The sequence below is a fragment of the Tautonia sociabilis genome (genome assembly GCF_003977685.1).
Taxonomy (GTDB): Bacteria; Planctomycetota; Planctomycetia; order Isosphaerales; family Isosphaeraceae; genus Tautonia; species Tautonia sociabilis.
The window spans coordinates 1-115343 of the sequence record NZ_RYZH01000014.1; the positions used below are offsets into that span (position 1 = coordinate 1).

Below are 115343 nucleotides of genomic sequence, written 5' to 3' on the forward strand. Positions count from 1 at the left end.
CCCCCCCCCCCCCCCCGCCGATCCCCTCGGCGCCCCCCTCGACCTGGTCTGCTCCTCCCAGGGCTCCCTCCTCCCTCCCCGCTCAAGAACCGGCCGCCGTCCGCTTCGACCTCCGCCTCTGGGGAGCCGACGCCGGCAAGATCGTCCGGGTCCGAGCCCCCGAGTCCATGTCCCCCGAGAGCTTCTCCCGCCTGATCGACGCCCTCCGCCTTCACATCCGCATCGATTCCCCCGACTGAGCTTCCCTCGCGTCCCGAGTCCGACGCCCCTGCGCTCGCGTTCCTCCGTTCGCGACCTTGCCACGACTCCCCGCAACCCCGACCCAGGACGCCGAACCCCAGTTGGTGACAACCGGATCGGCGAGATCCCGACTGTCACCGATCGCGGCTCATCCGAGCGTTGGGGAAGCGACCCGAGGCGTCTCGGCCCGGGTCGGGACGCTCGGGGTCGCGTGGACTCATGGTTCCATAAAATCAATCGTGATTGATTGTGATCGGTGTGTCGATGGGAGCCGGCCCCTCGGCCCCCTGCTGGGGCTCCGGGGGCGGGATCGAGCCGGACCGCCGGCGTGCTCCGTGTTGATCCTCCGCCCTGGACGGCGATGTCGATGAAAGAAATCACGGCCCTCGACCGACCCTTCGCCGCCGAAGGGTCGTATGATGGTTCGATGGGGGGTGTCATCGTGGTGTCGTTCGGGGTCGATCCGAGGCCCCCGGGCCGAGTCGACGGGGGGGCTCTGACCGCTGTCCGATCGGCGAGACGACGGCCGGATGGCATCGCTTGGCATCGGGTCGGATTGGGTCGGATCGGGGGGCTCGGGCCCGCTGGGGGCGAGGGGCGGCAATCGATGGGCAGTTCGCTCGCGTTCGGATGCCCGGAATGCGGTCGTCGGATCGACCTCGACCGGAACTCTCGTGGCCGTCGGGTGAAGTGTGGCCGGTGCGGCACGCTGGTCGAGGTTCCGTTCTTCCCTCGGCGGTTTGGCCGGCGGCGGTCGAATCGGAGGAGGAGGGCCTGGCTGGCGGTCGGCCTGGTCGCGATGGCGATGCTGGCGGTGCCGACGATCGGTTGGCAGTGGTGGCAATCGTCCTCCCGACGCGGGCAGGCCGCCGAGCTGACCCGGGTGCTGGCCCGGCTCGACGAGGCGGAGCGCCACCGCGACCTTGCCTCGGCCCTGCTGGCCGCCGACGAGGCCCGAGCGCTGGCCTCCCGGTACGGTCTGGATCCCCCCGGTGGGCCGGAGGCCCTGGCCGACCGCCGAGACGAGATCGCCCGAAGGGACGCTGAGGCTCGCCTCGAGGCCCTCGCCGGCCTCGCTCCCGACCTGGCCGCCGACGAGGCGATCGCCCTGCTCGATCGCTCCGGCTCCGACCCGGCCCTCGAGGCGATGTCGGGGCGCATCCTCGCCGACGCCGCCGCCGCTCTGTCCCGGTGGGCCGACCATCACCTCGTCCTGGCCGAGCAGGCCCGGGACGACGGCCGTCCGGTCGAGGCCCTGGCTCGGGCCCGACTGCTGGCCGAGCGCCTGTCCCCGCTCCCGACCGCCTCCTCCTCCGGGGCCCTCCGCCGTGTCCGATCCTTCGCGGCCGGGCTGGTGGCCGCTCGGGGAGCCCGAGTCGGGCCGATCTCCCTTGCCGGCTCCCCGTCCCCCGAGGGGCTTCCCCCGATCGATTGCGAGCTTCCGCCGATCCTCGCCGATGCGCTGGCCCGACGCGGCTATCTCCCTCCCGATCCCGATTCTCCCCTGGCCGACCTCTGGGACGCCTCGCCGTTTCTCCTCCGAGCGACGATCGACCGCAAGCCGGGGCCGAACTACCTTCAGTCGTTCCACCGCACCACGCTGTTCTCCGTTGCGCTCTGCTTCGAGCGCGACGGCCAACCGGCCTGGAGCGAGGCGTTCGACGCCCGCACCCGGATCCCCTTACCCGGCCTCAGCGCTCTCGAATCCAGCCGCCTGGCTCTGGGCGGCCCGCCCTCCGACGAAGTCGCCCTCCGCTTCGAGCGTGACGCCCGCATCGACTTGCTCGAGAAGCTCGTGTTGAAGCTCTCCGCCCTTCCTCCCGCCCCTGCGCCCTGATCCGATCCGCAACGGCGAGGCCCTTCGCCCTCCCGGCTCAGCCCGCGTCGACGGCCGCGTGCGTCGAGCTGGAGAGGATCGAGGCCCCCTCGGCCCGGCCGATCGTGTCGTCGACCACTTGCATCACGCTGTCGCCCAGCCCCTTCTGCCGGATCCGCTCCACCTGCTGCCGGCAGGTGAAGAGGGCCGAGACGACCTCCGGGTCCCACTGCGTCCCGGCCCCATCGCGGAAGATCCGGTCGATCTGGTCCGGGCTCAGCCGACGGCGGTAAGGTCGGGTGCTCGACATCGCGTCGAAGGCGTCGGCGACCGCCAGGATCCGGGCGATCTTCGGGATCGACGCCCCGGCCAGGCCGTCGGGGTAGCCCGAGCCGTCGAAATTCTCGTGGTGGTGCGCCACTCCGGGCAGCAGGTGGTTCAGCTTTTTCAGATCCGAGAGGATCTGCACCCCGATGCGCACGTGCCGCTTGATCTCGCCGAACTCCGAGGGGGTCAGGGGGCCGGCCTTTTGCAAGATCGCGTCGCTGATGCCGATCTTGCCCACGTCGTGCAGCAGGCCGCACAGGTACAGGTCGCCCCGCTCGTTGGCCGACAGCCCCATCGCCTCCCCCAGTTGCGCGGCGATCCTCCCGACACGCTCCGAGTGCCCCAGCGTGTACGGATCCTTGGCGTCGATGGCCGCCGAGAGCGACCGAATCACGCCGAAGAGCAGGTCTTTCAGCTCGGCGTAGTGCCTCGAGTTGGTGCGCTGGGCCGCGATCAGGCTGGCGATCGGCCGGAGCAGGTCCGCCTCGTCCTGGCCGAACGGCCGGTCGTCGAGCGGGTTGACCGCCACCAGCCAGCCCGCCCCCCCTTCGGGGTCGGCGGCCACGGCCAGGGCGTGGCGGACCCCGGCGACGGTCGCCGAGTTCGGGTCGCTCCAGGAGTGGTCCCCCTGGCGGTCCGGCCTCGGCAGCAGCTGCCGGAAGGTCTCCGGTCCCCGGCCCGAGATCGAGCCGGATTGCACGACTGGCTCCCTCCGGCTCCTCGGCACCCAGGCCACCGCCTCCGCTTGCAGCGCCCCCCGCAGCGCCTCCACCGCCAGCCGCTGGAACCGCTCCGGCGGGTCCGACACCGACAGTTCCCTCGTCAGCCGATCCGGCAGCTTGAGCCGACGCCGAGCGGGAGCCTCCGAGTCCCCCGGCCCCGAGCCGCCGGAAGGGGAGCCGGCGAGCCTCGCGTGGATCTCCCTCCCCCAGGCCAGCAGCGCCGGCGCCGGCGCCGGCGTCCCCCACGGTCCCCAGGGCCGGCCCACTCCCCAGTGCCCCGTGCCCGACAACGCGAAGCCGGCCCAGGCGGTCGTCGACGCCCCCCCCTCGTCGGGGCAGCGGACGATCAGCCAAAGGTGATTCTCGGCCGGACCAGGAATCCAGAGCGAGACGGCCTTGCCGCCCGACTCCCGCACCGCGCTGGCCGCCCGCTCCGACCGGGGCCAGCGCACCTCGTCCTCGCCGACCCGGGCGGCCCAGCTCGCCTCGCCTCCAGGACCGATCTCCAGCAGGCCGACCGGCGCGGAGAACTCCAGGCTCAGCGCCCGGGCCCGGCATCGGGCCCGGTGCTCCGCCTGATCGCGGGGCGGCGGCTCGCCCACTGTCATCTCGGGCGGTTCGATCGGACTTCCGGCGTGCATGGATCCTCCCGGTTGGATGCGGATGGTCCCTTGGCTCCGGGTGGACCGGATCGACTCGGAGGTGCCCGCTCCAGGTCCTCGGCGGGCGGAGCATTCGGGACTGGTCCAATCGCTAAGCTAGGGCGCCGGTTGATTCCGGGCAACTCGGGCACCCGCTTGGGCTGTTCGGCGGCCCCTTCCGCCTCGCTCCGACCTAGAGTTTCCTTCAGAGGGCAGGCTCCCCTTGGGAGAACGGCCTGCTCGCTCCGATCGGGCCCGTTTCGCCAGGAGTTTAGGCGATGATCGATCTCGGGTCGGGCTCCAAGGACGGCTGGGCGGGATCCGACCTCCGCTTCTGGGACCTGCCCACCGACCCCCAATCCCGGGGGTGTTCCCTGCCCCCTGCGCCTCCTCCTCGGTCCACCCGACCCTCCACGGTCGAGGGAAACGAGCCCCCGACGCCGGGAGGCCCGGACGACCTCGACTTCTCGCTCCACCTGCTCGACGCCTCCCCCTCCGCCGAGCCGATCGACCTCTCCCTCTCCGTCCCGCTGACCGCTTCCCGGCCGACCGAGCCCAGGTTCCCCGCTCCCGGGGAGGAGATCGCCGGCTTCCGGGTCGTCCGAGAGCTGGGCCGAGGCGCCTTCGCCCGCGTCTTCCTCGCCGAGCAGCTCGACCTGGCCGACCGCCAGGTCGCCCTGAAGGTGTCCGCCCACCCGGTCGTGGACGAGTCGCAGCTCCTGGCCCGCCTGCAGCACTCCCACATCATGCCCATCCACTCGGTCCACAGCGACCGGGCCAGCGGCATGCACCTGATCTGCATGCCCTATCTCGGCGGCGCCAACCTCGCCCAGGTGCTCGAGGCCGCCGGCGCCGTCTCCGGAGCGGAGTCCCCCTCCACCGGCGGCAGCCTCGTGGCGGCCCTCGACCAGGTCGGCGGCCCTCCCCCCTCGCTGCCGGCCAGCGGCAAGGGGGGCCGACGCTCCTCCCAGGCCCTCGCGTCGTTCGTCCAGGCGACCGCCGCCTCCAAAGACCAGCCCCCCGCCTCCCAGGCCTCCCCCTCCATCGTCCGCTCAACCCTGGCCCGCTGCTGGGCCCAACTGGCCGGCTGGCGCCTCGTCGGCGAACCAGACGACGCTCCGGCCGACGACCCCGACCACGCCCAGCCCGCCCGCCGCTTCCTCCGGCACGCCAGCTACATCCAGGCCTCCGCCTGGATCGCCGCCCGCCTGGCCGAGGCCCTGGAGCACGCCCACAACCGAGGGCTCCTGCACCGCGACCTCAAGCCGTCGAACGTGCTGATCACCGCCGACGGCACCCCGATGCTCCTCGACTTCAACCTCTCGGCCGTCGTCACCCCCGGCGAGGCCGGCTCTCGAGCCCGCATCGGCGGCACGCTCCCTTATATGTCCCCGGAGCACCTCGACGCCTTCCACCCCACCGGCACCACCCCCCCCGAGGCCGTCGACGAACGCTCCGACCTTTACTCCCTCGGCCTGATCCTCTTCGAGATGGTCGCCGGCCGGCACCCCTTCCAGGAACCCCCCGACGGGCCCCCGATGGCCCAGATCCTCGATCAAATGATCGCCGAGCGACGAGCCGGCGCTCCCTCGGCTCGCGCCGCCAACCCCGAGGTCCCCTGGAGCCTCGACGCCATCCTCCTCAAGTGCCTCGACCCCGAGCCCGACCGCCGCTACCAGTCGGCCGCCGAGCTCGCCGAGGACCTCCGCCGCTTCCTGGAAGACCGCCCCCTCCGCACCGCCCGAGAGCCTAGCCTCAAGGAACTCGCCTCCAAGTTCCTCCGCCGCAACCCGCAACTGACCAGCTCCTCCTCCGTCGCGCTGGTCTCCCTCGCCCTGATCTGCGGCATCGGCGCCCTGCTCTGGGCCATCCGAGACCGCCTGGAGGCCGCCGACGCCCGCCTGGAGCTGCGCGACTTCGAGGCCGACTTCACCCGCTGCCAGCTCCTGCTGAACACCTCCTCCGATTTCGAGGGCCTGGCTGACGGCCGACAGCTCTCCCGCGGCCTCGATCGCGCCCGGGAGGCCCTCGCCCGCTACCAGATCGACACCCTCGGCGACCGCTGGAACGAGGGGCCCAAGGTCCGCTCCCTCGCCGGCGCCGACCGCATGCGCCTGGCCGAGCAGATCGCCGAGCTCCTCATGCTCCAGGCCCGAGCCTCCGTCCTCGCCGCCCGGGACGGCCCCGAGAACGTCTACGCCGCCACCCTCTTCTGGGCCCTCGAGCGCCTCGAGCTGGCCGAGCGCATCGACCCCAGACCCCCCTCCACCCTCTTCGCCGAGCGCGCCTCCTACGCCGCCGCCCTCGGCCTGGCCGACCGGGCCGAGCGCGACCGAGAACGCTCCCTCCACATGCCCCCCGAAACCGCCCGAGACTACTACCTCCGCGGCACCTCCGCGCTGGCCGCCGGCCGCCCCGACCTGGCCGAGCAGGAACTCGATCTGGCCATCGGGATCGCCCCCCGCCGCTTCTGGTCCTGGTTCGCCCTGGGCCTCTGCCACTTCGAGCAGCGCCGCTACGCCGCCGCCGCCTCCGACTTCGCCGCCTGCACCCTGCTCGACCCCTCCTCCGCCTGGGCCCACGCCAACCGCGGCCTCGCCCTGGCCCTCGATGGCCGCATCGCCGAGGCCCGCCGCGCCTACGACCGCGCCGTCGCCATCGACCCCGACCTCATCCCCGCCCGCATCAACCGCGCCCTGGCCTGCCTCGAGCTGGACGACCCCCGGCAGGCCGCCGCCGACCTCAACCACGCCGTCCGCAGCTCCGGCCGCCGCGACCCCGTCCTGCTCGCCTCCTGGGGAGAGGCCCTGGCCCGCTCCGGCCGCCGCGACGAGGCCGAACGCCGCTTCGCCCAGGCCCTCGCCGGCCGGCCCAACGACCCCGTCCTGCTCGTCGCCCGAGGCTTCGTCCGCATCGAGCACGACCCCCTCGGCGCCCGCTCCGACTTCCAGCGCGCCCTGCGCTCCGACCCCTCCTCCCCCCGAGCCCGCCTCGGCCTCGCCCTCCTCTGCCGGGCCGAGGATCCCGCCGCCGCCCTCTCCCTGCTCGACGAGGCCCTCGAGGCCGACCCCCGCCTGCTCGACGCCATCCAGCTCCGCGCCCTGGTCCGCGCCCGCCTCGGCCTCCGCTCCGCCCTCTCCGACGTCGACGCCCTCCGCCGCGCCCCCACGCCCCACCGCCTCTACAACGCCGCCGCCGCCCTCTCCCTCCTCTCCCGATCCACCTCCGACCCCTCCCTCGCCACCGACGCCCTCGACCTCCTCCGCCGCGCCCTCGACTCCGGCATCGACCCCTCCCTCCCCCGCTCCGACCCCGACTTCGACCCCCTCCGCCCCCTCCCCGCCTTCCGCTCCCTCGTCGGCCCGTAAGCCCCCCTTCCCGAACCACCGCGAGGTGGCTTGTCTCTATCTTGAGAAATCGATCCGACGCGATCGTCCGGAGGCGGGCAGTCTGGGGTCGTGCCGACCCCAGCGTCGGGAGGCGTCCGGGTCTGGGGCGACACGACCCCAGCCACAACGCCGGTAGAAGACCAGGGCACGACGACTTGGCCTCGATCACCCGCCGATCTCGCGTCGCGACCCCGATTGTGAGAAACCAGGGTCGCTCGCGCGACATGCCGAAGTGGCACGCAATCGCGTGCTCCTGAATCGAACCCAGCCCAATCCAGTTGGAATCGATCTGCGGGAGATTGGTGCCAGGGATCGAGTAAGGCGAAGTCGCCCCAGAGGGAACCGCTTGGAGATAATAGGGGCTCGTGTTGCTCTGGTACTGGTTGGCCGTCAGTGTGGCAGGGGTTAAATTTACCCAGACCGCTGTGCCGGATGTGTAGCTGACCCACACCGATGTCTCGCTGTCGGTGATGGGCCCGCTGGTAGGGTTGTTGAACCTCAGGTTGACGACGACAGCGGTCGGGGAGGGGTCGGTGGCCGGGTTCCAATTCGCCGACCCTCGGTAGTTCAGGGCAGAGTATTCGCCGCTGGCATGGTGAAGCTGACAACGATGCCGGCGAAGGTGTCCGCGACGGGGACGAGGAGCAAGGCCAACGCCAGGAGATTCCGCAGCACGGTCTGCCGAGTGATCATCGCAAGCCTCCTGGGGATGGGCCGAAGTCTTGGATGGATCGAATCGTGAAGTCAAAAACCGATGATGACGGATGGGCCGAGAATGAAGAGGACGGCGATTCGTGTCTTCGTCTCGCCGCCTCCCGCCCTGGCCCGCAATCGCCCGGCGCGGAACCCATCGACGGCGCAGCCCAGTAGGGAGCATGATGTCGGGAGCGGCGTGCGCTGCTGATGACTTCTGGCGGCGGGATCTGGCCAGGGTGGGGTGATTAAGGTAATATGGACATTAAGGTTGCTCCTACGCCAGGGGGCAATCTCTCCCGGGCTCGCAGGTGTTGCGATCGCCTGCGGGTCCGATCCACTTGCCGGCCACACTTCGATCAGCCGGCGCGACGATCCGTGTACGTTGCCGAGAGCCCACGCTCACCACTCCCAAGAGATCGCTTCACCTCCGTTGCGACTCCCCAGGGCACGCCAGAGATTCCGCTCCGTCGAATCCTTCACGAAGCGGACATGGCCGTCGGCGAAGGCCGCATTCACCCCGCCGGGATGGAGGCTGGTCGCCGTCCAGGCGCCCGTCTGGAACCCGGAACCGTTCGTGCAGCTATGGTCATTAGGCGAGAGTGTGTGATTATAGAGTGAGAAGTTGAACTCGCCGAACAGCCAGTTCATCCCGCGGAAGGGAGCATTGGTTGGCGCAGTGCGAAGATCGATGTTATGGCATGCCTCGGCGAAGCGATCGAATTCCTCCGGTTGGTCGAGCGGAGGGATCGTCTTGAAAACCGAGCGCCTGGCATCGCGGACCAGGGGGTTCGCCGGCCCAAAGAGCCATTCGCTGATCGCGACGGTGTTGCTCAGCCCGTCGTTGATCCCGCTCGGCTTGATGGGGGACTCGAACGGCCCGGAGAACACCCCGTTGTAGCCGTACTTCTGGACACCCACACCCCGATTGCCGGCGTAGCTGGTGAAGCCGATCCCCTGATTGAACTGGGGCTGTGTGTCCGAAGGACAAAGGAAGGTCCCTGGCGTGAGCACGGCGACCGTCCAATTCTCCGGCGGCGGGAAGAAGCTCGACCCCACGTCGAAATTCAGCGCGTCGTACAGGGGCTTCTGGTCCATGTAGGGCAGCAGGGCCGCATGGGCCGAATAGCCCTGTCCTCCGTAGCCGAGCGGAAAAGACCCGACGGTTGAGGCGTAGTTGGCCAGGGCGAGCCCGAATTGGCGGAGGTTGTTCGCACACTGAGCGCGCCGCCCGGCCTCGCGGGCCATCTGGACGGCCGGCACCACGATCGCGATCAGCAGCGCGATGATCGCCAGGACCACCAGGCATTCGACGAGCGTAAACGCGTGCCGGCAGCACGAGCGACCGGAGATCACGGCTGGGATTCGCCTCCCCGTCATGGCTCCACCTCGATCTCGACGAATGGCGAGTAGGTGAGGATCGACTTGATCTCAGCTTGCTCCGCGTCGGACTCGGGCATGATCACATCCTCGTCGATCGTACAGGCCCGGATCACGTAGGTACCCGGCCGCTTCGGACGATCGAGCTCGCCCTTCAGGAGATAGCGCCCGTCCCCCCGGTCCTCCTCGGGAACGCCGCTACATGTATCGTAGTTGATGCCATTCTGCTGAAGCTCGATGATCATGCCATCGGGCATCTTGCCGCCATCGGGGATGGTCAACTCGACCCGGCAAGCAATCAGCGTGTCCTCCGGCTTGATCTTCTGGCCTTTGGCCGGTTCGAGGACCCGGACGACGGGTCTCGGGAGCGGGGCCGCCGGGGGATCGTCCGGCTGGATGACTCTGGGCTCTCCGAACCGAAACGGCCCCCGATCCTCTTCCCCACGCCCCCCAAAGATCCTCCAGAGCACCAACCCCGAACCCGCGAAGACGAGACCGCCCAGGACGAACAGAACGATGCGATTCCTCATGTCAGTTCCCTGGATCGAAGCCCCCGCCGCCGAACGACCAAGCTCAGCGGACCGGCCCGCCGAGATGAAGCTGTGACTGACCAAGAAACGCCGCGGCGGGCCGGGTCCGCTGCAGCGCGAGGTTAGGCGGTCAACGCCACTTGGCCGTGTTCGCCTCGAAGTCGATCAAGGGTGGCGAGACCTCACGCTCTCGCCCATCTGCTGACTGGAGGCGCCACCCTTCGAGCAGGGTCACGTCGAAGGGCGGGTCCTCCAACTCATCGGCCTCGGCCATGCGAGCAAGCCATTCCAGCGCTTCGCGTAGTTCGGACGTTGCGGAGAACGCCGTTAGCCTGCCGGCCGCCCAGGGGAAGTCCTCGCAGCTCACGTCCTCGACGAAGGCCACGCGCCGCTCGTTCCAGTAGAGTTCAGCAGCCCCGCTCATTCGCCCTCCGCCGGAGCCGCCTAACGCCCAAGCTCAGCGGACCGGACCGCCGAGAGTGAGCTACGCACGTGAGTGAACCGCCGCGGCGGGCCGGGTCCGCTGCAGCGCGAGGTTAGGCGGCGACCCCTCCGTTCGGGTGCCACTGGCTCTGCCAGTGCTCCCCATTCATCGGCACTGGCAGAGCCGGTAGCACCCCGATCAGGACCTCTCGACAGTGCCACCCCGCCGCCACGCCCCATACGGCCTTGCGTCACTCGACGACCTCGAAAGAAACGGTATCCGAGGCCAGGTGGTGAATCTGAGGCGATGCCGAGGAGTCGTTGTAGATCGCCTTCGCCCGGTAGTGACCGGGATCCAGGCGATAGACCTTGTTCAGATCGCTCAGGATCTCGAACGAGGTCTCCCCTCGCTTGACGACGATCTTGATGCTTCGATCACGCCTGCCCGTCTCGAATATCCGACGGAAAATCCGGCCCCATTCCGTCAGCGGCGGCTCGATGCCCTGCTCGTCGACCACCTCGACCCAATGGTTCGGCCAGAAGCCGCACTTGTAGATCTCCGTTGGGGGGCCATCGGCATTGCGGAACACGACGACAACAGGGATTGGCCCGACGGTGCGGAACGTCGGTCCCGTGAGGGCTGCGGTGAGCCTGTAGTGCGTCATCGCGCGGTCCACCTGGCGATTGTGATCCGGGGACGGGCGAAGGTCGCTCCGGTCCCGTCCCGAAGCCGTGCGGTGCACCGCCGCCAGTGCGGCCAATGCGATCACCACGAGCGCGACGGGCGCGATCAGCAGGAAAGGGCGATGCCTCATCGGTTGCGCCTCCGAAAGAGCACGAAAGCGGCGACGGCCGGGCCGCCGAGGGACACTAGGGCCAGGCTGGCCGGCTCCGGCACCGCAGCGAGTCCGGCGGGTCGCCGGTCGAAGCGGACCGCGTCGGCGGCAGATCTGGGAGGATCGTGCGATACCAAGTGATAGAATCCCCACCTGATGCCGTCGTGAATGGTGACCGATCCAACCCCATTGTTCAACGTACCGTCCCAGGAGGCGAGCATCAAATCGGCCGTCCAGTACAGCCGAGTAAAATGAGGGAAGGGTGGCGGGTTGGGGTAGGGCACCGCAGGCACGTCGATGAACTTATAGGTGCTTGAGGTCTTGTGAGTTGAGTCGTGGTAGTCAGGATCGTCCCCGTTGATATCCCAGTAGAACGGCATGACAGGAGTTTCATTCGTGTCGTTGAGGATCGGATCGATGACGGGGTTCATCCCCGGAACGATGGGATCACCCGTGTCGACCATCTGGATCCAGTAAAGATCTGCGAGCGCCGGATCGCCGGTGCCTCTCGTATAGGTCGCCCTGAACTCCGCGCCGCCGTAACCGTCGTTGGCATATGCCTTGTATGCATCGATGTTGAGGGTGCCCGACAGGCCACCGGCGTAGCTGAAGGTCCAGTCGGGGAATTGGTCGGACAGGGTGTTCCGGAATTTGGTCGAGGCACTGGGAATGTAGGTGACGGATTGGGGATGGAGCTCGACATTCCCGTTCAAGCTCGGATGGGATGCTTGTTGTTTGTAATTTTGCGGCGCGGGGCCCGTGATCGTGATACTCCCACCGAGAACCGGCGACGTGGCCAACACGGACGCCGTGATGATCACCGCGAGACGTGAATTTATGTGCATCATGATTGCCTCCTTTCGAAGTGATTCGGCTCGGTCGCACGTTAGACGGCCCGCCGGACCGCCGGGGGCAGTCGCCGCCGAACGACCAAGCTCAGCGGACCCGGCCCGCCTGAGCCACCGTTGATGTCACCACCAAGCGTCGCGGCGGGCCGGGTCCGCTGCAGCGCGAGGTTAGGCGGTCAACGCCACATGGCCGTGTTCGCCTCGAAGTCGATCAAGGGTGGCGAGACCTCACGCTCTCGCCCATCTGCTGACCGGAGGCGCCACCCTTCGAGCAGGGTCACGTCGAAGGGCGGGTCCTCCAACTCATCGGCCTCGGCCATGCGAGCAAGCCATTCCAGCGCTTCGCGTAGTTCGGACGTTGCGGAGAACGCCGTTAGCCTGCCGGCCGCCCAGGGGAAGTCCTCGCAGCTCACGTCCTCGACGAAGGCCACGCGCCGCTCGTTCCAGTAGAGTTCAGCAGCCCCGCTGATTCGCCCTCCGCCGGAGCCGCCGAACGACCAAGCTCAGCGGACCGGAACGCCGAGAGAAACCGCCCGAATGACCAAGAGGCGCCGCGGCGGGCCGGGTCCGCTGCAGCGCCAGGTTAGGCGGCTCAGCCGCCACCGGTGGGACCGGGGCACGAAAACTTTGCTCCGGCCACCTGCCCGCCTCGCTGCGAGGGTGGGCCCAGATCGGATACGTTTGTCGATCACGGACTTGGGGGACAGCCTTCGCAACCTTCGTCGCCGTCGGGTTGTTCCGGCGGAGGCGGGAACCCGAAGTTTGGCACCTCCGACCAATCCAAGTCCCCGGCAACGATCGAATTCGACACGAGCGTCCCGGCCATCGACAGGGCCAGATACAACACCTGGATCCCGTCAACACCGTAAACCGTGTAGAAATTGTTATCGCCAAGGCCCCTGGTTCGGACGCGGCACGCCCAGTCGCCCGGCTCACCGGGCACGTCGGGCGGAAGCTGATAAGGCATCCCGATCTCAACGAAAGCCGGGATCTCTGCGCCATCGGCCCGCAGCCAGACCATCGGCCGAGTGGCGATGATCGGGCCCATCGGATCCTGAACATTTTGCATGACCAACTGCTCCTTCTAGATGGAGGGTCTTCGGAGAGTCACAGAGCGAGGACCGGTGCCAAGGCTAGTCCACTCCCTCCGCTCACGACGATAAAGGTGACCCCACCGATGACGACGATCGTACCGACGACGACTCCGGGATGATCCGCGATCCAATCTGCTGCATCATCCAGGACGCGACCGACCCGTGCTGCTTCGCAAGCAGCGTAACACGCCGCGAGCTGCTCCGCGCATGCCGCGTAGCAGATGGCACGTCTCGCCCGGCTTCGGAATCGCTTGCATCCCTGACAACACAGTTCGTAGGCAGCGTAGCAGGCTTCCCTGCAGGCTTCGATATCTCCTCCAGCCATGGCATAGGTCATGGGCCCATCCCTTGGAGTCGGCTGGCTCGACGCCCTGATGACCTTCAACAGAGGGGCGACTGCAATGATGCCTCCTGCGACGATGCCGCCCAGGAAAGTGCGTCTTGAACCGCAGAGCGTCCGTTTCCGTTTCTGGTTTTGGTCCATCGCTGGTGTTCTCCGTGCGTTGACGGCCGATTGGTCATGAAGTTGGGTTGAACAGATTGGTGGTCGACGCACGACCGGTGACCGAGGCTGCCTAACGACCAAGCTCAGCGGACCGGCCCGCCTGAGCCACCGTTGATGTCACCACCAAGCGTCGCGGCGGGCCGGGTCCGCTGCAGCGCGAGGTTAGGCGGTCAACGCCACTTGGCCGTGTTCGCCTCGAAGTCGATCAAGGGTGGCGAGACCTCACGCTCTCGCCCATCTGCTGACTGGAGGCGCCACCCTTCGAGCAGGGTCACGTCGAAGGGCGGGTCCTCCAACTCATCGGCCTCGGCCATGCGAGCAAGCCATTCCAGCGCTTCGCGTAGTTCGGACGTTGCGGAGAACGCCGTTAGCCTGCCGGCCGCCCAGGGGAAGTCCTCGCAGCTCACGTCCTCGACGAAGGCCACGCGCCGCTCGTTCCAGTAGAGTTCAGCAGCCCCGCTCATTCGCCCTCCGCCGGAGCCGCCTAACCTTGTTTCGATGGACGAAATGGCGTGTTCTTCCACGTCACCTCTCCCCCGTTAGCGCCACAGGCGTCGGTGGGGTGGCTAAGGTCGACACGACCCCCGCCGCCCCGCCGCCCGCCCTCCAGGCGTCAAGGAATGAGCGGCCACCTGGAAGCTAACGCTGCATGTCCATGACTGCAATAGGTGTTTGGAGAACATCAGATGCTCCCTCGGCCCGAGGGGCTCCGGAGCGGGGCGCCGTCGGCAGATTTTGAGACTGGACCACCCCCCATCCCCCGATGGTGTCGATGAGGGGCCCGTGCGCGCCGAGCGATCGCGGTGCGGCGCGGCGCGTCGGACGGGCCGAAGCGATCGGCACCTTCTCCGTCTCATTCCCTGGAGTCCGTTGAGGCACATCTTGGGGGGAGCATCATGAGCGACGGCATCTCGCGGAAGCGGATCGAGGCGAACCGGCGGAACGCGCAGCGATCGACCGGGCCGAGGACGGACGAAGGAAAAGCACGCAGCCGGGCCAACGGCTTGAGGCACGGGATGGCGGCGGAGGTGCTGGTGCCGGAGGAGGATCGCATCGCGTATGATCAGGTCATCGAACGTTGGCGGCGAGAGGCGGGGCCGGACAACGTGGTCGAGGAGCATTTGATTCAACGGGCTGCCGTCATGTCGGTGCGGCTCGATCGGATCGAGCGGGCCAACCAGGAGGCGAGGGAGGCGGCGGCCCGAGAGGCGGTCGGGCGCTGGTATCGGCGGAAGCAGGCGGCGGCGAGAAAGATGGGGCAGCGGTTGATGCTCGATCCGGTCAATGTGATCGAGGAGCTGGAGGCGACGGCGTTTGGGTGCGAGTGGTTGATCCGGCATTGGCGGCGGCTGGATAGTCAGATTCGCCTGGGCTCGCGATGGGACGGGCGCGATCGGGCGCAGGCGATGGCGATGCTCGGGCTGCCCGGGGGGCCTCCCGACCCCGAGGCGGGGGAGGAGGCCCGCATGCTCTGGACCCTCGCCGCCTCGATCGGTCGCGGGCAACCAGGCGTTTACGGTGCCTCCGCGTTGCGTCCGGACCCGGTCGTTGACGAATTCGCTCCCCCCGTCGATCCGGACGCGGCCCGAGCGGCGTTGCGCGCGATCATTGCGCGGCAGATCGAGCGCTTGCGGGCGCTCCGAGACGCCTCGTGGCGGGAGGTCGAGGGGCCTGAGCGGGAGGCGGTCGCCCGGCTCGCGGCGGCGGCGGACACGTCGAAGGAGGGGCAGCTGCGGCATCGGTACGAGTCGGCGGCCGATCGGGCCTGCCTGGCGGCGATTCGGCTCTTCCTGAACCTGCGGGATCGCCGCCGTCGGGAGTTGCTGGCGATCGCCAGGGAGGCGGCGGAGATCGGGGAGACGCCCCGGGCCCCCGTCGGAGGGGGATGGTGGCGGGAGGTCGATTCCGACCCCGCCCCGCCGGGGTTCGTCAGGATCGAGTCGGAGCCGACGCTCCCGGCCAGGAGTTCGATCGAACCGATCCCCGGCTGCTCCCCGGCGGCCTCGCCGGCTCCAAAGGACCTGGCCCCATCGGAGTCCCCCGCTCTGGGGACCTCCCCTGATCGCGCTGGGACCTCCGTCGCATCCCCGGAGTCCCGATCCCCGGGAGAGGGCTCCTCCTCCCGAGAGGCCGAGCCTTCGGTCGCCCCCGGCCGCCCGTCTCCCGACGAGCCGAGACGGACCGAACCCATTTCGACCGCCGGGCCGTTCCGGATGGAATCGCGTAAGGTGAATCCTATCAATCGGTTGGGAGGCGAGAGGGCGGCCCCTCGATCCGGTGACGGCCAGCGCACCGGCCCGCGCCGATCCCCGCTCCCGCCGTACCGTCTCCGCCCGGTGACTCCCGGATGACCCTGGACTCCGGGCTCCCGACCCGGATCGGACGCTCCTCCGCCTCCTCCTTCCGATGACGAACCTCCCCGGCCGGGCCTGTGTCCGATCCGGTCCCGAGGACGGTCTGTCGAGCGATCCGGGGCGGGGCGCCTCGGGCGATGGGGGGACGGGAGTCGGGGAGGCTCCGGCTCGGAAGGGCGCCGAGGCCGGGGGTCGGAGTCCCGGTTCCGGCCTCCCCGCCCCGGCTTGCCCGTCCGAGAGCGGGCCGATCGGAGCCAGGGCGGGCGATCCGTCCGTGGCACCCCGATTCTCGACGCGATCGACCCTGCGGTTGGGCGATTGGCCCTCGATCCGGCCCGCCTCGGGTTCCCCCGGCGTGGAGTCGCATCGCCCGATCCGGTAAACTGTTCCATCCCGCCGCGCCGACGGTCGCCCGGCGCGCCGTATCCGCCAGTCGCCGATTCGAGGAGTGCCAGGTCGTGAAGAACGTCGCCGTCGTTGGGGCCACCGGGGCCGTGGGGGCGAGGATGGTCCGCCTGCTGGAGGAGCGGAGCTTCCCGGTCGGCTCGATCAAGTTCCTCGCCTCCGATCGCGGCGCCTCGGAACGTCGCGTCGTCCGATTCAAGGGGGAGGAGTTCCCCGTCGAGCCGGTCAGCGACTCGGCCTTTGAGGGGGTCGAGATCGTCCTCTCCAGCACTCCGGCCTCCGTCTCCCGCCAGTGGAGCCCCCGGGCGGCCCAGGCCGGCGCCGTCGTGGTGGACAACTCCAGCGCCTTCCGCATGGACCCTGAGGTCCCTCTGGTTGTCCCCGAAGTCAACGCCCACGACATCCCCCGGCACCAGGGGATCATCGCCAACCCCAACTGCTCGACCATCCAGATGGTCGTCGCGCTGAAGCCCCTGCACGACGCCGCCCGGGTCCGTCGGGTGATCGTGAGCACCTACCAGTCGGTTTCCGGCGCCGGCCAGACCGGTCTCTCGGAGCTGGAGGAGCAGCTCGAGGCGCTCGTCCAGAAGCGAGACTGGCCGGCCCCCTCGAAGTTCGCCCACCCGATCGCCGGCAACTGCCTGCCCCAGATCGACGTCTTCCTCCCCGACGGCTACACCAAGGAGGAGCGCAAGATGATCGACGAGACCTGCAAGATCATGGGGGATCCCGCGATCGAGGTCGTCCCCACCTGCGTTCGGGTGCCGGTGCCGTACTCGCACAGCGAGTCGATCCTGGTCGAGACCGAGCGTCCCCTCTGCCCCGAGGAGGCCCGGGCGCTGTGGTCGGCCGCCCCCGGGGTCACGGTGCTCGACGACCCCGACCGCAACGCCTACCCCCTGGCCGCCGACGCCGAGGGGCACGACGACGTCTTCGTCGGCCGCATCCGCCGAGACCCGTTCCGGCCCAACGCCCTGCTGTTCTGGTGCGTCAGCGACAACCTCCGCAAGGGGGCCGCCACCAACGCCGTCCAGATCGCCGAGGAGCTGGTCAAGCTCCAGCCCGCCGGCTCCTCCCGGTGAGCCGGCCGGCGAGGGCGATTCCGATGAGCACGCCCCCCGGATCCGACGATCATCTCCGTGAGGTCCTCGCGCGCCGGCCCCTCCGGGGGCGCCCCGCACCATGAGGAACATTCGGCTGACGATCTGCTATGACGGCTCGGACTTTCACGGCTGGCAGCGCCAGCCGGACTTCCCCAGCGTCCAGGAGGCGTTGGAAATGGCCGTCGAGCAGATCACCGGGCACCGCCCCGACATCACCGCCAGCGGCCGCACCGACGCCGGCGTCCACGCGCTCGGCCAGGTGGTCCACTTCTTCTGCCCTTCCCGGCTGGCTCCCGAGGTGCTGGTTCGGGCCATCAACGCCAAGCTCCCTCGGTCGATCCGGGTCCTCGACGCCGAGGACGTCCCCCAGGCCTTCCACGCCACCCTCGACGCCCGGAGCAAGCGCTACCGCTACGTCATCGACAACGCCCCCATCCCCGACCCGTTCCGCCGCCGATACTCCTGGCACGTCGGCTCCCGGCTGGACGAGGCCGCCATGCACCGGGCCGCCCAGGCCCTCCGAGGCCGGCACGACTTCCGGAGCTTCGAGACCGAGTGGCCCAACCGGACCAGCAGCGTCCGGACGATCCTCGATATCGCCGTCTCCCGGGACGGGCCGGTCGTCACCATCGAGGTCGAGGCCGACGGGTTTCTGTACAATATGGTCCGGTCGATCACCGGCACGCTGGTGCTGATCGGAGCAGGCCGCCGGCCCGAATCGTTCGCCGCCGAGGCCCTCGCCGCCCAGAGCCGGGCCGCCGCCGGGCCGACCGCCCCCCCTCAGGGCCTCTTCCTGCTCCTCGTCCGATACGGCCGGACGCCTGCGACTCCCCTCGACGAGGAGGGCCCTCCGCGCCCGCACCTCCCATGAGAATCGTCCACGTCATCACTCGCCTGATCCTCGGCGGCGCCCAGGAGAACACGCTGCTGACGGTCGAGGGGCTGCATCACCGCTTCGGCGACGACGTCACCCTCATCACCGGCCCCGCCGAAGGGCCCGAGGGGGACCTGTTCGACCGCGCCGATCGGCAGGGGCTGAAGGTCGAGCTGATGCCGGAGCTGGTCCGCCCGATCCGGCCGGCCACCGACCTGAAGGCCTACCGCCTCCTGCGCCGGGCCTTCCGCCGGCTCCGGCCCGAGGTCGTCCACACGCACAGCTCCAAGGCCGGCATCCTCGCCCGAGCCGCCGCCTGGCACGAACGGGTCCCGCTGGTCGTCCACACCATCCACGGCCTGCCGTTCGGCCCCTCGGAGACGCCCTGGCGCAATCGCCTGTACGTCGGCCTGGAGCGCTGGGCCGCCCGGCGCTGCCACGCCATCGTCAGCGTTTGCGACGCGATGACCGAGCAGGCGCTGGCCGCCGGCGTCGGCCGGCCGGATCAATACGAGACGATCTTTAGCGGCATGGAGGTCGAGCCCTTCCTCCACCCTCCCCGCCCCCGGGACGAGGTTCGGCGGGAGCTGGGCCTGCCCCCCGAGGCCGTCGCCTTCGCCACCGTCGCCCGCCTCTTCGAGCGCAAAGGGCACGACGACCTGCTCGACATCGCCCCCCGGGTCCTGGAGGCCAACCCCCGAGTCCGGTTCGTCTGGATCGGCAGCGGCCTGCTGCGGGAGCACCTGGAAGCCCGAGCCGAGGCCCTGGGCGTCCGCCACGCCATCACCTTCACCGGGCTGGTGCCTCCGGGCCGGATCCCCGAGCTGCTTGGCGCCTGCGACGTGGTGCTGCACCCCAGCTACCGAGAGGGGCTCGCCCGGGTGCTGCCCCAGGGGCTGATCGTCGGCCGGCCGGCGATCAGCTACGACGTCGACGGCGCCCGGGAGGTCGTCACCCCCGAAACCGGGATCCTCGTCCCCTTCCGCGATCGCCAGGCCCTGGCCGAGGCCATCCTCGCCCTGGCCGGCGACGAGCCTCGCCGGCGCGCCCTCGGGCAGGAGGGCCGCCGACGATTCTCAGAGCAGTTCCGGCACGAGGTGATGGTCGACTCGATCCGGTCACTGTACGAGCGTCGCCTTGGGCTGCTCTCCCCGGCGGCGGCCCCGGGCGACGGTCGGGGCGGGGCCGCCGTCCGGTGAGACGGTCCCGGGCCGGGGGCGGATGACGGCGATCGTCAGCGATTCATTCTTGAATCGCTCGATATTGAACCCCGCGACGGTGCCCCGCTCCTCGACCTCCAGTCTCGGGTGTCGCTTGAGCAGTTGCAGCTCGATGGGCGTCAGGGCCGACACGAGCGGTCCCTCTCGGCGGGCCATCAGGTCGGCCCCGACCCGGCCCTCGAGGACGGGGATTGGATGCCCGATCGAGTAGACGACCCCTGGCGGCTTGAAGGTTGCTAGCACCGGCAGCGCTCCCTCGGCCCGCTCGACCTCGTCCAGAGCCCTGGCCACCTTCTGCGGCAGGCGGTAGGGCTCCACCGCCGGCAGGAACCCGGCCCCGAAGACCAGCAGCGCCACCGCCCAGGACCCGACCAGAGCCCCCGCCGCCCGCTCGGTCGCTCCGACCCGGAACCGATCCACTGCCAGGAACGTCCCGATGCCGACCGCCGCCGCGAACGCCAGGCACGACCACCGCAGGCCCCCCGGCAGCGCCGACGCTCCCGCCAGGGCCCCGACCGTCAGCGCCACGCCGATCCCGCCGAGCATCCCGAGCGAGGTCCGGCCCAGGGGCCATCGTCTCAGGTTCAGCTCCGACCGCGAGACGGCCGCCACCAGCCACCCGACCGCCAGCGCGCAGGCCGGGTACGCCGGCAGGACATAATGGATGAGCTTGGTTCGCATCAGTTCCAGGAGCACCATCGGCCCGATCGCCCAGCCCAGTACGAACCCCGCCGCCGGATCCGTCCTCCTGATCCGCCAGAGGCCCGCCAGCCCCGCCGGCAGCAGCGCCGACCACGGGTAGAGCAGCGGAATCGTCAGCGTCGCGTAGTAGCCGGGGAAGCCGCCATGCGTCTCGATCGACTCCGTGACCCGCTTGATCACGTGATAGCCCCAGGCGACGCTGAAGAACGCCCCCTGGCTCACGATCCCGATCGCCACGTACCAGGGCAGGGCGATGGCCAGGAACAGCAGCACCCCCCAGTTCCTCGCCAGCCACCGGCCGAGCACCCGGGCGGTCAGCTCGACCGCGGTCAGGCCCGAGGCCGCCAGGCCGATGACGCCTCCTCGGGCGATCGCTTCTCGGAAGCGGAGCCCCTCGTCCAGGCCCGAGGAGTCGGGCCAGAGCGGGGAGAGCAGGCGACGGTAGCCGGCGGTGGGTCCTCCCCACCACCAGCTCATCAGGCCGGCGGCGGCGATCAGGACCGGCCCGGCTGGCCCTTTGGTCAGCACCGAGAGGGCCAGGCACGTCCAGAAGGCGGCCGTCGCCCACCGGCTCGGCCGCCGGGAGAGCTCCCAGACCGCCCACTGGGCGCCGATGAACCAGGCGAGCAGGGTGGCGTCGGTGGTCGCCAGCTTCGACTCGGCGACCATGATCGGCGCCGTCGCCAGGGCGAGCGCCGCCCAGCGGCCCTCGGCGGGGCCGAACAGGCGGCGCCCGAGTCCCCAGACCATCAGACAGGCCGACATCCCCATGACCGACGAGACAAGCCGGGCGCCGAACGGGTTGTCGCCGCCGACGGCGGTGCCGACGAGCATCAGCCAGTAGATGAGGACTGGCTTATGATAACGCGGCTCGGCGTTGAACGTGGGGTGGATCAGGTCGCCGCTCTGGCGCATCTCCCGGGTGCAGCCGGCGTACCGGGGCTCGTCGCGGTCCCAGAGGCTGGCCCGGCCGTTGCCGGCGAGGTTCAGGGCCAGGGACAGCAGACCGATCAGTGCCAGCTCCCGCCAGGGGAAGCGGCGGGAGGGCGAGGGCTCGGCCGTCGGGGTCGGCGTCGGGGTCGGGGTCGGGGTTGGCTCGGGCGCGTCCAAAGGCTCCCTCCCTCGGAATCGCTTTGCATCGGGGCGGCGTTCGCGTCCGTGCTCGGGGCGTCGATCGCCGCCCCGGCCGCCCGATCGGGAGCGGGACCGGTCTCCTCGACCGGGCCGCTCGGCAAGATCCGGACGCTTCTATACCCGATCGATCCTCCCCTGTAGAGCCCGGTTTCCCCCCCCTCTCCCCAACGGACCGGCCCCCTCGGGCCGGGGAGCCGATTGCCATGACCGCATCCCAGACGGAGGCCGAGGCCCTCCTGCAACACGGCGCCCTCTACCCGATCCGGCTGGGGATCCGGCCGTCCTCCCCCGCCGGCCCCCTTGTCTTCGCCGGATTCAAGCACGGCGCCTTCTCGCTCTACTTCGGCGACGAGCCGAGCTACCACTTCGACCTCGAAGGCCGCTGGCAGCGCTGCTACCTCGACCCGAGCCACTTCCTCCGCCGCCTCGACGGCTCGACCCAGGCCATCGACCGCCCCCGGGTCGGCCCGAACCTGACGCTCGATCGCCGGACGTTGGATCGGGCCGAGGCCGACGCGATCGACGAGGAGATCCGGGGGATGGCGGCCGACCTCGCCGGCCGGATCGCCTCCGGGGCCTGCGCTCTGATCGCTCCCCCCGAGCCGACCCGGGCGATCGATCGGGACGACCTCCTGGCCATGCTCGGCCGGATCTCCTCCTGGGACGCCATCGCCTGGGCCGGGCATCGCGATCGGTACCGAGCGACCTTCGGGCCGATCCCCTTCCTGCCTCCCGACGCCCTGGACGCGGTCGTGCTCCAGGCGACCGTCGGGGGGGAATCGCGGTCGCTCGAGGGGTTCTCCCGGCATTGCCGGGACGTGGCCGCCCTGCTCGGGCTGGGGGCGGTGCCCCTCCGGACCCTCTTCCTCTCGGGGCCGGATGTCCTGCGACGGCCGGCCGCCGAGGTCGAGGGGCTGCTCCTCCTCGCCAGGGAGGCGTTCCCCCTCGCCGAGGGCCCCGCGCCGGCCCGGAGGTCCGACCTTCCGGTCGATCGGCCGCACCGGGACGGCATCCTCGCCTTCCTCGGTCCGGGGGAGGGGTCAGTCCCTGAGGAGGGCTCCTGGGCCCGATTCCGATCGCTCGGCCTCAGTCGGGTGGCGGTCGGCCTGTCCACCGCCGTCTCGTCCTCCTCGGCGGACGCCATCACCCCTCGGGACGATCTGCTCCGAGCCGTGCCGGAGGCCCGTCGGGGAGGGCTTTCGGTCAGCGTCGTGGTCTGGATCGACCCGGATCACTGGTGCGAACCGGCCGACGTCGCGGGTCTGATCCGGTCGCTCGGCCTGGGCAAGGGGGACCACGTCTACCTCGTCGACGGCCGGGAACAGCCCGGCCGATCGGACGGGGAGGCCCCGGGGGAGGACCGGGATCCGTCGGTCCGGCGGCAGGAAGCGGCCCTGAGGGACGCGATGGCCCCGATGCGTCGGGAAGCGGGGGTGAAGGTCCTTCCCTACAGTGTCAAGAAGCAGGGGATCTGGTAATGATCGGCGGGTTTTCGAGGATGAGGGGGAGCCGGCGGGGCCGGGGCTCGTTGCGAGCCGGACGTCGGGGGGCCGCGTCCGTCGTCCCCGATCGTCCATCGTCTCGGGTGGTCGGCCTCCGGTCCGTTCTCCGCCCTCCCCGTTCGGGCACGGTCCATCGGCCCGCCGGGCCCGGGGGATCGGCCGCTCGGTCACTCGTCCTCGGTTCCCAAGCCGATGCCGATGCCGATTGGGAGCGGCTCGTCCTCGGGGGAATCGGCCGGATCGGCGGGGGGGGCCTCGACGGGGGCGTCGGCGGCGGCGGAGAGGCGCTGCTGGGTGGGATCTTCCATCCCTTCGGGCCAGATGTGGAAGCCTCCCCGGGAGACGGGGGGGATCTCCCAGGTGCCCCAGATTCCCTTGCCCTCGTTGTAGCCCTGGTAGAAGACGTCGTGCCGGCCGATGTAGTTCTTGATCCAGTGGCACGTGCCGTCGGTCAGGTCGTAGCGGCCCCGCAGGAGGAATTGGCCGACGAAGTCGCGTCCTTCTCCGATGAGGACCCCCTCTCGGAAGGTGAGCTGAAGCTCCATCCAGTGCCGGCCGGGGCGCTCTCGCATCAGGAAGAAGCCGGTCCAGGGGCCGGAGGGGAACCTCGGGTCGGTCTCGGTCGGGGGCCCGGAGGGGGCCGGCTGGCTCATCAGGCAGAACTCCAGAGGCCGGGGTCGGCTCGAATTGGGCCGCGACGGGCAGGGGGGTGCGGGGACTGGTCCCTCGATCCTACCGGCCGATCCCCTTCCTCGCACGGGGAAACCGGGGGAGTCGGCTCGACGACCTCGGGAGGGCGGTAGAATAGGGAAGGCTCGGCTCGGCTCGGCTCGGATTGAACGCGACCCTCTCCCTTCTGGACGACTTCGGGGCGAACGCTCGGCATGGCTCGATCGCGCTACATTGTTGGCATCGACCTGGGCACGACCAACTGCGCCGTCGCCTTCGTGGACACGAAGGGCCGCGCCCGGCCGACGGCCGATCTCCGGCCGTTCCCGGTGCCGCAGCTTGTCGCGCCGGGGGAGGTGGCGTCGAGGCCGATGCTCCCCTCCTTCCTCTACCTGCCGGCGGGGCCGGAATTGCCGCCGGGGGCGGCCCGGCTGCCTTGGGATCCGGACGCCGATCGGATCGTTGGGGAGTTCGCCCGGTCGCAGGGGGCTCGGGTGCCGGCTCGACTGGTCGCCAGCGCCAAGAGCTGGCTCTGCCACGCCGGCGTCGACCGAGAGGCGAACATCCTGCCCTGGGGGGCGGCGGAAGACGTCCCGAAGGTTTCCCCGGTCGCCGCCTCGGCCGCGTTGCTGACCCACATCCGGGATGCCTGGAACCACGAGGTCGCCCGGGGAGACGCCTCGGCGAGGCTGGAGGCCCAGGAGATCGTCCTGACCGTGCCCGCCTCGTTCGACGAGGCGGCCCGGGAGCTGACCGTCTCGGCGGCGAAGCAGGCCGGATTCTCGAACCTGACGCTGCTGGAGGAGCCGCAGGCCGCCTTCTACTGCTGGATCGTCACCCACCAGGAGCGCTGGCAGTCGCAGGTCAAGGCGGGGGAGCTGATCCTGGTCTGCGACATCGGCGGCGGCACGACGGACTTCAGCCTGATCACCGTGGTCGAGTCGCCCACCGGCCCCGGCTTCCGCCGGGTGGCCGTGGGGGACCATCTGCTGCTGGGGGGAGACAACATCGACCTGGCGCTGGCGCACCTGGTCGAGGCGAAGCTTGGCGGCGCCCGGCTCGACCCCGAGCAGTGGAGCGCCCTGCGGTACTCCTGCCGGTCGGCCAAGGAGCGACTGCTGGCCGAGGGGGGGGCGGATCGGGTGCCGGTGACGATCCCAGGCAGGGGGGCGAGGGTCATCGGCGGGAGCCTGCGGTCGGAACTGTCTCGGGAGGAGGTCCATCGGGTGGCGATCGAGGGGTTCTTCCCGGTCGTCCCCCGGGAGGCCGAGCCGGAGAAGGCCGGGAAGATCGGCTTCCAGGAGTTCGGCCTGCCGTTCGTCAGCGATCCGGCGATCCCGAAGCACCTGGCCGCCTTCCTCCGCCGCCACCGAGCCGAGGCGATCCTTCCCGAGGGCCACCCGATCGACGCCGACGGCCGACCGGCCCGGCCCGACGCGATCCTGTTCAACGGCGGGGCGCTGACCCCGGAGGTCGTCCGGCGCCGGCTCGTCGAGGTCGTTACCTCCTGGTTCCCCGATGAGCCGGACGGCTCCTACGCCCCTCGGGTGCTCGCCAACGAGTCGCTGGACCTGGCCGTCGCGCACGGGGCGGCCTATTACGGAGTGGTGCGGCGAGGCGGCGGCATCCGGATCGGAGGAGGGACGGCTCGGTCGTTCTACATCGGCCTCCAGACCGGAGACGGCGCCAACGGCACCCCCTGGCTCTGCACCGTGCCGAGGGACGCCCAGGAGGGGGACGAGTTCCATATCGCCGACCGCTCCTTCGAGTTGCTGGTTGACCGCCCGGTGCTCTTCCCGCTGGCGAGCAGCTCGGTGCGCCCGCAGGACCGGCCGGGGGACCTGGTGCCGGAGAACCCGGACTCGATCCTCGGCCTGCCGCCGCTGGCGAGCGTGATGCGAGTCGGGCGCAAGGCCAAGGCCGAGCGGGTGCCGGTGGAACTGGCCGCGAGGGTGACGGAGGTGGGGACGCTGGAGCTGTGGTGCCAGTCTCGGTCGGACGACCGGCGCTGGCGGTTGCAGATCCAGTTCCGCAACCCCGACGGGTCCGGCCCGTCGTCGCCGTCGTCGTCGCCAGCCGGTGCCGAGGACGGCGCCGAGCAAGACGTGCTGGAACAATCGCTTGTCGATGCGGCGGTCGCCGCGGTCAGGGCCGCCTTCGAGACGCCCGATCCGCAGGCCGAGTTCGGCGCCGCCCGGCTGGTCAAGCGGCTGGAGGACGTCCTTGAGCTGCCGAGGGACGACTGGCCGCCCTCGGCCCTGCGCGCCCTCTGGGAGCCGCTCCGGGAGGCCGCCGCCGAGCGCAAGCGATCCCCCCGGCACGAGCAGCGCTGGCTGAACCTGGCCGGCTACTGCCTGCGGCCGGGCGTCGGCTTCCCGATGGACCCGGTGCGGATCAAGGCCCTGTGGCCGACCTTCCACCAGGGGGTGTCGCATCCGAAGGATGTGCAGTGCTGGGTCGAGTGGTGGGTGCTCTGGCGTCGCGTGGCGGCGGGCCTGAACCGGGCGCACCACGATGAGATCTACCGCCGGCTCGCTCCGTTCCTGCTGCCGGGCAAGGGAGGGGTTGGCCCGGCGGCCAAGAAGCTGAACCGGCCGAAGCCGGAGCCGCACGAGCTGGCCGAGATGTGGCGCTGCGCCGCCGCGCTGGAGCGGCTGGAGCCGTCGCGGAAGGTCGCGCTGGGAGACGTGCTGGCCAGGGTCGTCGGCCGCCCCCAGGCGCCGAGGTCGGCGAGCTGGTGCCTGGGCCGGCTCGGCGCCCGGGTGCCGCTGTACGGGCCGGCGAACACGGCCGTCTCCCGGGAGGTGGCCGGACGGTGGGCCGAGGTGTTGCTGGGGGTGGAGCCGAGTTCGGAGAGGGAAACTGAAGACCTGGTCTTCGCCCTCTCCCAGATCGGCCGCGTCTCGTCCGACCGGGCTCGGGACCTCGACGAGGAGCTTCGCCTCCAGGTGATCCGTCGACTCGAGGCCCTCGGGGCCGATGAGGAGACGATCCGCCCGGTGCGGGAGTTCCACGAGCTGAGGTCGAAGGCCCAGGGAGTCGCGCTGGGCGATGCCCTGCCGGTGGGGCTGAGGCTGGTGGGGGATGAGGGCTGAGGGGAAGGGGAGCCGATCTCGAGGAGAGTTGCAGAGTTGCAGAGACGCAGAGTTGCAGAGACGCAGAGTTGCAGGGACGCAGAGTTGCAGGGACGCAGAGTTGCAGGGACGCAGAGTTGCAGGGACGCAGAGGTGCAGGGACGCAGAGGTGCAGAGACGCAGAGGTGCAGGGACGCAGAGGTGCAGAGACGCAGAGTTGCAGAGTTGCGGAAACGCGGCGTCGCAGAGCGGCAGGGCCGAGGGTCGCAGGGTCACAGAGAAGAGGATGAGCGAGTGTCGATCGAGTCCGACTCCGTCGGCGACCTCTGCCTCTCCTCCTCTCCGCCTCTCCTCCTCTCCGCCACTCCGCCTCTCCTCCTCTCCGCCACTCCTCCTCTCCGCCACTCCGCCACTCCTCCTCTCCGCCACTCCGCCACTCCTCCTCTCCGCCACTCCGCCACTCCTCCTCTCCGCCACTCCTCCTCTCCGCCACTCCTCCTCTCCGCCACTCCGCCATTCTGCCATTCTTTCATTCTGCCACTCTTTTTTTGCCATTCTTTCATTCTGCTGCTCTGCCATTCTGCCGTTCTGCCATTCCACCACTCCGCCACTCCGCCACTCCGCCGCGCTGCGTGAGATCGATTCGGGTCTCAACTCCGCATGGGCGAAACCCGAGGCCCGACCTACAATAGCCCGGTCTACCTCCGTCGCCCTGCCGATCATCGAGGGACTGATGGCCGATGCCCCCGCCCCGACGCTTGCCCCGCCGCGCTCGCTGAGGGACCTGACCCGGCTGATCCAGCACTCGGACGGCTTCCCCGAGGTGCTCGCCGCCCTGAAGAACGGGAAGGGGGGGGCGATCGACGGCGCCTGGGGGTCGGCCGCTCCGCTGGCGGCGGCGGCGCTGGCCTGGCACGCGCCGGGGCCGATGCTGGTGGTCATCCCTCACGTCGGCGACCTGGACGACTTTGCCGAGGACCTGGCCGCCTTCGCGGGGGTGTCGGTCGAGACGTTGCCCGCCTGGGAACGCCCGCCGAGCGAGGCGACGGCCGGCGACGAGCTCCTTGCTCGCCGGCTCCGGGTGGCTCGGCGGTTCCTGGACGATCCGCCCCGGGTCGTCGTTGCGTCGATGCAGGCGCTGATGCAGCCGGTGCCGACCCCGGCGGCGCTGGCGAAGGCGACGAGGTCGCTCCGGGTGGGCGAGACGGTTCCGGTGGAGGGGCTGATCGCCTGGCTGGTCGACCGGGGGATGACTCGGGTCGAGGTGGTGGAGGTCGCCGGGGAGTTCAGCCTCCGGGGGGGGATCCTGGACGTCTTCCCCCTGGATCGGGCGGAGCCGGTGCGGATCGAGTTCTTCGGGGATGACGTGGAGTCGATCCGGCCGTTCGACCCGGAGTCGCAGCGGTCGCTCGGGGGGCTGGAGGCGGTGGCGCTGACGGCGCCTTCGGCGGCGTCGAACACCGAGCCGGAGGCGTTGGGCCACCTGGCGGACTACCTCCCGGAGGGGGGCTGGGTGGCGCTGGTCGAGCCGGAGGACCTGAAGGAGCAGGGGGGGCACTACCTGGCCCGGGTCGAGCGGCGTCGGGGGCTGTTCACCGTCGAGGGGACCTTCCGGAGGCTGACGGAGCGGCCGTCGATCGCGCTGTCGGCGGTGGCGTCGAGCAGCCTGGAGACGACGTGCCGCTTGCGGGTGGAGAGCGTCGAGCGGTTCTCGGGAGAGCTGGCGAAGGTGAAGGCCGAGCTCGAGTCGGCCTCGGCGGGGCACCGGGTGCTGATCGCCTGCCACAACGCGGCGGAGGTCGAGCGGCTGGGAGAGGTGTTCGCCGACACCGGGCTCGTCCGAGAGGGGCGGCTGGAGCTGACCCTGGGGCGGGTGCGGTCGGGATTCCACCTGATCGACGCCGGCTTGCTTGTCATCGGCGATCATGAGTTGTTCGACCGGGCCGAGGTGCGCCGGGGAACCGGCCGCAGGAGGTACGAGAGCCGAGCGATCGACAGTTTCCTGGATCTGAATGAAGGGGATCTGGTCGTCCACGTCAACCACGGGATCGCTCGGTATCGCGGGCTTCAGTTGGTGGACAAGGAGAAGGGGGCCGGGTACGCCGAGGAGCAGCTTGTCCTGGAGTTCGCCGAGGGGACCCGGCTGTATGTGCCGATCGCGACGATCGACCTGGTGCAGAAGTACGTCGGCGGCGGGAAGGCGGACCCTCCGCTGTCGAAGATCGGGTCGTCGGCGTGGGAGAAGCGGAAGCGGCGAGTGGCCGAGGCCGTCGTCGACCTGGCCCAGGATCTCATTCAGATCCAGGCGCAGCGGGCCAGCTCGCCGGGCATTGCCTATCCGGCGGAAGATTCGCACTGGCTGGCCGAGTTCGAGGCGGCCTTCCCCTACCAGGAGACGCCGGACCAGCTCTCGGCGATCGAATCCATCAAGCGAGACATGGCCCAGCCCCGGCCGATGGACCGCCTGATCTGTGGCGACGTGGGCTACGGCAAGACCGAGGTCGCCATGCGGGCCGCCTTCAAGGCGGCCGACGCGGGCAAGCAGGTCGCCGTGCTCGTGCCCACGACCGTGCTGGCCGAGCAGCATCACCGGACCTTCACTCGACGGATGGCCGAGTTCCCCTTCCGGATCGAGGTCATCAACCGCTTCCGCCCCCGGTCGGAAGTGCGGCAGGTGCTCAAGGACACGGCGGCGGGCACGGTCGACATCCTGATCGGCACGCACCGGCTGGTTCAGAAGGACGTGGCGTTCCGGGACCTGGGCCTGATCATCATCGACGAGGAGCAGCGCTTCGGGGTCGAGGACAAGGAGTGGCTCAAGTCGCTGCGGGCCACCGTGGATATCCTCACCCTCTCAGCCACGCCGATCCCGAGAACCCTGCACATGGCCCTGTTGGGGATCCGGGACATCTCCAACCTGGAGACGCCTCCCCCGGATCGCAAGGCGATCGAGACGAGGATCACCCGGTGGGACGACGCGATGATCCGCCAGGCGATCCGCCGCGAATTGAACCGGGACGGCCAGATCTACTTCGTGCACAACAAGGTGTACGACATCCAATCGGTCGCCGATCGCATTCAGCAGCTCGTGCCCGAGGCCCGGATCATCGTCGGCCACGGCCAGATGGCCGGCGAGGAGCTGGAGCGGGCGATGATGGCGTTTGTCCGGCACGAAGCGGACATCCTCGTCGCCACGACGATCATCGAGAGCGGCCTGGACATCCCCAACGCCAACACCATCTTCATCCACGAGGCCGACCGCTACGGCCTGGCCGACCTGCACCAGCTCCGGGGACGGGTCGGGCGCTCCAAGAATCGCGCCTATGCCTATATGATCCTGGAGGAGAGCAAGTCGGTCACACCGAACGCGGTGAGACGGCTCAAGGCGATCGAGGAGTTCACCGATCTGGGCGCGGGGTTCAAGATCGCGCTGCGGGACCTGGAGATCCGAGGGGCGGGGAACATCCTGGGAGCGGAGCAGTCGGGACACATCGAGGCGGTCGGCTATGAACTCTATTGCTCGCTGCTCGAGGGAGCCGTCCGGTCGCTGACGGGCAAGGGGGAGCGGCCGAGGTACGACTGCTCGATCGAGCTGTCGTGGCGGGCGTACCTGCCGGCGGAGTACGTGCCGTCGCACAAGCTGAAGGTGGAGTTGTACCGTCGCGTCGGACGGCTCCGGAGCCTGGAGCGGCTGGCGGACTTCCGGCAGGAGCTGGTCGACCGCTTCGGCCCTCTGCCCGAGCCGGCGGATCACCTGCTGGTCGAGGCCGAACTGCGGATCCTGGCCGAGCACTGGATGATCAACCGATTGCATGTGGAGGACGGCTTCCTCGTCCTCTCCTACCGGAACGCGAAGCGCATCCAGGCGCTGGCGAGGCAGCATCCGCCGGGGATGGTCCGCATCGTCGACGGCAAGTCGGCGTATGTCCCCCTGGGGGACGACCGGGGGCCGGCCGCCATCGCCTCGCTCGCCCGAGCCCTGCTCTCGCCGCCGAAGCCGGCCCGGGAGGCCGTCCGAACGGAAGAGGGAGACGCGGCCGTCCCGGAGAAGGCCGCTCCGGTGTCCTCGCCCTCGGTGGCGATTCCCGCCGATCGAGCCGTCCCGGTGAGGCAGGGGCTCCAGGGGAGGACGAGGCGGAAGGCCTGAGATCGGAGCGGAAATCGCCGATGCGTAGCCCGTTCCGGCTCGGGGAGCGATGCGGTCGGATCCGGCCCGAGGCCCAGAGAAGGTCATCGCTCAAGACGGGGCCGATCGGCATGCCGAAGGTCGCCGGAAGGGGCCGCGCAAGACCGTTCCGGCGATGGCCTTGGCCCGATCCCCGAAGTCCGGGACGATCAGCGGACTCCATCCTGGACGGCGGGTCGAGGTTTCCTCGCACGATCCCCCGGAGCCGGGCCCTCGATCCCCCCAGCGTTGTGCCGATCCTGGGGGATCGAGATCGCCGACCTTCCGGGTCGCAAGGGAGGCCAGGGGGGGAGCCTCCCCCGGCTCCGGGGCCCGGCCGCGAACCTCCTCGGCAGGCGGGGTGTCGATTCCGAAGCAAGTCGGGTCGGGCGTCGACCCGGAACACCAGGCGCCCCGGGGAGCCCCCGGCGATGGCATCGGAGAAGACGCGGCGCAAGCGGGACGCGGTAGCCCGGAAGCGCGACGGCGGCAAGCCCGCCGCCGCCAGGGATGGCGACCGGCGCGACAAGCAGTTCGGCCCGATGGTGCGAAAGGTCCTGGAGGCCAAGCGGAAGGTCCAGGACTGGACGATCGACGACGGGCCGCCGCCGGGAGCCTGAAGGGACCGGGGAGAGGTCGCCGCAGGACGCGCTTGACCGCGACGGATCGCCGCGATACCGTACGCAATCGGCCCGATCGGGCCGGGGTCGCTCGTCGCGTCCGCCGAGAGGCGGGCGAGGATGTCGAGGGGCACCCCCGGCTCTCGGAAGGGATCGGGGCCGGGACTCAAGGAGGAGACGACGATGCCGACGCACGACCGTCGGGATGCCGCCGGGCGCCGGGCCGGTTCTCGGGGCCCGAAGATCCTGCGGTTCGAGCCGCTGGAGGGTCGCCAGTTGCTCTCCGCCGCGGCCGAGGCCGCCGCGGCCGGGGCCAAGGCCCCGGACCTGGTCGCCGTCTCGTTCCGGGCCGACCCCTATGGGGACTGGGGCACCGGCCTGACCGTCGCCGGCACGATCCGGAACCAAGGGGACGCGGACGCCTCCTCCCCCTTCAAGGTTGATGTTTACGTCTCGACCTCGGCCGACCGCTCGACCGGCGCCGTCCGGGTGGGCTCGATCTCCTTCGACGGCCTCGGGGCCGGCGCCGACGCGAACTTCGAGCAGGAGGTCGACCTGCCGCCGACCGCCCTGGCCGGCGTCGGCCAGGACGGGGCGGTGCACATCGGCCTGGTCGTCGACGCCGGGGACGCGATCCCCGAGTCGAACTCGGCGAATAACCTCGACCTGGGGCCGGGGATCGACTCGACAACCGTGCTGATCGTCCCCGACCAGCCGGCGAGCTTGGCCATCCGGTCGTTGCGCCTGGACAAGACCTCGCTGGAATGGGGAGACACGGTCCAGGTCACCGCTCGGGTCGAGAACACGCTGGGGGGCCCGGCGCCGGCGTCGACGGTGCGGGTCGTCCTCACGCCGCCGAACGTGGCGGTTGGCTCGGGAAACGAGGTGACCTTGGTTGGCGACCTCGAGGTGCCGGAACTGCTGCCGTACCAGTCGGTTGACGTGGTCGGGACGGTCCGGTTGCCCGACGGCCCTCCGCTGAGGTTCCCCGAGGCGGGCGGGTTTATCGCCCGGGCGGTCGCCGACGCCGACCACGACGTCAACCCGACGCTCGCCCCGCCGGCCCCGCAGGGCCGGGGGATCGACTGGGACGTCGTCTCGATCGCGCCCGACCCGGCCGCCAAGCCGGCCAACCCGAACGCCCCTCGGCCCGACCTGGCCGCCGGCAGCGTGCTGACCCCGGGCGCCACCCTGACCTGGGGAGGGACCTTCCAGGTCTCCTCGACGATCACCAACCAGGGGAACGCCGACGCCGGGCCGATCACCCTCCGCTACCTGCTCGGCGGCCCGAACGGGGAACTGACCAACGCCCTGGTCCTGGGAGACTCCCGGATCGATCCCGGCCTGCCGGCCGGCGCCTCGACTACCGTGACCCAGACGCTGAAGCTGCCCGGGAAGCTCCCCTTCGGCGTTCCGCTCGGCGACGGGCTGGGACGGATCATCGTCCAGGTCGACCCGGACAACGTCATCGATGAGGCCGACGAGGCCGATAACGCCGCCGGCTCGGCGGCAATGACGATCAGTCTGCCCACCCTCCAGGCCCCCGAGAGCCCCTTCCCCTCCTCTCCGACCCCAACCCCGACGCCGACCCCAACCCCGACGCCGACCCCGTCGCGACCCAACCAGCCCCCCACCGCCCGGCCGGATCAGCAGCAGCGGATCCAGGCGTATCGGGCCCGGTTGGAGGCCTTCCGCCAGCAGTTAGAGCAGCGCCGGCAGCAACTCATCGCCCGAAACCGCGATCGCCCCTCCCCAACGCCAAGGGGGCCGAGAGGAACCCCGTGGAACCAGGCCTGAGTCCCGAGCGATCGATCGATCGATCGATCAATCAAGGATTCCGGCGGGAGGTGATGTCCGCCGCACCGATCGTTCGCCGCCAAGCTTGCGGAACCATCGAATGGATCAAGGCTTCCGGAGAATCCAGGAGCCCGGGTTGCGGGGCCGAGCCGGGCAATCGACCCCGGCCGGGCCCCTCCCCTCCCTCGGAGAACCGGCCTCCCCTGCTCAAGCCGGGGGGGGCCCGGGCCGGGGCGGGAATGACGGGCTCGAGGATTCTCTCGGAGGGCATGTCTTCCGAGTCTTGTGCATTTGGCCCATTCCTGACCGATCCCGCAGATTGCGCACGTTCGAATTGGTCGGAACTGGCCTCCGAGAAAAGGGGTTATGGACTAGGTAAATTGTTGAAGAATGGCAATTTCCTGGCTATGCTTCCGGACAGGAGGCGAGCCAGCCCGAGCCGCACCGGGAGTGTCGATGGAGCCACCCGACGGGGGTGATGGCCCCTTCGACTGGAGGGGTGCCGGGGGCCGGACGTCGCAGGCCGAGTTCTGTCCTTCCTGTCGTGATGCACCTGCCTTGAGGAGCCCGCGCGATGCACCAGGAACGCCGGACGCCCGGCCCGATCGAGCGCGAGCGGTCGTCCGGGGACGCGATGGGGCCGGACCCCAACGCCGAGGCGACCTTTGTCCCGCACCGGTACGAGCCAAATTACGCCTACCCGCTGCTGGTGCTGCTCCACCGCCGGGGGGGGGATGAGCAGCAGCTCGTCGACGCGATGCCGACGATGAGCTGGCGGAATTACGTCGGGCTTGGCCTTCGGGGGCCCGAGGCCCTGACCCGGGGAGGCCGGCCCGCCGGGTTCGACTGGGGGCCGGCGTTCCGGCATCCCCGACGGCGCCCCGGCCCTCAGTGGGAGGAGCCGGAGCCCTCGGGGCTAATCTCCCGGGTGATGGCCGGCGGCCCGGCCGACCCGGTCGATGCGATCGAGGACGCCCTGTTCGCCGGTGTCCGCCGCACGATGCGGGCGCTTCATGTCCATTCCGAGCGGATCTTCCTGGTCGGCATCGGAGAGGGGGCGGCGGTCGCCTACCGGATCGGCCTGAGCCATCCGGATCGGTTCGCGGGCGTGGTGGCGATCAACGGCTGGATCCCTCGAGGGTTCCGGCCCCTGGCTCGGTGGCACGAGTGCCGGTCGCTCCGGATCCTGGCCCTCCACGGCCTCTGGAACGCCCGAGCCCCGCTGCAGGACGCCCGCAAGGACGTGGCGATGCTCCGCAACGCCGGGCTCCGCGTCGGCTTCCGCGGCTACGAGTCGGCCCGGGCGATCACCCCGATGATGCTCTCGGACATCGACTCCTGGCTGATCGACCAGTGCACGGCGCCGGTTGATTGATCCGGGATCGCGGCGGCGGAGCGAGGCCGAGGCCCTCCCCGCCGCTCGGGCCGGTCCTGCCCGGTCCTCCGAGGGATCGACCCGAGCGTCCGATCGAGCGGTCGGTTCCCGATCGCGGTTCGAGATGAGTCCGGGACCGGCGCGTCGAGTTGGGGGCCGGGCGGCGATCGTCGTCCGTGGGCCGCTCGGATCGATTTTCGACACGGGGGACGGTGGCGGGGGCTCGGCCTCTGGCCATCGCGTCTCGAAGATCGCGCCGCGAGGGACGGCGACGGCGGGTAGAATGGGGCCTCGAGGATGATGAGGCCCAACACCGGGCCGATCCGGGGAGCCGCAGGGAGTCGATCCGTGAACGTCCTGGTCATCGGCAAGGGGGGGCGCGAGCACGCGCTCTGCTGGAAGCTCGGGCAGTCTCCCCGGGTGAAGACGGTCTACTGCGCCCCGGGCAACGCCGGCACGGCCCGGGACGCCGAGAATGTGCCGATCGACCCGAAAGACTCAAAGGAGCTGGTGCGCTTCGCCAAGGCGCGGGACGTGGGGCTGACGGTCGTTGGGCCGGAGGAGCCGCTGGTCAACGGCCTGGTCGACGCGTTCCAGCGCGAGGGGCTGCGCATCTTCGGCCCGAGGAAGGACGCGGCGGAGCTGGAGGGAAGCAAGATCTTCGCCAAGGAGCTGATGAGGCAGGCCGGCATCCCCACGGCCGAGTTCCGCGTCTTCCGAGGAGCCCCCGACGCCGAGCAGTTCATCCTCTCCCGGGAGGTCGCCCTGACGCTCCGCCCCCGGGGACGAACCCCGGTGCGGGGGACGCAGCACTGCCGCACGGCGGCAGAGGCGATCGCGGCGATCGAGGCGATCCTCGACCCCCGGGAGGTGCTCGTCCCCGGCTCGGCCGAGGTGGAGATCGACGAGCGGGGCAAGCGGCGGTCGTTCAAGACGATCGAGGAGGCCCGGCGCTACGTCCTCTCCCGGCCGATCGGGCTGGTGATCAAGGCCGACGGCCTGGCGGCGGGCAAGGGGGTGGCCGTCTGCAAGGATCTGGGAGAGGCGCTGGATGCGATCGATCAGATCATGGTCCGCCGAGAATTCGGCCGAGCCGGCGACCGCGTCCTGATCGAGGAGCGGCTCGACGGCGTGGAGGCCAGCGTCCTGGCGCTGACCGACGGCCGGACGATCATCCCGCTGGAGTCGAGCCAGGACCACAAGCGCGCTTATGATGGCGACGAGGGCCCGAACACCGGAGGCATGGGGGCGTACTCTCCCGCGACGGTGCTCACTCCCGAGCTGATGGCCGAGGTCGAGCGGGAGATCCTCGTGCCGGTGGTGCATGCGATGAAGCGCTCCCGGCGCGCCTTTCGAGGCGTGCTGTACGCGGGGATCATGCTCACGCACCAGGGGCCGAAGGTGCTGGAGTTCAACGTCCGCTTCGGCGACCCGGAGATCCAGGCGATCCTGATGCGGCTGCGGTCGGATCTGCTCGACGCCCTGGAGGCGGTCGTCGACGAGCGGCTCGACACGATCACCCTGGACTGGGATCCGAGGCCCAGCGTCACCGTGGTGATGGCCGCCGAGGGATACCCCGGCCCTTACGAGCGGGGCCGGCCGATCAACGGGCTGGACGAAGCCGACCGGATCGAGGGGGTGAAGGTCTTCCACGCCGGCACGACGACCCGGAACGAGCCGCAAGGCCCCCGGATCGTCACCGACGGCGGCCGGGTGCTGAACGTGACCGCCATCGGCGAGACGGTCGCCGAGGCGAGGGAGCGGGCCTATCGCGCCGCCTCCTCCATCCGGTTCACCGGCGGCTGGTTCCGGCACGACATCGCCGACCGGGCCCTCAACCCCAAGGCCTCCTCCGGAGAGGACGAGACGGCCTGAGGCCCCGCCCCGGTCGGCCGTCGACCAACGATCCGATCAGGGTGAGATTCGATCCCGCGGGCCGGATCGCCGAGCAGGGCGGTTTGGTCTGGCCAGGACGGCTCGTCGTCCCGGAGCCGGGACGGTCGGATTCCATGCCCCCGGTTCTTTCTTCGGCTGCCGATCTGGCAGCCCGTCCGCGAGGCATGCCGTGATTGCTGTCTCTGCTGCCATTCTTGCAGGTCCGGGGCGGGGAGTCGCGGTCGGGGAGACGATCTCCGCGATCGGCTTGATCGCTCCGAAGTCCGGTGAGAAACGGAGGTTAAGTGCGATTCGTCGAGGTCAGTGGGCGGGCCGGAGCCCCTTGGCATGATTGATGCTCCGCTGCGCCGCTTAAGGTTCAGGACCTTCGACTGCGGCACGTCGTTGGAGTGGAGAGGCCGACGGGGATGGGCGGGTTGCAATGGCAAGGGCAGTGGGATCCTTTCCGGGAGATCCGCCAGGAGGTTGGTCGGCTGCTGGGCAACATCGAGACGATGAGCCTGCGGGTCCCGAGGCCGTTCCCGGCGATCAATCTGTACGACGAGGGGGATCGGTACTACCTGACGGCCGAGCTGCCGGGGATCTCGGCCTCGGAGATCGACCTGGGGATCGCCGGGCAGACCGTGACGATCCGGGGAGAGCGCCGTCGGCCGGAGGGGGTGCCCGAGGAGACCTACCGCAGGCAAGAGCGGCAGTTCGGCCGCTGGGCCCGGTCGGTGACATTCCCCGATCGGATCGACAGCGCCGGCGTCTCGGCCAGCTTCGCCCGGGGGATCCTCACGGTCGTCGTGCCTAAGAACGCCGACGCCCGGCCGAGGCAGATCGCCGTCTCGTCGGCCGAGTGACCAGGCCGACGGTCCCCCGCACTGGTTCCCCTTTCCCTGCGAGCGAGGCCCGATCATGCCCGCCCCTGAGCTTCCGATCCGGGTCGCTGACGGCCGGGACGACGCCGACCGCGGCGACGGGCTCGAACAGGGCTTCCCGGCGCGATCGCCGCGGCCGATCCGGCCGGGCCCTTCTCCCGTCTTCCGGACGCCTCCGATCGACATTTTCGAGGAGCCCGGCGGGCTGGTCCTGCTGGCCGACCTGCCGGGATGCTCCGAGGACTCGGTGTCGATCGAGCTGGAGTCGAACTTGCTGACCCTCCGGGCCGAGGCCTCCCGGCCGGTCCCGGAGGGAGCGGGGCCGATGCTGGAGGAGGCCCCCCCCGGGCCCTTCCAGCGGACGTTCATCCTCAGCGACGAGGTCGACCGTTCCCGGATCTCGGCCGAGCTGAAGCACGGGGTGCTCCGCCTCCGGCTGCCGAAGGCCGAGCGGGCCAAGCCCCGACGGATCGAGATCCGGGGAATGGACGGTGAGGGATGAGCCCCCGGATCCGGGACGCGGCCCGGGCGTCGGCTTGATCCCCTCCGGCGAGATGGGCATGATGGGCAGCCTCGCCGCCTCGCCACGTGTGGTAGAGTCGTGCAAAGGCTCTCCTCCGTCCGTCGTCCGCCCGGAGCGCGTTTTCTCATGGAGACCGAGAAGATCCTCTGCTTCGCGTCGATGATCGTCGCGGGGCTGGTGGCCTTGCTCTTTTTGCTCGACCTGATCCTCGGCATCTTCGGCCGGTACCTCGTCCTGGACATCTTGTTCGTCCTGGGCGCCGGCTTCGTGATCTGGCAGGGCATCGAGACGTACCGCGAACTCCGGTGACCGTCTGTCCGACCTCGCTCGGCGCGGTCAAGCTTGGGCCGCCCTCGGCGAATCGCCCCTCGGTGGATTCGTACCTTCCGAGGAGACCTCCGCATGACGGATGAGGCGCCGGAGCGGACTCAACCCGGGAGACGACGGCGGCGCTGGCTGCTCGCCGCCTGGCTTCCCCTGGCCATCCTTGCGGGAATCCCGCTGCTCGTCTGGTGCTCGACTCCCCGATTCCGGCCTTCCCCGGTCCCCGAGCCGAACGGCTACGACGCGCTGCTCCGGGCCGCCCGGTCGATCCAGGGGCCGATCCCCAACCAGGGGGAGATCGGCTCCGCCTCGCTCGAGGAGCTGCGCTCCTGGGTCGAGGCCAACCTCGGTGCGCTCCGGGACGCCGATGAGGCCCTCGACCTGCCGAGCGGAGTCCCCCTGTCCTTCTCTCCGTCCGACGACGAGACGATCCTTGCCGACACCGGGGCCTTCCGGATGCTCGGCCGCCTGATGCTGGCCGACGCGATCGTGGCGCATCAGGACGGGCGCGTCGCCGACTCGGCCCTCCGGTCGATCGCCTCCATCCGATTGGCCCGCCAGTCCAGCCGGAACGGCACCTCGATGCACTGGCTCACCGGAATGGCGATCGAGGACGGTTGCGGTCTCGAGGGGATCCGCCGGATTCGGGACGACCTCGATCCGGACCTGCGCCGGGAACTCCTCCGAAGGCTTCGGGAGTTCGAGGCCGATCGCCCCGACGTCGAGGAGGTGATCGCCCGGGACCGGGCCTGGGGAGAGGCCCGGCTCTCGAGGCGCACTCGCGTCGTCCTGAGGGTCGTCCCGTCCGTGAGACGGACGATGCAGGCCCTGGCCGTTCCGGCCTACGACGCGATGCGCGACGCGGATCGCCGGAACGCCGCGAGTCGCCGCCTGCTGATGATCGACCTGGCGATCCGATCGTACCGGGATCGGGTCGGCTCGCTTCCCGATCGGCTGGAGGATCTCGCTCCCGAAGAGCTCCCCTCGGTGCCGACCGATCCCTTCGCCGACGGTCCTCCGGTGGATCGCGTCCTCGACGGCGGGGACTCCTCCCAGTTGGATTCGGTCGGTCCCGAGGGCAAGGACGACGGCGGCGAGCGGTACCCGAAGGGAGAGGACTGGTCGAAGACGCCGGGAGACCTGGGCGTCGATCGTCCGGATCGGTGAGCTGGTGCCCGATCGATCAGGCGATCCATCAGCCCGACGTGCTGGCCTTCTTGGCTGCCGTCGTCGAGGAGGCCCGGAGTGCCCGGAGCAGGCCGGGCCAGGAGTGCTCCTCGGCCTCGGCGGCGATCGGCCAGCCGAGGCGACGGGCGGCGTCGCTCGTCACGGGGCTGATGCTCGCCAGTCGGATCGAGCCGGAGGCGATCCGGGATCGGGCCGAGGGAGGCAGCAGGGCGTGGAGCCGCTCCGTGATGGCGGAGCTGGTCAGGGTGATCCAGTCGATCGCGCCGCGATCGAGGCGCTGGAGCACGGTGTCGGGCAGGGCGTCGGCGTCGGCGTTGCGGTAGACGGGGATCTGCTCGACGATCGCCACCCGCTCCAGCTCGTCCTTCAGGACTGGCCGGCCGCGGTCGGCCCGGGCGAGCAGAACCCGACGGCCGGAGACGAGCGGTCGGAGTGCCTCGGCCAGCCCCTCGGAGCGGTAGGACCCGGGCACCAGGTCGGCCCTCAGGCGATACCCGGCCAGGGCCTCGGCCGTGGCCGGCCCGATGGCGGCGAGCTTCAGGCGGCCGAGGGCTCGGAGATCGAGGCCGAGGGCGGGCAGGCGGTCGAGGAAGTGGCGGACGCCGTTGCCGGAGGTGAAGACGAGCCAGTCGAAGGAGTCGAGCCGGGCGATGGCGTCGTCCATCGGAGCGGGGTCGTCGACCGGGAGGATCCGAACGGTCGGCGCCACCAGCACCTCGGCGCCGAGGGCCTCCAGGTCGGCGGCGGAGCGGTCGGCCTCGCCGATCGGGCGGGTCAGGAGAACGGATTGGCCGAAGAGGGGAAGGCGCTCGAACCAGGAGAGCGGCCCCCGGCGGTCAACGACCTCGCCGACGACGAGCAGGGCTGGCGAGCCGACGCGGTCCCCCGCCGAGCGCACCCGGTCGGGCAGGTCGAGCAGCGATCCGGAGACGGTGTGCTGGGAGGAGGTGGAACCGGAGCAGACCAGAGCGGCGGGGGTCTCGGGGGGCTTGCCCTGACGGACCAGCATCGAGCAGATGCCCGACAGGTGGCGGAAGCCCATGTAGAAGACGATCGTGCCGGGGAAGCTCGAGACGGCGGGCCAGTCGATCCGGTCGTCGGGGCCGCCGGGCTCGTTATGGCCGGTGAGGAAGGCGACGGCCGAGGAGGCGTCGCGGTGGGTGACGGGGATGCCGGCGTAGGAGGTGGCGCCGACTCCCGCGGTCACGCCGGGGATGATCCGGAACGGGATGCCGGCGGCCTGCAGCGCCTCGGCCTCCTCGGCCCCTCGGCCGAAGACGTAGGGGTCGCCCCCCTTGAGCCGGACGACGGCCTTCCCCTGCTGGGCCAGTCGGACGAGCAGGGCATTGATCTCGGGCTGCGGCACGGGGCACTTGCCGCGTCGCTTGCCGGCGAAGATGCGATCGGCGTCGGGGCGGGCGAGGTCGAGCAGGCGGTCCTGGATGAGGTGATCGTAGACGACCGCGTCGGCTCGGGCGATCGCCTCGGCGCCGGCCCGGGTGAGCAGGCCGGGGTCCCCCGGGCCGGCGCCGACGAGGGTCACCGTGCCAACGGGGATCGCTTCCGGGGCTGGAGGGGGGCTCATGGGAGGGCCTTCGCTTCGATCCGGGTCAGCAGGAGGCCGCCTCGCCGGGGCGGGAGATCGGTGGCGGGGCCGGCTCGACCGTCGGGGAGGGCTCGGCCGGGAAGGTCCGGCGTCGGGCCGGCTCGGGAAGCCTCAGGCAGGCCAGTCCGGCCAGCAGCGACGACGCGGCGAAGGTGCCGAAGGCGAGGTCCGGGCGGCCGATCCGCTCGCTGACGGCCATGATCCCCGCCACCAGGGCGCCGCCGAGGCCCCAGGTCACCCCCATCGTGATCGAGCTGGCGATCCTCGGCCCCTCGGGCACGAGCTGCTGGCCGTAGCTGATGTAGACCGGAAGCCCCAGGCCGACGATCAGCCCCAGCCCTCCCGAGACGGCCACCATCCCCGCCCCGACCACCGCCGGGCAGGCGGCCAAGAGCGGAACCGTCACCATCGGCAAGAGCCAGAGCACGAGGCGCTCCCGGCGTCGGCTGACCAGGGCCGCGCAGGCCAGGCCCCCCAGGCCGATCCCGCCGAAGAAGGCGGCCTGGACCAGCCCGATCCGGTCGTTGCCCGCCCCCCTGGCCTCGAGCAGGAACGCCAGGGCGATCGGCGCTCCGGCCGCCGGCAAGGTGCGGAGGATGCCGACGCCCATCAGCGTCCCCAGCCGGCCCCCGCTGACGCTGAGCAGCTCGGGAAGGGCGGCCCCTCGGCCGGAGGAGGCCGGGTCGTGCTTCGGCGTGCTCGCCCGGAGCCAGGGGACGAGGATCGCCACCAGGGCGATCCCCCAGGAGACGTTCCAGGCGAGCATCGGCAGACCGTACCGCTCCGACATCCAGCCGCTGCCGAGCGGGCCGAGCGACTGGCCGAGGAAGCCCCCGGTGGCGAAGATCGACATCGCCCGGCTGCGCGACTCGGGCATCGCCTGGCCGACCGCCGCCGCCGCCTCCGGGTGGAAGGCCGCCACTCCGAGCCCTCCCAGGATCAGCAGCGCCCCGAGCGCCGGCAGCGACGCCGACAGCCCAACCGCCCCCATGCAGGAGATTCCCAGCAGCGGGCCGGCCCAGAGAAGCCAGCCTCCCCGATGGCGGTCCCCGAGATAGCCGAAGACGAGCTGGCTGGCGGAGGTCGTCAGGCTCCAGACGAGGAACGCCGCCTGGATCATCCCCGCCCCGCCGCCGAGCCGGACCTGCAGGTCGGGCCAGAGCGGGTGGACCGAGGCCGCGAAGGCGTCGACGATCAGGTGCACCACGGTCAAGACCGCCAGGAAGGCCACTCCGCCCGCCGTCGCCCCTCGGATGCTCACGAACGCCCCCTTCGCATCGAACCGGTTCGGGACCTGCCGTCTGACGAAAATGACCCGCCACCGCGATGGACACGGGGGCGGGCCGATCGGTTCTCCCCCATGATAGCGGCGGCCGAGTCCGGCGGACAATCGGGGCGGCTTCGGCCCGGACGGGACGGGCCCCGCCGGAGTCGGCTCCGCTTGCGGGATCGGCGGGGATGTGCTACGAAGCCGCTCCGGATCCGGAGGGGGCGATCGCGCCCCCGACGATGGCCGGGGGGTCGACGGCGTGGACGGCGACGGCGATCGGAGCGACGTGCAGTTCTCGGGAGATCTGTCCGACCCGTGGGTCCGGGCGCTGCGATCGGCGATGCCGCCGGGGACCGTCGACCTCGACGGCTCGGAGCTGCCCGAAGGATGGGAGGCCAGCGATCCTCCCCGAGTGCTGGTGCTTCACCGAGCGACCCTCGGCGCGTTGGAGGCCGATCGGCTTCGGGAGGCCCGGCAAGGGGGCCAAGGGCCTCGGGTCGTGCTGGTCGTCGGCCGGCATGCCCGGTATCACCAGGTCATGGGCTGGTCGGGCCTGGTCGACGCGGTGCTCCCCGAGGCGACGGCTCGAGAGACGATCGCCCGGCATCTGGGGCTGGTCGGCGATCGAGCGCCGGGAGGCGGGGGCCGCCGCATCGCCGTGGCGAGCGGGCAGCTCGACCTGGCGCTGATGCTGGAGGACGTGCTGGCCGGGGCCGGCTACCGGCCGACTCGACGAGCCGAGGGGCCGTCGGGGGGGGACGAGCCCTGGGTGGTCTGGGACGTGCCCGTGCTGGAGCCCGACTGGTCGGATCGGCTGGCGGCGGCGGCGCAAGGCCGGGGAGTGGTCGCGCTGCTCGGGCTGGCCGACCGGGATCGCGTCTCGACGGCCAGACGCAGCGGGGCCCTGGCCTGCCTCGACCTTCCGGTCGATCCGGACGACCTGGTCTTCGTGCTCGACCGCCTGACCTCGGGCCCCTCCGCTCGTTCCGGTTCGCTCCGAAGGCGCCGGGCGCACGGCCCGCACCGGCACCGTGCTCGGCCCGAGGGGGTCCCGAACCCGGTGCTCGAGGGGAAGCCGAAGGGCTGAGCGAAGGGCGGAACCCGGGCGCGCCGGGGCGAGGAACGGCATGGCGGGAGGCCCTCGGGTGCGATAGGCTCGCCGGGCGAGGGGTAGCGGCCGGGCGCCCGACGGGACGGGGACCGGCCGGTGGTTGCTTGTCCCGAGAGGAGCAGACCGAGATGACCCCCAGGTGTTCCCGGAGGGCGATGCTCGGGGCCGCGACGGCCCTGGGATGGGTCGGGCGATCGGCCCGGTCGGCCGGAAGCGACGCGAAGCCGGCGGTGCTCGGGGGCGAGCCGGTGCGGCGCTCGGCGTTTCCGAGATGGCCGATCATTGGCGACGAGGACGTCCGGGCGCTGGTTGATGTGCTCAAGTCGGGCTGCTGGTACCGCGGCAACGGCGACCGCGTGGCGCGGTTCGAGCAGCAGTGGGCCGATCGGCTCGGTTCCCGGCACTGCGTGGCGACCGCCAACGGGACCAGCGCGCTGATCACAGCGCTTAACGCGCTGGAGATCGGGCCGGGAGACGAAGTGATCGTGCCCCCGTACACGTTCGTGGCGACGATCAACGCGGTGATCCTCCAGCACGCGCTGCCGGTCTTCGTGGACGTGGATCCGGAGACGTTTCAGATCGACGCGTCGAAGATCGAGGAGGCGATCACCGATCGGACCCGGGCCATCATCCCGGTGCACATCGGCGGCGCTCCGGCGGATCTGGACGCGGTGCTGGAGATCGCCCGCCGTCGAGGGCTGGCGGTGGTGGAAGACGCCTGCCAGGCTCCGCTGGCGGAGTGGCGGGGGAAGAAGGTGGGGACGCTGGGCGACCTCGGCTGCTTCAGCTTCCAGGCGAGCAAGAACCTCACCTCGGGAGAGGGGGGGGCCGTCAGCACCCAGGACGACCGCCTGTATGCCGAATGCCTCAGCTTCCAGAACAACGGGCGATCCGGCCCCGGCATGCCTGGCATCTTCGCCCGCAACGGGGCGAACCTGAGGCTCACGGAGTTCCAGGGGGCGTTGCTCGCAACGCAACTGGCGAGGCTGGAGCCGCAGTCGAAGACGAGGGAGGAGAACGCGGCCTATCTCTCGGAGCAGCTCCGCCGGATCCCGGGGATCACCCCGGCCCGCATGTACGAGGGCTGCACGAGGAACGCCTATCACCTGTACATGTTCCGGTATGATCCGGACGCATTCGCCGGCCTGCCCCGGTCGGGCTTCCTGAAGGCGATGGCGGCCGAGGGGATCCCGGCCTCGGGAGGATACGCGCCGCTCTACCGGGAGCCGTTCCTGGAGCGGGCGCTCGATTCGAGGGCGTATCGGTCGATTTACTCCTCGGCCCGCCTCGCCTCGTACCGGGAGCGGCTGGAGTTCCCGGGCAACGAGCGGCTGTGCTCGGAGGCCGTCTGGCTGACGCAGAACATGCTGCTCGGCTCGAGGGCCGACATGGACGAGATCGCCGGGGCGATCCGCAAGATTCAGGAGCACGCCGGGGCGATCGCGACGGCGTGACCAGGCCAGGCCGGGGCAGGCCGGGCCGGGCGCGGCGGTCGAGGGAGGCCGCGCCCGGCCGGTTCGATCCGGTCAGGCCTTCGGGGAGTACTCGGCGCCGCGGAGGGAGTCGAGCAGGGCTTTGGCGGCCTTGATCCCCTCGGGTTCGGAGAGGCGGTTCCCCTCGTACTCGATCCCGACATAGCCGTGGTAGCCGGAGTCGGTGACGATTTTCATCAGGCGGGGGAAGTCGAGGTAGAGTTCCTTGCCGTCCTGGAAGTCGTAGCACTTGGCGGAGACGCCCTTGGCGAAGGGCATCAGGCGGGCGACGGCGTCGTAGATGTCGATGGCGTAGCGGTGCTCGTCTCGGGGGCCCTCGGTGGCGAAGTTGCCGAAGTCGGGCAGGGTGCCGAAGTTGTCCATGCCCACGCCCCGGATCAGAGCGATTAGGGCATCGGGGTCGCTGGACGGGCCGCCGTGGTTCTCGCAAATGATGTTGATGCCCTGGGACTTGCCGTACTCGGCCAGGGCGGCGCAGCCATCGACGGCGACGGAGACGTCCGAGGCGCTGTAGTTGTCTCCGGTGTTGACCCGGATCGAGTGGCAGCCGAGGGCCTTGGCGGCGTCGACCCACTTCTTGTGGTTCTCGACGGCCTGGCGGCGTCGGGAGTTGTCGGCGTCGCTGAGGCTCCCCTCGCCGTCGATCATGATGAGCAGGCAGGTGACGCCCTGGTCATCGGCGCGCCGCTTCAGCTCGGTGAGGTAGGAGTCGTCTCGTGCCCGGTCCTTGAAGAACTGGTTGACGAACTCGACGCCCTCGATGCCGAACTCCTCTCGGGCGTCTCGGGGGAAGCCGAGGTTGGCCTGGGCGACCTTGGCGGGGTCGCGGTCCTCGAAGTAGCGGCGGTGCAGCGACCACTGGGCCAGCGAGATCTTGTAGTCGCCGATCGTGCCGGCGGCGGGGGAGCCCGAAACCTCCTGGGCGATGAGGCGGCCGGGCCGGAGGCCCAGGCCCAGGCCCAAAGCGGCACCGCCGGCGAGGGAGGCCCGGATGAAATCGCGGCGCGAGCGGATCGGATCGGTCATCGTGATTGGCTCCGGAGGGAGGAGCGGACGGCTCCCGGGATCGCCGGGGGACGGGAGACGGCGACGCCCTGGGGGCGAGTCTAGGGCCCGGCGGCTCGGGGGTCAATCGGCCGGAGCACTCCGATCGGCCGGGGATCGGCGGGGCCCGCCGGGGGGAGGGGCTCGGCGGCCCGGCTCGGCGCCACGATCGTGACAACGGCTGTCGTTCCGGGTCTAATCGGGGCACGCGACCGGCCGAGGGGCCGGTTCGTTCCGTCCCGACTTTCTCGCCTCGGAGAGACTCATCGTGATCGCCCCGACCGCCGCCGCGGCGCTGGCCGCCGCCCTGCTCGTCGTCCCGGGGGCCGACGACCGGCCGATCAACACGCCGCCCGAGGGCTTCACCGCTCTGTTCAACGGCTCGGACCTGTCGAACTGGAAGACCGACGGCGACGCCGCCGAGCACTGGACCGTCCAGGACGGCATCCTCCACTACGACGGCAAGGGCGAGAGCCTCGTCACCGCCAAGGACTACGGCGATTTCGAGCTGTTCGTCGACTGGAAGATCGGCCCCGAGGCCGACTCGGGCATTTACCTGCGCGGCAAGCCCCAGGTCCAGATCTGGGACCGCCCCGAGATTGGCTCCGGCGGCCTGTTCAACAACAAGAAGGGCCCGAGCAACCCCCTGACCGTGGCCGACAATCCGATCGGCGAGTGGAACACCTTCCACATCATCATGAAGGGGGAGAAGGTCACCGTCTTCCTCAACGGCCAGAAGGTGGTCGATGACGTCGTGCTGGAGAACTGGCCCGACTACGAAGGGCCGATCCCGGCCACCGGGCCGATCGAGCTGCAGCACCACGGCAACCCGCTGGAGTTCCGGAATATCTACATCAAAGAGCTCAACTGATCGTGGCGCCTCCCCCCGGTCCCGGACGGCCGAGACGTTCCGGGGCCGGCGGGCGGGGGGGCGGATGGCTGGCGGTCGGGGGGAGGGGGGCGATCGAGCGATGCGATATCGGACCTTCGGACGGACGGGCTGGAACGTCTCCGAGATCGGCTACGGCATGTGGGGGATGGGGGGCTGGACCGGCTCGAACGACGACGAGTCGATGGCCAGCCTGCGACGGGCCGTCGAACTGGGCTGCAACTTCTTCGACACCGCCTGGGGCTACGGCGCCGGGCACAGCGAGGGGCTGCTCGGCACGCTGGTGAAGGAGTATCCGGATCGGACGCTTTACGTCGCCACCAAGATCCCGCCGAAGAACTTCATCTGGCCGAGCCGTCGCGAGTTCTCCCTCGACGACTGCTTCCCTCCCGATCACATTCGGGAGTACGCCGAGAAGAGCCTGGCCAACCTCGGCCTGCCGCACATCGACCTGCTCCAGTTCCACGTCTGGGAGGACTCCTGGGCCCGAGACGACCGCTGGCAGCGCGCCATGGAGGACCTGAAGCGCGAGGGGTTGATCAAGGCCGTTGGCATCAGCGTCAACCGCTGGGAGCCTTGGAACGGCCTGGAGGCGATTCGGACCTGGATGATCGACGCGGTGCAGGTGATCTACAACATCTTCGACCAGGCCCCCGAGGATGAGCTGTTCCCGCTCTGCCGAGAGCGAGACATCGCCGTCATCGCCCGGGTGCCGTTCGACGAGGGGACCCTCACCGGCACCCTGACCCGAGACTCTCGATGGCCGGAGGGGGACTGGCGGAACACCTACTTCGTGCCCGAGAACCTGGAGGCGAGCGTCGACCGGGCCGATCGGCTCCGTCCCCTGGTCCCGGAGGGGATGTCGATGGCGGAGCTGGCCCTGCGCTGGATCCTCGTCGAGCCGACCGTCTCCACGATCATCCCCGGGATGCGGAAGCTCAGGCACGTCGAGGCCAACCTCGCCGCCAGCGACGACCGGCCGTTCGACCCGTCGTTGTATGCCGAGCTGCGCCACCATCGCTGGGATCGGACGCCGACGAGCTGGTCCCAGTAGCGTTCCGGGCTCGGCAGGCGACGCGACCAGGGAGGGGAGCATGCCTCGGATCGTCGATCGGGCCGCGCTGGGCCTGCTGCTGGCGGCGACCTTCGGCCTGAGGGCCTGGCTCCCCGACCAGCCGATCGTCGAGAACTACGTCGGCCGGCAGGTGCCGACGGCGATGGTGGCCCGGAACCTGGAGCGGGGTTCCGGGTTCCTCCGTCCTCAGCTCGACACCGGGCCGTTCCCGAACCTGTTCCTGGTCGAGCCTCCGGTGTACGCCTCGATCGTGGCGGGGGTGAGCCGGGCGGCCGGGTGGCCGATCGGGAGGTCGGGACGGCTCGTCTCGGCCTTGGCGACCTCGCTGGGCGCCTGGGGGCTGTTCGGCCTGGTCCGGAGGAGGGAAGGGGAGTCGGTGGCGCTGCTCTCGGTCGTCGTGTTCGCGACGATGCCGGTGATGATCCGCTACGGCCGGGCGGTGCAGCCGGATGCGATGATGATCGGCACGCAACTGGCCGCCCTGCGCTGCTGGGACGCCTTCGCCGCCGGCCGGGGGAGGGGGTGGCTGCTGGTCGGCTGGCCGATGCTGGCGGCGAGCCTGGCCTTGAAGGTGACGTCGGCGTTCGTCCTCGTGCCGCTGGCGGTGATCCTGGGCCAGCGGAGGACAAGGGGGATCGCCCTGGCGGCGTCGGCGATCGGGCCCGCCGTGCTCTGGTATCTGTACGCGGCGGGAGCACTGGCGGCGGGGGAGGGATCCCGGGCGTCGCTGGACAACGGGAGGATCTGGCTGTCGGTGCTGGTGCCGTCGGCCCTGCTTCGGGCGGAGACGTACCGCTCGGCGGCGTCGTACCTGATCGGCCGGACGTTCACGCCGATCGGCCTGGTGATGGCGGGCCTGGGGTGGTGGCGTCGGCCGGTCGACCGGCTCTGGTGGGTGTGGGGGGTGTCGGCGGCCCTGACGCTGGTGGCCTTGGCGGGGAAGTGGCACCACGAATACTATTGGATGGTGCTGGCGCCGGTCCTGAGCGTTGGGATCGCCCGAGGCCTGGCCCGGCTCGCCGCCCCTGGGCGGCTCGGAAGCGGGGGAGCCTGGGCGGTCGGGGCGGGCGGGCTGGTCCTGGCCGGGCTCTGCTCGGCCTCGACCTGGCAGACGCCGGCCGAGTGGCGGAGCCTCCCCGAGGCGGCCGAGGCCGTCCGGAGGCACGTCCCCCCCGGCGCGATGCTGGTCGCCCCCGAGGCGCTGCTCTTCGAGGCCGACCGCCTCGGCTGCCGGCTGGAGCATCCGATCCCGGCCGCTCAACGCGCCGCTGGCGAGTGGGGGGGCCGGCTCGACGACCCGGCCGACCCGCTGGCGCTGGTCGAGTTCTACCGATCCCGGGGCGCCTCGTTCCTGGCCGATCTCGGGCCCGGGCCCGAGGACGACCCCGACCCGCGTCGGGCCGCGATCCGGGAGCAAGCCCGGCGCCGCTATCGCGTGCTCGACGACCGCCCCGGCGTGTTCGTGGCCAAGCTGGTCCCGGGCCCCGAGGCCGACGGAGCCTTCCATGCCGAGCAAGAAGCCCGATCCGTCCGCTCCCTCCCCCAAGGCCCCGGCCGACAGCCCGGTGACCCCGCCGACGCTCCTGCGCTGGAAGCGAGAGGGGCGCCGGGTCGTCATGCTGACGGCCTATGACTTCACCACGGCCCGGCTGCTCGACGAGGCGGGGGTCGACGCGCTGCTCGTGGGAGACTCGCTCGGCACGGTCGTCCAGGGGCACGCCACGACCCTGAAGGTCACGCTCGACCAGGCGATCTACCACGCCGAGATGGTTGCCCGGGGCGCCCGCCGGGCCCTGGTGATCGGGGACCTGCCGTTCGGCAGCTACCATGAGTCCCGGAGGCAGGCGATCCGGTCGGCGTGCCGGATGCTCAAGGAGACGGAGTGCCAGGCGGTGAAGCTGGAAGGCGGCCGACGGATGGCCAAGACCATCCGGGCCGTGGTGGAGGCCGACGTGCCGGTGGTCGGCCACGTCGGCCTGACGCCGCAGTCGATCCGACACCTGGGGGGCTACAAGGTCCAGCGGGATGCCGACGCGATGCTCGCCGACGCGGTCGCCGTGGCCGAGGCCGGGGCGTTCGCGATTGTGCTGGAATGCGTCCCGACGGAGATCGCCGGGAGGATCACCGAGACGCTGCCCATCCCGACCATCGGCATCGGCGCCGGGCCGAGGTGCGACGGCCAGGTGCTGGTGACTCCTGACCTGCTCGGCCTCTTCGAGGGATTCCGCCCGAAGTTCGTCCGGCGGTACGCCGAGCTGGCCGGGGCCGTCCGGGAGGCGGCGGGGCGCTATGCCGAGGACGTCCGCGGCGGCTCGTTCCCCGCCGAGGCCGAGAGCTTCCGCTGAGCCGTCGCCGCCCGAGCCGTGCCGAGCGTGTTGACCGCCCCTGGCGGCCGGGTTAGGTTCGGGTCCGGGGTCGTGCCGGGTCCCGAGCCTCCTTGCCGGGCCGCCTAGAATGGGCACGATCCACCGCCTCGCCTGGGGAAACCCGATGCCCCGCTCGACCTCGACCCCGACCCCGACGCGCCCTGTGAAGATCCCCCGGATTGATTGCTCGACGGACGACGCCCGGGAGGCGATCGCCGCCCTGCGGAAGAAGCTGAGCCCGAAGGGAGACGTCGTCAGTCCGAGGGGACGGGAGCGGACGATCGCCGTCTTCGGCCAGCCCCTGACGCCGCACCAGGTCGTCGATCGCATCTGCGCCGATGTCCGGGAGCGGGGCCTCGACGCGGTCCTCGACTACACCGAGAAGCTCGACGGCCGGAAACTCGACCGCTCCACCGTCACCGTCTCGGCCGAGGAGCTGGCCGACGCCTATCGCCAGGCCGATCGTTCGTATCTGAAGACCGTTCGCCGGGTGCGAGACAACATCCTGGCCTTCCAGTCCGGCATCCTGCTCCGGGATGCCACCATGAGGCCCGCTCCCGGGGTGGAGCTGACGCTTCGCTATCGGCCGATGCGGCGGGTGGGCATCTGCGTGCCGGGGGGAGCCGCGGCGTACCCGTCGAGCCTGCTGATGACGGTGGTGCCGGCGCAGGCGGCGGGGGTGCCGGAGATCGCCGTGGTCGTGCCGCCGACCGAGTTCGGCGGGTACAACACCGACCTGCTGGCCGCCTGCCACCTGCTGGGAGTGACCGAGGTTCACCGCGTCGGCGGCGCCCAGGCGGTGGCGGCCCTGGCCTTCGGGGTGGAGGGGATCCGGCCCGTCGACAAGATCGTCGGTCCGGGGAACCTGTTCGTCGCCCTGGCCAAGCAGAAGGTCTACGGCGAGGTGGATATCGACAGCATCGCCGGGCCGAGCGAGGTCGTCCTCGTGGCCGACTGGACCGCCGACCCCGAGTTCGTGGCCGCCGACCTGATGAGCCAGGCGGAGCACTCCCCCGGCTCGGGCATCCTGATCACCTGGGAGCCCGACTTGATCGACCGGGTGGCCGACGCCCTCGATCGGCAACTCTCCCGCCTGAGCCGGGGAGACCTGGCCCGGGACAGCCTGGAGCAGTTCGGCGCCCTGATCCTCGTCCGGGACGAGGACGAGGCCGTCGAACTGACGAACCTGTTCGCCCCCGAGCACCTGCACGTCTCCACCAGCGACGCCCACCGCCTGGCCGCCCGCCTGACCAACGCCGGCGCCATCTTCCTCGGCCACCTGACCCCCGTCGCCCTCGGCGACTACGCCGCCGGCCCCTCGCACGTCCTGCCCACCGGAGGGACGGCCCGATGGGCCTCCGGGCTGGCCTCGAACGACTTCCTCAAGCGGTCGAGCCTCATTCACGTCGACCGCCAGGGGCTGGAGCACCTCGCCCCGGACGTCCGCCTGCTGGCCGACAAGGAAGGGCTGACGGCGCACCGCTACAGCGTCGACGTCCGGCTGGCGGAGGATGGCGGCCTGGACCGTTGAGCCCCCGGTCGATTCCTCTCGCCTCGCGGGCCGGGTCGATCGGCGCGTATAATCGTGGCCCCAACGGCTCTCCTCGCCCCACCGACCCCGCCCGCGAAGCGATCGATCCCTTATGACCGCCACCATCCGACCCGCCCGGCCCGAGGACTCCGAGACGATCGCCGGGCTGATCCGGGAACTGGCCGATTACGAGCGCCTGCTGCACGAGGCCAAGGCCACCGGCGACGACATCCGCCGCGGCCTGTTCGGCCCCCGACCGTTCGCCGAGGCCCTCATCGCCGAGTGGGACGGCGTCTGCGTGGGCTTCGCCCTGTTCTTCCACAACTATTCGACCTTCCGGGGCCAGCCGGGGATGTACCTGGAGGACCTGTTCGTCCGCCCCTCGCACCGAGGCCGAGGGCTGGGCAAGGCCCTGCTCGCCTCCGTGGCCCGGCTGGCGGTCGAGCGGGGGTGCGGGAGGCTGGAGTGGTCGGTGCTGGACTGGAACGAGCCCTCCATCGGCTTCTACAAAGCCCTCGGCGCCCGGCCGATGGACGACTGGACCGTCTACCGGGTGGACGAGGAGCCGCTGCGACGGTTGGCCTCGTTCGCGACGGCCGGAGCGCCCGGCTGATGCCGGATGGCGGTGTCGGCGGTCGGCGGTCGGCGGTCGGCGGTCGGCGGTCGTCACTCGGTCGTCGGCCGGTTCCGATCGGGACCGGACGACGGGGCCTGCGAGCCCTCCGCTCCCGACGATCGCCCCGCCTCCTGCCGAGTCTCTCGCCGCTCGCCTTCCCCGAGTCTGCCCTGCCGACCGTCGACGCTGCCCACCGGCACCGGCCGTCCGCGATCCTTCCCGAGTCCTCGGCCCGATCGATCCCCTCGAGGCCCTTTCGATGAGCACGCCCGCATTCCTGCCGCACGTCGAGCGCATGGCCGGCTACGTCCCGGGCGAGCAGCCGAAAGACGCGGGGACGATCATCAAGCTGAACACGAATGAGAACCCCTATCCACCCTCGCCGAGCGTGGGCAAGGCGATCGCCCAGGCGCTGGGAGACGGCCGGCTCCGGCTCTACCCGGACCCCGCCGCGACGAACGTGCGGGAGGCGGTCGCTCGACGGCATGGCCAGGGGGTGACGCCGGAGATGGTGCTGGTGGGGAACGGGTCGGACGACTGCCTGACCATCGTGACTCGAGCGTTCGTCGGCCCGGGGGACGTGCTCTCGTACCCGACGCCCAGCTACATCCTGTACCGCACGCTGGCCGAGATCCAGGGAGCCCGCGCCGTCGAGGTGCCGTTCCGGGCCGACTGGACGATCGACCCGGCCGCCTTCGCCGCCGATCGGCCAAGGCTGGCCTTGCTGGCCAACCCGAACAGCCCGTCGGGCACGATGCTGCCGCCTTCGGCCGTGGGGGAGATCGCCCGGCGCCTGGATTGCCCCCTGGTGGTCGACGAGGCGTATGCCGACTTCGCCGGGGAGGACTGCATCGGCCTGGTGTCGGAGCTGCCCAACGTCATCGTCACGAGGACCTTGAGCAAGGGGCTCAGCCTGGCCGGCCTTCGGGTCGGCTACCTGATCGCCCGGCCGGAGGTGATCGCCGGCCTGAACAAGGTGAAGGACTCGTACAACTGCGACACCCTCAGCCTGCTCGGCGCCGAGGCCGCGCTGGACGACGAGGCGTACACCCGATCGATCCGAGATCGCGTGATCGCCACCCGATCCCGGATGATCGCGGCCGTCCGGGCGCTCGGTTATGAGGTGCCGGAGAGCCGGGGCAACTTCATCTGGTGCGCCGGAGGCCCGCCGGCCGAGTCGGTGTACGAGGCGCTCAAGGAGCGTCGGATTCTGGTTCGCCTGATGCGCTATCCCGGCCGGCCGCCGGGCCTGCGGATCACCGTCGGCACCGACGAGCAGGCGGACCGCCTGCTCTCGGCGCTGGGGGAGATCGTCGCCGGGCGTTGATCGAAACCGGGAGCGGGGCCTCAGAAATCCGAGTCGCTGATAACCTCGCCGTCGGCTCGGTGGCCGAGGAACTGGAAGACCCGGGGGGTGATGGTGCTCTTGATGAACCGGACGGAGCCGTCGCCGAAGGCGAAGTTCGCGCCGCCGGGGTGGTTGCTGCTGAAGTTCCCCACGTAGAGGGCGGCCGGCGGGATCGGGGCGTTGGGGTCGGTCGGCACGGGAGGGTCTTCCGAGGGATCGAGCCCGGCGTCGACGGCCGGGGGGATCCCCGGTCCGCCGGCGGCGTTCGGCGGACCTCCGGTGTTGCGGAGCGTCGCCCGGGTGCCGGAGGCCCAGCCGAGCGAAGGGGCCCCGGAACCCTTGTATTCGCCGATGAACAGGGTGTTCGACGAGCCGTCGGGGATGTCGTCGAACCGCAGCGCGCTGTTGAGGAAGAAGACGCCGTGGTTTGACTCGTCGATCGGCGCCTCGACGTCGTGATGCACGCCCGCGTAGCTCGACTGGCCGACGGTGCTCACGCCGATCCAGCCGTCGGACGGGCAGAGGAAGGTCGAGAAGCTGGCCGTGCGCACGGTCGTGTTGGCCGGGGCGTAGACGCCGGTGTCGAAGTTCAGCTTGTGGTACGCGTTCCGCTCGTCGATGAACGGCAGGATCTGGGTGATCCAGCCGTAGTGCTTGCCGATCTGGGCCGAGGCGATCGGCCCCGAACCGGGGTCGTCGACCACGCCGGGGGGCATCATCTCGTGGGCGGAGGCGTAGTTCTGCACCGCGAGGATGAGCTGCGTCAGGTTGTTCGAGCACTGGACCCGCCGGGCCGCCTCCCGAGCCGACTGCACGGCCGGCAGCAGCAGGGCGATCAGCACGCCGATGATGGCGATGACCACCAGCAGCTCGATCAGCGTGAATCCCGGGCGGGCCGGGAGGGATCGACTCCTCGTCATGAATCACCCCCATCGGTGCCGGCGGTCGGCCGGACCTGGAAGACTTTGCTCCGCCGGGCCCGGTGGGACGGGTCGCCGTCGGACGGATAATCGGCTCGGACTCGGACGGTCAGCGGCTGGTCGGCTCCGGGGTCCGTCTCCTCGACCTCGATCGTGACGGTCCCCTCCCGGCCGCCGAGGGCCTCGGGAGGGAGGGTCCACGTCTCGCCCTCGTAGGACGGATCGACGCGCAACTGGGCGGCGGCGCGTTCGAGCCCCGCCTCGACCAGCCAGAGGGCCTGCGACTCCCGCTCCAGGGCGAGCAGGTGCTCGGCACGGTCGGCCCCCAGGCGGATCAGCCCGGCGACCACAAGGACGATCACGCTCAGGCAGACCAGCGCCACCAGCGCGGCCCCGCCCTGGCGGTCGGTTCGGGACGACGACGGCCTCATGATGCCCCTCCCGAGAAGCGAAGATCGCGGCCGATCGTGGTCTCGATGCGGACGACCCGGCGGTTTCCCCCCTCCGCCTTTGGCCGTCTCGGCGCGTCGAGCACAAGTGAGACGCGATCGCCGTCCACCTCCCATCGGCTCAAGGTGCCGGGGAGGAGGCGGTAGCGGTCGACCCGATCCGGTTCGCCCTCTCCTCCCGCTCGGGTTCGGACCAGGTCGCTCCCGTCCGATCGGTAGGAGACTCGGCCGCCGTCGGGAGCGACGAGCGTCAGGCCGTCGGCCGGCCCTTGCCCGTCGCGATCGACCTCCGCCGCCGAGCGGACGTCGGCGCGCAGGTCGGCCGCCAGGCGGCCCTCGGCGACGGTGGCGGTCAGCTCGTCCCGGCCAGTGGACTCCAGCCTGAACACGAGGACCATGACGGTTCCAGTGGTGAGGAACAGCACGGAGCTGACCGCCATCGCGGCGAGGACCTCGATCAGCGACGCCGCCCCCCGGCGGCGATCGGATCGCCGCCTCCCTCGATTCCGGGCGATCATGGCGAGCCCTCCGTCTTCGAGGCGACCCACGTCGTCAGCCGGACCGGACGGGCGGGCTCTCCCGGCCGATCCTCGTAGCGGATGGTGACCGAGAGACGCTCCATCGCCGGGCCCTCGCCCTCTTCGGGCCGGCGGTCGATGACGACCTCGCCCCCGGGCAAGGACGTGGCGGCCTCGTCGGAGAGGGCGGGGGGGGCGGCCTCGGGATCGGCGAGGGAGAGGCGGTCGAGCAGGTTCTCGGCCTCCCGGAGGGCGACGGCGCGGCGCTCGGCGGCCCGGCGGTCCCGGGCGACCCAGGCCAGGGCTCGGACGGTGGTCGCCATCGCGGTCATCAGCAGGAGGACGGCGATCGTCGACTCGATCAGGCTGAACCCACGCCGGCCCGGCCCGGGGGGCCGGCGATGCGGAGGCGTTCGGTTCATCGGGACATCGCCTCGATCAAGGTGACGAGCGGCAGGAAAAACCCCACGGCCACGACCACGACCGGCATCGCCAGCAGGATGACCGCAACCGGCAAGAGGAACTGGCTCCAGACGATCAGGCGATGGCCGGCCCGGCGGTCGAGCCCGTCGGCCAGGTCCCCCAGCGCCCACGAGAGGTTCCCGGCGCGCTGGGAGGCGTCGAGGGCGAGGGCGTCGGCCCATCGGATCAGCCGGACGGAGGCCAGGGCCCGAGTCCATGCCTCGCCGCGGTCGACCCGGCCTCTCGCCTTCCGGACGCGACGGCGGACGGCCCCGCTGGAGGCCGCCCGGCCGATCCGATCCAGCGCCTCGGGGAGCGGGCGGCCCATCGCCACCTCTCCCGAGAGGGCGCGGAGGACCGTCGCCCCGTGCCGCTTGATCAGCAGACGGTCGATCGGCCCAATGCCCCACTCGATCGGGTCGAAGAAGGCCAGCAACAGCAAGGGCAGGCCGACCAGCTCCAGCAGGAAGGCCAGCGGGAAGAACACCCCGAGAATCGCCGCGTTTCCCCGGAAGTAGGCGAGCTGCGAGATCCTGGGCATCGGGACGCCGAAGTCGGCGAAGATCGCCTCGTACCTCGGGGCGATCGAGTAGAGCAGGAAGCCCAGGACCGCCTGCATGACCACCAGCGTCCAGCCGATGTAGACCAGCCGCATCGCCAGGCTCGACCGGAACGGACGCCACTCGGCCCGCCGTTGGATCAGGTCGCGGAGGGCCTTGCCGAGGCGGGGGCCGTCCCAGTCCATCCGGAGGAAGACCAGCCCCGCCTTTGGGAAGGAGCCGGGCACCCGGGCGAACGCCTCGGCCGTCGGTGTGCCGCGCTGCAACAGGCGGACGACCGCCCTTGCCTTCGGCCGCATCGAGCCGCCGCAGAGCGCCCCGCAGGCGTCGATGCCCGCCTCCAGCGGCAGGCCGCGCTCGACGGCATTGGCCACGATCCAGAGCATCGGGTCCGATCGAACCGAGCCCCCCCGGATCAGCAGCGCCAGCCCGCCGGCGATCGCCGAGAGGACCAGCACCACGAACACGATCAGCGCGAACGCCGGCCCGGCCACCATCGCCACCCGGCCGACCACCGCCAGCACGGCGATGGCGATCATCGCGTGGGCCAGGCCGAAGCTCCGGGCCGAGGGCAGCGGGCGCGGGGGGCCGTACGAAGAGGACGGCCCGGAAGGGGGGCCGTCATTCCGGTCGTCGTCCGTCTCGGTCGATTGGCTCACGGTATCACCAGAGAACAGAGGGACCCCCGCCCGAGAGCTCGGCGAGGAGCTTGAGAATGGGCAGGAGCAGGCCCAGGACCATCAGGACGATCCCGATCACCACGATCATCACCACCGACGTCGAGAGGAACAGTCCGATGAGCGCCGCCTGGGTCCGCGCCCGGCTGGCGAACGCCTCGGCCGCCAGGCGGAAGGTGTCGGGCAGGGCCTGGTGCGTCTCGGCCCAGGAGAGCAGGCGGTCGAACCCGGCGGGGAAAAGCCGGTAGGAGCGGCAGGCCTCGGAGAGCGGCTGGCCGTTGCTGACCTCGAGCGCCGCGCCGTCGCAGGCGGCGATCAGATCGGGATCGCGCACCCCTCGAGACGCCAACGTCAGCGCCTCCGGGGCCGACAGGCGGCACTCGATCAGCAGCGCCATCAGGCTGGAGAACTCCGCCAGGGCCGCGTTCCGCCAGAGCGCTCCGAACAGCGGGATCCCGCTGGCCACCCGACGTCGGGCCTTCCGCGTCACCCCTCTCGAGAGGAGCCAGAGGCCCCCGCTCGCTAGGAGGATGAACACCGGCGCCGGCCAAATCGCCCGAGAGACGAATTGAGACACGTTGAGCAGGCCGAAGGTGAGGCTGGAAAGCTCCACTCCGAACGAGGAGTAGATCTCTTGGAAGCCCTCGGTCACCAGCGCGCTGAAGATCTGGAAAATCAGGACGAAGAGGCAGATCAGGAGCGTCGGGTACGCCAGGCGGAGCAGAACCTGCCAGCTCAGCTCGGCGCCGATGCGCTCGAAGTGAGCGGCCTCGGCCAGGACCTCCGCCAGCCTCCCCGATCGCTCGGCGGCCCGGACGATCCCGACGAGGTGCTCGGGGACGTCGCGCTCCGCCGCGATGGCCTTCCCGAGCGAGTCTCCCGCCTCGACGCGGTCGGCCACTCGGGCCAGCGCCGATCGGACCCGGGCCGAGCCGACCTCCTCCCCGAGGACGCGGAGCCCCTCGGGCAGCGCGAGGCCGGCGCCCGCCAGGCCGCCGACGAGTCGGGAGAACTCGGCGGCCTCCGCGTCGTTCATCGGGCCAGGGCCGGGGCCAGGAGGCGGCGGGCCGGCCGGGTCGGGAGCGTCCTGGGACGGGGCGGTCATCGGTCAGGCTCCGGAATCGTCGGCGATCGTCCGGCGAGGGTTCGGTCCGTCCGAGGGGCTCAGGAGGCGACCCCCCGGAGCAGCTCGGCGAAGGGGGCGAAGAGGGTCATCCCGTAGAGCAGCACCGCCGTTCCGCCGATGAGGGCGACCAGGGCGGTCGGGCCGAAGAGTCGGATCAGCTCGGCCTGGAGGAGGGCCCGCTCGTGATAGGTGCGGGCGGCCAGCCGGAGGGCGCCCGGCAGGTCTCGGTGCGAGGCCCCGCTGACGACCAGCCAGCGGAGCAGGGGGGGGAGGCCGGGGCTCGATTCCGGAGCGAGGGCCGATCGCAGGTCCTCTCCCCGGGAGGTGGCCTCGGCGGCGCGGGCGACGGCCTCCCGCAAGCGGTCGTCTCCCACGGCCCGAGCAGCCAGTCGCAGGGCATCGGGCAGCGGCACTCGATTCTCGACCAGCAGGGCGAGCAGCTCCGCGAGCAGGCCGCTTCGGGAGAGGCGCAACAGCGTCCGAGTTCCCGGCATCCAGCCGAGCGTTGGGCTCAGACCACCGAGCGCCGAGGCCCGGCCCGATCGGACCCAGGCCGCCGCCGCCAGGATCAGCACGATCAGGCCGGCCGGCCCCCAGGCCCAGGCCCACTCCCCGGCCCGAGCCAGCCGGCTCGCGATGCCGGCCGGCACCCCGAGCGCGTCGTAAGCCGAGGCGATCCGGGGGGCCAGCAGCACGACCATCGCCACGATCAGGCCGTAGGCCAGCAGCGCCACCAGCGCCGGATAGATCAGCGCCAGGCCGATCGTCGTTCTCAGGTCGGCCAGCCTCCGGGCGAAGGTCGTCATCCCCTCCAGCGCCGCCGGCAGGCGCCCGGCCCGGATTCCGGCCGCGACCACCGCCCGGTACAGCTCGGGAATCGACTCCCCCTCCGCCTCCAGCGCCTCCTCCAGCGAGCAGCCGGTTTGCTCCATCCTCCGGCCGATCGTCCCCGCCACTCGGCCGAGCCTCCCCTTCAGGTCTCCCCTCGCCCCGATCAGGCCGCGCTCCAGCGGCCCGCCGGCCCTCACCAGCGCCGCGATCTCCTCGTTCAGGGCGATCAGCTCGTCGAGCGTGACCCGCTCCGACCCGCCTCGTCCCTCTCGCTCGACCCCGCTGGCCATTGTCGGCGATCCTCCCGATCCGGGCCTGTCGTCGCGTCGGGAGGATTCTATGACAGTTGTCAAAGGATGTCCAGGGCGTGGCGATCGGGATTCTCGACGGCGAGGCGGGAGGGGGGGAACTGCGGATCGGAAGATGCGTTGATCGGAAGGGCACGCGGCCCGGGGCCCGAGCTGGCCCCGGCCAATTCGTCGAGGCCAGGGCCGCCGCCTGGGAGGATCCGACTGCCGTCAGTCGCCCGACGACAGCGCGTTCGCCCCCGATCCGCCCTGCCGAGCAACCCCCAGGACCCGACGGATCTCTGCCGGGCTGGTCGTTCCGTCGGAGGCGGCCGAGAGCGCCCGCTCCCAGAGCGGGACCATGCCGGCCGAGACGGCGGCGGACTCGATCCGGTCCACATCCGCCCGGGAGAGCACGGCGCGGGCGACCGCACCCCGTCCCGGGACGAGCAGCTCCGCCAGCGGGGAGCGGCCGAGATAGCCGGTGCCCCGGCAGGAGTCGCACCCGACCGGGGCCCGGCCGGAGGAGATCGGCAGGCCGAGCCGGGCGGGGTCGTCGGCAGCGGAGGAGGAGAGCGGCCGGGCGCAGGAGTCGCAGAGGAGGCGGACCAGCCGCTGGGAGAGGATGGCTCGGAGGCCGCTGCGGAGCAGGTACGGCTCGATCCCCATGTCGGAGAGCCTCCCCACGGCTCCGGCTGCGGATCCCGAGTGGAAGGTGGTCAGCACGAGGTGGCCGGTCAGCGCGGCCTGGAAGGCGACCTCGGCGGTGGAGGGGTCTCGGATCTCGCCGACGGCGATCACCTCGGGGTCCTGGCGCAGCAGGGAGCGCAGGCCCGAGTCGAGCGCGAAGCCGGCCTGCGGGTTCACCTGGGCCTGGACGACTCCCGGGACGGCCGCCTCGATCGGGTCCTCGAGCGAGGCGATGCAGCGGTGGCCCCCCGAGGAGGCGGCCAGGGCCCGGAGGCAGGCGTAAAGCGTAGTCGTCTTGCCGCTGCCGGCCGGGCCGGAGAGGACGATCAGGCCCGAGGTTTCCTCCAGCGCGAGCCGGAGGCCGGCGAGCACGTCGGGAGCCAGGCCGAGCTCGTCGAGATCGAGCAGGCGGCCGGACTCGGCGAAGAGGCGGACGACGGCGCGCTCGCCGTGCAGGGTGGGAAAGGTGCTCACCCGGGTTTCGGGCCGTCCGGGCTCGGCCCGGATGCGCCCTTCCTGGGGGATGTCGGTGCGGTAGGTGAGCAGCTCGGCCAGCACCTTGAGCCGGGCCACCACGTTCGGCGCCATCGAGGCCGGCAGCACGGCGAGCGGCTGGAGCACGCCGTCGATCCGGACCTGGGCGACCAAGCCCTCGGGAGTCGGCTGGAGGTGCAGGTCGCTGGCCCCGGCCCGGCGGGAGGCGGCCAGCAGCAGGTCGACCGCCTCCGTCGCGAATCGCGGGGAGGCGGGATCGAGCGCCGAGAGCTGCCGGGCCGGGTCGGGAGGCGATCCGTCTCCGGTGGCGATCGGGGAGGCCATCAGCCGTGGGCGTGCGATTCGGGAGACGCCGGGGCCGATGCGGCGAGCCGGGCCTCCAGGGCCTCGACTCGGGCCGACAGCGCCGCGACCTTCGCGGCCAGCGCGGCCGATTCCTCGGCTCGGGCCAGGCCGAGCCGTTGCGTGACCTGTTCGACGCGCTGATCGATCTCGGCCCTCAGTTCCTCCTGGGCGGCGGCGGCGCGCTTCTCCAGCTCGGCCTGGAACTTGGCGGCCTCGGCCTCGGTCAGCTCGGCCTGGCGGGAGACCTCCTTGGCCAGCTCCTCGATCTTGTCTCGGGTCATCGAGGCGAGGCCGACGCCCGTGTACAGCGCCTTCTTCACGAGTTCGAACATCGGTTCGTCCTTTCGCGATTCGGTTCGGTGCGGCGATTCGGTTCGGTGCGGCGGTCGGTGCCCGGTGTATCGCCCTGGGTTCTCTGGACGGGAACTTGATCGTACTCACGCCGCCGCTGGGACGCTACCGCTGTGGTCCCGGCGGACCTGACTCGGTGGCCTGTGGCCGTGGCGACCGATCAGCCATCGCTCGTTGTACAGGCGCTTGAACTCGCCCAACGCCTCGACCAGCTCGGCCACCGTGGCGAAGCTCCGGACCCACAGCAGCTGCTCCTTCAGCGTGCGGATGAATCGCTCGGCACACCCGTTCCCCTCGGGCTCCCGCACGAAGCTCGGTGAGCTGACCATCCCCAGGAAGGACAGCTCCCGCTGGAAGTCGTCGCTCAGGTAATTGCTGCCATGATCATGACGGATGGCCAGCCCCTCTGCGACGCCGGCACCGAAGTCGCCGAAGTGCTCTCGCACGCCCTGGCGCAACGGCTCCAGGGCCTCGAAGCGGTTGCCGCCCTTGGCGGCGTGCAGGCCGACGCATTCGCAGGTGCAGTGATCGACCGCCACGAAGACGTGCACCGTGCCCTCGCCGGTGGTGACGGTCGTGGTCATGTCCGTGCCCCACATCGTGTCCGGCTCCTCGGTGGTGATGGTGCCGTCATGGGCCTTCGGGCCGTGGGCGTTGCCACCCCGGCGGGGGGCCTGGAGGCGATGCTCCCGCATCAGCCGCCGGACCCGCTCGGCCGCCGTGCGGATGCCCTGATGCCGCAGCCGGGCCCACACCTTGCGGTAGCCCTCGCCGGTGAACGGGCTCTCGGACAGGACCCGGCGGATGTGGCCGACCAGCTCCTCGTCGGTGGCCGCCCCGACGGGGCCCCGCTTCCTGGGGGCCGGTCGCTGCTCCGGTGGGACGGCCTCCCGGGCCTTGAGGTAATAGGCGGTGGAGCGGGCCAGGCCGAAGATGCGACAGACCCGCTGCATCCCATACCGCTTGCCGGTGCCGGGGGAGGCGGAGCGGCTCAGCTGCTCCGCCTCCTCGACGCAAAAGGGCGGCCGCCCTCCGCCTGCCGGCACCTCAGGCCGAGCAGCTCGTTGTCCATCGTCAGCTGCCCGACCTTGGCCTGGAGGCGGGCGATCACCTCGTCCCGGTCGTCGGCCGGGCGGCTCTTGAGGGCCGCCCGGCCGCCGTCGAGGAACGCCTCCCGCCAGGAGGACAGCGTGGCGGCGGTGACGCCCAGCTCCCGGGAGAGGGTGTCGAGGTCCTCGCCCCGGAGCAGGCGGACGACGGCCTCGGTCTTCCGCCCGACCGAGAAGCGGCCACGACCGGGCGACTCAGGTGTACTGCGATTCTTGGTCATCTCGGGCACTCCTTCCAGGACCATTATGGCCCATGAGAGTGTCCAGAGAAAATCTCAGGCGAAGGACCCGGTCAGTCCGCGATCGCCTCGTAGGTGATCCTGAAAGGGTGTACGAAAAGCTAGATCGGCCCTAGAATTCCCCTATGAAACGCAATCGCTATCCTTCCGATCTGACCAACGCCCAGTGGAAGCGGCTCAGGGACCTGCTCCCGCCAGCCAGACCCGGTGGGCGACCCCGATCGGTCGATCTGCGGGAGGTCATCAACAGCATCCGCTACATCGTTCGGGGCGGTTGCTCCTGGCGGATGATGCCCCACGACCTGCCCCCCTGGAGCATCTGCTACGACTACTTCCGCAAGTGGCGCGACGACGGCCTCTGGCGGCGGATCAACGACACCCTGCGGGATCAGGTCCGCCGCAGGGCCGGGCGGAAGCGCAGCCCCAGCATAACGATCATCGACACCCAGAGCACCAAGACGACCGAGCAGGGCGGCCCGCGGGGCAAGGACCCGCACAAGATGGTCTCCGGTCGGAAGCGGCACCTGCTCGTCGACACGATGGGGCTGATCCTGGCCGTGGTGGTCCACGCCGCCGACGTCCAGGACCGGGACGGGGCCCGGTCGGTCCTGGCGAGGATCAAGGGGGGCTTCCCCCGGCTGAGGAAGATCCTGGCCGACGCCATCGACAACGGCGGGATTGCCGAGTGGGCGAAGCAGTTCGGCGGCTGGGTGTTGGAGGTCGTCCCCAAGCCGGAGCGGAAGAAGGGCGAGCCGTTCAAGGTGGCGAAGTGGCGTTGGATCGTTGAGCGGACGTTCGCCTGGCTGGGGCCGTATCGGCGGCTGAGCAAGGACTACGAGCGCCGGCCGGAGTCCAGTGCAGCGATGAACTACATCGCCATGATCGGTTTGATGCTCGGACGTCTGGAACCCAAGTAGCATTGGCTTTTCGTACACCCTTTCAGGTTCGTCCACGGCTTCATGGTCCGGGCCACCGAAGCATTGGAGACCACATGGGAAGCCGTCCCTGACACGCAATCACGGTCGGAGACGGTCGTGACCGTGCGGCCATGACCTACTGCCTCTCCTGGACCCTTCCCTTGTCGGTCAACGCGGCCGGCCGATTAAGGCTAGCAGTGAGTCGAAATCGACCGGCTTGACGAGGTGGTGGTCGAACCCGGCCTCCCGGGACCTGCGGATGTCCTCCTCCAAGCTGTAGCCGGAGACGAGGAGGGCGTCCCGACTGCCGATGGTGCCCCACTCGAGGATGTATTCGGAATTGTAGGAGCCTGAAGCAGTGGTCGCGGAGGGTGCGGACACCTCGGCGGTGAACCGGGCAACGAAGTTGCTAACCTGCACGGCGGCCAGCATTGTTGAGAGTCAATAGGAATCGGAAGAAACGACCTCGCCGCCGTTTCGGGTGCCGAGGGCCTGCCAGATCCCGGCTGGAGGGGGAGGGATAGGCGAACCGTTGGGGCCGACCGGGATTCCGAGTTCTAGATCCAAATTCCAGGAATTGACCGATTCCTTGACGAAGCGAACGGAACCGTCGGCCATCAGAACGTTCAACCCGCTCGGGTGGAGGCTTGAGGGTCCCGAGAGCCAGGCATCGACATTGGTGGCCCGAACGGGCAACCTTTTGAATGCGTTCGGAGGATAGAAGTTCGTGGCCATCGTGTCGTCAGTAATCCCCGAGAACCACCACCCCGTCAGGGAGTAGAAGCTCGGGCGTGTGCCGCGAGCGACGTCTTGGGGCTTGAACGCCGTTATCGACCGCTCGACCACCATCGCTGTCGTAGACAGTCCGTCCGTAATGGAACCTGGCGTGATGGGAGCCGTCTCGGTAATGCACCCGTTAGCAGCGGCTAGGCGGACCGGCTCGATTCGGCACCCCAAGGCCGGGTCCGGGTAAGCCTCCCAACTGTCGGACCCCCGCACGGCACAATAGCTGGTCGAAGCCAGCATCATCGCCTCGCCGCTGTTGCCGTTGAACCCGTCGGCGTAGACCGAATGGCCGGGCCGGAGGCCCAACGCGTCGGTGTCGTCAGGGCACACGTAGGTGTTAACCGAGACGGAGCACACTGTGCGATTCTCACGGGCATAGATTGACAAATCATGGTTAATGGCATTGTAGAGGGGGGCGTGTTCAATGTGCGGAAGCAGGGCTCCGAGGAAGCTCTTGTCGGGGATCCAGGAGGCACAGGGGAGGCCCGGGACCTGGCGAGAGGGGTCGCTCCAATAGGAGCGGCCCATGGGGAGGCACCCCGCGGCCCCCTGATACGCATGGACGGCGATGCCGAGTTGTTTCAGGTTGTTCGTGCATTGGGCACGCCTGGCGGCTTCACGTGCCGCTTGGACTGCCGGGAGGAGCAGGGCGATGAGGATGCCGATGATGACGACGACGACGAGTGCCTCAATGAGTGTGAAGCCATGCTCCCAACGGTTGCCGTGTCGCACCTTCATGGCCATCCCCCTGTTCTTGATGGTGACTTAGGCCATCGCTCGCCTTGCCCTCGCCCGGCCCGCAGCCAACTTCAAGGCGAGTCCCACGACAAGCCCCAACACGCCAAGTCCGACGAGCCAAGGGATCAGTCCGAAGCGACGCACGGGCGGCGTCGCGGCGATGTCGGGGAGGTCGTAGAACTCCATCGAGAATTCGTCCCTTGGGGTGGGGTCGAAAGTGACGGAGCGGAACTCGCAGACCTCCGACTTGAGATTGGGGTCGGTGAACTTGACGAGCTTGGGCGTCGGGATGCCGCCACGGCCGGGGTCGTACTCCACCTCGATTTTCGTCGTCCGCGTGGCACCGGGGGGCTGGCCGGCCAGATTCTCGTACGACCGGATGACCCACGAATTCGGGTCGAGGACGAGCCAGGTCTTGTCCGGGGCCTCTTTCGTACCGCTCTCGAAATAGACCTTGAGCAGCGTTTCCCCGCCCATGGACACCTCTTCCGCGGTCACGTTCCGAACATCCCCGGGCTTGACGAGGTCAATCAGAGGAGTCCAGTAGATGGAGTGCGGTGCGTTGATGTACTTTCCAAATTGAAAATTGAAAGTGCGTTGATTCTCGCTCGCTGGGCCGAGCCAGAACACTCGGTAGGGGGCTTTGGTGTTCTCGCGACGCAATCCGAACCCGGAGTCAGGTCCGAGGCAGTATACCATAGAGCCTGACCGGCCCTTCGCGTTCGGATCCGCGAAGAACTCGACTTTGCGGAAACCGTGATCAAACGCGAATATTGCCGGGCTCATTCGCTTGGAGGTGACGTCGGTGATCCGGCATTCCCCCTTGATTTGGGAGTAACGCTCCTGGATACGTCGGGCCGCTTCGGGATATTCCCGAAGGAAACGGTCGGCTTCTGCCTGCCCCGCCTGCACGGCGACCGGGCAAACCACCGCTACGAGGACAAATGTTGGAGCAAGCCTCATGATGCACCCCCGGGCCGTTGAATTCCCCCGAGCATGTTCGTGGGTCGCCGGTCTGCCCGTCCGGACATCCCGGCGACCCACTTTTGCGTCAAGGCAATACGGGTAGGCAGGTGCAGCTGTATTCGTGCCCGCCGCCCGCCACCGGGACGGATGAGGCCGAGCAACCGCAGCTAGCGGGGCAGCCGCCCGTACAGCGGAAGCTCCCATCGGGGTTGACCCGAACCGGGTAGCAGTCCTCGTCATCGCAGACGGGAGCCGGCTGCGTTCCCGCGTAAGCGGGCGAGACGAGGGCGATGGCCAGGACAAGGACCGAGAAGACGGTGACGGTCCTCGACGCAAGGCGGAGAACGAGTTCCATTCCGACTCCTCTCAGACGGAGGGCCAATCGAAACCGGGCCGGGCGACGAAGCCCGGCCACGCCTCAATCGAGCCGGGTTAAGTGAGTAGCCGGCTCGGCTGTGACCTTGGCTGTAAATTTTAGTTCTATTTGACGCAAATACATGTCGTCGAGAAAAACCTTCAATTCTCCGGTGTAGTTTCGACCCGCCTGCACCGGAATTGGGCTGTACTCCAGCTCGATGACCTCAGCCCGTGCATGGGGCAGGACGGTAGGCATCCTGCGGAGAGTCGTACAGGAGCATGGAGCCTGAGACCCGACCACGTTCACCGGACGGCCTGTGAGGTTCGTCAACCTGTAGCGAATTAACCGCCTCTCGCCAACAGGCATGGAACCCAGAGCGTAGGCGTTGCTCTCGATGAGCACACGCTCCCCACGTACGAACGACAAAGCATTGCCGACGGAGCCGAATCGGTAGGCGGCAACGCTCGCCATGGTCGCCATGCTCAATAAGGCGAGGATAGCTGTCCCGATGACGTTGCAAAGCCAACGGAACTGCCTCGGCGAATCGCTCATATTGATAGCCTCCGAGACGGCCACCGGCTTGTATGGCTTACTGAGGGGTGCGCAAAGAACGTCAAGTTTTGGAGCCAGCCTCGCCAGCAATTCCTGGAAGAAGCTGGCCGGAGAACTTGATCTCCTTTGCGCACCGATCAGTAAATCACCATGGACGCCGACAGCCAATCGCAATACATGCACGCCGACCCCTCGCTTGTCAACAAAAAAATCGCCTGGCTGATCGGTACAACCCTTGTTTAGCCAGCCGAGACGCAGGGCCCATATAAATATATATTCTAATATATGATTGAAATGTGATTTTTCTGGGAGATTGATGGCGAAGCTCAATGAGCCGGCTTGGAGCCGTGTGGGCCAGGTCTGGACAGGCTTCACCGCCCCCATGGTGCGTTTCCCGGCCTTGGCAGGCGGACTCTCCTTGTCGAAAAGGAGGAGTTGGACGAGGCGGCGGCTACCCACTGGGCCTCGAAGTCATCAGGTCTGGGGCTCCGTGATGGCTTGGCCGATGAGGCGATCGACGGCGGCCTTGTTCAGGGACCGCCAGTCAACTTTGTGGAAGGAACCGTCCGGGGCTCGGTCGAAGGTGGCCAGGTTGAACTGTTCCTTGAACTGGGTCGGTCACCGAGCTGGGCCCGGTCGCGGTAGTGCTCGACCCAGAGGATCGTGTCGGGTCCAGGCGGAAGTCCCGGCAGACCTGGGTGGCCAGGGACTCGGCGGCGTTGATGATGCTGGAGCTGGCGTTGTCCTCGGCCTCTGAGAATCTCCTCGTTCAGACCGCCGGCCTGCGAGGGATACGACTGGGTGAACACGATGCCCACCAGCTCATGTTCCGGGTCGACCCAGAAGTACGTGGCGAAGAAGCCCCCCCAGGAATACGACCCGGCGGCCCAGGGAAGGTCGCTGTTCTCCTTGACGACGCCGAAGCCGAAGCCGAAGCCCTGGCCGTGGCCCCAGTTGGGCACGCCGAGGGCGCCGACCTGGTCGGTCGTCATCGCCTCGACCGTCTCGGGGCGGAGCAGGCGGACGCCGTCGAGCTCCCCCTCGTTCAGGGTCATCTGGAGGAAGCGGGCATAGTCGCCGAGCGTGGAGACGAGCCCGGCGCCCCCGGAATAGAACGAGCCATCGTCCCAGGTCGGGTACGAAGCGGAGTAGACCAGCGGGCCATGCTGCTCGGGGTGCCCGTCGAGCGGCTGCAAGCCGCCCCCCTCGGCCGGTTCGTAGACGGCGGCCAGGCGGTCGCGCTTCTCCTCGGGGAGCACGAAGGAGGTGTCGACCATCCCCAGCGGCTCGAAGATGCGCGTGCGGAAGAACTCGTCGAGCGTCTGGCCCGAGGCGACCTCGACGACCCGGCCGAGCACGTCGGTCGCCAGGCTGTATTGCCAGGCGGTGCCGGGCTCGAACGCCAGGGGGACCTGCGCGATCCGCCAGGTGTTGTCGCCGATGGTGCCGCTCGTCTCGGACAGCCCGTCCGAGACGCCGGCCCTCACATACAGGTCGACCAGATGCGGCGTGTTGGCGAATCGGTAAGAGAGCCCCGAGGTGTGGGTCAGCAGGTGCCGGATCGTGATCTCCCCCTCGGCCGGGACGATCTCGAAGGCGGGGGAGCCTTCCGGGGCGTCGGGCCGGGGCTTGAGGATCGTCGGGTGCGCGAACTCGGGCAGGTACTTCGAGAGCGGGTCGTCCAGCGCGATCGTCCCCTCGTCCACCAGGATGAGCACCGCCGTCGAGGTGATCGGCTTGGTCATCGAGGCGATCCGGACGATCGTGTCGATCGCCATCGGCCTGCCGGCCTCCCGATCCGCCATGCCGACGGCGACCTGATAGGCCACCTTCCCTCGCCGAGCGATCAGTGCCGAGCCGCCGGCGATCTTGCCCTCGTCGACCCGAGATCGAAGAGCCGACTCAATCGCCGAGAGCCGATCGGGATCGAAGCCGAGTTGCTTCGCATCGCCGGAGGGAAGGCCGTCGGCGGCCGACGTTGGGGCCGTCAGGCTGATCGTCGCGAGCAGGGCAATCAGCGCGCATTGCCTCGTCATGGTCGCTCCCCGGAGAGTCAGGCGGGCCGGGCCCTGGCTCGATCGATCTCGGACCAGGGAGGAATCCGAACGCGCTCATTGTCCCATCTCACTGCCGAAGAAGCGAGGGCGCGCCGGGAGGGAGGGAGGGAGGAAGACCTCGGACCCAGCCGAGGAGGCGCCGAGGAGATCGGAGCGCGGGGAGGGTCCTGGGGGAAGGGACCGGCCCGGCGGTGCCGCCCGGGCGGACCCGATCGACCTGGCGTGCAATCGGGAGGAGACGCCCGTAGAATGCCGCGCGACGGTCCGATCCACCCGAGGAACGCCCCGCGATGCCTTCCGTAGACGATCCGACTCCCCTCCCCCCGACCCCCGCCGATCTCTCCTTCGGCGGCTTCTGGGAGCTGCTCGGGATGGTCCCGATCCCCCCCGCTCGCCCGGACGGGCCCGGCCGGGTGATGCTCCGGGTGGGGGAGCATCACCTCAGGAGCCTCGGCCTGATGCACGGCGGCGTCGCCGCGGCCATGCTCGACTCCTTCACCGGGAGAGCCGCCTCGGCCTCGTCGCCGCCGGGGCACCACGTCGTGACCATTCAACTGAACGTTCACTTCGTCCGAGCCGCCCGAGTCGGCGACGTGCTCATCGCTGACGGCGAGGTCCAGCACGCCGGCCGCCGCACCGCCGTCGTCCGAGGCGAGCTGCGCACCGAGGACGGCCGGCTTATCGCCACCGCCTCCGGGACCTTCATGCACCTGCCCATCGGGCCGATGGCCGGCCCGGACGTCGCTCGGGAGCAAGGGGCCGAGGCGTGAGGGGCCGAGCCCCGGGGCGGGGGGCGATCGGGGACCGCGAGGGGCCGGAACGATCGGCCCTCGACCGGTCCGAGCCCGATCCGCTCCCGGTCGGCCCGGGATCAGACCTCCAGCCCCACCGCCCTCATCAGCGCCAAGGCGTTGCTCTTCCGCACGACCCCCGGCCGCATGACGTAGTCGAACCGGATCTCGCCGTTTTCGAGGTGGTCTTCGAAGTGCACGTTCTCGGCCGGGTGGCCGAGGCTGGCGACGATCTCCGCCAGGGCCAGGTCATGCGTGGTGACCAGCCCGATCGCCCCCCGATCGAGCAGCCCCTTGATGACCCCCTCGGCGCCGGAGCGGCGGTCGTGCGAGTTGGTGCCGTGGAGGATCTCATCGAGCAAAAAGAGCAGGGGAGGGGGCGAGGAGGCCAGGTCGACGAGCGTTCGGAGCCGGGTGATTTCGGCGTAGAACCGGGAACGGCCGGCCTGGAGCGAGTCTTGCACGCGGAGCGTCGCCCCGAGCTGCAAGGGGGAGAGCCGCATCGACGCCGCCCGCACCGGGGCGCCGGCCAGGGCGAGCACGACGTTGACCCCGAGCGATCGCATCAGCGTGCTCTTGCCCGACATGTTCGAGCCGCTGACCAGCAGCACTCGCGGGCCGTCGGGGCCGCCCAGCGCCAGGTCGTTGCGCACCACACGGTCGCTCGGAATCAGCGGGTGCCCGAGCGATCGGGCCTGGACGATCGGTCCCTCCTCCTCGGGAAGGATCTCCGGGAACGGGTCGTTCGGGCATTCGAAGGCGTAAGAGGCGAGGGCGCAGAGCGCCTCGAACTGGCCGACGGCGTCGAGCCAGCGCTCGATCGATCGGCCCGATCGGGCTCGCCAGCGCTCAATCGCCAGTGCGAGGTGCGTGGTCCAGAGCGTCAGGAAGGCGATCGGGGCGAACAACTGGTTGCGCCGGAACTCGAGGAGCGTCGCCAGCCGGGCCAGCCGGGCGATCTCCCTCGAGGGGGGCTCGCCGTCGACTCCGCTGGTTGCTCGGATGGTGCGAAGCCGGGGAGCGGAGAAGGGCTCCTGCTCGATCCGCTCCAGCAGCGAGGAGAGGAGGCGCAGCTCGTCGGCCCGCTCGTCGATCGCGCCGATGGTCCGGCCGAGGTCGAGGCGGACGAGGCGGCCGAGGATGAGCGTGGCGACGATGCTCCCGAACAGCGGCAAGCCGCCGAGTCCTCCGATCCAGGAGGCCAGGGCGGCCAGGTTCAACGTCGCCAGCCCTCCGACGACGAGGGGCCAGCCCGCCCAACGGAACCCCGGCGGCTGTTCTCCCCAGGCGATCAGGGCGGCCGGGTGCAGCCCGCGCTCGACGTCGTCCCCCAGCAGGGCGATGTCCTCCCGGAGATCGAGCCGGTCCTTCAGCTCCGCGATCGCCTCCTGCCTCGCCCGGATCTCCGCCGGGTCGGCCGGTCGGAGGAGCCAGTGGGCCAGCGTGGCCTTGCCGGCCCCGGTGCGGGCGGTGCAGAGCCGCTCGAAGAGGGAGCCGGTGCCGAAGAGGTCGAGGTCGGCGTCGAACGGGTGGTCGGGCGTCAGGAACCGCTCTCCCGAGTCTCCCCGGCCGGGCCAGCGGTCGCCGAGCCGGTCCAGTCCCGCCTCGTAGAAGGCGACCCGGCGCTCCACCCGGCGCCGACGCCGGCCAATCGCGTCGTAAGCGATCACCAGGCCGACGAACGCCGCCGCCGGCGCCAAGAGCCACCAGGCCGACACCCATCCCGGCCCCAACGCCACGACCGCCAGCACCAGCGCGATCGCCGACACCCCCAGGCGGGCATCGGCGATCGCCCGGTGCCGGGAGGCCAGCCGGGACGCCTCCGCCTGCCGGGCGTCGCGTCGATGCTCGTATTCGGCCTGAGGGCCCCGCGGGGCGGCGGCGGGAGCGGAGGCGGGGCGTTCGATCAACGGACTGGCTCCCTTCGATCTGCCCGGAAGGCGAAGCCCGGCCCGATCGCCGCACGCTGCCCCGGCACGAGGATGCTCCGACCCCGGACACGATGGGCTTCCCGGGGCCTCCCTCCAATCATACCAGGAGCCGTCCCCGGCAGGGATGACCGGTCCCCCGCCGGCCCTCGGCTCGGAGTCAGCGAACCATCGGATAGAAGCGCGCCAGCACCTCGGTCGGTACCCCGGCCGCCGCCGCCGCGGTGAGGCCCCAGTTGCGGAGCGACTGCCCGAGCAGCCCGTGCCGCCGCCACCGCCGGGGAGAGACGTGGATCCGGCTCGGAAGCAGCGCGATCCTCCCCAATCTCCTGAGCCTCAAAGCCAGGAAGACGTCCTCCATCAGCGGGACCTCGGGGAACCCTCCGATCCGGTCGAACACCGGCCGGGGGACGAAGATCCCCTGATCGCCGTACGGCAGGCCAATCAGCCCGGCGCGGAGGTGGGCCGCCGCGTCGATCGCCCGAAACCCCGCCTCCGGGCCGTCCACCCGCATCCGGAAGCAGCCGCCGGGGACCTTCGGGCATCGGGAGACGAACCGTCTCAGGCAGGCGATCCCCCCGGGGTCGAGCCGGCAATCGGCGTGCAGGAATAGGAGCACGTCCCCCGAGGTCGCCGCCGCCCCCCGGTTCTGCTGGATCCCTCTGCCCCGAGGGCTCGACACCACCCGGACCCCGGCCGACCGGGCGAGGTCGGCCGTGCCGTCCGGGCTGTCGGCGTCGGCCACCACCACCTCGTCGGCCCCCTGGGCCGCCAGGTGCTCCAGGCAGGAGCGGATCTCCCCGGCTTCCTGGAGCGTCGGGATCACCACCGAAACCGAGACGCTCTCCGGGGCCGGCATCAGCGGTGCAACTCGTACAGATCCCGGGGAGAATCATGCAGGACCTGCCGGAGCAGGTCGGGCAGGTCCTCCTCCCTCGCGAAACCGGCCTCCACGTGCTTGGCCAGGGCCGACGCGATCGCCCGCTTGACCACCTGGAGCTTGCCGTAGGCCCATTCCACCGAGTAGGAGTCGCTCAGGAAGCCGCAGAACTTGGTCATCGGCACGATCTGCGATCGCATACCGAAGTGCCGTTCGATGATCGCGGGGAAGAACGTGTGCCACCAGTAGCCCGACGTGTACACGTTCGGGAACTGCCGGGCCAGCACGCAGACCTCCTGCGCGAGCACGTCGGAGGCCATCATCAGGTCGAACCGGGCGTTGCCGAACCGGTGGAAGGCTCGGGCCATCTCGCTGGTCCAGTTCGGCTGGAAGCGCGGGATCGACTTGCCGTCGCAGATGAAATACTCGGCCCCGACGGCGATCTGCACCGCCTTCCGGTGCTCGTGGTGCCACTCCAGGAGCGTCCAGGTGACGAGGTTCACCAGGGCGTCGAGCTCCGCTTCGGAGGGCTGCCGGCCGGCGGCCTCCTGCGCCAGCGCCGAGCTTGCGCGCGACTCGTCCGGCTCCCGGAAGCGCTGCTCGATCGGGATGAACGTGTTGGTGAACCGGACGGGGCCGGTCACGGTCCGGTCGAGCCAGTCGCGGAGCAGCCGCTTGAGGTGCTCGGTCGTCGAGGGACGGTCGCCGAGGACCTGGACGAGGGCGTCGACGTAGGCGTTCCTGGTCGTCCGGCCGGTGAAGAACGGCTCCAGGTCGGTGGCGACGCCGGGGCAGAACAGGTAGTGGGCGTCGAGCATGAACAGGGCATCGGGAGCCACCGAGCTGCTCGCCTCTCCCCGGTTCCCCAGGCTCGTGACGAAGGTCTGGATGTGGCAGCGGTCCCGCAGTACGTGGGAGGGCCAGCCGGGGTCGGCCCCCTTGGCGGCCACTCGGTCGAGCAGGTCCTTGTAGTTCGACTCGGTGACGGCCGGCTCGGCGAACTCGTAAAGGTCCCAGAGGATCCGGTCAACGCACCACGACATCGCCGTGTTGCGCATCCGGGCCAGGTAGGGGATCATCCTCCGGATCCGCTCGTCGACCGGCAGGGCCGGGTCGAGGTCGTCCTTCGGCATGCCGACGGCGATCAACTCGGTCTGCACCCAGTGGTAGCCGAGCAGGGCGGCCAGATCCGGGGCCGAGGGCCGGTCGCAATGAATGTGCGTATGGGGGTCGATGATCGGTGTCGCGTCGATCAGGCGCTCGATCGACTGCGCCAGGCCGGGCATGGTCGTGAACATGGGGGTGCGCCCCTGGGGACGCCTCGAAATCGGCGGCGGGGGAGGAGGCCGGCGAGCATTTTCCGGGGCCGCCGCCGCCGTGTCAACGAACCCTCCTCTCGCCCCGAATTGCGCGGTCGGCGATGCCCTGGGTCGCCCGATCTGGTAGAATGCTGATGGCATCGCCCGCGATCCGCCACGGACCCGGACCCCATGGCCGCCGAACCGGGAGCGATTATGCGGCGAGACATCGACGAGGCCCTCCGGGGCTGGCCCTACGACCCCGAGATCGACGAGGTCGAGGCCCGGGAAGTCCGGGCCCGAGACGGCCGGACGGTTGTCCAGGTCCGCATCGATCTGGGGATCCTCCAAATGGAGCTCGATGGCCGACCCGACGGCGCCTGCCCGCGCGGTTTCACCACCTACCTCGACTACCTCCGACATCGGTCCCGGATCCGTCGCCGGCGCCGCAACGCTCCGGTCGACTCCGGCCCCTCGGCCTGGACCATGTCTGCCGAGCAGTGCTCCGAGGCCGACCGCGAGCTGGTCCAGTTCTACCACCGCCGCGTGGCGATGCTGGCCCTGCAGCACTACGACCGGGCGTTGCGCGACGCGGACCATAGCCTCTCGCTCATGGACTTCATCGCCGACTTCGGCCCGACGCCCGACTACGTCGACCGCCACGAGCGGCTCCGAGGCGGCATCCTCTTCGACCGCACCCAGGCCGCCGCGGCGATGGCCCTGGAACGCTCCCGCCCCGAGGAGGCCATCGACGCCATCCGAGAGGGGATCGATCGCCTCGAGCGCCACTGCCGAGAGCAGTCTCCCGCCGAGGACCTCGGCCGAACCGAGTTCCTGGCCGGATCGGAGGAGTTGGAGTCGTCCGACCTGGCCTTCGTCGAGCGCCTGCGGCGCCTCGAAGCCGAGGTCCGGCACCACTTCGAGGTTCCCAAGACCCTCAAGGAGCAGCTCGACGAGGCCGTCGAGCACGAGGACTACGAGACGGCCGCCCGCCTCCGGGACCAGATCCGCTCCCGGGCCGGCGACTGACCTCAGCCTCCGGCCCGATGGCCCTTGGGAGGCTCGAGGATCAGTGCCCGTCCCCGATCGGCCAGGCCACCTCGGCCGCCGGAACGATCGGGCCCTCGACGCAGACCCGGCGCAGGTCGACCGAGCCGTCGGCCTGCCGCATCGGCACGACGCAACTGAAGCAGGCCCCGAAGCCGCAGGCCATCTGGTTCTCCAGCGACACGTCGCAGGGGATCCCCTCCCGCTCGGCGATCCTCGCCAGCGCCCCCAGCATCGCCGGAGGCCCGCAGCCGACGAGCTTCGCCGGCCGTCGGCCCTTCCGGAGCCGATCCTCCAGCACCTCGGTCACGAACCCGTGATGCCCGGCCGAGCCGTCGTCGGTCGCCAGTGTCACCGCGATGCCCGCCTCCCGGAAGTCCTCGACCCCGGCCGCCAGCTCGGCGGTGCGCACGCCGTAGAGCAACTCCGCCGAGCCCGCTCGGGCGCCGGACCAGTGCTCGGGAGGATCCCCGTACCCGCGCGATCCCAGCCACCAGCGCCCCAGGGCCAGGAACGGCGTCTGGCCAATTCCCCCCGCGACGAACGTCACCGGCCCCCCATCTTCCGGAGGGGGCCCGAACCCGTTCCCCAGCGGCCCCCAGACCTCCAGGCGATCCCCCGCCATCCGATCGGCCAGGGACGCGGTGCCCCGGCCGATGACGAGGTAAACGAGATCGACCGCCTCCGGCTTGCCTGACGCCCCCAAGATCGTGTCATACAGCGCGAACGGCCGGCCGAAGAACGGGTCGGTCGTCCCGGGGCGGGTGGGGCGGATCATCAGGAACTGGCCCGGCCGGATCGCCCGGGCGATCTCCGGCGCGAGCAGGCGCATCCGATACGTGTCCCGGGCGATCCGAACATTCTCGATCACCTCGACCGACCGCTGTCGGGCACACTCCGGGGCGACGGCCTGCATCGTTCGCGATCTCCGGGAGGCGGGTCAACTCGGCCCCCCGCTTGTCAGGAGGCCAGGCCCCTGCGAGTCGAGTCCGGTCCGACCCGGATCGCGGAGGACCAATCAATGGCCGCTCCGGGATCGAGGCGGCTCGATCCCGAAAGCGATTGGCCGGGGGACGCTCCAGGGCGTCTCCCCGATCGGGCTCGATCCGGCGGGCTCACTCGTCGTCCGACGGCTTCGATCGCCTCGCCTTGGGCAACGGCTTCGGCCGTCTCCGGACGGGGCCTCCCGGGGGCTTGGACCCGCCGGGGCCGGCCGATCGTCGACGGGGAGGGGGGCCGTCGTCGCCGATCACGGGGGCGGCGCCGAGGCCGATGACCCGTCGCGATCGAGGCCCGCCGGCGTTTCCCGACCCGAGGCCGCGACCGCGACCTCGGCCGGGCCCTGCGGGACGCCTGGGGGGGGGACCGCCGGGGCGACGGCCCCGGCTCGGGGGAGGGGAGTCTCCGCCGACCCCGATCGGGGCCACCAGGATCTCATCCGGCCCGTCGTCCCCGTCTCGGGAAGGGCGACGGCCCTGGGGGCCGCTCGGGGGAGGGGCGAAGGAGCCGACCGCTCCTCGGCGGGGGACGCCGCCGGGGCGTCGGCCCTGGCCTCCTCGGCCCTGGTCGCGCTCCCGGCCGGCGCCGGGGACGACGACCGGCCGGCCTCCCCTCCGAGGCGCATCGGCCGAGCCGACGAGGTGGCCGAGCCCCCCTCGGGGCCCCGAAGGGGCGGGGCAGGGGCCGCCAATCGCTCGGGATCGTCTGGGGGAGGGCTCGCGACGCTTCGGCCCCCGGGAGGGCATCGCCTCGCCGTCGGCCACGCGACGCAGCAGCGCCACCTCCCCCGGCTCCAGGTGGCGCCACTGGCCGGCGGAGAGCCCCTTGAGCGTCACCGGCCCGACGGAGATCCGAGTCAGCCGCATGACCTTGTGGCCGAGCTTGGCGAGCATCCGGCGGACTTCTCGGTTCTTCCCCTCGGCCAGGGTCAGCTCGATCATCGTCGCTTCGCCGTGGTGCGACTTCTCATTGACGAAGCGAGCGGCCCGGGCGCGGGCCTTCCCCTCGGCAAGCCAGACCCCCTCGACAAGCTTGTCCAGCACCTCCGGCCCCGGCTTGCCGGCGACCAGCACGCGATAGACCTTCTCCACGCCGAACTTCGGGTGCGCCAGCCGGTTGGCCAGCTCGCCGTCGTTGGTCAGCAGAATCAGCCCGGTGCTGTCCTCGTCCAGCCGGCCGATCGGGTAGACCCGCTGCGGCAGTCCCGGCACCAGGTCGATCACCCGGGGGCGGCCGGCGGGGTCGGCGTTCGAGGTGATGAACCCCTTGGGCTTGTAGACGGCGAGGTAGACGGTCTTCTCCCGTCGGATCCGCTCGCCGTCAACCGCGATGGCGGCCGACCCGGGGTCGACCTTCGTCGCCAGGTCGCGCACGACCTGGCCATCGACGGTGACTCGGCCCTGGAGGATCAGCTCCTCGACCGCCCTCCTCGAACCGAGCCCGGCGGCGGCGAGCACCTTGTTCAGCCGTTCTCCGGCTCGGGAAGGGGAGTCGGCCCGGGGGCCGCTCGACGTGCGGAAGGCCGGGGGCCGGCCGGAGGCCCGGGGGCCTTGATCGGATCGGGGAGGAGCTCCCGACCGGCCGGCGGGCTTCGAGCCGGGGCGGCCGGCGGGCCGTGCGCCCTGCTGAAATCGGGGAGGACCGCCGGGGCCTTGGCCGGCGCGTCGAGGAGGAGGGCCACCGCCTCGCCGGGGTGGTCGTGGGGCCATGAGTCACTTCCTGCGTCGGCGGACGCGAAGGGAGGGGGGGATGGACGCGATGCGCCGCCGAGTTGGGCTGCGGGACGGCGGGTCGTCGATCGTGAGGCGATTTTTCGCTCGCTCTCAGTATACGATCACCGTCCCCCTCGGTTCCAGGGGAGAGGCGGGAATGCGATCACGGCCAAGGCCCCGGAGGCCGACCGCGTGGAGCCGTCCCGTTGCATCCCCGGCGGCTCCTCGCCATAACAAGGAGGGGCCGAGTCCGCCCGCCCGACGGGAACTCGGTGCGGGGCCCGGCCGGGGGAGAGGCCCCGCCGGGGGCTTCCGCCTCCCCTACCGAATCGCAACGGCACCCCGAGGGAGTCGACTTCCATGACGCGATCGATCGGACACGCGCTGCTGGCCGCCGGCCTGGCCCTGGTGATCGCCCGGCCCGCCGCCGCCCAGGAGATGCCCAAGGTCGGCGACCAGGCCCCCGAGTTCACCCTCAAGGGCTCCGACGGCGAGACGTACTCGCTGGCCGACTTCAAGGGCAAGAAAGCCGTCGTCCTCGCCTGGTTCCCCAAGGCCTTCACCGGCGGCTGCACCAAGCAGTGCACCGCCTACGCCACCCAGGGCGAGTTGCTCAAGGACCTGAACGTCGCCTACTTCACCGCCAGCACCGACACCGTGGAGGACAACACCGCCTTCGCCAAGTCCGTCGGCGCCGACTACCCCATCCTCAGCGACCCGGGCGGCGCCGTCGCCAAGGCGTACGGCGTGCTCATGCCCGATCGCCCGCTCGCCCGCCGGGTGACCTTCTACATCGACAAGGACGGCATCATCCGCGCCATCGACACCATGATCAACACCGAGAACGCCGGCGCCGACACCGCCGAGAAGCTCAAGGAACTCGGCATCGCCGAGTGAACCGGCCGGCCTCCCTTCCCTCCCTCCGGGCGGTGCCGATCGGCCCTTCGTTCGGTGCTCCTCCGGACCGGATCCGGGAGCGATCGGCGGTCCTCCCGCCGCTCGCTTCCGATCCGCACGACCTCGTCGCCCCCTCCCCCGGCCTCCCCGCCTTGCGGGCCGGGGCGCGGGCGGTTAAGTTGAATCGTTGTTGGACGAACGGTGATCGATCGTGGGGAGGGTGTCATGGTCGGGAATTCGGGGTGCGGTTCGTTCCGATCGAGCCTCTCCCGATCTCGGCGAGAGTTCCTCCGCGCTGGCGGCCTCGGCCTGCTGGGATTGAACCTGCCGACCCTGCTCGACGCGAGGGCGAGGTCGGCCCCGTTCGTTCCCCCCTCGTCCAGCTTCGGCCGGGCGAAGGCGTGCATTTTGCTGTTCATGTGGGGAGGCCCGGCCCAGCAGGAGACGTGGGATCTGAAGCCCGAGGCGCCGGAACAGGTCCGCGGCGAGTTCCGGCCGATCGAGACGAACGTGCCGGGTCTGATGATCTCCGAGCACTTCCCCCGGCTGGCGACCCGGGCCGACAAGCTCGCCGTGATCCGGTCGGTCCACCACCGAGACGTCAACCACACGACCGCCACCCACGAACTGCTCACCGGCCGCCCCATCCCCCGCCCCGGCGGCGGGCCGTTCCACGAGGACTGGCCCCATTACGGCGCCGTGCTGGAGCACCTCGACCACTTCCAGAGGCGTTCTCCCCTGCCGCCGTATGTCCAGTTCATGCCGGTCAGCACCGACGGCGCCCCCCGGTTCGTCGAGCAGAGCCACGGCCAGGGGGCCGGCTGGCTCGGGCCGGCGTTGAACCCGTTCTCGATCGATCACGACCCGAGCCGGCCGGATTACGACGTCGGCGACTTCCGCCTGCCGGCCGATGTCGGCCCCACCCGCCGAGATGCCCGAGAGGGGCTGCTCCAACTCGTCGAGCGGCAGGCCCGGCACCTGGAGCGGACCCCCCAGGTCGACGCGATGGCCGCCCACTACGAGCGCGCCCACGCCCTGCTCACCGACCGCCGCGCCCTGGAGGCGTTCGACCTCTCGAAGGAAGACCCCCGCCTCCGAGATCGCTACGGCATGCACGCCCACGGCCAGGCGGTGCTCCAGGCCCGCCGGCTCGTCGAGGCCGGCGTGCCGCTGGTCACGGTCTTCTGGCAGAACGACGGCATCACCAACGTCAGCGTCTACTGGGACACCCACAACCGCAACTTCATCGACCTGAAAGACCGCCTCATGCCCCCCGCCGACCAGGCGTTCTCCGCCCTGCTCGACGACCTGGAGGCCCGAGGCCTGCTCGATGAAACCCTCGTCGTCTGGACCGGAGAGTTCGGCCGCACTCCCAAGGTCGGCCAGTCCGTCGTCGGCGGCGCCGGCGCCGGCCGAGATGGCCGAGACCACTGGGCCCACTGCTTCAGCACCGTCCTCGCCGGCGCCGGCATCCGAGGAGGGACCGTCCACGGCGCCTCCGACCGCTGGGCCGCCTACCCCTCCCGAGACCCCGTCTCCCCCGCCGACATCGCCGCGACCATCTACCACTGCCTCGGCGTCGACCCCGAGACGGAACTGGTTGACGCCCTCGGTCGACCCGTGCGGCTCTGCCTGGGCTCTCCGATCGGCGGGGTGCTGGCCTGATCGGATCGGGGGCCGAGCTGGTCTGGGCCAATCGCGGCGGAGAAGCGATCGCACCGCCCTCGATCCGGCCGCCTCGGCCAGTCCAGCCGGTCCGAGGGCCTCGATCCCCTCGGGCCGCGGCGTCCGAGCCGTCGGTCGAAGAGCCCCTGGTTCGAGAACGCGAGTCGACGGAGGCCGGATTCAGGAAGCCGATCGACTGGGAATCGCTCCCTTGGTCTTCTTTTCGAGAGACTCCCTCATGATGCCTACTGTCTTGCTCGGTCTCCTGCTTCTCGCCAGCGCTCCGGACGACCTCGACCAGGGCCTCGTCGCCCATTGGCCCCTGTCGGGAGACTTCCGAGACCATTCCGGCAACGGGCTCCACGCCGTCCCCGAGGGCGAGGTTGATCCGGCGGCCCCCGGGCCGGGCGGCGAGCCGGGCCGGGCGGTCGGCTTCGACGGTCGCGGAAGCCTGCGGGTGCCCCCGCTCCCGGCGCTTGATCCGGGAGTGTCCGATCTGACCATCTCGGCCTGGGTTTACACCGAGGAGCAGGTCGATTCCCCCCTGGGCGACCTGCTCAGTCAGTACGACCCGCAAACCCGCCGAGGCCTGATCCTCGGCATCAAGACCAACGCCGGTGTCACCTTCAGCCAGGCCAATGACCGGCACCTCCAGTTCGGCATCGACGACGACCGCCAGTCCGAGTGGACCTCCGCCGGCATCCCGGGCGAGGGAACCCTCTTCGCCTGCGCCCTGGCCGTTCACGACGGCCAACTGTTCGCCGGGACCTGCGAGCCGGCCGAGGGAGACTCGGGCCACGTCTATCGCTTCGTCGGCGGCACCGAGAACCAATGGGTTGACTGCGGCGCCCCGGACGGCAGCAACGCGGTGACGGCCCTGGCGGTCTACAACGGGCGGCTCTACGCCGGCACCGGGCGCTACCGGGTCGCCGGTTCCAGCCTGCCCGAGTCTCCCAATTCCACCCCCGGCGGCCGAGTCTTCCGCTACGAGGGAGGCACCTCCTGGACCGACTGCGGACGCCTGGGAGCGTCGATCGCCGTCAGCGGACTGGCCGTCTTCCAGGGCTCACTGTACGCCGGCTCGCTCTACGAGCCGGCCGGGTTCTTCCGCTACGAGGGAGGATCGACCTGGACGGCGCTGGAACCCCCCGACGGCCACCGCGTCCAGGCGATCGCCCCGTTCGACGGGCTGCTCCACGCCGGCAGCTACGACCTCGGCCACGTCTACCAGTATGACGGCCAGCGCTGGTCCGATCTCGGCGCGGTGGGCGACCCTCAAATCAACACGCAAACGTATTCGTTCGCCGTTTATCAAGGGCGGCTTCACGTCGCCACCTGGCGGAGCGGCCGCGTCTACCGGCTTGGCCAGTCAGGGCGGTGGGAGGACCTCGGCCGGCTCGGTGAGGAGCTGGAGGTCATGGGGATGCTCGTCCACAACGGCCGGCTGATGGCCGGCACGTTGCCGCTGGCGCAAATCTACCGCTTTGAGGGGGAGGCGGGCTGGCGGCTGCTGACGCAACTGGACCACACCCCTGACGTGGTTTATCGACGCGCCTGGACGATGGCCGAACATGGCGGCCGGCTGTTCGTCTCCACGCTTCCCTCGGCAGAGGTGTTCTCGTTCCGGGCGGGGGCGTCGGTCCAGTGGGGCCGCCGCTTCCCCAGCGGTTGGCATCACGTCGCGGCGATCCGATCGGGGGACACCCTCCACCTGGTCGTCGATGGAACCCCGGTCGCCTCCGAGACGGTGGCCGGCTCCGGAGCGTTTTCTCTGACCACCGGCGGCCCGCTTCGGATCGGTTCAGGCCCGAACGCTCCGTTCCGCGGCCGGCTCGCCGACCTCCGCCTCCACCATCGCGCCCTGACCCGGGACGAAGTCCTCCGGCTGGCCTCGCCCTGAGGGTCCGGCGAGGTGTTTGACCATCGTCACGGCATTGCCGCACTCATTGTAGCGCACCTCGTCCATAAACGCCCGGATCAGCATGAGACCGCGGCCTCCGACCCGGAGCAGGTCCTCCGGGTCGGGGGGACGGTTCAGCCGGCTCACGTCGAAGCCCGGTCCCTCGTCCCGAATCGAGTACCAGGCCCGGGTGCGATCGACCTTCGCCTCCACCTCGATCCGACGCGACGCAAACGGCCAGCACCCCGCCCGTTCCCGAGCCAGCTCGTGGAACCGCTCCTCGTTGCCCTCCTGCCTCAGATCGGAACTGACTTCCAAGTTCCCGTGATACAACGCGTTGCTGAGCGCCTCCTGCAAGGCGATTCCCACCTGAAGCCTCCCCGTGCCATCGCATCCTCCTGCCGCATCCAGGTCCCTCGTCAAGTGATCGACCAGCGGCGGCAGCAGGGTTGGATCGTTGGGAATCAGGAAGTGCTTCTCCCAGCGCTCCAGGTGGGTCAGCAGCAAGTCGAGCGTCCGAGAAGCTCGGGCCAGCTTCAGGACCGTTCGGAGCGCCTCTCCCAGTTCCGAGTTCAGCAGACGCTTGGGCACATAGGAGGCGGCCCCGACCCGAAGCGCCCGGGCGGCCAGCTCCTCGGAACCGTGCGCCGTCAAGACGATGACGGGAAGCCCCGGATAGCGTTCTCGAAGAATCTCGATCAGCTCCAGACCATCCATGTCTGGCATGCTCATGTCGGTCAGAACGGCCGAGGGCCGGTGCCGAGCAATCTCCTCCAGCGCCTCCCGGCCTCCGCCGCAGCCGATCACCGGCAGTCCGCTCAGCCGTTCGGCGTGATGGCAGATCACGCGACGATCCACCACCTGATCGTCGACCACCAACAAGGGGCTCGGGTTCTTCTGCCGAGGGGGAACCGCCAGGCGGGCCTCGCTCATGGTCAACACTCCTGCGATTGGGGCGAGACGGTGGGAGTTCCGGTTCCCAAGCGTTCCAAGAACGGACGCAGACGATGCCATTGGGAGCAGACCTCGGCGAAGGCCTGGTCCACCTGGTCGGCGGCCGCCGTTTCCAGACGCTGGCACGCCTCGGAGAGCTCCTGGGCTCCGACCGTGGCGCTGCTGCCTTTGAGCCCGTGCGCCTCGGCCGAGGCCCGTTGGAGGTCGCCCGAGGCCAGCAGCTCTCCGATCCGCCTCACCGACTGGGAGGCCGAGGCGAGATAGTCGAGCAGGATCTCCCGGGCGAGCCCCTCGTCTCCGCCCAACGCGATTGCCAACTCCTGGAGCAATCCGACCGCCGGATCGCCCTCGTTTCCCGTCCGAGTCGGTCGCACGATTGGGTTCCCCAGGGGGTCATCTCGGTGGCCGCTCTCGCATCCGGCGGGAGTCGTGGGCTCGCTCGCTTCTTCTTCCCGACGGGGCCGTGCCCGTTCCGAACAGGAGCGACGGCCCGAGTCGGGCGCCTGCTCAGCGTTCCGAATTCGGGGAGGCGATGTCGAGGATCACGGTTCCCACCCGCCCGCGCTGCCGCGCGACCCGACCTGCCGGGCCGGACGATCGGGTCCGTTGCGAGTACCCTAGGCCACGTCCCGAGTCCCGTCACCAGGAGCCCGTCACTTCGGCCGCTGGCCGAGATCGGTGGGATCGGCCTGCGACCGGCCTCCAGCCCGCCGCCGACGGCCGGCCCCTGGCCTACTCGCCTCCCCCGAGTCCCGAACGTCCCTCGGTTCTCGGCCCATCTCGAGCGACCCTCCCGATCACTCCCTCAAACCCCCGCCGACCCCATCGTCTCGGCGGGCCGGAGCGCGGCCCGGGCGCTCAGCTCCCTTCGGGTGTTCCGCCGCGAGCGTCCCCCAGGGCGGACTGACCGCCGGTCGCGTTCCTCCCGATCATACGGGAAGACCGATGGCCGACGTCCGACCGGCGCCCCTGCTCCCGCTCCGTTGGCAACGGGCGGCGTCGGTCAGTCCGAACAGCCGTCGCGGCTCGTTGGCAATCGGGACAGGAGGAAAACGCTCGTCCCTCCAACTCGGGATGCCGTCCGGCTCCGGGCAACCGTCCGGAGTCTCCGATCCGAACGGAGCGAAGCCAACGATCAGGTGTTCCGGCTGTCGTTTTTTCGGTGCAAATCGTTGATCCAAAAGAAAATGCGTTCGAGTGCCCGAGGGGTTCCCTGGAGCGTTCCGGAGCGTTCCGGAGCGTGCCGATCGCGATTCCGGACGGTTGCTCCGCGCTTCCGATCGTTCCGGCCCGAGCGGCGAAACCGAGGGCCTCCCGGCGCCGATCGACGCCGGATCCGCCGCCGGAGCGAAGCCGATCGGATGACGTAACGGGTTCGATCTAAGAGGCTTGCGGCGTGTGGTGACCGCCTTGCCTGGCGTGTTCGACGGGCAAGGGAAGGGGCCAGTCGTCGGCTCGGGAGGCCCGGCTCCCGTTCCGAGGGAAACGGAGGCCGGACCGAGAAGAGGGGGATTGTGTCCGAGCGATCACTCGGCCGTTGTGGCCGGGTGCTCGGGGGAGAGCCGGACGGCCGAGCCGGCTCCCGCGGTGAAGGCGACCGGGACGGTCCAGCAGTACTGCTTCACCGTGCAGAAGCCGCCCTTCTCAGCGCAGGCGAAGATGGAGGCGGAGACCTTCAGCGTCAGCTCCTCGCCGGCGGCGAAGGGGCGGGAGAGGGGGACGGGGATGGTGAGGGAGTTCCCCTCGGGAGAGGCCGTCTCGCCGGTGGGGGAGACGGCGGGGCCGAGGGCGTCGGGAGCGTCGGGGGCCTCGACGAGGAAGAGCACGGGGGCATCGGGCTGGAGCTTGAAACCGGGGATCGCCAGGGAGAGCTCAACGGTGATCGAGTCGCCGGGGACGACCTCGGCCTTGGGGGCGTCGATCGCTGTGGCGAGGCTGAAGGTCGGCTTCTTCCTCGGCGGTTCGGGAGGGGAGATGCCGGTCAGCGAGACGGTGCGCACCTGCTTTGATTCCAGGTCGCAGGCTCGGATGAGGTGGTTGTTCGAGTCGGCGATGTAGAGCGTCTTGCCCGCCAGGGAGACGCCTCCCGGCTGGTAGAAGCTGGGGGCGGTGTCGGACGATCCGGCCTCGCCGGTGCCGACCAGGGTGCGGACCATCCGGGCCTTGGGGTCGCAGACCTTGACCTTGTTGTTGTAGGTGTCGGCGATGTAGAGCAGGCCGTCGCCGAAGGCCAGGCCGAGGCAGTGCTGGAGGCGCACCTCATCGCCGGTGCCGTCGATGTCGCCGAACTCGAAGAGGCCCATGCCGACGACGGTGTCGACCTGAGGCGTCTGCTTACCCGAGAGGGAGACGCGGCGGATGCCCGAGACTTCCGAGTCGGCCACGTAGACGAAGGTGCCGTCGGTGGCCAGGCCGCTCGGCTGGGCGAAGGCGGCGTTCTCGTAGGTGCCGTCGATGATGTCCTCTCGGCCCGAGCCGGCCCAGGGGCCGATGATGCCGGAGTTCAGGTCGAACCGCCAGAGCTGGTGCGGTCCGGCCATCGCCACGATCAACTGAGCGAGGCCGGGCACCTGGATCAGGTCCCAGGGGCTGTTCAGCCCCTCGGCGGTTCCCCGGAAGGTGCCGTTGCGGCGGTAAGACTGGGTGCCGTTGCCGGCGATCGTCGCGACGGTCCTCGAGGAGAGGTCGACCTTCCGGATCGCGTGGTTCTCCGTGTCGGCCACGTACAGGGCGTCGCCGATCAGGCAGGTGCCCTGGGGGCGATTGAACTGGGCCTCGGTGAACGAGCCGTCGGTCAGGCCGCGCTGGCCGGTGCCGATGATGAACTGGCCCTCGCCGTTGAGGTTGGTGACGACGATGCGGTGGTGCCCGGTGTCGGAGATGAACAGGCGGTCGCCGGCCGGGTCGGCGAGGACCTTGCCGGGGAAGAGCAGGGGGCCGTCGCTGGGGCGGTCGCTCTCGGCGTAGACGACAAAGGGAGTCTCGTCCAGCTCTCCCTTCTCGCGGTGCTCGGCCACGAGCGTGCCGATGAACTCGTCGAGCCGCTCGAAGTGCCCCTCGCCGGCCACGGAGCCCCGGAAGTTCCCCCGGGCGTCGATGATGGCCAGGGTCGGCCAGGAGCGGACGCCGAAGCGTCGCCAGATGGTCATCTCGGCGTCGTTGATCACCGGGTGCTTGATGCCGTACTCGCGGACCTTCTTCCGGATGTTCTCCGTGTCGCGCTCGGCCTCGAACTTGGGGGAGTGCACGCCGATGACGACCAGCTCGTTGGCGTACTTCCGCTCCAGCTTCTCCAGGTCGGGGATGACGTGGTGGCAGTTGATGCAGCAGTAGGTCCAGAAGTCGAGCAGGACGATTTTGCCGATGAGGTCCTGCGACCGGATCGGCTGCGCCGAGTTCAGCCAGGCGACGGCGCCCTCGAACAGATCCTGCTTGGCTCCAATGCCCTGCTGGGGCTGGAAGGAGGCGGGACGGATCGGGGTGGTCATCGGGGAGGTTCCGGGGGCGGGGTCTGGCCCGTCCTGGGGCCGGGTCAGCCAGGCCATGCCGGCGGCGACGGCCAGCAGGGCGACGGCCGCCGCGACGGCCCGGGGGGCGTTCGGTGTGGTCATCGTCGGTGGCCTCTCCGGTCGGGGGTGGTCGGTGGGGTGGATGGAGGAGGGAGCCGGGCCGGGCGATCCGGCCGACCTGGGGAATGATTGTAGCCGCGCCGTCGCCTGCCGGCATCGCCCTGGAGCCGATCGGCCGCTTCTGCTGGTCCGGCGGCCGACGGGCCGGGTATACTCCATTTCTTCCCGATTCCCGGGGCGACGCCGGACGCTCCGGGCCCCCGCTCCGCGATCGTCGACGCCGCGAGGCCCCTCATGGACCGCTCGCTCATCTGCACTTCCGCCAAGGAGCGCGACCCCTTCGGCGAGATGAAGATCTTCGCCGGCTCGGCCAGCCAGGGGTTGGCCCGCTCCATTTGCCGGCACTTGGGCGTGTCGCTGGCGAAGTCGGAGACGAAGGTCTTCAGCGAGGGGAACATCTTCGTCCGAGTCCTGGAGAACGTCCGGGGCCGGGACGTCTACATCGTCCAGGGGACCGAGCAGCCGGTCAACGACAACCTGATGGAGCTGCTCTTCTGGATCGACGCCTTCAAGCGGGCCAGCGCCACGCAGGTCACCGCCGTCATTCCCTTCTTCTCCTACGCCAAGGGGGACAAGAAGGACGAGCCCCGCGTCTCGATCCGGGCCCGGGTCATCGCCGACGCCCTGGAGGCCGTCGGCGCCGACCGTGTGCTGACGATGGACCTGCACAGCCCGCAAATCCAGGGCTTCTTCAAGATCCCCGTCGACCACCTCTACGCCGGCCCAGTGCTGACGGCCTACTTCCGCAAGCTCAGGCTGCCCGACCTCGTCGTCGCCGCCCCCGACGTCGGCTTCGCCAAGCCCGCCCAGCGCTACGCCGACCTGATGGGCTGCAACCTCGTCATCGGCAACAAGACCCGGCCCGACCACGAGGAACGGGCCGAGATCCTCGACATCATCGGCGAGGTCGAGGGAAAGAACGTCCTGATCGTCGACGACTTCACCATCTCCGGCGGCACGCTCATCGAGATGGCCCACGCCTGCAAGGCCCGGGGTGCCAAGGACGTGTACGCGTGCGTCTCTCACGGCGTCTTCTCCAAGGGCTCGGCGGAGAAGATCCGCAACAGCCCGATCAAGACGCTGGTGCTCACCGATACAATCGGCAACTGGCCCGAGCCGCTGGCCCCCAACTGCCGGCGGGTCAGCGTCAGCCGCCTGTTCGCCGAGGCGATCCTCTCCATCCACCAGCGCGAGAGCGTCAGCCGGCTGTTCGACACCGAGGTCGAGCCCGAGCTGGTCGAGGAGTGCGCCGACGACGAGCCGACTCCGGCCCGCTCGCCGCGTTGATTGACTCGGCCCGGGGCCCTGCCTAGCATGACCGTGGGACCCTCCCGCCCGGACCTCTCCCCCGGGCGGCACGCCCTTCCCACCGCCGCGCCGGCCCCGAGGACGACCCACCGATGGCAGCCGACCGACCCCGGACCCTGGGCGAGCTGAAGCAGAGCGGCCACCGACTCGAGTCGGTCAAGGACGAGATGCGCCGCACCCTGATCGCCATGATCCGGCGCAACGAGCCGCTTTTCCCCGAGATTCTCGGCTACGAGGAGACGGTCGTCCCCCAGATCCAGAACGCCATCCTCTCCAAGCACGACATGCTCTTCCTCGGCACCCGGGGCCAGGCCAAGACCCGGATGCTCCGGCAGCTCGTCCGACTGCTCGACGACGCCATCCCCATCGTCGACGGCTCCGAGGTCAACGACCATCCCTATCATCCCGTCAGCCGGGAGGCCCGCGACAAGATCGAGGCGATGGGGGACGACACGCCGATTGCCTGGGTCGGGCGCGACCAGCGCTTTCAGGAGAAGCTCGCCACCCCCGACGTGACCATCGCCGACCTCATCGGCGAGATCGACATGATCAAGCACGCCGAGGGCCGCTACCTCTCCAGCGAGCTGACCATGCACTTCGGCCTGATCCCCCGGACCAACCGCGGGATCTTCTGCATGAACGAGCTGCCGGATCTCTCCCCCAAGATCCAGGTGGGCCTGTTCAACGTTCTGGAGGAGCGCGACGTCCAGATCCGGGGCTACCCCGTCCGCCTCGAGCTGGACCTGTGCATGGTCTTCTCCGCCAACCCCGAGGACTACACCAACCGAGGCCGGATCGTCACCCCGCTGAAGGACCGCATCGGCTCGGTCATCCGCACGCACTACCCGCTGACCCGGGAAATCGGCATCGCGATCAACGACCAGAACGCCTGGGTCGATCGCGCCGGAGCGCAGGTCGCCGTGCCCCAGTTCGTCAAGGAGGTGGTCGAGGAGGCCGCCCGGCTGGCCCGCTCCTCCTCCCACGTCAACCAGGCCTCGGGCGTCTCGGTCCGCATGTCGATCGCCAACCTGGAGAACGTCGTCTCCAACGCCGAGCGCCGGGCGCTGCTCAACGGAGAGGCTTGGGTCGTCCCCCGGGTGGGGGACCTCGCTCACGTCGTCCCCAGCACCCGAGGGAAGATCGAGCTGACGATGGCCGAGGACGACGGCTCGGAGGACGTGCTCATCCACCGGATCGTCGGCGAGGCGATCAAGAACGTCTTCTCCGAGCGCTTCAACCCCAAGGAATTCCGCCAGGCGGTCGAGTACTTCGACAACGGCGGCGGGGTTGAGCTGGCCGACACCCTCTCCACCCGGGAGCTGCTCCAGCGGATCGAGAAGATTCCCGGCCTGCTGAAGAAGGCCGAGGATCTCTCCCGGGACTCCCTCCCCTCCCTCTCCGACCCCGACCTGCACCACGCCGCCTTGGCCTCGGCCGCCGAGTTCATCCTCGAAGGGTTGCACGTGCACAATCGCCTGAACAAGAACGTGAAGGCGGGCGTGGCGTCGTACGAGCGCTGAGCCGTCTCCCCGCTCCGATCCGCTCCTCCCCTTCCCGTTCGGCCGGCCGCTCACCTGTCGAGAGACCCATGCCGCAGTACGAATACTCCAAGTGGGACGGGTCGCAGCGGTTCACGCCTCAGTCGGCCGAGAAGGCGTTCGACGAGCTGAGCGAGTACCTCTTGCACCACGGCGATCAGGTACTCCGCCAGCTCGACCGCTTCGACGACGACGACACCCCCGAGATCGTCGAGCTGCTCCAGCGGCACGGGCTCATCGAGCGGGACGGGGAGGGGAAGTTCGCCGTCTCGCCCAAGGGCGTCCGCCGCATCCAGCGGAATGCGCTGACCGAGCTGTTCCAGACCTTCAACCGAGATACGATCGGCAAGCACGAGTCTCCCCACAAGGGATCGGGAGCCGTCCGCCACGACGACTCCCGGCCCTATGTTTACGGCGACTCGCTTGCCGATCTGAACCTGCTGGAGACGATGAAGAACGCCTTCGTCCGCCGGGGAGGCGGCGTTCCCATCGGCATCGAGCGCGATGACTGGGTCGTCTACGAAACCGAGCACCAGACCCGAGCCGCCACCGTCGTGCTCATCGACATGAGCGGCTCGATGGGCCGCTTCGGCAAGTACGGCATGACCAAGAAGGTGGCCCTGGCGCTCCAGGCGATGGTCCGGGCGCAGTACCCGACCGACTCGCTGGAGATGGTCGGCTTCTACACGCTGGCCAACCGGATGACCGAGCGCCAGTTGCTCAACTCGGCCCCCAAGCCGGTCGGACTGTTCGACCCAAGGGTGAACCTCCGGATCAGCCTCGATCGGCCCCTGCCCAGGCAGGTCCAGCACTTCACCAACATCGACGCTGGCCTGAAGCTCGCCCGCAGCATGCTCACCAAGCAGGGGGCCGAGAACAAGCAGATCATCGTCATCACCGACGGCGAGCCGACGGCTCACATCGAGGGGAGAGAGGCCGTTCTCATCTACCCCCCGGCCGAAAAGACCGCGATGGCCACGTTGGCCGAGGCGAGGCGATGCGCCTCGGCCGGGATCCGCGTCTCGTCCTTCGCCCTGATCGAGGACTACTTCTATCTGGGACTGGTCAACTTCGTCGAGGAGATGGCCCGAGTCACTCAGGGCGTCGCCGCCTACTGCTCGGCCGACGACCTGGGCAAGTATGTCTTCGACAGCTTCGTCGGCGGCCGTCGGCGGCGGAAGGCGAGCCGATAGGCCCCCCGCCGCTCCCGGATCGACACGATGTTCCCCCCCTGTCGGCGACGGCCGCGGGTGGACCCGGGGACGCATCCCTCCTGTCCCCGGTCCGTTCCCTCAGGAGAACGGGTTCGGCCTCGGGTTGGCCACCGGGGCCCGGAGATCGCCCGAATCGGCCGGAGCCTCGTAGTCGATCGAGGCGAGGTCGGGCGTCTCGATCCGGACGCCTCCCCGGATCCGGCTCTCCAGTGCCGCATCGAGGACGCCGCCGGTCAATTGCGTTCGCTCCACCGGGTAGGGGGGCTTCCCGGATCGGAAGAAGTCCTCGATCCGAAGCACCAGCGGGGTGAAGAAGTCCGCCCCCGGCGGTGCCGGCAGGTAGACAAGCGTGGAGACGTCGACCGGCAGGCCGTCGTCGCCGACAACCCGGGCGGCGATGCTCGTATCGTCGATGTGGCCGTTGAGGATCAGGACGGTCCCCTTGAAGCCGTCGGCGTACTCGACCAGGAACGCGACCGGCTGGAGGAACGTCGGCCGCCCGGGCGGGTGGACGAAGTCTTTGGTGTTCTGGCGGACGTCGCCGGGGTTCTGGGTGTGGCTTCGGCTGAGCGCTTCGTCGAGCAGCTCCCAAGACCATTGGCCGGCGTCACCCGCCTCCCAGACGGCATCCCCTTCGAGGTAGGTCACGGCGACCACCCCCTGCGGCTGGCCCCGACGGTCCCGACGCTCGACCATGCACTGAAGCGTCTCCAGCGCGTGGAAGCCGAAGATCTCGATCTCTCCCCGAGAGGCGACCAGCGCGTCCTGCCAGGTCTTTCCCAGCGGCACCTCCAGGTGCGGCAGCCGCCAGGTGACCGGCAGGCTGGAGCCGGCCATCAGCGGCACGCCCAGCTCCTTGGCCGAGGAGACCATCTCGGCCGCCTCGGCGCGGTCGTAGGAGAGGTGCTTGTCGATGAACACCGGCACCCCCCTTCCCGATCGCCGGACCACGTCGAGGACCGCCCGGAAGTACCTCCCTCGGGGGTACAGTTTCTGGAGCTTGTCGTTGAGCGGGTAGTCCCCGTGCTCGGCGATCAGCAGCACGGCGTCCACCGCCAGCTCCCCGGTCCCGAGCGTCAGCGCCTCCTCGATCGAGGCGCAGAGCCGGACGCCGTACTGTTCCGCCTTGGCCCGGCCCAGGTCGCCGATGGCCGACGGCGCGACGCCGTCGGGGAATTGCTCGATGTAGAGGCTGACGATGTCGACCTCGGGCCGGTAAAACCCCCGATCGTCGTGCAGGATGAAGCCGTCCAGGAACCGGCCGACGATGTGGTAGGCGTGCGACAGGTAGTAATACGTCGACGCCAGGGCGGCCACCTTCGGCCGCCCTGGTCTTGGCCCCGGCTCCGGGGCGGGGCCTCCCAGCGCGTGCGGGATGGCCGCCGGGCTCGGCCGGTCGGCGACGGCGGCGCCGGGGAGGATCATCGAGAGGCCCGCGGCGTTGAAGAAGCCGCGCCGGGTCAGGTCGTCGTGCATGATTGGCTCCGGAGGCGGGGGTCCGTCGTCGCTCCGGGCTCGACGATGCCGCCCGGACCCCGGCCCGTCAAGCGGTCGCTGGCCGGTCAGAACCGGAGCCACACCCCCGGCTCGGCGGGGAGGACCCGGCCGACGACCGCCGCGGCCGGCGTGTTCCGTGCTCGAAGGGCCCGGATCAGCGCGTCGGCCCGCTCGGGGGAGACGGCGATCAGCAGGCCGCCGGAGGTCTGAGCGTCGAGCGCGAATTCGAGGCGGAGGGGGTCGACGCCGGGGGACAGCTCCCAGCCATCCTGCACGGCCTCTCGGTTGGTCTTGCTCGCCCGGGTGAAGTTGCGGGGAACGGCCAGCGCCTCGGCCCCCTCGATCAGCGGCAGGGCCGCCAGGTCGATCGCGATGGTCGCGCCCGAGCCAACGGCCATTTCCCGGGCGTGCCCGGCCAGGCCGAAGCCGGTCACGTCGGTCAGCGCGTGGGTGCCGCCCACTTCGGCGAGGGCGTCCCGGGCGTCGGCGTTCAGGCGGATCATGCTCGCCACGGCTCGGTCGAGCACCTCGGCAGGGCATCGCCGTCGCTTGGCCGCGGTGGTGATGACGCCGGTGCCCAGCGGCTTGGTGAGCACGAGCACGTCTCCGGGCCGGGCTCCCGCGTTGGTGAGCACCTCGTCGGGGTGGACCAGGCCGGTGACGCTCAGCCCGAACTTGATCTCGGCGTCCCGAACCGTGTGCCCGCCGACGGTCGTCGCGCCGGCCCTGGCGACGCGCTCCCCGGCCCCGGCGAGGATCTGGCCGAGCAGCTCCAACGGCAACTGATCGTCGGGGAAGGCGGCGATGTTCATGGCCGTCAGCGGACGCCCGTTCATCGCGTAGACGTCCGACAGGGCGTTGGCCGCGGCGATCTGGCCGAAGAGGTACGGGTCGTCGACCAGAGGAGGGAAGAAGTCGACCGTCTGCACCAGCGCCAGGTCGGGCGCGATGCGGTACACCCCCGCGTCGTCGCTCGTCTCGGTGGCGACGAGCAGGTCCTCGGGCCGGCTCGGGGCGATGGTGGGCAAGGCGCGCAGAACCTGCGCGATCCCCCCGGGGGGGAGCTTGCCCGCTCACCCGGCGCAGTTGGCGTAATCGGTCAGTCGCTTCCGTCGTCCGAAGCTCAAAGCGGGTCTCCTCCGGGGCCGGCCTGTCCTCCCCGATCGGGCCGGCTCCCGGGGGCCTCCTCTCGCTCACTCCAAGAGCAGAGGGGCGACCTCGCCAAGGATCTGGTCTTCGTCGGGGAACCGACCCGTCTGCACCTTCGAATCAACGAGCGATCCGCCCACGGTCCGTTCGAAATTCCCTCCCTTGGAGGGGATCAGCGTCAGCCGGCCGATCGTCCGCTTGAACCGGGGCCGCGGCTTCGCCGTCAGCCTGACGGCCTGGGGCTCATGGTTTCAGAGGGCGCGGTCTTCGAGCGTCACGTCCATGGGGATCCTCCTTCGGAACCGGAACGGTCCCGGATTCTAGCCCCGGCCAAGCCGCCGGGCCAGCAACCGGCGCCGGTTTCGTTTCGGTTCGGGATCCGGCCCGGGTTCGGTGGCCGGCTCGATGGCGGGTTCGGGCTTCTCCTCGGGCTGGGGAGCCGGCCGGGCTCGGCTCATCAGGTCGGCCCAGTGCCGAGACGCGGGAAGGTGCTGGAGGACCAGCTTGATGCTCACGGTGATTGGGATCGCCAGGATCAGGCCCATCAGCCCCCAGAGGAAGCCCCAGAACAAGCAGGCGATAAGCACGGTCGTCCCGTTCAGGTCGAGCGACCTTCCCATGACGTAGGGCATCACCAGATACCCCTCGACCGTCACGATCGCCAGGAAGACTGAGGCCACGATCAGCCCGTCGGCGATCGAGCCGCGCTGGCCCAGCGTGACCAGCACCGCGAGCGAGCCGCCGGCCACGTTGCCGATGTACGGGATGTAGTTCGTCACCCCGGCGAAGACGCCCAGCGGCACGGCGAAATCAATCCCCAGCAGCATCAGGGCCACGGCCGTCGCCGCTCCGAGACCGATGTTCAGCACGGTGCGGGCGAGCAGGTAGGCGCGGACCTTGCGCGTGACGTTCTTGAGCGTCCGCTCCAGGGCCATCGACTCCCCGGCCTCGACGGTGATCAGGTGGACCACTCGGGGAACGATCAGCTCGGCCTCGGCCAGCAGGAAGAGCACCAGGAACAGCACCACCACGCCGTGGCCGACCCAGGCGGTCAGGTCGGTCAGCCGGTAGTTGAGCGTGTTGAGCAGCAGCTCCCGGTTGGTGTAGCCGAGGATGTCGATCGTCCCCGGCTCGGGCAGGATGTTGGCGAGGTAGGGGTGGTCGCGCACCGCGTCGTTGACGCGCTCGCTCAGGCGGGAGGCCAGCCGCTCCACGTCCGAAGGGAAAGTGCGGGCCGCCTGGACCAGGCTCTCGGCGGTCAGGCTGGCGGCGTACAGCCCGGCCAGCGCCAGCAGCAGGAAGAGGATCACCGCGGCGCCGAACGGCCCGACCGGCAGCAGGCGGCGGAGCAGGTGCGTGGCGGGTGAGAGCAGGCAGGCCAGCAGGATTGAGACCGAGATCGGGATCAGGATCGGCTTGAGCAGGTAGAGCGCCGCGATGACGCCGAGGGTCGCGATGATCGTCAGCGACGGGCTGGCCGGCCTGGCAGTCGAGTCCATCCGGCTCCTCCGCTCGGTGCGTCGGGCGGCCCGACACCGCCCGTCCCGGTTCAATCTTCGGCCAGCCGGAGGCGGATGACAAGGGGACCGATCCGACCCGGCCCGGACCGCTCAAGCGGGCCGCCCCCCCCGGTCGATCCCTGTCAGGCGCGGACGAACTCGCGCGACGTCCGCCGGCGACCAGGAGGGTCGAGATGGGGACTCGGGACGATCGCGGCCGGTTTCCGGGCCTCGCCGCGCCGATCGCCCTGGCGCTGGCGATGCTGGCCGGCTGTCGAGGGGCCGGCGAATACACCGACTCGCTCGCCCCGTTCTGGTGGCGAGACAACCTCTGGGGCCCCGAGGCGAACCTCGCCCGGGCCACCGGCCGGCTCCCCGAGATTCCCTATAACCCCGACATGGTCGCCTGGGAGGCCTTCGCCCGGGACCACCTCCAGACCGGCGACATCCTCTTCCGAGAGGCCGACGCCCGGGTCCTCGGCGGCCTCTTCCCCTTCTCCCGGGTCGCCGCCCGGATCGCCGACTCCCGATACACGCACACCGGCCTCTTCGCCTGGGAGAACGGCGAGCCGGTCGTCTACGACACGAGCATGGGGGGCGCCCGCCGCCAGCCCTTCGGCATCTGGGTGCTCGACAACGTCGGCCATCTGGGCATCAAGCGCCCGAAGCCGCCGTACCGGGCCGCCATCCCCGGCGCCGTCTCCTACTGCCGGACGGTCTACGAGCAACAGGTCCCCTTCGACTCGAAGCTCGAACTGGGAGACTCTCGCTTCTACTGCGTCGAGCTGACCAGCCGGGCCTATCAGGCCGCCGGCCTCGACCTGGCCGAGCCGGTCCGCATGGGGGACCTTCCCCGGGTCCACGAGCACCGGCTCGTCTTCCTGCTCGCCCGCCTCTTCGCCTCGTTCCACCCCGACCAGCGGATGTACGCCACCGGCAACGATTCCTTCGGCTTGTGGGCCAGCCCCGCGCTGGAGGAGGTCTACGTCTCGGAGGACGGGACGAGGCCCGATCCCTCCTGCCTGGTCGTTCTCCCTTCTCCGCAATGATGGGGATGACGGGGAGGGGAGGAGAGAATTCCGGGGTGTTCCCGGCACTGGCCGGATAAAATCCGGGGGCGGCGCCGCCGATCTCCCGCGGCGCGGAGGACCGACCCCGAGGAGGCCGTCATGGCGACCCGGACTTCCCGACCGACGCCCGACCCCGACTCCGGCGCCGACACCGACACCGACACCGACACCGACGAATACCTCCCCATCAACCGCCTGGCCGGGCTCTACTACGAATCCGAGCCCGCCCAGCTCGTCCGGGCCGAGTTCGCCGGCAAGTCCGACCCGGGGAAGGTCCGAGAGATCAACGAGGACCAGTTCCTCGTCGTCCGCCGCCGCCGAGAGCGCGACCTGGTGACCTCCAGCATCCCTGGCGAGCTTCTGATCGACCACCGCCAGCACGCCTACACCGCCGCCGTGGCCGACGGCATCGGCGGGCACCGCTTCGGCGACCTCGCCAGCCTGCTGGCCATGCTCGTCGGCTGGGAGCTGGGCGGCCACGAGATCAAGTGGACGCTGAAAACCAACCCGAGGGAGATCGAGGACTGGAAGCAGAAGGCCACTGTCTTCATGCAACTGATCCACCGCGCCCTCCGGGACGAGTCTCGGGCCAACCCCCGGCTGCACGGCATGGGCACCACCCTGACCCTCTGCCAGTCGGTCGGCCCGTCCCTCGGCGTCGTCCACGTGGGAGACTCCCGCGCCTACATCTACCGCAAGAACAGCCTTCAACGGCTGACGAAGGACCACACCCTCGCCCAGCTCATGATCGATCTCGGCGAGGCCGATCCCGACTCCCCGGAGGTCCAGCGCGTCCGACACGTGCTGAGCAACGCGCTGGGCGTCGGCGGCGCCGACGTCTTCGTCGAGTTCTCCCGCCATGACCTCGCCGACGGGGATCGGCTGCTGCTCTGCACCGACGGTCTCACCGATCTTGTCTCCGACGCCGAGATCGCCCTCGTCCTCGACGCCCACCCCAGACCCGCCGACGCCTGCCAGGCGCTGGTCAACCTCGCGCTCGACCGCGGCGGCAAGGACAACGTCACCGTCGTCGTCGGCCGCTACGAGTTCCCCCCCGAGGGGGCCGAGGACTGAGCCCGAACTTCGCGGACGCTCGACGGTGGGATCGGCGGGAGGCCGGGGTCGGGTCGACCCCTCGACAGGAGTCTGCCGGGACCGGGATCGCCCCGACCCCGGCCTTCCGCTCCGGCCCCAGCTCAGGCGACCCTCCGACCGGGATCGGCCATCGGCCGTTCGCCGATCGATCGGATCGCCGTCGCCTGCGGCCTCCCCGGGCCGAGCTTACAGCAGCGCCGTCGTCTCCGGGTGCCCCGTCATCAGGTTGAAGTTCTGCACCGCCACCCCGGCCGCTCCCTTGATCAGGTTGTCCAGGCAGGCGATGACCAGGATTCGGCCCCTGACGACGCGAACCGTCAGGTCGCAGAAGTTCGAGAAGGCGGAGTCCTTCGTTGCCGGCAGCCGTCCGACGACCCGGACGAACGGCGAGTCCTCGTAGTACGACCGGTACAGGTCCATCAGGTCGTGCTCCGAGGCCGGGCCCTTCGGCTCGGCGTAGATCGTGGCGAGGATCCCCCGGTCCATCGGCACGAGGTGGGGGGTGAAGATCACCTCCACCGGTTCGCCTCCTCCCGACGATCGGCCGATGTCGCCGAGCACCTGCTCGATCTCCGGCGTGTGCCGGTGCCGGCCGACGCCGTAGGCCGAGAGGCTCTCGTTGCACTCCGGGTAGTGGGTCGTCAACTTCGGCGACCTCCCCGCCCCCGAGACGCCGCTCTTGGCGTCGATGATGATCCCCGACCGTTCGATCACGTCCCGGGCCACCAGCGGAGCCAGCGCCAGGATCGCCGTCGACGTGTAGCAGCCCGGGTTGGCGATCAGCCCGGCCGGGGGGATCGCCTCTCGGTAGAGTTCGGGCAGTCCGTAGACCGCCTCCTCCAGCCCGGCGGGGTCGGTGTGCTCGTGGTCGTACCAGTCGGCATACACGCGAGGGTCGTTCAGCCGGTAGTCGGCGCTCAGGTCGATGACCCTCACTCCCCGCGCTCGAAGGCCCGGAGTCGCCGCCATGCTCGCCCCGTGCGGCAGCGCCAGGAACGCGACCGAGGCGGCCGACGCCACGCGATCCGGGTCGAACGGCTCGCAGGCCAGGTCGATCCGGCCGGTCAGGCTCGGGTGCAGCGTGTCCAGCCTCGGCGCCTCGTCCTGCCGGGAGGTTGCCATCCGGACCCGGGCCCCCGGGTGTCGCACGAGCAGTTGGATCAGTTCCCGGGCCGTGTAGCCGGAGGCGCCCACAATCGCGACGTCGGTCATCGGAAGGGATCCCGGTGGGGGGTGGTGTTCGGGAGACGGCGGCTCCCGGATTCCGGAGGAGGGAAGGCGGCTGGAGGCGGTCCGCCCCAGCGCTCCGCGGCCGACCTGGGAACGATCTCCCGGACGCGAGGGGGCCGGGAGACCTCGGCGATCAGCGGACGGTTCGGATGGGATCGGAGCGGGGCCGATCACTCGCCGCTCTCGAGGAGCGAGGCGGCCCCGGGCTCGTCGGCATCGACGGTGTCGTCCCGAGCGGGCTCCGGAATCCGGAATCGAGACACCGGAGTCCCAGCCTCCCTCTCGATCCGTTTCTCACCCGCCCTTGCGCCGAGAACCCCAGAACAGCCCTCCTCCCCATCCTGCCCAGGAGAGGGCCGAGACGACCAGCCCGATCCGCTCGGCTCGGCCCTCGTAGTCGAGTCGGATTGTCCACCGCCCGGGTCCGGGGAGGACGATCCCCTGCCACCCTCCGAGGACCCGATCGACCGTCTCGGGGTTCGGCCGGCCATCGGGGCCGACGAGGGTGGCTCGCCATTCAGGATAATGGAGCTGGGAGATGACGACGACCGAGCGGGCGTCCGCGTCGACGTCGATTTCCAGGTGCTCGGGGGCGGTCGTCCGGGTGGTGAGGGGGCGGGCTCGGCCCAGGGCGGCGATCACCTCCTCAGGCGATTCTGACCCGGACCCGAGTCGAGCGATCGTCTCCGAGTCCTCGGCAGTGATGAGCCAGGAGCGGGGGGTCGGCCCAAGGTCGAGGAAAAGATAGCGGCCGGCCTGGCCGTCGGCGGTCCGGGCATAGTCCCGGCCGAACAGCCAGCCGGTCAGCGCGGGGTCGGCGACGATCTCCGCCGATTCCAGCCGGCCGGTCTGCTCGAAGCGATCGGCGAGGGACTCGACCCCCGGCCCGATCGGCCCGATGACCCGGACCCGAGCACCGAGGGTCCGCTGGGCGTCGAGCTGGGCGAGGGCCTCCCGGTCGTTCCGGGGAAACCGATCGACGAGGGAGCGGAACCCCGTCTGGATCGGCAGGTCGAGCGTCCGATAGCTCAGCACCGGCGCCGCCCCGGCGACCTGGGCGAGGTTTTGCATCGGGTCAACCGACCGCGTCCCTTCCGGGAGGGCGGCGAGCCGGCCGAGCACCTCGCTCTGCTCGGTCAACGGGAGAATCGGGGCGAGGCCGATCGGGCGGCGTCGCGAGAGCAGACCAAGGTCCGCGATCGTCAGCACCAGGAGCACGCCGACGAGGACCCCTCGGCGACGGCCCAGGGGGGCCAGGCCGGTCGCGAACAGCAGGGTCAGCACGACGGCGGTTGTCTCCAGCTCCTTCCGGTAAATCCGGATTCGTTCGCGATCGAGCCGGAGCCCGGCGGCCGGGACCGGGCCGATCCCTTCCCCGGAGTGCCGGGCGAGGGTCAGCGGGTCGTTCCGGGGTCGTCTCGCCTCGGCGAGCACGCTGGAGACGGTCCGCTTGTCGTCCCAGGGACGCATCGCGAACACCCGATCGGCCGCCGCCCGCGCCCCCGATCGCCCCGGTTCCTCTCCGAGCTTCAGAAACGCCTCGAAGGCGCCGAGCACGGCCGAGATCCAGACGATCGCCACGACGACGAACGCGATGAGTTCCGGGCCGGGGCGCCGCCAGCGACCGTCCCGGATCGCATCCAGGCCAAGCCCAGCGAGCAGGGCCAACGCCAGCGAGACGATCATCCCCCACCGGGCCGGTCCCCGGAAGAACGAGAACCCCGGCCATTGGCAGTAGGTTTCAAACCCCGGGACATAGGGCCCGAGCGCCAGCACGGAGGCAACCGCCAAAATGACCATCAGGACCCGGACCGGCTTGCGATCGGGCCCGGGACGGGCGATCGCCCCCAGCGCGAGGAACAGCGGCACCAGGCCGACGTAGAGCCGAAGCTCTTCCGGAGAGGTGTGGAACGGGTCCCAGGCCACCGTTCGCCAGAGGGGAGACCGATGGAACAGCTCGGGAGCCACGAGGTTGACCAGATGGATCGGGGTGGCCGCGAACCCGGAGAGGTACTCGAAGTCGCGCTGCCCCTCCGCCAGATGGGCGAGCTGGGCCGTGGGCACCACCTGCGCTCCCGCCAGCAGGAAGGCCGCCGCGATCGGCAAGACGACGGCGAGCGCCCTCCGCAACGCCCGGAGCCGTCCCCCTCGCGCGACGAGCACCGTCCCCATCGCCAGGACCAGCAGGCCCACCTGCGTGCAGAAGGCCAGTTGGAAGTGCCCCGGCAGGATCTGCACCGCGAGCACCGCGGCCAGGATCCAAGGGGTCCGACGGCCGCCGTCGCCGAGGATCGACCACGCCAGCCCGAAGGCCCAGGGGGCCCAGCTCCCCGCCGTATACGCCCACTGGTGCGGCAGGTGGATGAGGAAGAATCCCGAGGCCCCGAAGGAGATCCCCGAGAGGATCGCCCCGGCCTCCGAAGCGCCGAACCGTCGGGCCGCCCAGCGCGCCCCCAGGCCTCCCCAGAGGACGTGCATGACCATGCTCGCGGTATACGCCGCCTCAACCGGCAACAGGCCGAACATCAGGGCGTGAGGGGGATAGTAGACGCCCATCTGGCTCTCGGCCACGCCGGGGAAGCCGAAGCCCCAGCGGTCGTTCCAGAGCGGCAACCGACCGTCCCGGATCGCCTCGCCCAGCACCGCCATGAGGCCGATCTGGAACTGGGTGACGTCCCCGCCGACCGGCATCGCCCCCCCCAGCCCGATCGGCCAGAGCCAGGCCGTCAGCAGCGCCGCCACGGCCGCCGGGCCGAGGAACCGGGTCCATCTCGTTTCGCCCATCGCATCCAAAACGCCCATCCTCCCGAGCCCAGGCCGCACGAGCGGTAAACTTTACACGATCGGCCCGTCGGTACGCATCGCATGATTGTAAGTTCCGATCGGAGCGGATCGGGTCCCCGATGGAACCCGGCCCAGCTCGCGTTGGCCCTCGGCCTCGGCTCGCCGCGAAACCATTGGATCGGGCCGCTTCGGAATCGATCCTCCCCTCCCATCGTCACGATCGGCACGGGACCTGCAAGGGAATGTTGGCGGGCAGGAGGCCCCGACCGCCAATCGGCCCGCTCACCACCATTTCCGATCCGGGAAGGAAGGAGTCCGCCATGCTGGTCCTGAGCAGGAAGCTGGGTCAGCGGTTCCAGATCGGCGAGGAGATTCGGGTCACGATCATCCGGATCGACCGCAACGCCGTCCGCATCGGTGTCGAGGCCCCCGACGGCCGGGCCATCTATCGCGAGGAACTGCTCCAGGACGGCGGACTGCCTGCCCCGGGAGAGGACTCCCCGATTTCCCAGTCGGCCTGAGCCGACGGGCGTCCCGGGACCCGAGGGCCTCGGGTCGAGCCCCGCCGTGCGGTCCGATAAGATCGGGGGATCGGTCTCCCCCTGCCTCGACCGGATCGAGTCCCTGGGGAGGCCGGATCGATCCGAGCCCCTCCCGAGGCCCGACCGCGATGCTGAGGCTCCTCGAGACGATCATCCTTTGCGCCTCCTGGCCAGCGATCGCGGGGGACGACAGCCCGCCGCGTCCTCCTGGCCCCGAAGGCTGGCCGAGACACACCATCGATGCCTCCTCCCGGGGGGCCGATGGCGTCCGCCTCGCCGATCTCGACGGCGACGGCGATCTCGACATCGCCACCGGCTGGGAAGAAGGCGGCGTCATCCGGGTCGCCCTGAATCCCCTTCGAGACGGCGATCCCGTCCGATCCCCCTGGCCGGCCGTGACCGTCGGCTCGGTGCCGTCCCCTGAGGACGCCGTGATCGTCGACCTCGATGCCGACGGCTTCCCCGACGTCGTCAGTTGCGCCGAGGGCCGGACCCGGACCGTCTCCGTCCACTGGAATCCCGCCAATCCCGACGCGATGCTCGATCCCGACTCCTGGCAGACCCGGGCGATCCCGGCGACCGTCGGCCTCCAGATGTGGATGTGGTGCGTCCCGCTCCAGGTCGACGGCCGGAACGGGATCGACCTGGTGCTCGGCGGCAAGGGGGAAGGGGCCGCCATCGGCTGGCTCGAGGCGCCCGAGGACCCCCGAGACCTCTCCTCGTGGCGCTGGCACTCGATCCGGCCCGCCGGCTGGGTGATGTCGATTCTCCCGATCGACCTCGATGGCGACGGCGACCAGGACCTCGTCTGTTCCGACCGCAAGGGGCCGCGCCGGGGCGTCTTCTGGCTGGAGCGCCGGCCCGGCCGGGACGAGCCGAGATGGGTCGAGCGGCCGATCGGCGGCTCGTCCCATGAGATGATGTTCCTGGATTGCGTCGCTTCCGACGGCGACGGCCCCCTTGAACTGCTTGGCGCGTCCCTCGATGCCGGCGTCGTGCGCTTCCGCAAGGCGGCCGACGGCTGGGAAGAGACGGTGATCCCCCTGGGGCCCGGCGTCGGCACGGGCAAGTCGGTTGCCGGGGGCGACCTGGACCGTGACGGCCGGATCGAACTGGTCGTCTCGACGGAGAACGCCTCGGGCAAGCAAGGCGTCGTCCTTCTTGACCGGGAGGCCGACGGCCCGGAGGTCCCCTGGCTCGTCTTCCCCCTGAGCGGGACCGAGCGGGGGGCCAAGTACGACCTCGTTCGGCTGCTGGACCTCGACGGGGACGGCGACCTCGACGTCCTCACCTGCGAGGAGCGCGACAACCTCGGCGTGATCTGGTACGAGAACCCCGCCCGATGACCCGACGGCCGGGTGGGGCGATCGTGGGGACCAGGGGTTCAGAATCGTTGGCCATCCCCGGATAATGGGGAGGTGCCCCGGCCCGAGGCTCACGAGCCCGAGGGTCGGGCCTCCCCGTTCCCCGCCTCGAGCCGAGGATCCGCCGCCGATGTCCCAGCCCGCCGACCCCGAGCCTCTGGCCTCGCTCCGCGCCGACTTGATCGAGTCGGCCCGGCTACTCCGCGACGCCCATCACCTCGACCCCGAGGAGCGGGCCCGCCTGGCCGAGCTGATCGACGAGCTCGGCCGCGCTCTCGATCCCTCCGCTCCGCCTGAGACGGCCGCCCACCTGGCCTCCAGCGCCTCGGCCCTCGCCCGAGCCCTCCACGATCGCCGAGACGAGGGCCTTCTCTCCGCCACCCGAGCCCGACTCGACGAGGCCGCCGTTCGAGCCGAGTCGGAAGCCCCCTTCGCCACCCAGGTGGTCCGACGGTTCCTCGACCTTCTGGCCCAGCTCGGCATCTGAGCTGAGCCGAGGGGAGGGACGCCGATCGCCCTCGCTGCTCCGGCGGCCGTCGTCCCTCATCCTGATCGTTTCCCGTCCTCGGTCCCCGGTCCTCAGCCCATCCGGGAGTCCTCACGCCCCTCGCCCTCCGAGCCCCCCTCCGCTAGACTCCAAGCAATCGCCCGGTCCTCCCTCCGAGGCCCGGCCCACCCCCGAGGAGAACCCCATCGTATGGCGTCATCAGCCCGGCAGGCGAAGGCGGTCGAGATCGGCGGCGTGACGCTCCACCTGAGCACTCCCGACACGACCGAGCAGGAGTGGATCGGCCAGGACGAGATCCTCCGGCAACTGCTGGCCTGCTGGCTTGTGGTCGACGACCGGGATCTGCCGCTGGCTCCCCGGCTTGTCGGGCCTCCGGGGATCGGCAAGACGACGCTGGCGATGGCCGCCTCCCGGCTCCGAGAGCAGCCGCTCTACATCAACCAGTGCACCGCCGACACCCGCCCCGAGGACCTGCTCGTCACCCCCGTGCTCTCCGAGCAAGGGAAGATCGCCTACCACGCCTCGCCGCTGGTCACGGCCATGATCGTCGGGGGCGTCTGCGTGCTCGACGAGGGGAACCGGATGAACGAGAAGTCGTGGGCGAGCCTCGCTCCGCTGCTCGACCACCGCCGCTACGTCGAGAGCGTCGTGGCCGGCGTCACCATCAAGGCGCACCCCGACTTCCGCTGCTGCGTCACCATGAACGAGGACGAATCCACCTACGAGGTCCCCGACTACATCCTCAGCCGCCTCCAGCCCCAGCTCGCGCTTGGCTTCCCCGAGCGCGACGACGAGCTGGCCATCCTCAAGTACCACCTCCCCTTCGCCCCCTCCGAGCTGCTGGAGCTGACCGTCGACTTCCTCCAGAAGGCCCACGAGCTGCGCCTGGACTTCTCCCCCCGGGACGGCATCAACGTCCTCCGCTTCGCCATCAAGCGCATGGCCCAGGACCCGAATCACCCCCTTGGCCGAGATCGCGCCTGGGCCGAGGCCATCCTTTGCGTCCTCGGCGAGGAGGCGGCCGACCTCGAATCCCTGGCCCAGCGCCGCCGCCGCGCCCTCGGCGGCCAGGCGACCCCCATGGGCCTCGGCGACCTCTTCTTCTCCCCCGACGACCCCCTCCACCCCGACGCGGATGACGACGACGAGGACGACGACGATGCCTACTGAGGCCCGCTCGCACACCGTCCCCCGCGACGACTCTCCCGAACTCCTCGGCCCCGTCGACGAGGGCGGAGACCCGAGGCTTGAGGGCGACCTGCCGCGGATGAACCCCTCCCCCTTGACCCTCCGGTTCGCCCCCGAGGTCGAGCTGACCGACGACCTGCTCTGGAAGATCTGCGCCGCGAACCCCGAACTGCGCATCGAGCGGACGGCCGGAGGAAACCTGGAGATCATGTACCCGGCGGGCGGCGAGTCGTCGAGGCGGAACGGGTTGCTCACCGCGAGGGTCGTCCTGTGGAATGACGGCCTGGGGGCCGATGAGGGTGTCGTCTTCGATTCCTCCGCCGGATTCACGCTGCCCAACGGGGCCGAGCGGAGCCCCGACACCTCCTGGATCTCCCGTGATCGCTGGCTCGCGCTGACCCCCGAGCAGCGCCTCGTCTTCGCCCCGATCTGCCCCGACTTTGTCGCCGAGCTGCGCTCCCCCTCCGACTCCAAGCGGAAGCTCCGCGAGAAGATGCGAGAATACCTCGCCAACGGCGCCCGGCTCGGCTGGCTCATCGACCCGATCGACGGCACGGTCGAGATCTATCGGCCCGGCCGCGGGCCGGAGACGCTGGAGAGGCCCGAGCGGATCGACGGCGAGGACGTGCTCCCCGGCTTCGTGCTCGAACTCCGGGGAATCCTGTTCGACTGAACGGTCGGGGGATATCAGCCTGGGTCAGGAGGACGTTGCACATGGATCTCCGAGACAGTCGATCGCGTGTCCCGAGTGCCGCCTCGATTGCTGATTCTGAGTCGACATCGTGCGGGAGGGGTATACGGCTCCTCGACCTGATGATCACGACCGCGGCGGTGGAGGCGTCGATTGGTTTTGGCATCCACCTCGCGGTAGAAACCCTCTGGTACCACGTGATCTCGTTCTGCGAGTTCATGGGTCATTTCGCCCCGGAATACTCATGGTGGTGGATGCGATTGGACCTGGCGCTCTTCGGGACGACGAACGTCGCCGCGCAATTCCTAAACGACACGGCAGATGTTGGGCTCCGTGTGCTCATTCCCCTTACGGTCGCGATCTTGCTCCACCGTGCCGTGCCACCGAGGCCGGGCTGGGACCGACTGGCCCAGCAACCGGGATTCCGGGCGACGGCCGCCGCCTCTGCTGCATTCCTCGCGATACCGGCAGGACGAATGTACGGCTCGATGGAAGTGCCAGTCTGGGTCATCCCGGGCTCGGTCGCGGCTTCCTGGCTCGCGTTAGCCGTGAGGAAGCGATGGGCCCCCGAATCATCTTGGATCGATCGGGCGGGCCGCGTTGTCGAGACCGCTTGGCTCGCGATCGGGATCATCCTCATCCTGCCTCGTTGAGGGTCGATCGCTTCGTCCGACTCGACATGGGGGCGGAATCGTGGGGTTACAACCATCCAAGTCCGAAGCCGTCCTCGCCATCGGCCCGAAGATCCGGGCCCTCCCGGTCATCCACGGCTCGGGAGACTGCGCGATCCGGGTCCGAGAGGAGGTGCTGGCGCATCCCTATGATTGCCTGGCTGTCCCGCTGCCCCCCTCGTTCCGGGACGACGTGGAGGAGGCGGTCGACGCCTTGCCGTCCATCTCCGTCGTGCTCCAGCGCGACGCCGAAGGGGAGACCGACGGCTTCACGTATGTTCCCATCGACCCCTGCCAGCCGGTCATCGCGGCCGTCCGGACCGCGATGGGAGAGCGCATCCCCCGGGCCTTCATCGACCTGGAATCCCCCAACTTCGAGGGCCGCACCGGCATCTATCCCGATCCCTACGCCCTGAAGCGCGTCCAGGTGGCCGGCTTCGCCTCCGCCATCCTCCCCGCCCTGCCGCCGCCCGACCCCGACGGATCCCAGGCCCGCCGCCACTCCTGGATGGCCAACCGCCTCCGGGATCTGGAAGCCCGGCACGAGTCGATCCTCTTCGTCTGCTCGATCATGGACTGGCCCTGGATCCGGGACGCCTACGTCCGAGGAGCTCCCGACCCCGATCCCGAGTGGTTCCTCCCCCAGATGCGCACCTGCCGGGTGGACCCCAACACCCTCATCTTCCTGCTCGGCGAGCTTCCCTACATCACCGCCCTCTACGAGCGCGGCCGCCGCGAGCTGACCCCCGACGACAACCTCTCCGTCGATGGGGTCAAGGAAATGCTCCTGGCCGCCCGGGAACGCCTGCGGGCGGATCGCCCGAAGGTGGCCAAGCGGATCACGCCGCAATTGCTGTCGGTCTATTTCCGATACGTCCGGAACCTGTCGCTCATCGAGCGGCGGCTGACCCCCGACCTCTATTCCCTCATCATCGCCGCCAAGCAGACCGCCGGCGACGACTTCGCCCTCGCCCTGGCCGAGACCGCCCGCCACTACCCCTACGCCGACGCCTTCGACCGGGGAGACCGCCCCTGGTGGTGGGATGAGCCCCCCCTCCGCATGGGAGACGGCCGCGGCGACGTCCCCTCCTGGGGCACCGCCCCCCTCACCAGCCGACTCCCCGGCCAGGCCATCTCCTGGCGATCCTGCGAGCTGCGCCCCAAGCCCCCCGAGCCCGACCGGAAGACGTGGAAGCAGCGCTGGGACCCCTTCGGCATGTGCTCCTGGCCCCCCGAGGACCAGCGCATCGAGAGCTTCCAGCGTCACGTCGCCGACCAGGCCCGGGCCATCCTCGGCGCCGACCTCGCCCGCTCGGAGAAGTTCACCACCAGCGTCCGAGACGGCATCGACATCCGGGAAACCCTCCGCAACTGGCACTCCGGCGATCTCTACGTCAAGGTGATCCCCCCCAGCCGCGGCTCCATCGACGCCGTCGTCTTCCTCTTCGATGTGCCCGCCGACCCTCGCGTCTACGTCCACCGGGCCACCTGGTTCGCCGAGCACGCCAACGAATCGACGCTGGCCTTCTTCGCCACCGACCCGATGGAGAACCTCGTCGGCCCCGGCATCGCCCAGGCCGAGTACGGCGGCGCCCTGTTCCTCTTCCCCCCTCGGCTGATCCCCGACATCTGGGAAGACCCCCGCCTCTCCCGCCTCGAGACGCTGGAGGAGCGCCTTCTCGGCGGCGGCCTGCTGCACTCCCGAGAGCGACACGTCGCCCTGGTCAGCCCCAAGCCTCCTCCCGCCTCCTGGCGTCGCCTGGCCCGCCGGCACGGCCGGAAGCTCGTCCACCTGCCGCTCAAGCGCTTCAGCGGCCAGCTCCTGGAGCGGCTGCGCACCTTCCACGTGCTCAACGGCAAGCACGTCCGATCGTATGCGTCGGATTTCATCAGGGATCTGTGAGGCCGATCGCCTCGCGAGAGCCATCCGAGGAGAAGCGCCGATGGGGACGGCCCTGCCCATGTTCATCGCCCTGACCGCCCTCGCCACCGCTTCCCAGGCGGACCCCGTCGAGGAGTCACCCCCCCGATTCTCGTCGGAGAAATACGGGCTTTCCTGCCCGCTCGCCGACGGCTGGGAGGTCGTCCTCGCCGAGCGAGACGACCTGATCTTCGTCGCCAAGATCCCCCAGCGCGATCCCGACCGCCCCGGCGCCGTCGGCTGCGAGCTGGGCCTGGCCCCCGAGTCGCTCGACGAGTACCGCACCCGCATCGCCGCCAATGCCGAGCGCGGCCGCATTCCCGGCGAGCTTGTCCGCAATGAGCTCGTCGACGCCGGAGACGGGCCCCGGCTGGTCACCGTTACCGAGTTCCGCCCCCCCTTCGGCGGCTCCTGGCGGGAAGTCACCGTGAGACGGATCGCCCACCGCCAGATGTACGCCTTCACGCTCAACGCCGATGCCGACGACCCCGGCTTCGACGCCGCCCTCGACGCCTTCGACGCCCTCGTCGACGGCGCCTCGTTCTCCCCTCCCGACACCGGCGCCCGCCCGGCCGACCCGGGTGCCGATCGGAACCGATGGGTCCAGGACGAGTTCCAGTTCGCCGTCGACCTGCCCGACGGCTGGGCCCCGGTGCTCGCCCCCAGCCAGCTCGCGCTGCTCTTCGCCAACGGCCCGGCCCACGGCATCTGGTCCGACAACTTCCTCGTCATCGCCCGCCCCGCCCGAGGCTTCGACCCCGATCGGCTCGCGATCGACCTCCCCGACCTCCTCCGCAACGAGGAGCCCGGCTGCGAGGTTCTCTCCTGCGAGGTCATCGACCAGCCCGGCGCCGGCAAGGCCGTCGAAACCGTCGCTCGCACCCAGCGCGGCCCCTTCTCGATGACCGTCCTCGAACGTCGCTTTCGCGGTGATCGATTCGAATACGAGGCGAAGTTCACACTGGAATCCGAGCGCTTCGACGCCCTCGCCCCCGCCCTCCGCCGCTGCCTTGACAGCTTCGCCGAGGTTCCCGGCGAGGTTTCGGGAGCCCCGGCCGGAGTCTCGGGCTAACGAGCCTTCTCGCGCCGCCCGGCTTGGGAGCCCTCCGATGCGGGAGTTCGAGCGGACGGACGGCCCGACTCGGATGGAGCGCTCAAGACCGGAGAGGCTGGCCGGTGTCGCGTCGATCCCGAGCCCGGAAGGACCCACCTCCAGGGTTGTCACAATCAAGAACCACTCCGGAACCCCGTCGGCCGAGGGGCTCCGAGCCGATTGGCGAATGCCCGAGAGCCGGGCGGACGTGTTCCCTCGGGAGATGAACGATGTTTGAGCTGATCCGGAGTGCCCTGCTCGCCTCGGCGGCGGTCTCGGCCTTGCTCGGCGTCGAGGGGAGGGCCATCGCCGGCGACTTCTCGGCCGGAGCGGCGGCCGTGGACGTGTCTCCCGACTACCTGCCGGCGATCGTCAACGGCGGCTTTCTCCGTCGCGACGCGACGCAGGTCCATGACCCCCTGTTCGCCCGGGCCTTCGTCCTCGACGACGGCTCGACCCGGATCGCGCTCTGTGTCGTCGACACCTGCATGATGCCCCGAGACCTGATCGACCGCGCCAAGGCCCTCGCCCGGGACCGCACCGGGATCCCGACCGATCGCATGATGGTGTCCGCCACGCACACCCACTCCGCCCCCGCGTCGATGGGATGCCTCGGCTGCCCGGTCGATCCGGCCTACTCGGCCGAGCTGCCCGGGAAGATCGCCGAGGCGATCGCCGCCGCCTCCTCCCGGCTGCGGCCGGCCGAGGTCGGCTGGGCGGTCGTCGAGGACCGCGCGCACACCTTCTGCCGACGCTGGATCTACCGGCCCGATCGCATGCCCGCCGACCCCTTCGGCGACCGCACCGTCCGGGCCAACATGCATCCCGGCCACCAGAACCCCGATGTCATCGGCCCCTCCGGCCCGGTCGACCCGGCCCTGTCGCTCATCGCCTTCCGGGGGGAAGACGGCGCTTCGATTGGCGTCTTCGCCAATTATTCGATGCACTACTACGGCGCCGACGCCGTCTCGGCCGACTACTTCGGCCACGTCTCCCGCATCCTGGCCGATCGCCTCGGCGGCGGCGAGGAGGTCGTCGTCGCGATGTCCCAGGGGACCAGCGGCGATTTGATGTGGATGGACTACGGCTCCCCCGCTCCGTCTCGGGATGTCGTCTCGTACGCCCAGGCCGTCGCCGACGTCGCGGCCGGGGCCCTCTCGGGCATCGTCTACCGCGACGACGTCTCCCTCGCCATGGCCGAGGCCACGCTTACCCTCGGCCGACGCCTCCCCGACGATCGCCGCCGCTCCTGGGCCCGATCCGTCCGAGAATCGATGCAGGGCGAGGCCCCGACCTCCATCCCCGAGGTCTACGCCCTCGAACAGCAGCACCTCCTCGACTCCCCCGAGCGCGAACTGAAGCTCCAGGCCATCCGCATCGGCGACCTCGGCCTGACGGCCATCCCCAACGAGGTCTACGGCATCACCGGGCTGAAGCTCAAGGCGAGCAGCCCGACCCCCGTGACCATCAACGTCGAGCTCGCCAACGGCGCCGAGGGCTACATCCCTCCCCCCGAGCAGCACGCCCTGGGCGGCTACACCACCTGGCCCGCCCGCACGGCCGGCCTGGAGGTGCAGGCGGAGCCGAAGATTGTCGAGGCGGTGCTCGGGCTCCTCGAGCGCGTCTCGGGCCGCTCCCGCCGGCCGATCGCTCCGCAAGGCGGCCTCTATGCCGAGGCCGTGCTGGCGACCGAGCCGATCGCCTACTTCCGGCTCGATGAGCTGACCTGGACCGGAGCCGCCGACCTTCGAGGAGGCCCTCCCGCCCGATTGGAACCGGGGATCGCGCTCGGCCTCGACGGCCCGGAGGGCCCCGGCTTCACCGACGAGGGGGAGGGCCCCAACCGCGCCATTCACTGCGCCGGAGGCCGGCTCCTCGCCGGGCCCCTCCCTGATGGCTCGTCCTGGACCGTCTCCTTCTGGTTCTGGAACGGCCTGCCTCCCGACGCCCGACCCGTCACCGGCTATCTCGCCTCGATCGGGCCCGAGGGGAAGCCTGGCTCCCCCGGCGACCACCTCGGCCTCGGCGGTTCGCTCGCCGACACCCTGACCGGCCGCCTCTTCGTCTCCAACGGCGAAGACCACGGGGACCTGCTCGTCGGCCGCTCCGAGTTGCCGATCTCGCGGTGGTGCCACGTCGCCTTCGTCCGAGACGGCCCCCGCGTTCGCGTCCATCTGAACGGGGATCCCGATCCCGAGATCGACGCCGAGCGACCATCCTTTTCGCTGGAAGGCCCGCACGCGCTCGTCCTGGGGGGCCGCATCGACGGCGTCGCCGGCCTTGAAGGCAAGCTGGACGAGGTGGCCGTCTACGACCGCGCCCTGACCCCCGAGGAGATTCGCTCCCTGGCCCTCGACTGGCCGTCTCGCTCCGAGCCCTGACCGGGCGACTCGCCCGGATCGTCGAGCAGGAACCGAGTACCTCCACCCGACCTGAAGCCGGAGGCACGATCCGCCCATGGGGCAGCATCCCAACCCTCTGACCGTCCGCAAGGCGGACCATCCCATCGAGCCGATCTTCCTGAAGCGCTGGTCTCCCCGGGCGATGAGCGGAGAGCCCGTCTCCCAGGACGAGCTGATGCGCCTCTTCGAGGCCGCCCGCTGGGCCCCCTCGACCCGCAACGAGCAGGAATGGCGATTCCTCTTCGCCCGCAACGGCTCGGCCCACTGGCCGACGTTCTTCGACCTCCTCTCCCCGGGCAACCAGACCTGGTGCGACCGCGCCGCCGTGCTCGTCGTGGTGCTCGCTCACCGGTTCTTCTCGAACACCGGGGCGCCGAATCCCGTCCATCTGTTCGACGCCGGTGCCGCCTGGGAGAACCTGGCGCTGCAAGGAGCGATGATGGGCCTGGTCGTCCACGGCATGGCCGGCTTCGACTTCGAGAAGGCCCGGACCGCGCTGAACGTGCCCGACGAGTTCGCCGTGGCCGCCATGATCGCGATTGGCCGCCCGGGCGATCCCTCGTCGCTTCCCCCGGATCTCCAGCAGCGCGAGACTCCCTCGATGCGCCGGCCGGTGTCGCAGAGCGTGTGCGAGGGTCCGTTTTCCTTCGGTTGAAGCGGCCTCCCGCCGACCCGACACCGGGTCCGGCCGGTTCTCGGCCATCGACCCCACCCGGCGTCGTCCGCTATGCTCAAGGTTGGGCCGGTCGCCCCCCTCGGGGCGTCCCCGCGCCGGGGCGAGCGGCCGAACCTGGGGGAGACGCGACCATGAGGACGAGATACCGAGCCGCCGCGCTCGCGCTGGCGTGCCTGGCCGGCGCCGGGGCCGTTGCCGGGACCGTCCGGGGGCGGATGCAGGACGAACCGCAGGTGCAGGACCGCACGCTGCCCATGTTCATGCAGGCCAAGCTCGACTATTCCAAGGACGTGCTCGAGGGGCTGACCACCGCCGACTTCACCAAGGTCGTCCAGGGTGCCCAGGCGCTGCGCAAGCTGGCCGAGGACGAGCTCTGGCGCGTGAATCCGAACATCAATTACGTGCGCTACACCGAGGAGTTCGTTCGGCTGACCGACGCCCTCGAAGCCGAGGGCCAGGCCCAGGACATCGACGGGGCCGCCCTCAACTACGTCAACCTAACGATCAATTGCATCAACTGCCACAAGTTCGTTCGGGATCAGCGGGTCACCCGCCTCGACGGCGAGCGCCTCCGCCGCTGAGCCCTCCGATCGACTCCCGATCGTTCCGCCCGGCTCCCAGCCCTGGCCGGGAGCCGAGCGGCTCCGCGATGCCCGATCGGCCCGCCGATCGCCGGTTGATCCCCGACTCGGCCGCGACCAGGAAGCCGGGCTCGTCCTCCCCGACCGGCCCTGGGGAGCCGATCGTGCGAGCCGTCTTGAGGGAGGCCGGCCGCCGCCGCCGCGAGGGAAGCGGCGAGGGGCGGGAGCCGGCTCGAGTGCGGAGCGCTTCCCTCGGGGACGATCAGCCGAAGAGGCCGGCGTCCCGGTCGCCCAGGCCGCCCTTGAGCGGCACCTTGCGCACCTTCTTCGGCTTCGGGGGTTCCTCCCCGTCGGGCTCCTCGTCGGCCGCCAGGGGCTCATCCTTGGCGGTCGGCTTGATCGAGAGGCTCATCCGCTTCTGCTCGGCGTCGATGTCCAGGATCCGGGCGTCGACATCCTGGCCCTCCTGCACGACGTCCCGCACGCGACGCACGCGACCGGGGGCCAGTTCCGAGATGTGGATCAGTCCCTCCACCCCGGGCTCGATCTCGACGAAGGCGCCAAACTCCATCAGCTTGACCACCTTGCCCTTCACCACCTGTCCCCTGCCGTAGCGGTGCTCCACGGTGTCCCAGGGGCTCGGCGCCAGTTGCTTCAGGCCCAGGCCGACGCGGTCCTTCTCGCGCTCGATCTTCAGGACCTTCACCTCGACCTCGTCCCCGATCTTCACCACGTCCTCGACCTTCACCCCCCGGCTCCAGGCCAGGTCGGAGACGTGAATCAGGCCGTCCACGCCTCCCAGATCGACGAACGCGCCGAAGTCCTTGATCGAGCGGACGGTCCCCTTGCGGACCTGCCCCTCTTGCAGTTCGGCCCAGGTCTTCTCGCGCAGCTCGGCCCGCTGCTGTTCAAGCAGCGCCTTGCGCGAGACGACGAGGTTCTTCTCCCTGGGGTTGGCCTCGGTGACGATCACCTGGAACCGCTGGTTGACGTAGACCTCCGGGTCGGCGACGTAGCCCAGCTCGATCTGCCCCACAGGCAGGAAGCCGCGCATGCAGTCGACCTCGACCTCCAGGCCTCCCTTGATCGCCTTGGTCACGCGGGCCTCGACGACCATGCCGCGCTGGACGCTCTCCCAGTCGGCCTCGACGGCGGCTCCCTTCAGGTTCAGGCGGGTCAGGCCGGCGGTCGGGTCGTAGCGGTCGACCATCACCTCGATCGAGTCCCCCACGTTGGGCAGCGGCTTGTTCGAGCCGAACTGGGAGACGGGGATGAACCCCTCGCTCTTGGTGCCGAGGTCGACGATGATCTCGTTTTCCCGCACCCGGACGACCGTTCCGGTGCGTGTTCCCTTCGAGGGCTGCGGCCCGCGCGGAGAGCCGGGGGAGGCGCCCGCCGGCACGTGCTCGGAGCGGGCCCGGCGGTTCATCGAGCCGGGGACCTTCTCCGGGTCGAAGCCCTCGAGCGCCTTTTCCAGCTCGGCTTCGAGGTCCTCGTCCCACTGCCGCTTCAGCTCGACCTCCGGGTCCACGGGGCGGCCGGTGGCCGAGTCGAGGGCCCGATTGATCTCCGCGTCCAGCGGGTGCTCGTCCGGCTCGGGCTTGAGGCTCTGCCCCGGCCTCGGCCTCGGGCTGCCGGCGGGAGGTTCGTGCAAGTTCCGGATATCGTCGGACATGGCCTGGCCCCGTTCGGGAGGCTCCTCGGGTCGATGGCTTCGGGTCGGTGGTCTGTGATTCTCGGGGCCGAGGCCCCGGTTACTCCCCCCTCAGGGGGGCGGCTCGGCCTGCTGGGCCGTTTCGTGTCGACCGATTCCTGAGTGCTGATCCCTGGCGAGCCGGCCGATCGATCCGAGAGCCGCTGCCTCGATCATCCGGCATCGGCCATCCGCCGACGGACCTCAGCCCTCCATCAGCTCCAGCGTTGCCCACAGGCTCGGGTCTTCCCCGACGGGGAATTCCCTCCCCACCGTCAGGTGCTGATCCCCCCGGTCGGGGTCGGTGACTCGGTAAGAGAAGCCCAGTCTCCGATTCGTCTCCGGGTCGAACCCATGCAGCGCCGATGCCGGCACATAGAGTTCGAGCCGGTATCCGGTCCGAGTCCGATGGGCCGAGGCGAGCAGCTCCGACGGGTCGGCCGTCGGGGAGTCGGCCGAGGCCCGGGCGATCTTCGCCTGGCGGAGTTCCGCCACCAGTGCCTTCCCCTCGCCGGGGGAGACCGTCGCGATGAACCGGTGGCAGTACCGGCTGGCCCGGTGGATGTCTCGGGTATTCCGGGTATCGATCCAGAGCTGGAGGCCGTCGGACTCCTCCGGTCGGTCGGCAACGCGGGAGAGCGTCCCCGGCTTGCCCGAGACCTCGACGGCGATCCCCAGGCCCCCGGCGTTCCAGCCCACCCGGACCTCGGCCCAGGGGGATCGGCCGTCGATCTCGGCCAGCGCCGGCAGGATGCAGGCGTCGGGCAGGTCGAGGAGGCGTCCCTTGCCGGCCCTCGGGATGCCCTCGACCTTCGGGCAGGCCAGGGCGAACCGGGCGTAGAAGCTTGTCGGGATCAGGGGAGGGGGAGGGGGCGTCGTCGACGCGGACATGGGGCTGGACCTCCGGTGTCTCGC

95 protein-coding genes and 1 pseudogene are annotated in these 115343 nt (G+C 70.2%); 49 read left to right on the forward strand and 47 right to left on the reverse strand.

All coding sequences use genetic code 11. The features are described from left to right. Positions 1-239 (forward strand): annotated as a pseudogene (locus TsocGM_RS25925) (hypothetical protein); the annotation flags it as partial. A 608-nt stretch (positions 240-847) separates the two neighbouring features. Then, the gene (locus TsocGM_RS08785; RefSeq protein ID WP_126724940.1) at positions 848-2077 is read left to right on the forward strand and encodes a zinc ribbon domain-containing protein; all 1230 of its coding nucleotides are present in this window, start codon (positions 848-850) and stop codon (positions 2075-2077) included. Positions 2078-2114: 37 nt separating this feature from the next. Here TsocGM_RS08785 and TsocGM_RS08790 read toward each other — a convergent pair whose 3' ends face one another. Beyond that, complete coding sequence (locus tag TsocGM_RS08790) at positions 2115-3713, reverse strand: HD-GYP domain-containing protein (protein WP_126724941.1); 1599 nt, start codon at positions 3711-3713, stop codon at positions 2115-2117. 311 nt (positions 3714-4024) lie between these two features. Here TsocGM_RS08790 and TsocGM_RS08795 point away from each other — a divergent pair, with 311 nt between their 5' ends. Beyond that, positions 4025-7114 (forward strand): serine/threonine-protein kinase, encoded by a 3090-nt coding sequence (locus TsocGM_RS08795; RefSeq protein WP_126724942.1) that lies wholly within the window; start codon positions 4025-4027, stop codon positions 7112-7114. A 588-nt stretch (positions 7115-7702) separates the two neighbouring features. Here the strand turns inward: TsocGM_RS08795 and TsocGM_RS27575 are convergent. The 9 genes from TsocGM_RS27575 to TsocGM_RS08840 form a co-directional block, all read right to left on the reverse strand. Then, on the reverse strand, positions 7703-7828 hold the full coding sequence (locus tag TsocGM_RS27575; protein ID WP_261341627.1) for a hypothetical protein: 126 nt from the start codon (positions 7826-7828) through the stop codon (positions 7703-7705). 402 nt (positions 7829-8230) lie between these two features. Further along, positions 8231-9184 carry a DUF1559 domain-containing protein gene (locus tag TsocGM_RS08800; protein WP_158633445.1) on the reverse strand — a complete coding sequence of 318 codons (954 nt, stop codon included), beginning with the start codon at positions 9182-9184 and terminating at the stop codon, positions 8231-8233. Positions 9185-9204: 20 nt separating this feature from the next. Beyond that, on the reverse strand, positions 9205-9738 hold the full coding sequence (locus tag TsocGM_RS08805) for a hypothetical protein (RefSeq protein ID WP_126724944.1): 534 nt from the start codon (positions 9736-9738) through the stop codon (positions 9205-9207). 130 nt (positions 9739-9868) lie between these two features. After that, the gene (locus TsocGM_RS08810; RefSeq protein WP_126724945.1) at positions 9869-10162 is read right to left on the reverse strand and encodes a hypothetical protein; all 294 of its coding nucleotides are present in this window, start codon (positions 10160-10162) and stop codon (positions 9869-9871) included. 250 nt (positions 10163-10412) lie between these two features. Next, entirely contained in the window at positions 10413-10976 is a 564-nt protein-coding gene (locus tag TsocGM_RS08815; RefSeq protein ID WP_126724946.1) for a hypothetical protein, read from the reverse strand. Beyond that, the gene (locus tag TsocGM_RS08820; protein ID WP_126724947.1) at positions 10973-11845 is read right to left on the reverse strand and encodes a PEP-CTERM sorting domain-containing protein; all 873 of its coding nucleotides are present in this window, start codon (positions 11843-11845) and stop codon (positions 10973-10975) included. Before TsocGM_RS08820 ends, TsocGM_RS08815 begins: the two co-directional genes overlap by 4 nt. A 176-nt stretch (positions 11846-12021) precedes the next feature. Further along, positions 12022-12276, reverse strand: coding sequence for a hypothetical protein (locus TsocGM_RS08825; RefSeq protein WP_126724948.1), 255 nt, complete (start codon positions 12274-12276; stop codon positions 12022-12024). A 257-nt stretch (positions 12277-12533) separates the two neighbouring features. Continuing rightward, a complete protein-coding gene (locus tag TsocGM_RS08830; RefSeq protein WP_126724949.1) occupies positions 12534-12914 on the reverse strand; it encodes a DUF6968 family protein in 381 nt (126 codons plus the stop codon). Positions 12915-13614: 700 nt separating this feature from the next. Continuing rightward, a complete protein-coding gene (locus tag TsocGM_RS08840; protein ID WP_126724945.1) occupies positions 13615-13908 on the reverse strand; it encodes a hypothetical protein in 294 nt (97 codons plus the stop codon). Positions 13909-14340: 432 nt separating this feature from the next. Here TsocGM_RS08840 and TsocGM_RS08845 point away from each other — a divergent pair, with 432 nt between their 5' ends. From TsocGM_RS08845 to TsocGM_RS08860, 4 genes are all read left to right on the forward strand, one after another. Then, positions 14341-15795, forward strand: a complete 1455-nt coding sequence (locus tag TsocGM_RS08845; protein ID WP_126724951.1) for a hypothetical protein — start codon at positions 14341-14343, stop codon at positions 15793-15795. 461 nt (positions 15796-16256) lie between these two features. Further along, positions 16257-17285 carry an aspartate-semialdehyde dehydrogenase gene (locus TsocGM_RS08850; RefSeq protein WP_126724952.1) on the forward strand — a complete coding sequence of 343 codons (1029 nt, stop codon included), beginning with the start codon at positions 16257-16259 and terminating at the stop codon, positions 17283-17285. Positions 17286-17385: 100 nt separating this feature from the next. Next, the gene (truA, locus tag TsocGM_RS08855; protein WP_126724953.1) at positions 17386-18177 is read left to right on the forward strand and encodes a tRNA pseudouridine(38-40) synthase TruA; all 792 of its coding nucleotides are present in this window, start codon (positions 17386-17388) and stop codon (positions 18175-18177) included. Then, positions 18174-19379 carry a glycosyltransferase family 4 protein gene (locus TsocGM_RS08860; RefSeq protein ID WP_126724954.1) on the forward strand — a complete coding sequence of 402 codons (1206 nt, stop codon included), beginning with the start codon at positions 18174-18176 and terminating at the stop codon, positions 19377-19379. The genes truA and TsocGM_RS08860 overlap by 4 nt, the downstream gene beginning before the upstream one ends. Here TsocGM_RS08860 and TsocGM_RS27580 read toward each other — a convergent pair. After that, positions 19299-21212: an ArnT family glycosyltransferase gene (locus TsocGM_RS27580; protein WP_261341628.1), complete on the reverse strand. Its 1914-nt coding sequence runs from the start codon at positions 21210-21212 to the stop codon at positions 19299-19301. The genes TsocGM_RS08860 and TsocGM_RS27580 overlap by 81 nt on opposite strands. A gap of 227 nt (positions 21213-21439) precedes the next feature. On the opposite strand from TsocGM_RS27580, the gene TsocGM_RS08870 reads away from it, so the two are divergent. After that, the gene (locus tag TsocGM_RS08870) at positions 21440-22714 is read left to right on the forward strand and encodes a hypothetical protein (protein WP_126724955.1); all 1275 of its coding nucleotides are present in this window, start codon (positions 21440-21442) and stop codon (positions 22712-22714) included. 191 nt (positions 22715-22905) lie between these two features. On the opposite strand, the gene TsocGM_RS25930 is transcribed toward TsocGM_RS08870, so the two are convergent. Further along, positions 22906-23391, reverse strand: a complete 486-nt coding sequence (locus TsocGM_RS25930; protein ID WP_158633446.1) for a hypothetical protein — start codon at positions 23389-23391, stop codon at positions 22906-22908. A gap of 231 nt (positions 23392-23622) precedes the next feature. On the opposite strand from TsocGM_RS25930, the gene TsocGM_RS08875 reads away from it, so the two are divergent. Then, positions 23623-26502 (forward strand): Hsp70 family protein, encoded by a 2880-nt coding sequence (locus TsocGM_RS08875; RefSeq protein WP_126724956.1) that lies wholly within the window; start codon positions 23623-23625, stop codon positions 26500-26502. A 251-nt stretch (positions 26503-26753) separates the two neighbouring features. On the opposite strand, the gene TsocGM_RS08880 is transcribed toward TsocGM_RS08875, so the two are convergent. Continuing rightward, entirely contained in the window at positions 26754-27092 is a 339-nt protein-coding gene (locus TsocGM_RS08880; RefSeq protein ID WP_233578640.1) for a hypothetical protein, read from the reverse strand. A 122-nt stretch (positions 27093-27214) separates the two neighbouring features. On the opposite strand from TsocGM_RS08880, the gene mfd reads away from it, so the two are divergent. The 9 genes from mfd (at position 27215) to TsocGM_RS08925 (ending at position 39211) form a co-directional block, all read left to right on the forward strand. Beyond that, a complete protein-coding gene (gene mfd / locus TsocGM_RS08885; RefSeq protein ID WP_126724958.1) occupies positions 27215-30628 on the forward strand; it encodes a transcription-repair coupling factor in 3414 nt (1137 codons plus the stop codon). 449 nt (positions 30629-31077) lie between these two features. Then, entirely contained in the window at positions 31078-31266 is a 189-nt protein-coding gene (locus TsocGM_RS08890) for a hypothetical protein (protein WP_126724959.1), read from the forward strand. Positions 31267-31449: 183 nt separating this feature from the next. Next, positions 31450-33063, forward strand: a complete 1614-nt coding sequence (locus TsocGM_RS26940) for a CARDB domain-containing protein (RefSeq protein ID WP_158633448.1) — start codon at positions 31450-31452, stop codon at positions 33061-33063. 574 nt (positions 33064-33637) lie between these two features. Next, positions 33638-34438: an alpha/beta hydrolase gene (locus tag TsocGM_RS08900; RefSeq protein ID WP_233578643.1), complete on the forward strand. Its 801-nt coding sequence runs from the start codon at positions 33638-33640 to the stop codon at positions 34436-34438. 348 nt (positions 34439-34786) lie between these two features. Then, the gene (purD, locus tag TsocGM_RS08905; protein WP_126724961.1) at positions 34787-36313 is read left to right on the forward strand and encodes a phosphoribosylamine--glycine ligase; all 1527 of its coding nucleotides are present in this window, start codon (positions 34787-34789) and stop codon (positions 36311-36313) included. 428 nt (positions 36314-36741) lie between these two features. Continuing rightward, entirely contained in the window at positions 36742-37179 is a 438-nt protein-coding gene (locus TsocGM_RS08910) for an Hsp20/alpha crystallin family protein (RefSeq protein ID WP_126724962.1), read from the forward strand. A gap of 55 nt (positions 37180-37234) precedes the next feature. Then, complete coding sequence (locus tag TsocGM_RS08915) at positions 37235-37699, forward strand: Hsp20/alpha crystallin family protein (protein ID WP_126724963.1); 465 nt, start codon at positions 37235-37237, stop codon at positions 37697-37699. Positions 37700-37846: 147 nt separating this feature from the next. Further along, positions 37847-38029 carry a hypothetical protein gene (locus TsocGM_RS08920; RefSeq protein ID WP_126724964.1) on the forward strand — a complete coding sequence of 61 codons (183 nt, stop codon included), beginning with the start codon at positions 37847-37849 and terminating at the stop codon, positions 38027-38029. 93 nt (positions 38030-38122) lie between these two features. Next, complete coding sequence (locus TsocGM_RS08925; protein ID WP_126724965.1) at positions 38123-39211, forward strand: hypothetical protein; 1089 nt, start codon at positions 38123-38125, stop codon at positions 39209-39211. 28 nt (positions 39212-39239) lie between these two features. Here TsocGM_RS08925 and cobA read toward each other — a convergent pair whose 3' ends face one another. After that, the gene (gene cobA / locus TsocGM_RS08930) at positions 39240-40817 is read right to left on the reverse strand and encodes a uroporphyrinogen-III C-methyltransferase (RefSeq protein ID WP_126724966.1); all 1578 of its coding nucleotides are present in this window, start codon (positions 40815-40817) and stop codon (positions 39240-39242) included. Positions 40818-40842: 25 nt separating this feature from the next. Continuing rightward, positions 40843-42099: an MFS transporter gene (locus TsocGM_RS08935; protein ID WP_126724967.1), complete on the reverse strand. Its 1257-nt coding sequence runs from the start codon at positions 42097-42099 to the stop codon at positions 40843-40845. A 199-nt stretch (positions 42100-42298) separates the two neighbouring features. On the opposite strand from TsocGM_RS08935, the gene TsocGM_RS08940 reads away from it, so the two are divergent. Further along, positions 42299-43195, forward strand: coding sequence for an ANTAR domain-containing protein (locus TsocGM_RS08940; RefSeq protein ID WP_126724968.1), 897 nt, complete (start codon positions 42299-42301; stop codon positions 43193-43195). A 152-nt stretch (positions 43196-43347) separates the two neighbouring features. Next, positions 43348-44673 carry a DegT/DnrJ/EryC1/StrS family aminotransferase gene (locus tag TsocGM_RS08945; protein ID WP_126724969.1) on the forward strand — a complete coding sequence of 442 codons (1326 nt, stop codon included), beginning with the start codon at positions 43348-43350 and terminating at the stop codon, positions 44671-44673. A 72-nt stretch (positions 44674-44745) separates the two neighbouring features. Here the strand turns inward: TsocGM_RS08945 and TsocGM_RS08950 are convergent, their stop codons facing one another. Then, positions 44746-45738, reverse strand: coding sequence for a sugar phosphate isomerase/epimerase family protein (locus tag TsocGM_RS08950; RefSeq protein ID WP_126724970.1), 993 nt, complete (start codon positions 45736-45738; stop codon positions 44746-44748). 286 nt (positions 45739-46024) lie between these two features. On the opposite strand from TsocGM_RS08950, the gene TsocGM_RS08955 reads away from it, so the two are divergent. The 7 genes from TsocGM_RS08955 (at position 46025) to hisC (ending at position 53560) form a co-directional block, all read left to right on the forward strand. Further along, the gene (locus TsocGM_RS08955) at positions 46025-46627 is read left to right on the forward strand and encodes a 3-keto-disaccharide hydrolase (RefSeq protein ID WP_199756730.1); all 603 of its coding nucleotides are present in this window, start codon (positions 46025-46027) and stop codon (positions 46625-46627) included. A 100-nt stretch (positions 46628-46727) separates the two neighbouring features. Continuing rightward, positions 46728-47699 carry an aldo/keto reductase gene (locus TsocGM_RS08960; protein WP_126724972.1) on the forward strand — a complete coding sequence of 324 codons (972 nt, stop codon included), beginning with the start codon at positions 46728-46730 and terminating at the stop codon, positions 47697-47699. A 40-nt stretch (positions 47700-47739) separates the two neighbouring features. After that, positions 47740-49353 (forward strand): glycosyltransferase family 39 protein, encoded by a 1614-nt coding sequence (locus tag TsocGM_RS08965; RefSeq protein ID WP_126724973.1) that lies wholly within the window; start codon positions 47740-47742, stop codon positions 49351-49353. After that, positions 49286-50065, forward strand: coding sequence for a 3-methyl-2-oxobutanoate hydroxymethyltransferase (panB, locus tag TsocGM_RS08970; protein WP_199756735.1), 780 nt, complete (start codon positions 49286-49288; stop codon positions 50063-50065). Before TsocGM_RS08965 ends, panB begins: the two co-directional genes overlap by 68 nt. Positions 50066-50210: 145 nt before the next feature. Continuing rightward, positions 50211-51617: a histidinol dehydrogenase gene (gene hisD / locus TsocGM_RS08975; RefSeq protein ID WP_126724975.1), complete on the forward strand. Its 1407-nt coding sequence runs from the start codon at positions 50211-50213 to the stop codon at positions 51615-51617. A gap of 112 nt (positions 51618-51729) precedes the next feature. Further along, positions 51730-52230 carry a GNAT family N-acetyltransferase gene (locus TsocGM_RS08980; protein ID WP_126724976.1) on the forward strand — a complete coding sequence of 167 codons (501 nt, stop codon included), beginning with the start codon at positions 51730-51732 and terminating at the stop codon, positions 52228-52230. Between the two features lie 262 nt (positions 52231-52492). Next, positions 52493-53560 (forward strand): histidinol-phosphate transaminase, encoded by a 1068-nt coding sequence (hisC, locus tag TsocGM_RS08985; RefSeq protein WP_126724977.1) that lies wholly within the window; start codon positions 52493-52495, stop codon positions 53558-53560. A 20-nt stretch (positions 53561-53580) separates the two neighbouring features. Here hisC and TsocGM_RS08990 read toward each other — a convergent pair whose 3' ends face one another. The 10 genes from TsocGM_RS08990 to TsocGM_RS09035 form a co-directional block, all read right to left on the reverse strand. Beyond that, positions 53581-54501, reverse strand: a complete 921-nt coding sequence (locus TsocGM_RS08990; RefSeq protein ID WP_126724978.1) for a DUF1559 family PulG-like putative transporter — start codon at positions 54499-54501, stop codon at positions 53581-53583. Next, positions 54498-54932, reverse strand: coding sequence for a hypothetical protein (locus TsocGM_RS08995; RefSeq protein ID WP_126724979.1), 435 nt, complete (start codon positions 54930-54932; stop codon positions 54498-54500). Before TsocGM_RS08995 ends, TsocGM_RS08990 begins: the two co-directional genes overlap by 4 nt. Continuing rightward, positions 54929-55468, reverse strand: coding sequence for a PulJ/GspJ family protein (locus tag TsocGM_RS09000; RefSeq protein ID WP_126724980.1), 540 nt, complete (start codon positions 55466-55468; stop codon positions 54929-54931). The genes TsocGM_RS08995 and TsocGM_RS09000 overlap by 4 nt, the downstream gene beginning before the upstream one ends. Further along, a complete protein-coding gene (locus TsocGM_RS25935; protein WP_158633449.1) occupies positions 55465-55890 on the reverse strand; it encodes a hypothetical protein in 426 nt (141 codons plus the stop codon). The genes TsocGM_RS09000 and TsocGM_RS25935 overlap by 4 nt, the downstream gene beginning before the upstream one ends. Then, positions 55887-57149, reverse strand: a complete 1263-nt coding sequence (locus TsocGM_RS09010) for a type II secretion system F family protein (protein WP_126724981.1) — start codon at positions 57147-57149, stop codon at positions 55887-55889. Before TsocGM_RS09010 ends, TsocGM_RS25935 begins: the two co-directional genes overlap by 4 nt. 4 nt (positions 57150-57153) lie before the next feature. Continuing rightward, a complete protein-coding gene (locus TsocGM_RS09015) occupies positions 57154-58272 on the reverse strand; it encodes a type II secretion system F family protein (RefSeq protein ID WP_126724982.1) in 1119 nt (372 codons plus the stop codon). A 59-nt stretch (positions 58273-58331) separates the two neighbouring features. Then, positions 58332-59414, reverse strand: coding sequence for a type II secretion system F family protein (locus TsocGM_RS09020; protein WP_126724983.1), 1083 nt, complete (start codon positions 59412-59414; stop codon positions 58332-58334). Between the two features lie 228 nt (positions 59415-59642). After that, on the reverse strand, positions 59643-60920 hold the full coding sequence (locus tag TsocGM_RS09025) for a GspE/PulE family protein (protein ID WP_126724984.1): 1278 nt from the start codon (positions 60918-60920) through the stop codon (positions 59643-59645). Next, a complete protein-coding gene (locus TsocGM_RS09030; RefSeq protein WP_126724985.1) occupies positions 60920-61273 on the reverse strand; it encodes a phasin family protein in 354 nt (117 codons plus the stop codon). The genes TsocGM_RS09025 and TsocGM_RS09030 overlap by 1 nt, the downstream gene beginning before the upstream one ends. A gap of 105 nt (positions 61274-61378) precedes the next feature. Next, positions 61379-62631 (reverse strand): IS3 family transposase gene (locus TsocGM_RS09035; RefSeq protein WP_391731980.1). Its coding sequence is split into 2 segments (ribosomal slippage): positions 61379-62304 and positions 62304-62631, totalling 1254 coding nucleotides; the frame shifts between segments, so codons are not numbered across the junction. Between the two features lie 134 nt (positions 62632-62765). Here TsocGM_RS09035 and TsocGM_RS09040 point away from each other — a divergent pair. Further along, positions 62766-63557, forward strand: a complete 792-nt coding sequence (locus TsocGM_RS09040) for an IS5 family transposase (RefSeq protein WP_126724987.1) — start codon at positions 62766-62768, stop codon at positions 63555-63557. Between the two features lie 168 nt (positions 63558-63725). On the opposite strand, the gene TsocGM_RS09045 is transcribed toward TsocGM_RS09040, so the two are convergent. The 5 genes from TsocGM_RS09045 to TsocGM_RS09065 form a co-directional block, all read right to left on the reverse strand. Beyond that, the gene (locus TsocGM_RS09045) at positions 63726-63989 is read right to left on the reverse strand and encodes a response regulator (protein WP_126724988.1); all 264 of its coding nucleotides are present in this window, start codon (positions 63987-63989) and stop codon (positions 63726-63728) included. Between the two features lie 9 nt (positions 63990-63998). Beyond that, complete coding sequence (locus TsocGM_RS09050; RefSeq protein WP_126724989.1) at positions 63999-65087, reverse strand: DUF1559 family PulG-like putative transporter; 1089 nt, start codon at positions 65085-65087, stop codon at positions 63999-64001. A gap of 21 nt (positions 65088-65108) precedes the next feature. Further along, positions 65109-66044 carry a hypothetical protein gene (locus TsocGM_RS09055; RefSeq protein ID WP_126724990.1) on the reverse strand — a complete coding sequence of 312 codons (936 nt, stop codon included), beginning with the start codon at positions 66042-66044 and terminating at the stop codon, positions 65109-65111. A 421-nt stretch (positions 66045-66465) separates the two neighbouring features. Next, on the reverse strand, positions 66466-67287 hold the full coding sequence (locus TsocGM_RS09060; RefSeq protein ID WP_148114871.1) for a hypothetical protein: 822 nt from the start codon (positions 67285-67287) through the stop codon (positions 66466-66468). A 200-nt stretch (positions 67288-67487) separates the two neighbouring features. Beyond that, on the reverse strand, positions 67488-68993 hold the full coding sequence (locus TsocGM_RS09065) for a serine hydrolase domain-containing protein (RefSeq protein WP_126724992.1): 1506 nt from the start codon (positions 68991-68993) through the stop codon (positions 67488-67490). A gap of 311 nt (positions 68994-69304) precedes the next feature. On the opposite strand from TsocGM_RS09065, the gene TsocGM_RS09070 reads away from it, so the two are divergent. After that, positions 69305-69784, forward strand: a complete 480-nt coding sequence (locus TsocGM_RS09070; RefSeq protein WP_126724993.1) for a PaaI family thioesterase — start codon at positions 69305-69307, stop codon at positions 69782-69784. 101 nt (positions 69785-69885) lie between these two features. Here TsocGM_RS09070 and TsocGM_RS09075 read toward each other — a convergent pair whose 3' ends face one another. The 3 genes from TsocGM_RS09075 to TsocGM_RS09085 form a co-directional block, all read right to left on the reverse strand. Beyond that, positions 69886-71715 (reverse strand): MutS-related protein, encoded by a 1830-nt coding sequence (locus tag TsocGM_RS09075; protein ID WP_233578649.1) that lies wholly within the window; start codon positions 71713-71715, stop codon positions 69886-69888. Positions 71716-71893: 178 nt separating this feature from the next. Beyond that, positions 71894-72592 carry a TIGR04283 family arsenosugar biosynthesis glycosyltransferase gene (locus tag TsocGM_RS09080; protein ID WP_126724994.1) on the reverse strand — a complete coding sequence of 233 codons (699 nt, stop codon included), beginning with the start codon at positions 72590-72592 and terminating at the stop codon, positions 71894-71896. Continuing rightward, positions 72592-73911 carry a hypothetical protein gene (locus tag TsocGM_RS09085; RefSeq protein ID WP_126724995.1) on the reverse strand — a complete coding sequence of 440 codons (1320 nt, stop codon included), beginning with the start codon at positions 73909-73911 and terminating at the stop codon, positions 72592-72594. Before TsocGM_RS09085 ends, TsocGM_RS09080 begins: the two co-directional genes overlap by 1 nt. Before the next feature lie 192 nt (positions 73912-74103). Here TsocGM_RS09085 and TsocGM_RS09090 point away from each other — a divergent pair, with 192 nt between their 5' ends. Continuing rightward, positions 74104-74940: a UvrB/UvrC motif-containing protein gene (locus TsocGM_RS09090; protein ID WP_233578655.1), complete on the forward strand. Its 837-nt coding sequence runs from the start codon at positions 74104-74106 to the stop codon at positions 74938-74940. Positions 74941-74980: 40 nt separating this feature from the next. Here the strand turns inward: TsocGM_RS09090 and TsocGM_RS09095 are convergent, their stop codons facing one another. Both TsocGM_RS09095 and TsocGM_RS09100 read right to left on the reverse strand, forming a co-directional pair. Then, entirely contained in the window at positions 74981-75874 is an 894-nt protein-coding gene (locus TsocGM_RS09095; RefSeq protein WP_126724996.1) for a dihydroorotate dehydrogenase electron transfer subunit, read from the reverse strand. Positions 75875-76073: 199 nt separating this feature from the next. After that, a complete protein-coding gene (locus TsocGM_RS09100; RefSeq protein WP_126724997.1) occupies positions 76074-77666 on the reverse strand; it encodes a pseudouridine synthase in 1593 nt (530 codons plus the stop codon). Positions 77667-78029: 363 nt separating this feature from the next. On the opposite strand from TsocGM_RS09100, the gene TsocGM_RS09105 reads away from it, so the two are divergent. From TsocGM_RS09105 to TsocGM_RS09115, 3 genes are all read left to right on the forward strand, one after another. After that, positions 78030-78566: a redoxin domain-containing protein gene (locus TsocGM_RS09105; protein WP_126724998.1), complete on the forward strand. Its 537-nt coding sequence runs from the start codon at positions 78030-78032 to the stop codon at positions 78564-78566. 225 nt (positions 78567-78791) lie between these two features. Further along, positions 78792-80231 carry a DUF1501 domain-containing protein gene (locus TsocGM_RS09110; RefSeq protein WP_126724999.1) on the forward strand — a complete coding sequence of 480 codons (1440 nt, stop codon included), beginning with the start codon at positions 78792-78794 and terminating at the stop codon, positions 80229-80231. A 238-nt stretch (positions 80232-80469) separates the two neighbouring features. Further along, positions 80470-82131 carry a LamG domain-containing protein gene (locus tag TsocGM_RS09115; protein WP_126725000.1) on the forward strand — a complete coding sequence of 554 codons (1662 nt, stop codon included), beginning with the start codon at positions 80470-80472 and terminating at the stop codon, positions 82129-82131. On the opposite strand, the gene TsocGM_RS09120 is transcribed toward TsocGM_RS09115, so the two are convergent. From TsocGM_RS09120 to TsocGM_RS09130, 3 genes are all read right to left on the reverse strand, one after another. Then, entirely contained in the window at positions 82033-83064 is a 1032-nt protein-coding gene (locus TsocGM_RS09120; RefSeq protein ID WP_126725001.1) for a response regulator, read from the reverse strand. The two genes, TsocGM_RS09115 and TsocGM_RS09120, sit on opposite strands and share 99 nt — an antisense overlap. A gap of 2 nt (positions 83065-83066) precedes the next feature. After that, positions 83067-83402 carry an Hpt domain-containing protein gene (locus TsocGM_RS25940; RefSeq protein ID WP_158633450.1) on the reverse strand — a complete coding sequence of 112 codons (336 nt, stop codon included), beginning with the start codon at positions 83400-83402 and terminating at the stop codon, positions 83067-83069. Positions 83403-84611: 1209 nt separating this feature from the next. After that, positions 84612-86696: a thioredoxin-like domain-containing protein gene (locus TsocGM_RS09130; RefSeq protein WP_126725003.1), complete on the reverse strand. Its 2085-nt coding sequence runs from the start codon at positions 86694-86696 to the stop codon at positions 84612-84614. Positions 86697-86948: 252 nt separating this feature from the next. Here TsocGM_RS09130 and TsocGM_RS09135 point away from each other — a divergent pair, with 252 nt between their 5' ends. The 3 genes from TsocGM_RS09135 (at position 86949) to TsocGM_RS09145 (ending at position 90753) form a co-directional block, all read left to right on the forward strand. Then, on the forward strand, positions 86949-88001 hold the full coding sequence (locus tag TsocGM_RS09135) for a ribose-phosphate diphosphokinase (RefSeq protein ID WP_126725004.1): 1053 nt from the start codon (positions 86949-86951) through the stop codon (positions 87999-88001). Positions 88002-88114: 113 nt separating this feature from the next. Continuing rightward, positions 88115-89542 carry a sigma 54-interacting transcriptional regulator gene (locus tag TsocGM_RS09140; protein WP_126725005.1) on the forward strand — a complete coding sequence of 476 codons (1428 nt, stop codon included), beginning with the start codon at positions 88115-88117 and terminating at the stop codon, positions 89540-89542. 68 nt (positions 89543-89610) lie between these two features. Further along, positions 89611-90753 (forward strand): VWA domain-containing protein, encoded by a 1143-nt coding sequence (locus tag TsocGM_RS09145; protein WP_126725006.1) that lies wholly within the window; start codon positions 89611-89613, stop codon positions 90751-90753. Between the two features lie 99 nt (positions 90754-90852). Here the strand turns inward: TsocGM_RS09145 and TsocGM_RS09150 are convergent, their stop codons facing one another. The 4 genes from TsocGM_RS09150 to TsocGM_RS09165 form a co-directional block, all read right to left on the reverse strand. Next, positions 90853-92250, reverse strand: a complete 1398-nt coding sequence (locus tag TsocGM_RS09150; RefSeq protein WP_199756731.1) for a hypothetical protein — start codon at positions 92248-92250, stop codon at positions 90853-90855. Between the two features lie 86 nt (positions 92251-92336). Further along, entirely contained in the window at positions 92337-93398 is a 1062-nt protein-coding gene (gene selD / locus TsocGM_RS09155) for a selenide, water dikinase SelD (protein WP_126725007.1), read from the reverse strand. A gap of 66 nt (positions 93399-93464) precedes the next feature. Then, entirely contained in the window at positions 93465-93647 is a 183-nt protein-coding gene (locus tag TsocGM_RS27890; RefSeq protein ID WP_126725037.1) for an Rdx family protein, read from the reverse strand. Between the two features lie 93 nt (positions 93648-93740). Beyond that, positions 93741-94919, reverse strand: a complete 1179-nt coding sequence (locus tag TsocGM_RS09165; protein WP_126725008.1) for an AI-2E family transporter — start codon at positions 94917-94919, stop codon at positions 93741-93743. Between the two features lie 194 nt (positions 94920-95113). Between TsocGM_RS09165 and TsocGM_RS09170 the strand changes: the two genes are divergently transcribed. Together TsocGM_RS09170 and TsocGM_RS09175 are read left to right on the forward strand one after the other, a co-directional pair. Then, positions 95114-95968, forward strand: a complete 855-nt coding sequence (locus TsocGM_RS09170) for a YiiX/YebB-like N1pC/P60 family cysteine hydrolase (protein ID WP_233578656.1) — start codon at positions 95114-95116, stop codon at positions 95966-95968. 120 nt (positions 95969-96088) lie between these two features. Continuing rightward, positions 96089-97063, forward strand: a complete 975-nt coding sequence (locus tag TsocGM_RS09175) for a PP2C family protein-serine/threonine phosphatase (protein WP_126725009.1) — start codon at positions 96089-96091, stop codon at positions 97061-97063. 207 nt (positions 97064-97270) lie between these two features. Here the strand turns inward: TsocGM_RS09175 and argC are convergent, their stop codons facing one another. Beyond that, the gene (gene argC, locus TsocGM_RS09180) at positions 97271-98296 is read right to left on the reverse strand and encodes an N-acetyl-gamma-glutamyl-phosphate reductase (protein ID WP_126725010.1); all 1026 of its coding nucleotides are present in this window, start codon (positions 98294-98296) and stop codon (positions 97271-97273) included. A 312-nt stretch (positions 98297-98608) separates the two neighbouring features. Further along, on the reverse strand, positions 98609-101098 hold the full coding sequence (locus tag TsocGM_RS09185) for a hypothetical protein (protein WP_126725011.1): 2490 nt from the start codon (positions 101096-101098) through the stop codon (positions 98609-98611). A gap of 320 nt (positions 101099-101418) precedes the next feature. Between TsocGM_RS09185 and TsocGM_RS09190 the strand changes: the two genes are divergently transcribed. From TsocGM_RS09190 to TsocGM_RS09240, 11 genes are all read left to right on the forward strand, one after another. Beyond that, the gene (locus TsocGM_RS09190) at positions 101419-101619 is read left to right on the forward strand and encodes a carbon storage regulator (RefSeq protein ID WP_126725012.1); all 201 of its coding nucleotides are present in this window, start codon (positions 101419-101421) and stop codon (positions 101617-101619) included. Between the two features lie 149 nt (positions 101620-101768). Beyond that, entirely contained in the window at positions 101769-102986 is a 1218-nt protein-coding gene (locus TsocGM_RS09195) for an FG-GAP repeat domain-containing protein (RefSeq protein WP_126725013.1), read from the forward strand. Between the two features lie 148 nt (positions 102987-103134). Continuing rightward, positions 103135-103491, forward strand: a complete 357-nt coding sequence (locus tag TsocGM_RS09200; protein WP_126725014.1) for a DUF4404 family protein — start codon at positions 103135-103137, stop codon at positions 103489-103491. Positions 103492-103701: 210 nt separating this feature from the next. Beyond that, a complete protein-coding gene (locus tag TsocGM_RS09205) occupies positions 103702-104682 on the forward strand; it encodes an AAA family ATPase (RefSeq protein ID WP_126725015.1) in 981 nt (326 codons plus the stop codon). Next, on the forward strand, positions 104672-105373 hold the full coding sequence (locus TsocGM_RS09210) for a Uma2 family endonuclease (protein ID WP_199756733.1): 702 nt from the start codon (positions 104672-104674) through the stop codon (positions 105371-105373). The genes TsocGM_RS09205 and TsocGM_RS09210 overlap by 11 nt, the downstream gene beginning before the upstream one ends. 41 nt (positions 105374-105414) lie before the next feature. Continuing rightward, positions 105415-106044, forward strand: coding sequence for a hypothetical protein (locus TsocGM_RS09215; RefSeq protein ID WP_126725016.1), 630 nt, complete (start codon positions 105415-105417; stop codon positions 106042-106044). A gap of 40 nt (positions 106045-106084) precedes the next feature. Beyond that, entirely contained in the window at positions 106085-107965 is a 1881-nt protein-coding gene (locus tag TsocGM_RS09220; protein WP_126725017.1) for a hypothetical protein, read from the forward strand. A gap of 40 nt (positions 107966-108005) precedes the next feature. Beyond that, positions 108006-109055 (forward strand): hypothetical protein, encoded by a 1050-nt coding sequence (locus tag TsocGM_RS09225; RefSeq protein ID WP_126725018.1) that lies wholly within the window; start codon positions 108006-108008, stop codon positions 109053-109055. A gap of 251 nt (positions 109056-109306) precedes the next feature. Beyond that, entirely contained in the window at positions 109307-111457 is a 2151-nt protein-coding gene (locus TsocGM_RS09230; protein WP_126725019.1) for a LamG domain-containing protein, read from the forward strand. Between the two features lie 76 nt (positions 111458-111533). Beyond that, entirely contained in the window at positions 111534-112133 is a 600-nt protein-coding gene (locus tag TsocGM_RS09235) for a nitroreductase family protein (RefSeq protein ID WP_126725020.1), read from the forward strand. Positions 112134-112285: 152 nt separating this feature from the next. Then, positions 112286-112735, forward strand: a complete 450-nt coding sequence (locus tag TsocGM_RS09240; protein WP_126725021.1) for a hypothetical protein — start codon at positions 112286-112288, stop codon at positions 112733-112735. 262 nt (positions 112736-112997) lie between these two features. Here the strand turns inward: TsocGM_RS09240 and TsocGM_RS09245 are convergent, their stop codons facing one another. Both TsocGM_RS09245 and TsocGM_RS09250 read right to left on the reverse strand, forming a co-directional pair. Continuing rightward, positions 112998-114410 (reverse strand): 30S ribosomal protein S1, encoded by a 1413-nt coding sequence (locus tag TsocGM_RS09245; protein WP_126725022.1) that lies wholly within the window; start codon positions 114408-114410, stop codon positions 112998-113000. A gap of 222 nt (positions 114411-114632) precedes the next feature. Then, positions 114633-115319, reverse strand: a complete 687-nt coding sequence (locus TsocGM_RS09250) for a DOMON domain-containing protein (protein ID WP_126725023.1) — start codon at positions 115317-115319, stop codon at positions 114633-114635. Between the last annotated feature and the right edge of the window lie 24 nt (positions 115320-115343).

Coding starts and splice junctions, on each gene's coding strand:
- TsocGM_RS26940 (WP_158633448.1), top strand. CDS start 31,450: ATGCCGACGCACGACCGTCGGGATGCCGCCGGGCGCCGGGCCGGTTCT.
- TsocGM_RS09105 (WP_126724998.1), top strand. CDS start 78,030: ATGACGCGATCGATCGGACACGCGCTGCTGGCCGCCGGCCTGGCCCTG.
- TsocGM_RS09175 (WP_126725009.1), top strand. CDS start 96,089: ATGGCGACCCGGACTTCCCGACCGACGCCCGACCCCGACTCCGGCGCC.
- TsocGM_RS09050 (WP_126724989.1), bottom strand. CDS start 65,087: ATGGCCATGAAGGTGCGACACGGCAACCGTTGGGAGCATGGCTTCACA.
- TsocGM_RS08945 (WP_126724969.1), top strand. CDS start 43,348: ATGACCCCCAGGTGTTCCCGGAGGGCGATGCTCGGGGCCGCGACGGCC.
- TsocGM_RS09195 (WP_126725013.1), top strand. CDS start 101,769: ATGCTGAGGCTCCTCGAGACGATCATCCTTTGCGCCTCCTGGCCAGCG.
- TsocGM_RS09185 (WP_126725011.1), bottom strand. CDS start 101,098: ATGGGCGAAACGAGATGGACCCGGTTCCTCGGCCCGGCGGCCGTGGCG.
- TsocGM_RS09225 (WP_126725018.1), top strand. CDS start 108,006: ATGGGGACGGCCCTGCCCATGTTCATCGCCCTGACCGCCCTCGCCACC.
- TsocGM_RS08900 (WP_233578643.1), top strand. CDS start 33,638: ATGCACCAGGAACGCCGGACGCCCGGCCCGATCGAGCGCGAGCGGTCG.
- TsocGM_RS08870 (WP_126724955.1), top strand. CDS start 21,440: ATGACCGCATCCCAGACGGAGGCCGAGGCCCTCCTGCAACACGGCGCC.
- TsocGM_RS09250 (WP_126725023.1), bottom strand. CDS start 115,319: ATGTCCGCGTCGACGACGCCCCCTCCCCCTCCCCTGATCCCGACAAGC.
- TsocGM_RS09130 (WP_126725003.1), bottom strand. CDS start 86,696: ATGACCACACCGAACGCCCCCCGGGCCGTCGCGGCGGCCGTCGCCCTG.
- TsocGM_RS08845 (WP_126724951.1), top strand. CDS start 14,341: ATGAGCGACGGCATCTCGCGGAAGCGGATCGAGGCGAACCGGCGGAAC.
- TsocGM_RS08980 (WP_126724976.1), top strand. CDS start 51,730: ATGACCGCCACCATCCGACCCGCCCGGCCCGAGGACTCCGAGACGATC.
- TsocGM_RS08795 (WP_126724942.1), top strand. CDS start 4,025: ATGATCGATCTCGGGTCGGGCTCCAAGGACGGCTGGGCGGGATCCGAC.
- TsocGM_RS09030 (WP_126724985.1), bottom strand. CDS start 61,273: ATGTTCGAACTCGTGAAGAAGGCGCTGTACACGGGCGTCGGCCTCGCC.
- TsocGM_RS25935 (WP_158633449.1), bottom strand. CDS start 55,890: ATGAACCGAACGCCTCCGCATCGCCGGCCCCCCGGGCCGGGCCGGCGT.
- hisC (WP_126724977.1), top strand. CDS start 52,493: ATGAGCACGCCCGCATTCCTGCCGCACGTCGAGCGCATGGCCGGCTAC.
- cobA (WP_126724966.1), bottom strand. CDS start 40,817: ATGAGCCCCCCTCCAGCCCCGGAAGCGATCCCCGTTGGCACGGTGACC.
- TsocGM_RS25930 (WP_158633446.1), bottom strand. CDS start 23,391: ATGAGCCAGCCGGCCCCCTCCGGGCCCCCGACCGAGACCGACCCGAGG.
- TsocGM_RS08830 (WP_126724949.1), bottom strand. CDS start 12,914: ATGCAAAATGTTCAGGATCCGATGGGCCCGATCATCGCCACTCGGCCG.
- TsocGM_RS09115 (WP_126725000.1), top strand. CDS start 80,470: ATGATGCCTACTGTCTTGCTCGGTCTCCTGCTTCTCGCCAGCGCTCCG.
- TsocGM_RS09150 (WP_199756731.1), bottom strand. CDS start 92,250: ATGCACGACGACCTGACCCGGCGCGGCTTCTTCAACGCCGCGGGCCTC.
- TsocGM_RS09165 (WP_126725008.1), bottom strand. CDS start 94,919: ATGGACTCGACTGCCAGGCCGGCCAGCCCGTCGCTGACGATCATCGCG.
- TsocGM_RS09170 (WP_233578656.1), top strand. CDS start 95,114: ATGGGGACTCGGGACGATCGCGGCCGGTTTCCGGGCCTCGCCGCGCCG.
- TsocGM_RS08790 (WP_126724941.1), bottom strand. CDS start 3,713: ATGACAGTGGGCGAGCCGCCGCCCCGCGATCAGGCGGAGCACCGGGCC.
- TsocGM_RS08890 (WP_126724959.1), top strand. CDS start 31,078: ATGGCATCGGAGAAGACGCGGCGCAAGCGGGACGCGGTAGCCCGGAAG.
- TsocGM_RS09000 (WP_126724980.1), bottom strand. CDS start 55,468: ATGATCGCCCGGAATCGAGGGAGGCGGCGATCCGATCGCCGCCGGGGG.
- hisD (WP_126724975.1), top strand. CDS start 50,211: ATGCCCCGCTCGACCTCGACCCCGACCCCGACGCGCCCTGTGAAGATC.
- TsocGM_RS09015 (WP_126724982.1), bottom strand. CDS start 58,272: ATGACCGCCCCGTCCCAGGACGCTCCCGACCCGGCCGGCCCGCCGCCT.
- TsocGM_RS09070 (WP_126724993.1), top strand. CDS start 69,305: ATGCCTTCCGTAGACGATCCGACTCCCCTCCCCCCGACCCCCGCCGAT.
- truA (WP_126724953.1), top strand. CDS start 17,386: ATGAGGAACATTCGGCTGACGATCTGCTATGACGGCTCGGACTTTCAC.
- TsocGM_RS09245 (WP_126725022.1), bottom strand. CDS start 114,410: ATGTCCGACGATATCCGGAACTTGCACGAACCTCCCGCCGGCAGCCCG.
- TsocGM_RS08925 (WP_126724965.1), top strand. CDS start 38,123: ATGACGGATGAGGCGCCGGAGCGGACTCAACCCGGGAGACGACGGCGG.
- TsocGM_RS08910 (WP_126724962.1), top strand. CDS start 36,742: ATGGGCGGGTTGCAATGGCAAGGGCAGTGGGATCCTTTCCGGGAGATC.
- TsocGM_RS09215 (WP_126725016.1), top strand. CDS start 105,415: ATGGATCTCCGAGACAGTCGATCGCGTGTCCCGAGTGCCGCCTCGATT.
- TsocGM_RS09205 (WP_126725015.1), top strand. CDS start 103,702: ATGGCGTCATCAGCCCGGCAGGCGAAGGCGGTCGAGATCGGCGGCGTG.
- TsocGM_RS08920 (WP_126724964.1), top strand. CDS start 37,847: ATGGAGACCGAGAAGATCCTCTGCTTCGCGTCGATGATCGTCGCGGGG.
- TsocGM_RS08860 (WP_126724954.1), top strand. CDS start 18,174: ATGAGAATCGTCCACGTCATCACTCGCCTGATCCTCGGCGGCGCCCAG.
- TsocGM_RS08840 (WP_126724945.1), bottom strand. CDS start 13,908: ATGAGCGGGGCTGCTGAACTCTACTGGAACGAGCGGCGCGTGGCCTTC.
- TsocGM_RS09240 (WP_126725021.1), top strand. CDS start 112,286: ATGAGGACGAGATACCGAGCCGCCGCGCTCGCGCTGGCGTGCCTGGCC.
- TsocGM_RS09145 (WP_126725006.1), top strand. CDS start 89,611: ATGCCGCAGTACGAATACTCCAAGTGGGACGGGTCGCAGCGGTTCACG.
- TsocGM_RS08875 (WP_126724956.1), top strand. CDS start 23,623: ATGGCTCGATCGCGCTACATTGTTGGCATCGACCTGGGCACGACCAAC.
- TsocGM_RS09040 (WP_126724987.1), top strand. CDS start 62,766: ATGAAACGCAATCGCTATCCTTCCGATCTGACCAACGCCCAGTGGAAG.
- TsocGM_RS09055 (WP_126724990.1), bottom strand. CDS start 66,044: ATGAGGCTTGCTCCAACATTTGTCCTCGTAGCGGTGGTTTGCCCGGTC.
- TsocGM_RS08915 (WP_126724963.1), top strand. CDS start 37,235: ATGCCCGCCCCTGAGCTTCCGATCCGGGTCGCTGACGGCCGGGACGAC.
- TsocGM_RS27575 (WP_261341627.1), bottom strand. CDS start 7,828: ATGATCACTCGGCAGACCGTGCTGCGGAATCTCCTGGCGTTGGCCTTG.
- TsocGM_RS08785 (WP_126724940.1), top strand. CDS start 848: ATGGGCAGTTCGCTCGCGTTCGGATGCCCGGAATGCGGTCGTCGGATC.
- TsocGM_RS08990 (WP_126724978.1), bottom strand. CDS start 54,501: ATGACGAGGAGTCGATCCCTCCCGGCCCGCCCGGGATTCACGCTGATC.
- TsocGM_RS09095 (WP_126724996.1), bottom strand. CDS start 75,874: ATGCAGGCCGTCGCCCCGGAGTGTGCCCGACAGCGGTCGGTCGAGGTG.
- argC (WP_126725010.1), bottom strand. CDS start 98,296: ATGACCGACGTCGCGATTGTGGGCGCCTCCGGCTACACGGCCCGGGAA.
- TsocGM_RS09100 (WP_126724997.1), bottom strand. CDS start 77,666: ATGGCCCCACGACCACCCCGGCGAGGCGGTGGCCCTCCTCCTCGACGC.
- TsocGM_RS09200 (WP_126725014.1), top strand. CDS start 103,135: ATGTCCCAGCCCGCCGACCCCGAGCCTCTGGCCTCGCTCCGCGCCGAC.
- TsocGM_RS08960 (WP_126724972.1), top strand. CDS start 46,728: ATGCGATATCGGACCTTCGGACGGACGGGCTGGAACGTCTCCGAGATC.
- TsocGM_RS09025 (WP_126724984.1), bottom strand. CDS start 60,920: ATGGCCTCCCCGATCGCCACCGGAGACGGATCGCCTCCCGACCCGGCC.
- TsocGM_RS08810 (WP_126724945.1), bottom strand. CDS start 10,162: ATGAGCGGGGCTGCTGAACTCTACTGGAACGAGCGGCGCGTGGCCTTC.
- TsocGM_RS09210 (WP_199756733.1), top strand. CDS start 104,672: ATGCCTACTGAGGCCCGCTCGCACACCGTCCCCCGCGACGACTCTCCC.
- TsocGM_RS08820 (WP_126724947.1), bottom strand. CDS start 11,845: ATGATGCACATAAATTCACGTCTCGCGGTGATCATCACGGCGTCCGTG.
- TsocGM_RS09140 (WP_126725005.1), top strand. CDS start 88,115: ATGGCAGCCGACCGACCCCGGACCCTGGGCGAGCTGAAGCAGAGCGGC.
- mfd (WP_126724958.1), top strand. CDS start 27,215: ATGGCCGATGCCCCCGCCCCGACGCTTGCCCCGCCGCGCTCGCTGAGG.
- TsocGM_RS08965 (WP_126724973.1), top strand. CDS start 47,740: ATGCCTCGGATCGTCGATCGGGCCGCGCTGGGCCTGCTGCTGGCGGCG.
- TsocGM_RS08950 (WP_126724970.1), bottom strand. CDS start 45,738: ATGACCGATCCGATCCGCTCGCGCCGCGATTTCATCCGGGCCTCCCTC.
- TsocGM_RS08805 (WP_126724944.1), bottom strand. CDS start 9,738: ATGAGGAATCGCATCGTTCTGTTCGTCCTGGGCGGTCTCGTCTTCGCG.
- TsocGM_RS09230 (WP_126725019.1), top strand. CDS start 109,307: ATGTTTGAGCTGATCCGGAGTGCCCTGCTCGCCTCGGCGGCGGTCTCG.
- TsocGM_RS09110 (WP_126724999.1), top strand. CDS start 78,792: ATGGTCGGGAATTCGGGGTGCGGTTCGTTCCGATCGAGCCTCTCCCGA.
- TsocGM_RS09085 (WP_126724995.1), bottom strand. CDS start 73,911: ATGTTCACGACCATGCCCGGCCTGGCGCAGTCGATCGAGCGCCTGATC.
- TsocGM_RS08995 (WP_126724979.1), bottom strand. CDS start 54,932: ATGAGGCCGTCGTCGTCCCGAACCGACCGCCAGGGCGGGGCCGCGCTG.
- TsocGM_RS09090 (WP_233578655.1), top strand. CDS start 74,104: ATGGCCGCCGAACCGGGAGCGATTATGCGGCGAGACATCGACGAGGCC.
- TsocGM_RS09045 (WP_126724988.1), bottom strand. CDS start 63,989: ATGCTGGCCGCCGTGCAGGTTAGCAACTTCGTTGCCCGGTTCACCGCC.
- TsocGM_RS09190 (WP_126725012.1), top strand. CDS start 101,419: ATGCTGGTCCTGAGCAGGAAGCTGGGTCAGCGGTTCCAGATCGGCGAG.
- TsocGM_RS09135 (WP_126725004.1), top strand. CDS start 86,949: ATGGACCGCTCGCTCATCTGCACTTCCGCCAAGGAGCGCGACCCCTTC.
- TsocGM_RS09235 (WP_126725020.1), top strand. CDS start 111,534: ATGGGGCAGCATCCCAACCCTCTGACCGTCCGCAAGGCGGACCATCCC.
- TsocGM_RS09120 (WP_126725001.1), bottom strand. CDS start 83,064: ATGAGCGAGGCCCGCCTGGCGGTTCCCCCTCGGCAGAAGAACCCGAGC.
- TsocGM_RS08815 (WP_126724946.1), bottom strand. CDS start 10,976: ATGAGGCATCGCCCTTTCCTGCTGATCGCGCCCGTCGCGCTCGTGGTG.
- TsocGM_RS09020 (WP_126724983.1), bottom strand. CDS start 59,414: ATGGCCAGCGGGGTCGAGCGAGAGGGACGAGGCGGGTCGGAGCGGGTC.
- TsocGM_RS09080 (WP_126724994.1), bottom strand. CDS start 72,592: ATGCCGGCCCCGGAGAGCGTCTCGGTTTCGGTGGTGATCCCGACGCTC.
- TsocGM_RS09065 (WP_126724992.1), bottom strand. CDS start 68,993: ATGACGAGGCAATGCGCGCTGATTGCCCTGCTCGCGACGATCAGCCTG.